Origin of the sequence: Flavobacterium succinicans (genome assembly GCF_001662485.1) — a bacterium.
GTDB classification, from domain to species: domain Bacteria; phylum Bacteroidota; class Bacteroidia; order Flavobacteriales; family Flavobacteriaceae; genus Flavobacterium; species Flavobacterium succinicans_A.
In genome coordinates, this window is record NZ_JMTM01000035.1 from 115,343 (window position 1) to 230,685 (window position 115,343).

Below are 115,343 nucleotides of genomic sequence, written 5' to 3' on the forward strand. Positions count from 1 at the left end.
TGTAGTAAGCTGACTTGCAGCTGACAAAACTCCTCCGGCTACTGCAACATAACCACCAATGGTAGTTATAATGGCAGGTAACGCGATTGGAGCTGCTAAAATAGTTCCACCAACGGCAGCTAATGCCAACCCAACAGTTCGAAGCACTTTGAAAAATTTTGGCGTGGGAGCTTTTGCTCTATCAATGATTTTTTTCATAATCTATTTTTAAGATTGGATAATTAATTCAACACTTTCTTTATTGTCCAAAGCTTTGTAAACAAAGACTTTTAGCTTCGTAAAAGCTTTTCTCGACATCAAACCTAAACCAGGTCCAGAAAGTTTAGTAACAGGAGCAATACAGCCGTGCAATTCTTTTTGAGCATTATTAGCAGGATGAAAAAGAATAAACTTTCTATTCGGCACATTCACCAATTCCAAATGCCATTTGTATTTTGCACTGTATCGCTTTCTAATAAAATATTTCCCTTCCGGAACACAGGAAACCTTCGTTTCGTTCATCTTCCACGGCAATTCGATTGTATTGCAAATCAATTTGCCTTCGCATTCGAGTTTACCATTCGTTCCTTCAGGGAAATAAGTTCTAGTTAACCAAATAACCATTACACACCGCTATCAACTTTCGCTACAGACAATGGGTTAAAAGCACCATTTTTCAATGGATACATTTGCCCATTAATCTCTTGATAGAACTCAACACCTAAAGCCAAAAACAATGGCTTAGTTGAGTTAGCAGTAACTGCATTCACTTGGTTAATTGGAGCAGTAGCAGTTCCATCCCAAGGCAAAATTGCCGTTTCAGAAGTAGCAACCACATACGTTTCAGCTTCAAAATCAATTTCAGCTCCACCAGAAATGATTTTGTAGTGAGTAGTTCCACTTGGAGCAGCAATCATATTCGCAGGAATAAATGATGCCAAATCCACAGTAATTTCACCAGCCACACGGTCAATAGTTGCCACAAACGGAGCAAACAAAGTTGTACCAAGCTTACCACGAATATTGAATTCAAAACCAAATAATAATTCAGCTTCACCATCAATCACGTTACGCAAACCACGTTCACTTACTGTATCCGCTTGGATAACTTTAACCATCGCTTGCGTTAAGCGACTAACCATTCTACCATCGGCAGAATTGATTAAAAGCGGACGTAAAGCCGTTCTCAAAATCTTTCCTGCTTTACCAGCTCTACCAAACTCGGAACCATTCTCACGAGTTCTTTGAAACGCAGGATCACTTGCAATTCTACTAGCGTCAATTCCGCCTTTTTCTCTTGCCAAGTGTCCATCTTGCGTTTTGTAAAAAGTAATATCTCCGATAGTACCTTTTAGTTTAATTATGCCTTTCTGTCTAGCCATAACTTCAAAATTTAGTTAAACATTCATCTAAAATCTCCTTCATTCTATCCATCAGTTGCAACCACATTTTGAATGATTAAAACAAAGTTTACAAAGCATTTCACTAAAGAAAAAGCCACAAGTGTACCATATGTCTAAAATCGACACAAGTGTCTTAAATGAACATAAAAAGCCAATAAATAAGTATCAAAAATTATAACTAAATTGCAAAAGATTTTCTGCACGTCAGAAGTATAGCATAGCTATATCAAAGGTATAGATAAAGTATGAAATTGAATAATCAGAGGGTATGCATCTATCCGAAGGACATACAACGAATAACAGGCAAGAGTTATCGTCAAAGTACTAGATTGATGCAAAAGATAAAAAAAGACCTCAACAAGCTCGAAAATGAGTTCCTAACGATTGAAGAGTTCTGTACATATAGCGGCATAAAATATGAACAAGTAACTCACTTGATTTTTGGTTAAAATTGAAGAAATACAAAAACAAATTTTAATCAAGAAAGGTACCAATAAACACTTAAATAACTAGTTCAATTTTTAGTCTTGATACTTTAATATTCAAATATTTATCCTTATATTTGACTACTTTGAATTTAGAATAATAGTAACCTTATAAAAGAGGTGTCAGTCGAGGTGTCACTTAAATTTAATGCTTTGCGAAGTATTGATTTTATTGGTAACTTTTGTAGCAGACAAATCCCTCTTTCTCCGCAAAAAGCACCTCAACGAGGTGCTTTTTACATTTTAACACTTTGCTCTATTTTTTAAAAATTCAAAAGTTAGTTGTGGAAATTTAGCGTCCTAGCCGTGCCTAACAATACAAAATCCGATCAATACACCTTTAGTATCCCTACCTTTTTATATTGTTTTGTTGATAACAAATGGTGAGTTTACGGTTTTCCGCATAGTACTTTCAAATGCATTTTTGTATTATTGCGTAAAACATTTCTTCACTCCATTGGCTACCAACAAAAACGCACAAATTCGCTACAATACCCTAGACAAATGCTTTAGAAATTCCGGTAAACGATTTGCTATTGAGGATTTAGTTAAAGCCTGCAATGAGGCCATATACGAGTTTACAGGAAAAGAAGATGGCATCAAAAAAAGACAACTCTATGATGATATCAGTTTCATGGAAAGTACACAAGGATGGTCCATTGCATTAGAAAAAACAAAAGACGGAAGAAAAGTCTACTATCGTTACGAAGACCCCACCTTCTCTATTTCTAACCAACTCCTAAACGAAACCGAAGCCAATCAACTGAAAGAAGCTTTACTCACCCTAAGTCGATTCAAAGGAATGCCCCAATTCGATTGGATAGATGAACTAGGCACACGATTAGACGCCGAATTCAAATTGAATAAAAACTCAGAAAAAGTAATGAGCTTCGAAGAAAACGAGTACCTAGAAGGCAAACCCTTTATTTCTGAATTATACAATGCGATTATTTACAAAAAAGTAGTAGCGATTGAATACAAAAATTTCAAAAATGATGCCAGCGTAACCTATGAAATTAGTCCGTATCATCTAAAACAATACAACAAACGTTGGTTTTTATTTGGCAAGTCACCCAACTATGAAACCCTAACCAATATAGCTCTAGACAGAATTCTTTCTATTAAAGAGACGGATAAGGATTATGAAAACGGCACTACTGATTTTAATGACTATTTCGAGGATATTGTGGGCGTAACTATTCCAGATACACCTATCGAAACCATAAAAATCAAAATAGCAGAAAGTTTGGTTCCTTATATCAAAACCAAACCCTTGCATCCAACGCAAGCCTATAAGTTTGAAGACGGTATGCACCGAATTGTAATCAAAGTAATTCCAAATTATGAATTAGAGTCGTTGCTACTTTCCCATGGTGAAAACTTACAAGTGTTAGCGCCACTTTCGTTTGTAGAAAAATTGAAAACTAGAATTGAGAAAATGAAAAATAATTATTAGTGCAGCTGGAATGCATACATGGGATTTAATTTTGATTTGTAATTAAAAAACATTTTAAAATGAAATCTAAAAAAGAACATTTAGCTAATTTTCACCTTGCCGGAGCAACCTATTATGATTTGGTTTTATGCTTTCAAGAACTAAAAATCGGAAGTATAGTAGAGGCAAGATTAGAACCAGAAAACAAATTTGACAATAGAGCCATTGCTTTATATTATGAAGACAAAAAATTGGGATTTATCCCCAAAAGCGAAAACAGAATATTCTACAAACTTTTGCATTTAAACTATGCTATATTTGAATGTAGAATACAACAAATAGACCCAACACAACATCCCGAACATCAAATAAAAATAGTAGCTCATTTAATAGAAAACACAACCCCATGATCACAGGCGACTTAAAATCTCAAATAGACAAAATCTGGAACGACTTCTGGACCGGAGGAATCTCCAACCCATTAACGGTAATCGAACAGTTTACCTACCTCATCTTCCTGAAACAACTGGACGATAAGCAAACGCTTATTGAAAAAAGAGCCAATATGCTAGGGGTTACCACCGACAAGCCTATTTACACGCCAGAACAGAGAGAATTGCGTTGGAGTAGTTTCAGAGATAAAGATTCCGAAGTAATGTTTGAATTATTCACACGCCCACAACGTCATTTGAATGACCTTACCGTGTTTGACTTTATGAAAACCCTGGGCAAAGACGGCGGTGCCTTTACCGAATACATCAAAGGCGCCACCTTTATGATCCCAACGGCGAAATTGCTTGACCGTGTAGTACAGCAAATTGACAAATTACCACTAGACAATCGCGATACCAAAGGCGATTTATACGAATACATGTTGGGCAAAATTGCCGAAGCCGGAACCAACGGACAATTCCGTACCCCGCGCCACATTATCCGTATGATGGTCGAAATGACCCAACCCAAAAAAGACGACACCATTTGTGATCCTTCTTGTGGAACGGCTGGTTTCTTGGTCGCTGCTTCGCAATTCATTCACGAGAAACACGAAGACTGGTTTATAGAAGAACAATTTCGCGAACATTACAATAAAAACATGTTCAACGGAATAGAAATCGATCCGTCGATGATGCGTATTTCGGCCATGAACTTACAACTGCACGGTATGGAAAGCCCAACGCTTATTGGAAATTCTGCGTTGAGCGAAAGCAACAGCATCAGCAGTCAGTACTCCTTAATCTTGGCCAATCCACCGTTTAAAGGCGCTTTGGATTATGATGAAGTAGAAAGCAGTCTATTAAACGTAACCAAAACCAAAAAAACCGAATTACTATTCTTAACTTTAATTTTGAGAATGCTAAAACTAGGCGGACGCGCTGCCGTGATTGTGCCCGATGGCGTATTATTCGGAAGCAGTGGCGCACACAAAAGCATTCGCAAAGAACTAGTCGAAAACCAACAATTGCAAGCCGTAATTTCGATGCCAAGTGGTGTTTTCAAACCCTATGCAGGAGTAAGCACCGCCATTTTATTCTTTACCAAAACCAACTCGGGCGGCACCGACAATGTTTGGTTCTACGACATGCAAGCCGATGGATTTAGCCTAGACGACAAACGCAACGCCCAACTCTCAGAAGAAGTATTTGAACAATGCTTTGCCAACCCAGAAAGTGTATTAGAAGAGTTCAAAGGCAAATGCGATATTCCGAACATTTTGTTAGATTGGCAAACCGTCAACGGACAACCGAAAACCGACAACTTTAAAGACCGCACCCAAAAATCTTTCCTTATCCCAAAAGCCGATATTGTAGCCAATGATTACGACCTCAGCATAAACCGTTACAAGGAAATTGTTTATGACGAAGTGGTCTATGAAAAACCCGAAACACTTATTGCTGATATTAAAGCAATTGACAAAAAACGTTTGGAAGCGATGAATGAATTAGAAAAAATGTTGGAATAATAAATTTTGCACGCATTGTAAAATTGAAAATAAATAAGCAATATGCACTTACAAAAACAATTTTTAGAAATAACCACGCTTATTGCCAATGCCAAACAAAAAGCGTATCAGGCAGTCAATAGGGAATTAGTATCCCTGTATTGGAATATTGGCGAATATGTCAGCCAACAAGTAGAAGCCAAAGCATGGGGAAAATCAGTAGTAAGTGAATTGTCAAAATTCATACAGGAAACAGAACCTAATATTACAGGTTTTTCTCCTCAAAATATTTGGAGAATGAAGCAGTTTTACGAAACTTACAACAATCTCCCAAAACTCTCACCACTAGTGAGAGAAATTACCTGGACCAATAATTTACTCCTTTTACCTTGCAAATCTATTGAAGAAAAAGCGTTTGAAAGTACTGGTGAATATAGAAAAAATGTTATCTAAAAAATTATGAGTTATAGCGCTTTTGTAAATTGTACTTGTTTCCAAAAAGGAAAAACCACTCCTCCACCCCATCAAGAATATGTTCAGTTTGCTGATGATGGTTTAAATATTAATTTGCCTAATGAACTTTTGGATGATAATGAAGATTTGTACTTTGAAATGTATTCCGAATTTGATAAATGGAGATCTACTGCTTGCCCGCATGAAGATATGGAATATTGCTACGAAAATTTGAGCAATATAAGCGGAATGGCGGCCTTTAGAAGTTTTATTCATCAAAAAGACAACTTTCCAGTTTTAAAAAAAATTCTACCAAACAGCAATGGTGGCTGCATGCCTGCTATCATGGCTAAAGAACTTTTAACAGAATTAGAAATTTTGGAGAATCAAAATGAAGTTGAAAATAAAATTTATTTGATTCAAAAAAACAATAATAATATAAAAGCGATTTGTAATGAAGACGATTTTACAATTTTTGCTTTTTTTGATAAAGTCTATAAGTATGGCTTGGATGCCAATGGTTTTTTTATGCTGAGAACCGATATAGAAAATAACGAAGAGGTACATTACGAAGTTTTTCGCTCAAAATATTTTAGCATAAGAAAATCTAATTTAAGCGGTGATATTGTTGTAGTTGACGAAAAAACGGCTCGTCGGTATAGAAGTGGAATGGTACTAACAAATCCTGGAGAAAATTCAGAGCAAGTATATTATATCGTAGAAAAAAGACAAGTAGAAACTAATAATTATTATCAATACCTAATAGAACCCTTAAAAAAACTAGCACAAGCTAGCTTAGAAACAGGCAACCCCATACATTGGTGCTGATTTGTGAATTATCTATTATATACATTTGTAATCAATATGAAATATGAAAAAAGTCAAATTTAAAACATCTTCGGTTTTGAAAAGAAATCAAAAATTAAAGCGGGTGATGGTTTTAAATTAGGAGAAGGAAAATATCCTCTTTACACGACAAGCGATACATTATCAAAAACGTTAAATAAATTTCTATTTGAGGATGAAAGCTTGATTTTTGACAATGTTGGATTTAGAAAAAATGTTGGCATAAAACAGCAGAGAGGAAGGGATTCGAAGTCAAAAATTATGTGACCACGGCAGGGTTCGAACCATAAACCCTAAAATTACGTTGTGACCTCGACTGGAATCAAACCAATACCCCTTCAAAATAGAGCTGTAATCGCAGAAGGATTCGAACCTTAGACCGACCGCCTGCTTAGAAGGCAGGTGCCCTAAAAAATTGCTCTCAACGAGCGATTGAACTAATAATTAATGCGAAGATATAAAATATAGAAGTAATGGAGAAAGTTGAATTAAAAAATTTAATTGAAAAACCAATTTCAGGTGAATGGGGTTCAGAAGGTACAACAATACCAGTCATTAGAACAACAAATTTTTCTAATGAAGGAAGATTAAATTTAAAGGATATTGTGCTTCGAAATATTGATTCGAAAAAAGTTGAAAATAAAAAACTACAAAAAGGTGACATTATTATTGAAAAATCCGGTGGAAGTCCAACACAACCAGTTGGAAGAGTTGTATATTTTGATTTAGAAGGCACTTATTTATGTAACAATTTCACTTCTATTTTAAGACCAAAAAAAGATAAAGTATCTCCTAAATATTTATTATACCAACTATTTACAAGTCACTTATTTGGATTTACAAATAATTACCAAAATAAAACAACTGGCATTATAAATCTTAAATTAGAAAGATATGTAAATGAACTAGAAATCCCCCTCCCCTCATTACCCACCCAACAAAAAATAGCCGAAATTCTCGACACCGCAGACCAATTGCGCCAATACAACAAGCAACTGATTGAAAAATATGATGCCTTGACACAAAGTTTGTTTTTGGATATGTTTGGGGATCCGGTACATAATTCAAAAAAATGGCAAGAAGTAAAATTTTCGGATGTTGGAAAATTAGATAGAGGTAAATCAAAACATCGTCCAAGAAATGCACCTGAATTATTAAATGGCCCTTATCCGTTAATTCAAACAGGTGATATTGCTAATTCTGGCGGATACATCAACAATTATAAATCAACCTATTCCGAATTTGGCTTGAAACAAAGCAAACTTTGGACAAAAGGAACTCTTTGTATAACAATTGCAGCGAATATTGCTAAAACTGGAATATTAACTTTTGATGCATGTTTTCCTGATAGTGTAGTTGGTTTTATTCCTAATGAAAAAACAAACAATATTTATGTTCAAAATTGGATGTCTTTTTTACAAGCAATGATTGAAGAAAAAGCACCAATGGCAGCACAAAAAAATATAAATCTTGCTATTTTGAAAGATTTGGAATTTATGATGCCTCCAATCGAACTCCAAACCCAATTCGCAGAACGCGTACAAATGATAGAAGCCCAAAAACAACAAGCCCAAGAGGCCTTGGCCAAAAGCGAGGACTTGTTTCAGAGTTTGTTGCAACGGGCGTTTAACGGCACGCTTTGTCCATAAGGCGCTTTTTGTCATTTCGACGAAGGAGAAATCACACTAGAAAGTCACACAATACAAGTAATGCGTGGGATTGCTCCTTCGTCGGAATGGCAAATTGGAGGAAAAGACAAAAGCAATAATGACGTAATGAACATCACCAGTTTAAATAGCAAGTGTGATTTCTCCTTCGTGGAAATGGCAAATTGGAGGAACGGCACCCTTTGTCCATAAGGCGCTTTTTGTCATTTCGACGAAGGAGAAATCACACTAGAAAGTCACACAATACAAGTAATGCCTGTGATTGCTCCTTCGTCGGAATGGCAAATTGAAGGAAATGACAAATTGGAGGAAACGACAAACTGGATGAAAGGACAAAACAATAATAAAAAATAGTATGCTAAACCCGCAATTAGGTTACCATTCGTATTACGTTTACATCATAACGAACAAATATCGTTCAACCTATTACATTGGCATGACCAATAATTTAAAGCTAAGGCTACAGCAACATAAAGACAATATTGAAACAAATAATAAAACATTTGCATCGAAATACACTATTGAATTTCTAGTCTATTATGAAAAATTCGTTTGGGTTCAAGAAGCAATTGCAAAAGAAAAAGAATTAAAAAAATGGAGAAGAGATAAAAAACTTGCCTTAATTCGAGATTTTAATCCACAATTTGAATTCTTAAATCATCATTTTGACTAACCGTTGCCTTTTCAACGAAGGAAAAATACTTCACAAAGTAAGTATTGGTAAAAAATAATATACTATTTTAGTCGCATCAATAAAAATCCATGCAGAGCAACTTTACCTTTCTTCAACCCGAATTCCCAGAAATCTACCGAGAGATTGCAGAGGCCGAAAAACACACTTTTACAGCGCCACGTTATGCGGCCTTGTTGTGTAGGAGTACACTAGAAAAAACCTTGTTTTGGTTGTACAAAAACGATGAAGATTTAGAGTTGCCTTATGACACCAAATTAGGTGCCCTACTCCACCACGAAAGTTTCAAAAACATCCTTAAACCAAGTATGTTGATGGAATTGGATGTCGTGCGCTTAAACGGAAACAATGCGGCTCATGGTAAAACAGTCAAAGCGCTAGAAGCTTTGCAATCTTTAAAAAATAGCTTTCGCTTTTTGACTTTTTTAAGCAAATATTACAGCGAAAACAATCCCGATATTCCTGAGTTTGACGAAAGAGTAATTCCCTACGGAGATACCAATGACAAAAATGCCAAACAACTTCAGGCCTTGGCCGAAAAACTCGAACAAGAACGTGCCGAAGCTCAAAAAGCAGTAAAAGAACAAGAAAAACTTGCCGAAGAAAATGAAGCATTACGCAAACAAGTAAACGAACAACTGCAACTAATTGCGGAACGAAAAGAAGTACGTTTTCAGGAAATTGCTGTTGAACAAGCTATTCCAGAACTCACATCGGAACACCAAACACGCCTAACCCTAATCGATTTATTATTAAGGGAAGCCGGTTGGGATACGTTACGAAAAGGTCGCGAAATAGAATTCGAAGTAAGCGGAATGCCCTTAAGCACCAATCCTTCCGGAAAAGGTTTTGTGGATTATGTTTTGTGGGGCGATAACGGTTTGCCTTTGGCGGTTGTAGAAGCCAAAAGCACCATTCATTCGGCCTCCAAAGGAAAGCACCAAGCCACTTTATATGCAGATTGTTTAGAAAAAAGCACAGGACAACGTCCTATTATTTTTTACAGCAACGGGTTTGAAACCCACATTTGGGACGATACTTTTTATACTGACCGTAAGATCCAAGGTTTTTATACCAAAGAAGAATTACAGGTGCTCATTGAAAGACGCTTTGCACGCAAGGATCTTAGAGAATTTCGGGTAAATACCGCTATTGCAGGAAGGTATTATCAATTGGAAGCCATCAAACGAGTGGCGGAACATTTGGTAACCACCCATCAAAACAAGCTCAAAGGAACCAGCAGAAAAGCCCTATTAGTCATGGCAACCGGTAGCGGAAAAACAAGAACTGCTGCGGCAATGGTAGACCTGTTTACCAAATGCAACTGGGCCAAAAGAATCTTGTTTTTGGCCGACAGAAATGCGTTGGTCACCCAAGCTAAGAATGCTTTCAAAGAACATTTGCCGCACTTGTCAAGTATTGACTTAACCGAAGAAAAAGAAGACCATGGCACTAGAGTCGTTTTCTCAACTTATCCCACCATTTTAAACAAAATCGACAGTCTCAAAAACGAAGACGAACGTTTTTATGGTGTGGGTCATTTTGATGTAATTATCATTGATGAAGCGCACCGTTCTGTGTATCAAAAATACCAATCAATTTTCAATTATTTCGATGCCATTCTAATTGGATTGACAGCGACTCCCAAAAAAGAAATCGATAAAAACACCTATGGCCTATTCGAAATTGAAGATGATAATCCAACCTACGCCTATGAATTGAACAAAGCGGTGGCAGATAATTATTTAAAACCACCCAAAGCGTTCAAAATTCCGCTGAAATTCCCAAGGGAAGGCATTGTGTATGAGGATTTATCAGAGAAAGATAAAGTCCGTTTCAAAGAACTATTCGGTGTGCAATTTGGCGATGAAAACCAAGTTAGCAATGTGGACAAAAGCAAGATCAATACCTGGTTGTTCAATACAGATACTGTCGATAAAGTACTAGACTATTTGATGACCAACGGTCAGAAAATTGCGGGAGGCGATAAACTCGGCAAGACGATTCTTTTTGCAAAAAACCACCAACACGCTGTTTTTATAGAGGATCGCTTTAATAAAAACTATCCGCAATACGGAGGCAATTTCCTAAGAGTAATTGATAATTACGAAGCCAAAGCACAAGACTTATTGGAGAAATTTTGTTTTGACAAAGGCGATGAAAAAGAGCCACAAATAGCCGTTTCTGTAGATATGATGGATACCGGTGTAGATGCACCAAGAGTATTGAATTTAGTGTTTTTCAAAGAAGTCAAATCCTATTCAAAATACTGGCAAATGATTGGTCGAGGTACCCGTTTGTGTCCCAATATTTTTGCCCCGGGAAAAGACAAAGAATATTTCTTACTCTTTGATTTCTGTGGCAATTTTGAATATTTTGGAGACCATCCAGATGGAGAAACCCAAAAAAACACCCTTTCATTAGCACAACAAACCTTCCATACAAAACTGGAAATTGTGATGGCAGTTCGTCAATTGCAAGACCCCACGGAGGAACAAGAACACATTCAAATTCAATTTACGGATGATTTGCATCAATTGGTAACTCATTTAGAAGAGAACCGTTTTGAGGTGCGCAAACATTGGCGTTATGTTTTAGAATATAAAAATAGAGCGAGATGGAATAATTTGTTGCAGGGTGATGTACTCAACATACAAAGCAATTTATCCCATTTAGTCAATTACAGTCAAGACCAAGATGAATTTGCCAAACGATTTGATTTACTTGTTTATAAATTGCAACTGGCATTGATTACTGGCAATAAAGCACAAGTAAGGTACATTTCCAATGTGCACGACATTGTGAACATGCTTTTTACCAAACGAAATATCCCTGCCGTACAAGCCAAAATTGAAACGATCAAACAACTTCAAAATGAACAATTTTGGAGTACCGTTCATGTGCAACAATTGGAAGAAATCCGTTTAGAACTTCGGGATTTAGTCCATTTCTTAAAAGATGAGAAGAAACTTGATCCAGTGTATACTTCATTCACAGATGAACTCGATGTAGCGATGGTGCAAGAAGTCGATCTTTTGGCAACCTACACTTCACTTCAAAGTTACAAAGACCGCGTAGAAGCCTTTATCAGAAAGAACAAATCCCACTTGGTGATTGATAAATTGTATAAAAACTTACCGATTACAGCAAACGAATTGGAAGTATTGGAACAATTTCTATTGCAAGAAGCTTTGGAAAGCAAAGACCGTTTTATCAAAGAGTATGGCGAACAACCGTTGGGTAAATTTGTTAGAAACATCATTGGTCTGGACATCGAAGTAGCCAATCAATTGTTTGCCGACTTTATTTCTAAAGGCAATTTGAAGGCCAATCAAATTATGTTCATCCAAAAAATAATCCAATACCTCAACCAAAAAGGAGTAATTGAAAAACAATTACTTACACAAGCGCCATTTAACGAACAGCATGACCAAGGTGTTTTTGGCATTTTCCCAGAAGAAGATCAATTAATTAAAGTAATTCAAGTCATCCATCAGGTGAATGAAAATGCTATGTTTGCTTAATTTCTTTTTCCTTTCAATTGCCTCCAGCTTTAGCTGGAGTTTTGTGGATTGATTTCATAGGCTTTAGCCAAATAAAAGTAGCTAATTTTGACTAAAGCCTTTAAAAATTTCAATTTTACCCCCTCAACTATAGTTGGATGCAATTAATGTCCAAAAAAACACCTGATAGTTACACTATTTTAAGTAAATAGAACACTATATAGCGGTAACGGCATAAAAAATAAACTTCAGTAATCATTCCGACTTGTTTGTCACGAATTTTACTTGTTACAAAAAAAAATACAATTCAATACGATTTTTCAACAACTCAACATTAACTGATTTTTAATAATCTTATCCATCTTATAAATTTGTGAAATCTTAATTTATAAAAGATGAAAAAACACTTTATACTATTATTGATTTCAGCAATTTCTTTTGCTCAAAACAATAAGCAAAACATCCGTGGAATTGTTATTGATAAACTCACTCAAACACCTTTAATAGGTGCTACAGTTCAAATTATCAACTCCGAAAAACAAACCGTCACAGATGAAAAAGGGAACTATATTTTAACTGAAATCACACCAAATCGATATGAAATTAAGGTTTCGTTTGTGGGATATAAAGAAGTAACAATTCCTAATATAATAGTAACTTCAGGTAAAGAAGTGGTTCTAGATATTACTATGGAAGATGAATATAAAAAACTAGATGAAGTAGTGATTACTTCTAAAAACAATGCTAGCACAGTAAATAAATTAGCTTCTGTAAGTGCAAGGACATTTTCTACAGAAGAAGTAAACAGATATGCTGGCGGACGAAGTGACGCAGCTCGTTTAGTATCGAATTTTGCTGGAGTAAGTGCCACAAATGATAATAGAAATGATATTGTAATTAGAGGAAATTCACCCATTGGTGTACTTTGGAGAATTGATGGTATGAGTGTTACCAACCCAAATCATTTTGCAACAGCTGGAACAACTGGTGGAGCTGTGAGTGCAATTAACACAAATTTCTTAAAAAATTCAGACTTTTTCACTTCTGCTTTTCCTGCTGAATATGGAAATGCTACTGCAGGTGTTTTTGATTTAGGTTTTAGAAATGGAAACAATAAAAAAAGAGAAACAACAATTCAACTGGGTGTTATAACTGGTGCCGAAATTACTACCGAAGGTCCAATTAGTAAAGAAAAAGGTTCTTCTTACTTGGTAGGTTATCGATATACATTAGCCAGTTTAGCACAAGCCGTTGGAGTAAACATTGGTACAACTGCAACTCCTTCTTTTCAAGATTTGTCGTTTAAAATTAATGGTAGCACTTCGTCAATAGGCAAATTTTCGGCTTTTGGAATTTTGGCTACTTCATCAATAAGTTTGGATAATGGAGGTGGTTTATTTGGTGGGAATGGTTCTGTAGATTTAGGAAGTAAAATAGGAATTTTTGGAGTAAATCATTTCAAACAAATTAATACCAATTCTAATATTAGCACCACTATTGGATTAAATTATTCGGAATCAGAACAAGACAATTCAGATACTAATAAAATGACAAATGTTTCTATTCTAACAGAAGAAATTAATTTTAAAAATTCTGGTATTGTAATAGCTACAAATTATAGTTCTAAATTAAATTCTAATTTATTCTTAAAAGCTGGATTACAAAACGAATTTATTGGAACTGACCAATTTTATAGATATAGAAAGAACGAAATGGAACCTTGGACAAAGCAATTAGACGGAAATAATAATACAAGTTTAAGTCAAGGTTATGCACATTTAAAATATAGATTTGGCGAAAAAACAACTTTAAATGCAGGTTTACATTCACAGTATTTTCATTTAAATAGTTCATTTGCCATAGAACCAAGATTGGGTTTTATTTACAATATAAATAATAAAAGTAGTCTAAATTTCGGATACGGATTACATGCGCAAAACCAACCTATTGCCACCTATTTTGTTCAAAATACTGATGCAAGTGGAGTCATTACTCAAACTAATAAAAATTTAGACTTTACAAAAAGCCATCATTTCGTTATGGGATACAACATCAATCCATTTAAAGATTGGCGCTTAAAAGCCGAAGTGTATTATCAATATTTATATGATGTTCCTGTCAATAATTTTTCAAGTGATTATTCTATTTTGAATACCGGAGCTAGTTTTAAATTAGATTTAGAAGATAATTTAGTAAACTCTGGAACAGGTAAAAATTATGGTGTAGAACTAACTATTGAAAAATTCTTTAGTAATGGATATTATGGATTATTTACTTCATCAATATACGATTCTAAATATACAGCAAGTGATGATATAGAAAGAAACACAGCTTTTAATGGAAAATATGTGTTTAATATTTTAGGTGGTAAAGAATGGAAAGTAGGTAAAGAAAATAGAAATGCGTTTTCAGTAGATGTAAAATTTACCAATGCAGGCGGAAGAGCATACACACCAATTGATTTAGCAAGTTCGCAGGCAGCTGGTAATGAAGTGTTATCTTCTAATGTATATTCCGATTTTTATAAGAATTACTATCGTTTAGATATCAAAGCAGGATTTGTGATCAATAGCAAAAATAAAAAACTATCTCAAACTATTTCGCTTGATATTCAAAATGTTACCAATCATAATAATGTATTTTCTCAGTCTTATGATAGACAAAGAAATACAATAAATTATACCTATCAATTAGGACTTTTCCCCAACTTATTATATAAAATTCAGTTTTAAGAAATAATTAAAATATTGAAAGTAATTATTTTACAATTCAATACGATTTTTCAACAACTCAACAGTAACTGCTTATTAATAAAGTTATTAACTTTATACATTTGAAAAAACTTAATATGAATAAGCTATGAAAAAATTTAAAACAAGTATTTTGGTTTGTCTAGGAATTACTATCTTCCAAACTAGTTGTAGTAGTTCTGACAGTTCTTCCGATGATTCTTCTAACACTTTAGAAGTACCGGCTGTTTATAAAAAAATATACGGGGCGACCAGTATCACCAGTGATGGAACCTATATTTATATTAAAACTAAAAACCTTCCGGATCACAAAAGCCCTTATTATGCAACAACAAACGCATTGTACGAAGCCTACACTGGAACTACCTTTGGAGGAAATACTTTTGCTAAAAATCCAAATTCAATTGTTGAACAAACGGCTACAATGAAAATTCCTTTGAATCCTACGGTTGCTTCTACTCATGCTGCAACGCCTTTGGGAGCAATGGGAATTGCTTTAAACGGAGTTGCCTTGTTTAATCAATATGCAGGACCGAACAATCAAGCTTTGACAAGCGAAATTGCTTCTTTCGACAAATATTACGGACATCCACAACAGCAAGGGGTGTATCATTATCATGTGGAACCATTGTATTTAACAACCGTAAAATCTACTAAATCAGGATTGATGGGATTTTTATTGGATGGATTTCCTGTTTATGGACCAAAAGAGGAAAGTGGAACTACGGTCACTAATGCCATTTTAGATGTATATCACGGTCATACTCATGCAACGGTTGATTATCCAAACGGAATTTATCATTACCATTTTACAGACGAAGCACCCTATTTAAATGGAAACGGCTTTTATGGAACACCAGGAACGATTACTCAGTAAATGAAATTTATTCTTCAGGTTTTTTTATTGCTTTTTGTTTGTTCCTGCTCAAATAATGAGTCAAAGGTTCCCAAAAGATATGTATTAAAATCATCAAATGAAATTAGCATACTAAATGATGTGGTTTACTTTAATAAGGATAAATTTTCGGGCTATCTATTTGACGTTTATCCGAATAAAGACACGATTTCTGTTGAAGGTTTTGTTGATGGAAAACTAGAGGGTAATTGCAAAAAATGGTATCCCAATAAGCAACTTTTAGAAGAACGCTTTTATTCTAAAGGGAGAAAAAATGGAAAGCAAATTGCTTATTGGTTAAACGGAAAGAAACGATTTGAGTTCATGGCAGTCAATGATGCTTATGAAGGCGAATTAAGAGAATGGGCATTTGATGGAAAATTGAGTCATTTGGGACATTTCAAAAACGGACAAGAAGAAGGTGCTCAAAAATTATGGTATGATACTGGCAAAATTAGAGCCAATTATGTAATTATAAATGGAAAAAGATATGGATTATTGGGAACAAAAAATTGCAAAAATGTATCGGATAGTATTTTTAGTGTTAAGTAGTGTTGTCCTATTAAGTTGTTCAAAGAAAAATGACGTAGCCATTCATTTACCTTATTACAACGAGCCCACTTTTTCGCCTCTTTTTATTACTGATACTTCTGAAATAACACATACAATTGCTGATTTTAAATTTTTAAACCAAGATAGCGTTTTCATTTCTCAAAAAGATATTGAAGGCAAAATTCACATTGCTAATTTTATTTTTACAACCTGTGGCAGCATTTGTCCCATAATGACCACTAACCTTAAAATCGTAAATGATAGCTTAAAAAATCATTCTGATATCGTTTTACTTTCTTATTCTGTAACGCCTTGGATTGACTCGCCAACTGTTCTAAAAAATTATAAGAAACAAAAACAAATTGCAAACCCCAATTGGCATTTTTTGACAGGTGCTAAAAATGATATTTATCGTTTAGCACGTAAATCATATTTTGCCGAAGAAGATATTGGCTTCAGCAAAGACAGTTCCGAATTTTTGCATACCGAACACTTTATTTTGGTCGATAAAACCAAAAGAATAAGAGGAATATACAATGGTACGTTGGCATTAGAAATGCAGCAAATGCTCGAAGATATTAAGTCTTTAGAAAAAGAATAAACCAAAAAGATATGAAATTAGCATCCCTTATTTGGTTTACAAAGCATTCGTAATGCCTACTATCGTAGTTACTTCGGGTGTAAAAGGTATTGTAGCTATTGCCATGGAATAAGCGTTTTTAAAAATAGATGATTTACAAATGCCGGCGGGAGCGCATATACACGGATTGATGTAACCAGTTCTCAAGCTTCTGGCACGGAAGTCTTGTCATCGGATGCCTATTCTGATTTTTATAAAAATTATTATCGCTTAGATAGTAAAGGAGGTCTTGTCATCAACAGTAAAAACAAAAAACTATCCCAAACCATATCCCTTGACATTCAAAACATTACAAACCACAACAATGTGTTTTTACAATCTTATGATAGACAAAAAAATACGTTACGATACACGTATCAATTAGGTCTTTTTCCTAATTTATTGTACAAAATTCAGTTTTAAATCAAAGGAAAACAAAATAGAAAATTAGTAGTAATTAAATTTTAATGAATTATGAGATTAGTTAATGTAATAACCGTTTGTCTAAGTATTTTATTTACCAATATTTGTTTGGCTCAACCTCAATCCGACAGCAAAGGACCTAAACCTCCTACCCTAGAACAACGATTAAAAATGGTTACGGAAAAAATATGCCTACCGCTCAAACTAGACAAAAACCAAACAAAAAAAGTGGGTGATGTATTCAAAGATTTTTTTTCTGAAATGGATAAGTCAATTGATTTAAAAACGAATCCACCTCGTATGCCCGAAAAATCAAAAGTAGAAGCACTAGCAAAAATAAGGGACAATAAAGTAAAAAAAATAATTCCCGAAAATTTATTCGACAAATACCTCGAACTCGAAAAAACAATTCGTCCGCCTCGAGAAGGAAATCCTCATATGAACTAAAATAAATTAAAAAACTATTCGTACTAGGTACCTATCATAAAATACGTATTCTAACTTAATTCTTTGTTCTTTAAATAGTATTGAATAAAGTTTTTACAAAGAGATTATGATCGCTGAAATAACCATTAAAAAAAATTAAAATGAATGTAAAAAAATTTCAAATAAACCATTTTACAGTGTGTTTATTTATCATAACAACTTTTTTAAGTTGTAGTAAAAGCAATGAAGAAGATCAAATTACTGATACCAATTCAATAGTAGTAAATGTAGATCCTACAAATTTTCTAACTGCGGGGTTATCTGAACCCATTAGCATCGTTTCTAGAACACTATCCAACGGATCAACTGCTGATTGCTATAAAATTGTATCCAAAAACACCCCAACTGACCATGCGCAAGGGCCTTGGTGTCCCTCAAATATTAGCGATGATAAAAGCAAAGGTGGAATTTGGTTAGAAGGTGGTAACGTATACGATGTGGATGGCGCATTTATCCAAAACTTAGCCACTTTTTACAAAAATACTACTTGGCAAATGTACAATACTACCACAGGGGCTATTACCAAAACACTAACTCAAGAAGATTGTCAAGCAGCTGCAAATCCAAATGTGGGAGTTGCCTATAAAAACTATTGCGTTGAATGTTTACCGTCGTATGTTTCTACTTTAACAAAAACAATTTATATCCCTGTAAAACCAATAAAATTAACTTCACCAATCAGTTTTGGAGCAGGACCTGGCTCAACTGGTCCATCAATTAGAGGAATTGCATTCAATGGGGTAATTTTTGATGCTCCGGCTCCAGTAAATGCAATTTTAGGTGCTTATACCCTAGCTCCATTTGATGATGCTGGAGGACACATCAATATGGCTGCAGGGTATCACTATCATGCTGCAACAGGTATGACAACAAAAAAATTACAAGCCGATGGTCATGCTGCTATGATAGGTTACGCATTAGACGGTTTTGGAATGTACGAAAGATTAAGTGCTTCAGGAGCAGAATACACGGATTTAGATGCAAGTCGCGGGCATTCAGATGCTACGCGAGGTTATCATTACCATGTAGATAAAGCAGGAGCAAATAATTTTATTAATAGTTTAGCTGGCGCTTACGCAAATTAAAATACTTTTAAAATGATGAAATTCACTCATTTATTGATCGTGTTTTTTTTTATAAATGTTGCTTATGCACATCAACCAGATTTCTCTAATTTGATGATGTATGAGAAAAATGGTAAAAAAATAGTAGTCTTAAAAAGTTCCCTCACCGCATTTGAAGGTGAGGTGGACTTTTATTTTAAAAAAGGAGCCTACAAAACTCCCGAAGAATTCATCAAACTAGTTATCAAACATTTCAAAAATAATTGCCAAATAATTATTAATAATGAAACCGTAGATCTTACAAATCTAAGCGTTATTCTTGGCCATGAAACTACCTTGTTTGCAGAATTGAAGTATAAACCAACAGATATTAAATCTTTATACATTAAAAACACTTTTTTTAAAAACACCCCTAACAATCAATGTGAATTTATTTTATTATGTAAAAATTTACCGCAATATCAGTGTGTTTTAAACAATTTTAACAACCAAGAAGTTAAGCTAATTCTAACTAATAACAAATGGTTAATGGATACAACAATTGACCATTCATTTGCTGCTACTATTAAATCATTTTTTCAATTTATTGTAGAGGGATTCAAGCATGTGTTACCTTTGGGGTTCGATCATATTCTATTTATTTTGGCTTTATTTTTTTTGAATTCAAATTTAAAATCAAGTATCATTCAAGCCAGTATGTTCACACTAGCACATTCAATAACCTTGATTTTAACTGGTATTGGATGGATTAATCCAAACCTAAACAGTGTCGAGCCACTAATTGCCTTTTCGATTTTTATAATGGCGCTACAAAACATTTTTTACCCCAAAATAAATCATTCACGATTGCTATTGATTTTTTTATTCGGCTTGTTGCATGGTCTTGGATTTGCAAATGCCTTTTTGAATTTACAACTACCTGAAAAGTCTACAATAAGTGCTTTGCTGGCCTTTAATATTGGAATAGAGTTGGCACAAGTCTTTATAATACTTGCCGTATTTTTTTTATTTACAAAATGGTTCATTACTAAAATTTGGTATCAAAAATATTTTACAAAAATAGTTTCCATTGTAATTGGACTAATCGCGCTTATCTATACGTATCAAAGAACTATTTTAATGTTAAATACATAGCAGACTAATTGATTTCTTTACAAATTATATTTATAAATTATATTTTTAATGAAAAATTCACAAATTGAAATCATCAACAAATTAGGAATTACAATTGCAATTACCCTTTTTTTCAAAATCATTTTTTTTCGATTGGATGATTTTTTTGATTGGGACTTAGTATTTATAGCCGCAATTGTACTAATTATTTGGCAAGGCAACGAAATTATAGACAAATCACTCAACAAGAGCAACCCCTGGATTCTTAATGCTAGAAAAAGGTTGATTATTCAGAGTGTATTTACTGTGGTATATACCTCAATCACCCTATTTGCTTTGATGTATATATTGCATCAATTACGATTTGGAGATGGTCGGGTTATCAATCGTAAAATGATAGAAATTTTTCCTCCAGCAATTCTATTTACTCTTGCTCTTTTGGCCATTAAGATTGGTATTGAATTTTTCAATGCTTTAAAAAACAGCTTATTTGAAGTCGAAAAATATAAAACCGAAAGCATCAACGCTCAATTGCAAAATTTAAAAAGCCAACTTAATCCTCATTTTCTATTCAATAATTTGAGTGTTTTAACTTCATTAGTGTACAAAAATCAAGACAAAGCTGCCTTTTTTATCAATGAATTAGCCAAAGTCTATCGCTATGTCTTGGATACAAAAAATGCCGAATTAGTGCCTTTACAAGAAGAATTAGCGTTTTTAAATCATTATATTTATTTGCAAAAAATACGATTTGAAGACAGTATTTTGTTTGAATTTAATATTGAGGAGCATAAAAAAAATGATTTCTTATTACCAATGTGTTTGCAAATGTTGGTTGAAAATACGATTCAGCACAACGAAACCTCTCAAGCCAATCCGTTGAAAGTTTTAATTTATACGCATCACAATACATTAATCATCGAAAATCCAATTTTGCCTAGAAGCAACGTTACAGATAGTACCAAAACGGGCTTAAAAAATATAGAACAACGCTATTCCTTTTTCACCGATGAAAAAGTTGTCGTCCATAACAACGGATTACTATTTAAAGTAATTTTACCATTAATTCAAAAGAAATGAAAGTTGTAATTATAGAAGACGAAAAGTTGTCGGCGGAACATTTAAACGTTCTTTTACAAAAAATTGATTCCTCAATTATTGTTATAAAGTATTTTGATACCATTACGGCTTCCGTCACTGCTTTTAAAGAAGGGTTAGATGCTGATTTAATCTTCATGGATATTCATTTGGCAGATGGCAATAGTTTTGAAATTTTTAATCAAATAAAACTCGAAATTCCTATTATTTTCACCACTGCTTTTGATAATTATGCTATTCAGGCCTTCAAACAAAACAGCATTGATTATTTATTGAAACCCATTGCTCTACAAGAGTTGCAATTTGCAATGGAGAAGTTCAAAAAACAGCAACAATTAGAAAATAAAGACATTATTTCGAGCATTGCCAAAGCTTATCAGCTAGTAAACAAAGAGTATAAAACTCGTTTTTTAGTCAAATCTGGTCAAACTATCGATACCATAAAGACAGAAGACATTCATCATTTTGAAACCAGAGAAAGTTTGTCCTTTTTGGTAACCAATAAGGGTACGCAACATTTAATCGATTACACCTTAGACCAACTCGAAACACTTTTGCAACCCAAAAATTTCTTTCGAATCAACAGAAAAATAATTTTACATATACAATCTATTGAAAAAGTGAATACTTATTTCAATAGTCGGCTGTCCATTTCAACGAAATTTTTAGATACCGATGCCAAAATTGTAAGCAGGGAAAGGGTTAATGATTTTAAAAAATGGTTGGATAATTAAAATTCATACAAAAAAAGGTTTGTAATCCTGAAAACTTATGATATTTCGAAGCAAACCCAAGTACCTCAATAAAAGCAAGACCCCATTACATTTTTTGAAGATGCAATACTTTTGTATTTGAATGTAAACATTGAAGAACCAATTGGAGCGTATCTTGAACTGCTCTAATACTACCAACTCGTGAAAAAGTTCTCGGCTTTGAAAAAAAAGATGCACTGGATATCAACAAATCAACAACAAACGAAATTCATCTTCATTTTCTATGGGTGCTCTGTGAATACATGGCAAGACTTGCTGCTTGGGATGATCTACGGCTAAACGCCAAAGATGACCTTTTCCTAAATTAATGGGTTGAGCATTGGGTTTGGCTTGATAATGCAAATCAAAATAATTTTCTTTCAAAAAATCTTCAAATTCCTCAGATGGACCTTGATGCAACGCTTCAAGTTTTTTTCTGATTTCTGGAATTAGAATTTTTTGTTCCGCTTGTTCATTTGGAATAATATCGCTGGCCACTCCGTGATAGGTGCATAAAAAAGTATCTGTTGCAATGGGAGAACGATCTACATGATAGGAATACACGTCTGTGGAGATGAAATCAAATTCATCATCACGGTCATAGCATTTCAACAAATTAAGTGAAGGAGAAGCCCCAAAATCAGTCAATAATCGTAAATCGTTTAAGATAATTTCTCTTGCCTTATGCCCCTCTTCTGACAACTGAAGTGCTAATAAATCCTCAGGGAAAATTTCTGTTATATTCTCTTTCAGTTGCAGTTGACTTACAATCGCTGTAAAATCGCCTTCCAAATTTCGGTGCCAACACAAGGCATTCATTGCTCCTTTAAAATCCGTTTCTACTAAATCCGTAAAAGACGAAACCTTACCAACTTGCTTGTTTTCAGAAAATATATTGCTCATAGTCGTAAATAAAAAAAGGGAGTGAATGAATGAGAGGCAAAATTTCTAAATTCGTGGATTAGCCTACCCATTAACACTTCCTATTATGCAATCCCCCCCTAAAACTAGCCAAAAAAACCGAGCAAATCGCTCGGTCTATTTTTTATGCACTATTTTATTATTATACATTAAATCTAAAATGCATTACATCGCCATCTTTTACTACATATTCTTTTCCTTCAACTCTAAATTTTCCTGCTTCTTTACATTTTGCTTCTGATCCGTATTGCACAAAATCTTCATAAGCAATTACCTCGGCACGAATAAAACCTTTTTCAAAATCGGTATGAATAACTCCAGCTGCTTGTGGAGCAGTTGCACCAATATTAATGGTCCATGCACGTACTTCTTTAACACCCGCAGTAAAATAGGTTTGTTGTTTTAATAATTTATATGCCGCACGAATTAAAACAGAGGCTCCAGGTTCTTGTAATCCCATATCTTCAAGAAAAACTTGACGTTCTTCGTAGCTTTCTAGCTCAGTTATATCAGCCTCTGCTCCTACCGAAAGTACAATTACCTCTGCTTCTTCATCTTTTACTAACTCGCGAACTTGATCTACATATTTATTCCCATTTACAGCCGAACTTTCATCTACATTACAAACATATAAAACCGGTTTTGCTGTAATCAATTGAAAACTTTCCATCAAAACTTCTTCATCGTTACTTTGAGGAAAAATAGTTCTTGCGGATTTGGCCTGCAAAAGCGCTTCTCTTATTCGATCCAATAAAGCTTTCTCGGTTTGTGCTTCTTTATTTCCAGTTTTTGCCGCACGATTTACTTTTTCCAAACGTTTTTCAACATTCTCTAAGTCTTTTAACTGCAATTCAATATCGATAGTTTCTTTATCACGAATAGGATTTACATTACCATCAACGTGAACAATATTATCATTATCAAAACAACGTAAAACATGAATAATAGCATTACACTCTCTAATGTTCCCTAAAAATTGATTCCCTAATCCTTCTCCCTTACTTGCACCTTTTACCAAACCAGCAATATCTACAATATCTACCGTAGCCATTTGCACACGTTCTGGCTTTACTAATTGTTCCAATTTTTCAATTCTAGGATCAGGTACATTCACCACGCCAATATTTGGCTCGATAGTACAAAAAGGAAAGTTTGCACTCTGCGCTTTGGCATTTGACAAACAATTGAACAACGTTGATTTTCCAACATTCGGTAAGCCTACAATTCCTGCTTTCATAATTTATGTTTTTCCGAGAATTTAAAAACAATCCTCTTTTTAGCTATTATATTTTTTAAAAGTTTGCAAATATAAGATTTATAATATCCTTGTTGAAGAAGATTCTAACATTTATTGAAAGTTAACAAAAAAACCAAAAATATCAACATTTTTAATTTTGTTGTTAAATTTTATTATATTTAACCAAAATTAAACCAAACAATAACCAAAAACTTATTAATTTATGAAAAAACTAAGCTTATTATTTTTTCTTTTATGCTCCTTTATTATGGTAGCTCAAAAAGAAGTATCCGGTATGGTAAAAGATAATCAAGGAAATCCACTCCCAGGAGTAAATGTAATCGAAAAAGGAACCTCGAATGGTACTTCTACCGATATGGATGGGAAGTACAAAATCCGAATCAACGAAGATTCTGCCTTAATTTTTAGTTACGTAGGATACAACACGGTAACTAAAACAACTTCTGGTACAGTACTAAACATCACTTTATCAGAAGAAGGTGGACAAAACCTACAAGAAGTAATAGTAACTGGAACTAGAACGGCTCCAAGAAGTAACACCACCTCAGCGCTTCCAATTGATGTCTTATCCTCTAAAGATTTAGTATCTACTGGTCAAGCCACTTTCGACAAAGCCTTACAGTATAAAATCCCATCATTTAACACCGTACAAACTCCTGTAAACGATGCGACTTCCTTACTTGACCCTTATGAAATTAGAAATATGGGACCAAGTAGAACATTAATTTTAATTAATGGAAAACGTAAAAACTTAAGTTCATTAGTATACGTTCAAACTTCTCCAGGACGTGGAGAAACAGGAGCGGATATTTCAGCAATTCCTACTGATGCAATCGAAAGAGTGGAGATTTTACGTGATGGAGCATCTGCTCAATACGGATCTGATGCAATTGCAGGGGTAATGAACATTATTTTAAAGAAAAACAGCAATACTGGATCAGCTACCTTAAGAAGTGGTATAACTTCTGAAGGTGATGGAGAAATGCTAGGCATAAGCATTAACAATGGTACCACAGTAGGTGACAAAGGCTTTTTAAATTACACCCTTGATTTCTCAAAAGTAAAGCTTGCTAATCGCCCAGGAACAGTTGATGCAGCAGGAGAAGCAGGAGACTTTGGAGCAAGCCTATCTGATGTTCAATCTTTTTTAGCAAAATACCCTGATGCTGGAAACATAAACGGTTCACCAGAAACACTTGCAGCAAAATTTTTAGTAAATGGAGGAAAAGACTTGAGCGAAAACACACAGATGTACTACAATGCAGCCTATGTTTACAAAAAAGTAAATTCATTCGCCAATTACAGAACTCCGTATTGGAGAACTTTAGACCCTACAAATCCTTATCTAGCCGACTTTTTTGGTGATGGAACAGCAGCTTCTTACAAAGGATATGTACCAACTTTTGTTGGAGACTTGAACGATTACAATGCAACTCTTGGATTCAAAAACCAAACCAATGGTTGGAATACTGACGGAAGTATTACTGTTGGTGGAAATAGCCAAATCTATACCGTAGAAAACTCTCAAAACAGATCTGACTTGAAGGATGCTAATGGAAATAATATATACAAAGAAAACTCTCCAATCTCATTCAAACCTGGAGGCACTAAATTCAACCACATCGTGGGCAACATTGATGTATCAAAAAATCTATCTGACAAAGTAAGTATTGGTTTTGGATCAGAGTTCAGAACAGAAACTTTTGAAGTTGTAGAAGGAGACAAAGCATCATGGGAAGGTCTTGGAGCTGATTCATTTGCTGGTAATCGTCCTGAAAATTCTGGAAAATGGAACCGTTATAACTTGGGTTTTTATGCTGATATCGCTTATGATGTGACCGAAGACTTTTTGCTAAATGGTACGTTACGCCATGAAGAATACAGTGATTTTGGCGGCGCAACAATTTGGAAATTAAGTACAAGATACAAATTCTTGGATGACAAAATCACTTTAAGAGGATCAGTATCTACTGGATTTAGAGCACCAACTTTACACCAAATTTATACTCAAAAAGCACAATATTCATTTGTAGCTGGTCAAGGAATTCAATTGAGCGGTATTATCAATAATGTTTCACCACAAGCCCGTATCTTAGGAATTCCTTCTTTAAAAGCAGAAAACTCAACAAATGTCACTATTGGGATTGGTGCTAAACCAACTAAAAACTTCAACTTCACCATTGACTACTACAACATTAAAGTAGAAGATAGAATTGTTTTAGGAGACAGACAAGACACTCAATTTGGAAATGTAGCTTGGTTTTCTAACTCCTTCGATTCAAGAACCTCAGGATTAGATGTAGTAGCCAATTACAATAATTTAGAAATAGGCACAGGAAAATTAGGCTTCAATTTATCTGGAAATATCACTTTACAAAATGAAAGAATTTCTGACGTAAGAAAAGGAGATAGTTTCGGTCCAATTTTAGACGCTTTAACATTTACTTCAAGACCTAACACAAAATGGATCTTAGGTGCAAACTATGAAATTGGAAAATTTGGCTTTTCTCTAAACAATACTTATTTTGGAAAAACCACTTTCAAACAAGACGGTATGAGCAATGATTTGAGAACAGAATTTACTCCAAAAATTGTTACCGATTTAGGAATCAATTTCAATGCTACAGACAAATTGACTTTGGCTTTAAATGTAAATAATTTATTGAATGTTTTACCAGAATGGAAGTTTAAGGCAGAAAATGCCGCAGGACAAGCCATTTTAAATGATCCTGCTAAAACTAAAACACAATACAATTTAATTACTTTTAATGGTCGTTATTCTCAAATGACGTATGATGGATACCATTTTAGCCAATTAGGAACTATGTTTAATTTATCATTGAATTACAAGTTCTAGTTAATTGTATAGTACAGATTAAAAAGGGTTGTCATTTCGACAGCCCTTTTCTTTTTAAAAATCATTATATTTATAATTCAAAACAAATAATATGGCAGACTTATACAATGATAAAATGGCTAGCATTTATGACGCCATGTATCAAACATTTATAAACTATACCGAAGAGTATGATTTTTACAGAAGCCTTTTAGAAAAAAACCATAGCCAATCTGTTCTGGAAATAGGAAGCGGAACTGGCAATCTGGCCAAATTTTTTTCGCAAAATAGCTTTAACTATATCGGTTTGGATGTGAGCGAAGATATGATCGCAATTGCACAAAAAAGAACTCCAAAAAGTACTTTTATTCATGGAGACATGAGAGAGTTTACCTTAGAAAACCCCGTTGATTCTATCCTTATCACGGGGCGTTCTACTAGTTATTTGATATCCAATGAAGATGTATATTATTGCTTTGAATCTATTCATCAAAATCTAAATGATGAAGGAATATTTGTTTTTGACTTTATTGATGCAAATCGGTACATTCCCTATACCGAAAACCACAAAAACATACTCCATGAAGCCGATTGTGATGGAATTATTCATTACCGAGATAGCAATTGGAAGCTTACCACCTCAGATAATTTTTTAATGGAATGGACTGCGACCTATTATACGCTTCTCAATAATGAAAAAGACGTAATTGCAGAAGATTTTTCTACGGTTAGAGTGTTTACTCTAAATGAAATGCAACTTTTTCTTTACATGAAAGGGTTCGAAATCCTTGAAATCATCGACAGAAAAACCTACGCTTACGACACTTATGTAATTGTAGCAAAAAAGAAAAAAATCTAAACTTTTTGAGACAAAAGAAATTACATGTTTTTTTCAATAATTGAAATAATACGCAACTCTTCATCTGTAGCCGTCAAGCCGGAAAAATCCCAATAGTTGGTCAAAATACTATTCCCTTTATTAATCAGGGTTTTCTCTTTAAAAACCTGAGGCTCACGATAGGTATAGTTTTGATTACTAAAATTAGTTGTAACTAGATAATTACTAACCTGAATGTTTTTAGTTCCTTTTTTATAAACTTTTTCAAAACCAATCTCTTCTTTAGAACTTACCAAAAAATAATTAGCATCCTCTACTCTATATGTAGTCTTAAAATTTGACATATAAATATTTTTAGCACCAGTTTTTGTAGTATTTTCAGTCTTTGCCAAACTAAGTTCAGATAATTTAGAACTCACTTCGATGATCAAATTTTTCTGTTTGTCATAAATAATCTTAAATTCATCCAGCAAGCCTTTAGAATTATCCAAAGGGGTAGCAGTCAAAATATAATAGGTATCATTCTCAGAATAGGCACGGACCAAGAAATAGTAACTATCTTTAGCCTTGGGATCTAAAATTGGCGTTAAATACTTGAAAGTATAATAGTTTTCCATAATATTATTCAAGTTGTACCCCAATAAATCAGCACTTACCTCCTCTTCTACTACTCCAAAAGAACGATTTTGCTCTACCAGAATTGTTGAATTTAACTTTTTTTGATCGCCTACGATCTGAAAGTTCAGCAAACCATCTGTATAATAAGAATAAACACCGTTGAGTTTGAAAAACTCGCGACAAAACACCTTCAAACGTGCAGGTACATTGAATTTTTTTATAGAATTGGCTACCAAAGACTTTAATATTTTTTGAGGATGCTGACGAGTAACTACCAATTCGTCTAGTTTATTTAAGCTACTTTTTAGATAAACAACATTACCACTTTGCTTAAGCATAGCCGGACGAACTGTAATGCCTACATAAGAAGGATGAGAAAACTGAATATTTGAATTTCCGTTTACCATAAAACTAACTTCCCCTTCCTTATTACTCATTAGGATTTGATTGGTTTTCGCAACCAAAACGGTAACATCTTCTATAGGAAGTTGCGTGTCCATATCTTTAACTATCAAAGCTCTTTCTACTTTCTGCGCTAAAACCGAAGTACTAGCCATTACTAAAAAGAATAAAAGTATTCTCTTCATGTGAAGTGATTTTGTTACTTATTTAATTTAAAACTTTACTGGTTGTTATAAAAATATAAAATTAGTTGATGAAAAAAAGCAAAAAAAGTAAAATATATTACTAAAACAAGCCTGAAAACAACCAATGCATTGATCGTCAGGTAAATAAAAACACAAAACAGACACCAACAAAAAAACAAAACAAAAAGACCCGAGTTTTACTCGGGTCTATAGATAATAAAAAACTATTTTTTCTATTCGTTATGCAAAAACGATTGTCTGTTCAACAAAGTTTCTTCAGATTCTACATGGTTATCATCTGGAATACAACAATCAACAGGACAAACAGCCGCACATTGAGGTTCGTCATGAAAACCCTTACATTCTGTACATTTCCCAGGAACAATATAATACACCTCGTCAGAAATTGGAGTCTGAGCTGCCTCGGCATCAATTTCGGTACCATCAGGTAAAATTACTTTTCCTTTTAATTTGGTACCATCTTTATAACGCCAATCATCCGCACCTTCATAAATTGCTGTATTTGGACATTCTGGTTCGCAAGCTCCGCAGTTGATACATTCGTCTGTAATAATAATTGCCATCTTTGACTAAATTTTTAATTAAAATTTAAAGTAGTTGTCTTTGTTTTCGATTTTCACAATAAAAAAACAACTGTTGTCTTTAGCTTCTAAAAAGCTTATTTTTGTGCAAAATTACAATCAAAAGATTTCATACACAAGCAATATGACATTAGAAACAAAAAAAAGTAAATTTGTTGAATTGGGTAAATTCTTAAGTCAATTTTCTTCTTTAGAAAATCCAATCAAAAATGAAGTACAAGGCAACGATCTCTTTTTTGACGAATGTCTTACTTTAATTGCTCTTTCTCAGTCTCATAACGGCTGGTATACCCCAGAACAAGTTTGTTTTGCCTTTCAATCTTGGTCTAAAGCCTTAACCAAAGAAAAATTGGACCAATGGCTTTCTAAGTATGATTTTTCAGCAGTACAACCCAAAACAATTGCACTAATCCTTGCTGGAAATATTCCTTTGGTAGGGTTTCATGATTTTCTATCGGTACTGATTTCTGGTCATAGTGTGCAAGTAAAAACCTCATCGAATGACCAACATTTACTGCCATTTCTTGCTAAATATTTACTACACATTGCACCTGAATTCAAAGAAAAAATCACTTTTGTCGAAGGGAAATTAGAAAATTTTGATGCCGTTATCGCAACAGGAAGCAACAACACGGCTCGTTATTTTGAATATTATTTCAAAGACAAACCTTCGGTAATTAGAAAAAACAGAAACTCAGTAGCGATAATAACCGGGAAGGAAACTAGCGAACAATTGGAAGCTTTAGGAGAAGACATCTTTCGCTATTTTGGTTTAGGTTGTCGAAATGTTTCAAAACTTTTTGTTCCCAAAGACTATTCTTTTGTTCCTTTTTTTGAAGCCATCTTCAAATACAAAGATGTAATTGATTATGAAAAATATGCCAACAATTACGATTACAATAAAGCCGTTTTCTTGATGAGCAATTTTAAGCTGCTTGACAATGGCTTTTTGACCATCAAAGAAGATCATGGTTATGGTTCTCCAATATCTAGTGTTTTCTACGAATACTACGAAAACGTTGGAGATGTATTGCAGCGCTTAAAAGATGAAAATGAGCACATTCAATGTATAGTTTCTGATTATTTAACCCCAAACAGCATTTCTTTTGGAAGCACTCAAAGTCCTGAATTATGGGATTATGCAGATAATGTAGATACAATTTCATTTTTACTAACAATAAAGTAGAAAATTGTATAATTATTTCGAATAATTCAGCTTGTTTTCGAGTATGATTGTCGAAATTTGCATTTTTAATTTTTCGGATACTTACAAACCATGAAAAAACACAACTACAGCGCAGGACCCAGTATTTTAACTCAAGAAGTTTTTGAAAAATCGGCTCAAGCCATTTTAGATTTCAATAACTCAGGATTATCAATTTTAGAAATTTCGCACCGCAGTAAGGATTTTGTTGCTGTAATGGAAGAAGCCAGAGCACTTGCTTTAGACTTATTAGGTTTGACAGGCAAAGGCTACCAAGCTTTATTCTTGGCTGGAGGAGCTAGTTTAGAGTTTATTATGGCGCCTTACAACTTGATGAAAGAAGGAGGCAAAGCTGCCTATTTAGACTCTGGAACTTGGGCGAGTGCTGCCATTAAAGAAGCAAAAACTTTTGGAGAAACTGTAATCGTGGCTTCCTCTAAAGAACAAAATTACAATCATATTCCAAAAGGATATACGGTGCCTGAAGATGCAGATTATTTTCACTGTACGAGCAACAATACCATTTTTGGAACCCAAATGAAAGAATTTCCAAAATTGAATATTCCAGTTGTATGTGATATGAGTTCGGATATTTTTTCGCGTGTTTTAGATTTTACTCAATTTGATATCATTTATGCAGGGGCTCAGAAAAATATGGGACCAGCAGGAACAACTTTAGTAGTGATTAAAGAAGAAATTTTGGGCAAAAACGGTCGCGTGATTCCAAGTATGTTGGATTACGCTAAACATATCAAAGCAGAGAGTATGTACAATACTCCACCTGTTTTCCCAGTATATACTTCGCTATTGACTTTACAATGGTTGAAAAACTTGGGAGGTGTAGCTGCCATCGAAAAAATCAATAATGAAAAAGCTGCTTTATTATACAATGAAATCGACAGAAATCCATTGTTTAGAGGAACTGCTGCTGTAGAAGACCGTTCGATTATGAACGTAACTTTCTTATTGAACGACGAAGCACATAAAGATACTTTTGACGCGATGTGGAAAGCCGCTAACATTTCAGGACTTCCAGGACACCGTTCAGTAGGAGGCTATAGAGCGTCTATCTATAATGCGATGCCAATAGAAAGCGTTCAAGTTTTGGTTGATGTTATGAAAGCTTTGGAAGCAGCGGTTTAATCGCTTACACCAAATTTTCTTGAAAGCACAACTCCCCTAGCCCCGATAGTAGTGGATATCCTTTTCTATTTTTTCTTTAAAAATAGAAAAGATTACTTCACTAAACTTTTATTTACATAGGAGTTCAGTGAATTTCATTTGTAACGGATAGCGGGATTAGCTCCTAAAAAAATAAAAGTACAGAATAGTTGATTCTTTGGTACAAACAAGGAATTAGAGAAACAAAATAAAAACAAAATGAAAGTATTAGCCAATGACGGAATTTCAAAAAGTGGAATTCTAGCTTTAGAAAAAGGTGGTTTTGAAGTAATCACTACAAAAGTGGCGCAAGAACAAGTGGCCAATTTTATTAATGAAAACAACGTGAGCGTTATCTTGGTAAGAAGTGCTACCAAAGTGCGCAAAGACATTATCGATGCTTGTCCAGGTATCAAAATTATTGGTCGTGGCGGTGTTGGTATGGATAATATTGATGTGGACTATGCAAAAAGTAAAGGGATTCACGTAATCAATACGCCTGCTTCTTCCTCAGAATCAGTGGCGGAATTGGTTTTTGGCCATTTATTTACTGGGGTTCGTTTTTTACACGATTCTAACAGAAATATGCCTCTTGAAGGCGATACCAATTTTGAAGGTTTGAAAAAAGCCTACGCTAATGGTACTGAACTAAGAGGGAAAACGTTAGGAATTGTAGGTATTGGACGTATTGGTCAAGCTACTGCAAAAATGGCTTTAGGATTAGGCATGAAAGTTATTGCTGCCGATAGCTTTATCCCTCAAGTTGATGTAAAAGTGGAATTTTTTGATGGACAATCTATAACAACTACCATTGTTTCTCAATCTTTGGAATCGTTGTTTCAAGAAGCAGACTTTATTACTTTGCACGTACCAGCTCAAAACGGGTATATCATTGGCGAAGAACAATTGGCTACCATGAAAAACGGTGTAGGAATTGTAAACTGCGCTCGCGGTGGTGTAATTGATGAAGTTGCCTTAGTGAAAGCTTTAGACAGCGGAAAAGTAGCTTTTGCAGGTTTAGATGTTTTTGAAAGCGAGCCAAAACCAGAAATGACGATTTTGATGCATTCTAAAATCTCGTTGACACCTCATATTGGTGCAGCTACAGGAGAAGCTCAAGACAGAATTGGAACAGAATTAGCCTCTCAAATTATTGCTTTGTTAGGATAAGTAAAAGTCTTCACTATATCAAAAGGGTAATTTATTAACAGTAGTTATAAATTACCCTTTTTTATTTAAATTTGAGAATACTTTAAATCTAAAATCCTATGTTTGAGCAATTAACACAATTAGTTCAACAATTTGGTCAAGAATCCATTGTAAAAAACAATGCTATTCCAAACGAACAAAACGAAGCCGTGATGCAAGAAGCAGGCAGCTCCATTCTATCTAGTTTACAACAAATGGCTTCTGGAGGAGGTGTTGAGCAATTGGCAGGTTTGTTGCAAGGCAATACTGCTCAGAACAGCTCAAACCCCGCTGTGCAACAAATCACACAACAACTGACCGGAAGTTTGAGTGAAAAATTCGGAATAAGTGAAGAAGCAGCTTCTAGTGTTGCTGGAGATATGATTCCAAAAATACTAGGAGGATTGATCGGCAAAGCCAATGATCCAAACGATAGTTTTCAAATTTCGGATATCATTGGAGCAATTGCTGGCAATAGTGCTCAAGCAGGAGGAATTATGGATACCATCTCTAAATACGGAACGCAATTTGGCTTGGATCAAAATGCGGATGGAAAAGTAGATATTAGTGACGCCATGAATCTAGCAAAAGGCAGTGGTGGAATTGGAGGAATACTAGGTAAATTATTTGGTAAATAAAAAGCAAAAAAACATAGAGAAAAGCGTCATTTCCTTAAAAGAGATGACGTTTTTTTATGATAGAATTTACATTTTTCGGGCTTAGATTTTGTAAATTTCACTTTCAATAGTTAAGCCATGAAAAAGATAGCTTTTATAATCGTGCTTATTGCAATACTTGGCGCTTGTGCTACTCCAAAGAATAGTCTAGCTTCAATTCCTGCAACCAATCCAGTTAAAGGAGACACAATAAGAATTGCTAACGATTCTCTGGAATATGAAGTAATCATTATTGACCCAGGGTTTAACACTTGGTTGAATTCTATTGCGCTTCCTAGAGGTTATTATTCTCAATCTTATTTAGAAAATAAAAATAGATTCTATATTACAGAATGGAACAATAGAGCACAACAACCGTTACGATTTGATCCTAATTTATATGAAATGACAATAAATTATGACCCACAAATCAATTATGGATACGAAGTCAATTATCTTATTTATAATTACATGATTTATTTTCAAAATCGGTACAAGCAAAGATTATTTGGCAATGTCCCAATACGTTAATCTTAGTATATTTGTAGCATTGAAACTTAAGAATGAAAAAATTAAAAGAACGTTGGGGTATAGAAAGTAACATTCAGTTTACCATAATTTTTATTGTTTTTGCAATCACTGGTACAACATCAGCATGGTTATCCAAACCGTTTTGTGTTTGGCTTGGTCTTACCAAAGCCGATTTGGGATTTTGGTTCACTCCTATTCGACTGCTACTTATTTTTCCAATTTATCAAGTGCTTTTGGTTTTCATTGGATTTTTATTTGGACAATTTCGATTTTTTTGGGCTTTCGAAAAAAAAATGCTCCGAAATATGGGACTCGGTTTTCTATTTAAAACATAAAAAAAAGCTTCCTTTGTGAAGCTTTTTTTTGTTGGTATTAATTAAGAGTTTTCTGTTTCTTGATGAGATAAGTATATATCCAAGTCAAAGTAAACGTGGGAATAACATCCGAGAAAGGAAAAGCTTCTTCTATAAATGTAATCGCTCCCGCTACTTTTCCAACTCTTCCTTTATACATCCAAGTCATCAAAAAACCCGCTAAAGGTGCCCAAATCACATCTGAAAATTCACCAATCATTGGTATAGAAAAAGAAATCATTCCGATAGCATCAAACAAGATACTCAAGAATAAATGTCTTCTTTTTTGAGAAGCTTCGGTGCTACTTTCTGCTTGGTTTGTCATTTTTAAATTTTTGAAAAAGTCCAAACAAAAATAGTGCCTTTTATTCTTGTTTGATCATATTGAAGAAATCATTTCTATTTTCTTTTTCATTAAAAATCCCTCCATATTGAATCGTAGAAGTAAAACTAGTTTCGTCTTTAATTCCACGGCTAGAAACGCACAAATGTTTGGCTTCCATAACAATGATAACATTATCCGTCTCCAAAACAGTTTTTAATTCATTAAAAATTTGCATAATCAAGCGCTCTTGAACTTGGGGACGCCGAGAATAATAATCAACAATTCGATTCAATTTAGACAAACCAATCACTTTTCCGCTAGAAACATACCCTATGTGTGCTTTACCTACAATTGGTAAAAAATGATGCTCACACGTAGAGTTAAAATTAATATTGGCCTCAACCAACATTTTATCGTATTGGTAGCTATTTTCGAAAACGGAAATTTTAGGTTTGTTTTTAGGATCCAAACCACTAAAAATTTCTTGAATATACATCTTTGCCACACGATAAGGAGTTCCGCTCAAGCTATCATCTGTCATATCCAATCCCATTTCTTCCATAATGGCATGAAAATGATGCTCAATTCGCTGCATTTTTTCGCTATCTGATTTTAGAAATGCATCTACTCTTAGCGGAGTTTCAGCATTTGTTGCTTGGTGATTATCGCCTAAAATTTCAATTAATTCTCTATCTAATACTGTGTTCATCTTTTAGGTGTGTTTATTTTAATAATGTAGAAAACGATTCAGAAAGTGTATTCATTTTTGGAGTAATTACGTAATGGCAATACGACTTTTCCTTATTGAGTTGATAATAATTTTGGTGGTACGCTTCAGCTGGATAAAATTTAGTAAAAGGAGAAAGTTGAGTAACGATGGGTGAATTGTACACTTTTGCTTCATCTAATTGACGAATATAGGCATCCGAAAGTGTCTTTTGATTTTCAGAATGATAAAAAATTTCACTACGGTATTGGGTCCCCACATCAGCACCTTGTCGATTCAATGTTGTGGGATTGTGTGTGGCAAAAAAAACCTCTAAAAGCGTACCAAAAGAAATCATATCCTCATTGAAAGTAATCTGTATCGCTTCTGCATGACCCGTCCTTCCTGTACAAATTTGTTCATACGTTGGGTTTTCTATCGTACCTCCAATATAACCTGATACTACTGCCTCTACTCCTTTGAGCTGTAAAAAAACAGCCTCGGTGCACCAAAAACAGCCTCCAGCAAAAGTTGCATGATTCATATCTAATAATTATTTGTTTTTTGTTTAACAAATGTAATGATTAATTAAACAAAAAAGATCATTTAACTAAATATTAATAAATGTTGGTATAAAGAAATATTATAATAGTTGAGTGGCAAATAAAATCTTTGTTTCTTTGTAAAAATAGATTGTAATGATACAGGCGAAAAACATACATAAATTCTACGATCAACTTGAGGTATTAAAAGGAGTAGATTTACATATCACTAAAGGAGAAATTGTGTCAATCGTTGGTGCTTCTGGAGCAGGAAAAACCACTTTACTTCAAATTTTGGGTACCTTGGATAGACCTACAAAAACAGAAAACGCCAGTTTATTAATCAACGGCGAAGATGTTTTAAAAATGAATGACAAAGCCTTGTCTCGTTTCAGAAATTTAAACCTTGGGTTCATTTTTCAATTTCATCAGTTATTACCAGAATTTACCGCATTAGAAAACGTATGTATTCCTGCTTTCATTGCAGGTAAAAACAAATTAGAAACAGAACTTGAAGCTAAAAAAATATTAGATTTTTTGGGCTTATCACATCGTTTCAATCACAAACCTAATGAACTTTCGGGTGGTGAACAGCAACGTGTAGCCGTAGCTAGAGCATTAATCAATAAACCCGACATCCTATTTGCTGATGAACCTTCGGGAAATTTAGATACAGTTTCTGCCGAAAATCTGCATCAACTTTTTTTTAAACTAAGAGACGAGTTGGGACAAACCTTTGTAATTGTTACACACAATGAAGATTTGGCTAACATGGCCGATAGAAAATTAGTCATGGTGGATGGACAAATTAGTGGTAAATAGCCCAAATAAATCGTAGTTAAATTTTCCAACATGACTGAGGCCGAACTCAAAGATTTTCTAGACCAAAAAGTACTACAATACAACACCCTAGATTTCATAGAAAGTGATCCGGTTCAAATTCCGCATTTATTTACTCTAAAAGAAGATATCGAAATTGCTGGTTTCTTGAGTGCCACTATTGCTTGGGGAAACCGAAAAATGATCATCAAAAACAGTCGTAAAATGATGGATTTGATGGGCAATTCACCTTATGATTTTGTAGTATCACACAACGAAAGTCAATTAGAGGCTTTAGATTCATTTGTTCATAGAACTTTTAACGGTCAAGATTTTCGAGCATTTATCAAAGGATTACAGCATGTATATAGCCATCACGGTGGATTAGAAGCCGTTTTTTCTAAACACCAAGAAGAAAATAACCTTCAAAAAAGCATTCATGAGTTTAAAAAAATATTTTTCGAAATAAATCAACCCCAAAGAAGTCAAAAACACATTTCGGATCCGTTAAATAATTCAGCAGCCAAAAGAATCAACATGTACCTGCGATGGATGTGTCGACAAGACAACAAAGGCGTAGATTTGGGCATCTGGAAAAATATCTCTCCTTCAAAATTATCCTGTCCCTTAGATGTGCATTCAGGCAATGTAGCTCGTAAATTAGGGCTTTTGACAAGAAAACAAAACGATGCGAAAGCAGTAAATGAATTAGACACCCAACTCCGAATTCTTGACCCAATCGATCCTGTAAAATATGATTTTGCGTTGTTTGGATTAGGCGTTTTTGAAGGATTTTAATTTTTTAATACACTAACCAACAGATACTTGTATTTTATTTCATATATTTGAGACAAGAAAAATCTTTTCTTATGAAAGAATTCTTGTCCAATATAACTTCTAATGCACTACCGTTACTCGCAATTACTGCAATTGTTTTGGTCATGACTTTGACATTATTTAACGTAATTTACAAAAGAAATCTTCAAAAAAACCAACAAAAGACACTCCCAATTATCAAACATTTCTTAATAGATGTTGTCAAAAACCAAGAACAAAAAGAACTTATTCGATTAAATATAAAGCAATTAAAAAAGAAAATACCCATTAAAGCAAATTGGTGCAAAGAAATGTTGATCGATGAAATGATTTTTATAAAAAAGAATTTAAGTCCAGAAGAAGCACAAACTATAACACTCATCTATCGAACCCTAAAACTATACAAATACTCCACCAGACTCATCAATACTAATAAAATATATAAAAAATGTCTTGGTTTTTATCATTACCAAACCATGCATTATTCTAAGGGAATCAAGAAAATTATGCCTTATTTAAAAAGCAAAAACCAACAACTCAAATATAACGCAAGTGTAGCCTATCTTTCACTAACTAATATCTCAACAGGAAATACCCTTTACCAAAGAAAAAAAACAATAATTAGAAATAAAGAAAAAATAGAAAACTTGTTTTATATCCAAAAATATCCCTACAACAGCAATATTGATTTTTGGTTGAAGGCAAAAAAAACATCAATTTTGTTGTTAGGATTAAAAATTGCCGCTCATGAAAGCAATGGAAATGATACCGATGCCATTATTCATTTACTTTCGTTCAAAAATAATAGTGTAAAAAATGAATCGCTGATCACCATAAGAAAACTTCATTTACAAGAAGCAGAAACAGAAATCTTATCCGTCTTACATCAATTTAGCCCGCAACTTCAAGAGCAGAGTTTACAAACCCTAAAAGTTATTGGCACTACAAAAACAATAGAATATATTCAAAAAAGAATGTCATTTTTTGACAACATCGAACTAAAAAATAGCGCAATTGATTGCTTAGAAACGTTAGTCACTAAAGAACAAAATGAAGCATCACAATTCTATTACCAAGCAGTAGCCCACTAAGGAACCCTTCGAGAAAATAGTATTTACAGCTTATATTAGTATCTTTGCCAAAAAAATAATGCAAATGAGCACTTTCGAGCAATTCAACCTTCCTAAATCTTTACAAAAAGCAATTGATGAAATAGGATTTACCTCTCCTACTCCCATACAAGAAAAAACTTTTTCAGTAATTATGTCAGGACGAGATATGATGGGAATTGCACAAACCGGAACTGGTAAAACTTTTGCTTACCTAATTCCATTATTAAAACTGTATAAATTCACCAACACCAATACACCAAAAATCGTCATCCTTGTTCCTACCCGAGAATTGGTTGTTCAAGTAGTGGATGAAGTCGAAAAATTAACCAACTATATGTCGGTTAAAACCCTTGGAATTTATGGAGGCGTCAACATCAATACCCAAAAGAAAGCGGTTTATGAAGGTGTAGATATTTTGGTAGGAACTCCAGGTAGAACTATGGATTTAGCTTTGGACGCAGTGGTTCGCTTTGACGAAACTCAAAAATTAGTCATCGACGAATTCGACGAAATGCTCAACTTGGGTTTTCGAACACAATTAACCGCTTTACTGGCCATGATGAAAACCAAGCGTCAGAATATTTTATTCTCGGCCACCATGACCGATGAAGTGGATGCGGTACTGAATGACTACTTTGATTTCCCAGAAGAAGTAACCCTTGCAGCCTCAGGAACGCCTTTAGAAAATATTGAACAAATCACCTACAACGTTCCCAATTTTAATACTAAAATCAATCTTTTGCAACATTTGTTAGAAAAGAATGAAGACATGAGTAGAGTTTTGGTTTTTGTGAACAACAAAAAAATATCTGACATGCTTTTCAATCGAATTGATGAAGTGTTCGAAGGTCAATTTGGAATTATCCACTCCAATAAATCTCAAAATTATCGATTGAGTACGATGGCAGCATTTCAAGAAGGAAACTTGAGAGGATTAATCACTACCGATATTATGGCAAGAGGTTTGGACATTTCGAATATTACTCATGTCATCAACTTCGAAATGCCGGAAATGCCAGAATTATACATGCACCGAATTGGTAGAACTGGTAGAGCCGATGCTACCGGAACCGCGATTAGTTTTATCACACCTCGTGAAGAAGAAGCAAAAATTGAAGTCGAAGTCTTAATGAACATGGAATTGCCAATTGCCATTTTCCCAAAAGAAGTTGAGATTTCTACCAAATTGATAGAACCCGAAAAAGACCGCCAACCCGTTAAGTTTTTAATGAAAAAGGTGAAATTAGAGGGAGATGGTGCTTTTCATGAAAAAAGCAAAAAGAACAAAAAAATCAATCTAGGAGGGCCATCCAAAACCAAGAAAAAAACACATGGTTCTGTTAACCGAAACATGCTCAAAACAAGAGACAAAAAACGTAAAGATTCCAACAAATAAGAACAAAAAAAAATAAGCCGCGAATTACCAATTTTATTAATTTGTGAATTCGTGGCTTATTTTTTTATGGATTCCCTTAGATTACAAACGCTTTTCAAAAAGCAAATAAACGGGTTCACAAACCGAAATTCTTTTTTCAGTATCTGTCAAACTGCCTGTGTTTTTATCTCTTCTAAAAACCACTACCTGATTAGAAGACTGATTTGCAACTAATAACAAATTCCCAGTAGGATCTATCACAAAACTTCTAGGGCCTTTCCCTAAAGTGCTTACCGCTTCTTTGAATTCTAATTTTCCGTTTTTCAATACTTTAAAAATTGAAAGGGTATTAGCCCCTGCTCTATTTGTTGCATACAAAAATTTACCATCAGGGGATAACGCTATGGCTGCTGAACCAAAGTCACCTTTGTAATCACTTGCCATTACCGAGGTATCTTCAACCAAAGTCAGCTCTCCCTTTGCAAAACTATACGTCAACAAACCACCATCTAGTTCATTCAAAACATAAACATATTTTCCGTCTTTGTCAAACGTTAAATGACGTGGTCCTCCGCCAGGCTTAACACTCACACTACTTTTGAAAGTCAAAATATCCTTGCTAGCATCAGCATTGTAGCTGTAAACATAAACTTTATCAGTACCCAAATCAACAGCCAAAACATATTTATGATCTGGCGAAAACGCCACCATATGCATGTGCGAAGCTTCCTGACGTTCTTTATTCGGACCACTCCCAGAAAGTTGTACCACTTGCTTGGCATCGGTCAAACTACCGTCAGCATTTTTAAAAAAAACAGTAATATTTCCCCCAGAATAATTGGCCGTAATCACATTTTTATCATCCGTGATAATATGACATGGATCAGCCCCTTTAGTCGCTTGCTTATTTAGCACAATCATTTTTCCCGCTTTTCCATCATAACTAAATGAAGTTACCGTACTTGTTGCCCCAGCTTCATTCACCGCATAAAGATGTTTATTATCCGAAGAAAGCGCCAAATAACTAGGATTTTGAATGTTAACCGTAGTTCCGTGCAACAAAGAATTTCCAGAGTTTACATCAAATTTATAGTTATAAATCCCCTTACTCTCACATTTGTTGGTATAAGTACCTACCAATAAGTGGTAAAGATCCTGCTGAGCATGAACTGTTGTGAAAAAAGAAACAAAAAGTAGCGCTAAAATCTTGTTTTTCATGAATAAATATTTAGATGATTTTTATTAGTCCTGCGAAAATACTCATTATTTCAATACCCCAAAACAAATAACCCCTTTTTGAAAAAACCAAACATCAACTAACAATCATAGGTACAAATTCGTATTTTTGAACCATCGAGCCGTGTTCTTTAATTATATTTAGGAGCCGCAACAAAAAGAGTTCTTGCCTGCATCGTCCCGCTCTCCGTTATATCTTTTTTTTACAGCCATCAGGTTTTTTCAAACCTGCCAGCTATAAAAAAAAGGATGCCACTGCGATCGGGGCTAGAGAGTAGCAAATGGCTTTTTCAGGAAACACCAAAAAAAGAAAAAACAAATCAAATCATAAAGTAAACCAATCATAGAATGCACTTCAAACACCCCGAAATTCTATACTTTTTATTCTTTTTACTACTACCCCTTTTGGTACATTTATTCCAATTAAGAAAATTCAAAACAGAATACTTTACCAATGTCCGTTTTTTAAAAAAACTGACCATCGAGTCCCGAAAAAGCTCCAAAATCAAAAAAAGACTATTATTAGCCACACGTTTGTTGCTACTTACTGGTTTAATTATTGCTTTTGCACAACCTTTTTTCGAAGCCAAAGACCACAAAAATGCCAACAACGAATTGTACATTATTCTCGACAATTCCTTCAGTATGCAAGCCAAAGGCAATCGCGGCGAACTGCTCAAAAGAGCCGTACAAGAACTGCTAGAAGAAACACCCGAAAACAGTACCTTTTCGCTTTTAACCAACGATCAAGCTTTTTGGAACACCGATATTAAATCCATTCAAAGAGAACTGCAAAATCTAAATTATTCCGCTACACCTTTTGAAATAGACGCCCAATTAGCCAAAATAAACACCCGCAAATCTCCCTTCAAAAAAGACATTGTAATCCTATCAGATGCTGTTGGAGTACAACAAAAATCAGCACAAAAAACGGGTGCACAAGAAATGATCTATTTCATAAAACCTGAAGCCGAACAAAAAAACAACGCCGCAATCGATAGTGTCTTTATTAGTCAAACACTCGATAATTTTTATGAGATAACGGTATCCATCAAAGGTTTTGGAGATGATTTTGAACCTATGCCAATTGCGCTTTACAATCAAAATAAACTGATTGCAAAAACAATGGTAAAGCTAGATACAAAAAAGAAAACCGTAAATTTTACCATCCCAAAACAAGAGTTTCATGGTTATGCCACGATAAACGACAAAAGGTTGACTTATGATAATGACTATTATTTTAGCATCACCAAAAACGAAAAAATCAACATTTTAAGTATTGGCGAAAGCACAAAAAGCAGCTTTTTATCTCGAATTTTCACAAAAGATGAATTCAATTACAGCAATTCTGAATTGCGCGCATTGGATTACAACACTATCGAAAAACAGGCGACCATCCTACTCAACGAAATTCCAGAAATCCCACAAGCCTTGCAAACGACCTTACAAGCTTTTGTCAACAAAGGCGGGAATTTAGTTATTATTCCATCAGAAAACACTTCAATAACAACAACCAATTCCTTTCTAAAAAACCTAGGAAATATTCAGTTTATAGCTCCTGAAAACAACGCCAAACAAATCACTAAAATCAATTTTGAACATCCCCTCTTTAGTGGCGTTTTCGAAAGTAAAATCACTAACTTTCAATATCCAAAAGTCGAGAAATCATTGATAATCAAAAGTGCTTATCCAAGCATTCTTTCATACGAAGATCAAACTGCTTTTCTGACTTCCATACCAAAATCTGTTGGAGCAGTTTTCGTTTTCTCGGCCCCTCTTACTACAAAAAACAGCAACTTTCAACAATCACCTCTTATTGTTCCTGTGTTTTACAAAATGGGAGTACATAATAAAAACGCTTTGCTCTATGCCGCAACTATTGGCAACAATTCTCCTTTTTGGGTCAATACTACATTAACCAAAGAAGCTGTGCTAACTGTAAAAGGAAAAGAAGAACAGTTCATTCCCATCCAACAAATGCTCGACAATAAAGTAAAACTAACTTTTGCAGATCTTCCGAAAAAATCAGGAAATTATACCATTTTTAATAAAGAAAAAAGCATCGAAAACCTCTCTTTCAATTACGCACGAACCGAAAGCGATTTGAGTCAGGTCAATACAAATTTGGCCTCGAATTTCGAAACTATTGAGAGCATTAAAAACGTTTTCAATACATTACAAACCAACAGAACAGATCAACAACTTTGGAAATGGTTTCTTATCTTTGCCCTTGCATTTTTGCTTGCAGAAATGGCCATCATCCGATTTGTAAAATAACAAAGTTTAAAAAAACTTATCTTCTACACCCATGAAAATTCTCCTTAGAGCAGCTACAATCATCGATTCTAAAAGTCCTTTTCACAACAAAAACATGGATATTTTAATCCATGACGGAACCATCAAAAAAATAGGAGTTGGACTCCCAACAGATGACGCCCAAGAAATCCAATTGCCACAATTACACGTTTCTTCGGGATGGTTTGACAGCAGCGTTTCCTTTGGAGAACCTGGTTTTGAAGATAGAGAAACCATTAGTAACGGACTAAATGTTGCCGCAAAAAGTGGATTCACTGCCATTGCGTTACAACCTAATTCTTATCCAATTATTGATAATCAAGGGCAAATTAACTTTGTGCTAAACAAAGCAAAAGATGCCTTAACGCAACTCTATCCAATTGGAGCACTGACAGTAGGTAGCGAAGGTAAAGACATGGCAGAGCTTTTTGATATGAAAAAAGCAGGCGCAATTGCCTTTGGCGACTACACTAAAAGTTTGGACAATGCTAACTTATTAAAAATCGCTTTACAATATGTGCAAGATTTTGATGGACTCGTAATCGCTTTTGCGCAAGACGAAAAAATTAAAGGAAACGGTGTGGCCAACGAAGGCTTAGCATCAACAAGATTAGGATTAAAAGGTATTCCTGCGCTAGCGGAAGAATTACAAATAGCTAGAAACTTATTTTTATTAGAATACACAGGAGGTAAATTACACATTCCAACCGTTTCTACTCAAAAATCAGTTGCGTTACTAAAAGAGGCGAAAGCCAAAGGTTTACAAGTAAGCTGTAGCGTGAGTGTACACCACCTTGTTCTAAACGAAGACCAACTCGATGGTTTTGATACTCGATATAAAGTAACACCACCACTAAGAAGCGAATCGGACAGAAAAGCGTTACTAGAAGCAGTTCTTGACGGAACTATTGATATGATTACAACTGATCACAATCCAATTGACATTGAACACAAGAAAATGGAATTTGACGGGGCTAAAAACGGTACTATTGGACTAGAAAGTGCTTTTGGAGCTTTATCTACTGTTTTACCAACAACGGTAATCATCGAAAAATTAACCGCTGGAAAAACAACTTTTGGAATTCCGACTCACTCCATCAACGAAGGAGAACCAGCCAATTTGACTCTTTTTACTACCGAAGGGGAAAGTATTTTCACCAAAGAAAGCATACTATCAAAATCTAAAAACTCCGCTTTTCTTGGGCAAAAATTACAAGGAAAAGTGTATGGTTGTATCAATCAGAATCAAATGATTTTGAACCAATAATTATTCTAAATCACCACAATAATGAACACATCAGACAACGGAAAAAATATCGCCATTGTAAGTTACATTACTATTATTGGCGCCATTATCGCCATTTTTATGAACTCCGAAAAGAAAGATTCTTTTGCCGCTTTCCATATTCGTCAAGCGCTAGGCATTTTTGTTTCTTTCTTTTTAATTGGCTATTTCATTGGCTATTTTGATAGCTGGATGATATCGTCTGCCTTTTATGTTTTTTATTTTATCCTTTGGATTTATGGCTTTGTAGCAGCATTGCAAGGTGAAGCCAAACTTATACCGATTTTGGGAGAACAATTTCAAAAGATTTTTAAAAACATAGAATAACATACTTCAAATACATTTCATGAATTTATCCTTAGAATACAAAATAAGAGAACCTAAAGTTGTTTTAGCAGAAAATCCAGTATTGATTTTACTACACGGTTACGGTAGTAATGAAGCAGATTTATTCTCTTTTGCACCAGAATTGCCCGACCATTACTATATCATTTCTGCTCGAGCACCTTATGATTTACAATACGGAAGTTATGCGTGGTATGCGATTAATTTTGATGCCGATCAAAACAAATTTTCGGATAATGATCAAGCGCGAGAATCTCGTGATCGCATTGCAGCATTTATCGACGAGCTAGCACAAAATTATCCTATCAACAAAGAAGAAGTAACACTCATTGGTTTTAGCCAAGGAGCCATTCTGAGTTATGCTGTGGCACTTTCATATCCCGAAAAGATAAAACAAATAGTAGCAATGAGCGGCTATTTGAATCCTGATATCATTGCTGAAGATTATTTAAAAAACAACCTACATTCGTTGCGTATTTTTGCCTCTCATGGTACAGTAGATCAAGTGATACCTGTAGAATGGGCTAGAAAAACAACTCCATTTATGGAAAAATTAGGCATTCCTATCACTTATAAAGAATATCCGATCGGGCATGGTGTCTCGCCACAAAATTTTTATGACTTCAAAAATTGGTTGAAATAAACGAATAGCCTAACTTTCAAGTACCAAAAAAAGCGGCTTTAACACAACATTTAAAGCCGCTTTTTCATTATCGTTTCTACAAAAGGGACTCCCAAATAATCAATTTCTAGTTCTTCTACTATCTGCCAGCCAAATTTTAGGTAAAAATCAAGTCCAACTGGCGAGGAGGCCAAATAAATTTCAGGATGCCCGATTTGTTGTGCTTCGTTTTCGATATACCTCAACAACTTCGATCCAATTCCTTTATTAACATAAGCAACATGAGTGTAGAAACCTACAATATAATCCTGATCTAAAGCAATTGTTCCCACTATTACAGAACCTAGTTTAGCACAAAACATTTGCTGCTTTTGGATTTTTTGTCGAATAGTCTCTATTGAATAATAACTCTTGAATATACTCCATTGTGCATCAGAATAATGTGATCTTAAATAAAGTGAAGCATTATTTATAATCAAATCACTTATTTCAACAGTGTCATTCAAGGATACTCTTTCAATCGTGGCAGTTATATTCATCTATTAGGAGTATAGCAATTATTTTTGATACAATAGCGACTGATTGACTTCAAATGAAATACTTTCATCAGTATTAACGAAGTATTTTATAAGGACTTCTCCCCAATATTCGCCATCGCTAAAATCAGCAATAATCCATCGGTGATTCAAAATTCTGACTTTATTGATTACAAATTTATTAGGACCAATTGGGTCTTGTCCTGTATAAGGATTTCCTTTTGGATTATTATTGAAATCTAATAATTTTTCGGTGACAACAGGAATTAATTTTTCTATTAAAATCGTTTTATCTGGGTTGGTCGCTTCAAAATAATTTTGCGCATTTTCATTTTTTGCCAATGAAAAGTAATTGGCATCATCTAATTTCAGTTCCACTTTTTTTATACTATCTCTAAGTTTTGTGGTGACTTTAGTAAATTTTTCTTGCTCGAATTTTACTTCTTTACTCAAAAACATATACGTATAGATATTGAACAAAACAGCCAATATAAAACCATAAAGGAGGAGTGATTTTTTCATTTTTTAAATAAAATATTAAAGGGTAATAGTTAAATTATCGTAGGCCAAAAAGACATTTTCTGGCAATTGTTTTTGTACCTCTTCATGAAAACCCAATAAATGACTAATATGCGTCAGATATGTTTTTTTAGGTTTAACCAAAGCAATAAAATCGAGTGCTTCTTGGAGGTTAAAATGTGTGTTGTGTGGATCTATACGCAAAGCATTCAAGACCAAAACGTCTAGATTTTTCAATTTTTCTACTTCTTCTGGCGCTACCGTTTTCACATCTGTCAAATACGCAAAATTATCAATTCTATATCCAAAAACCTGCAAATCACCATGCAAGGCATTAATTGGAGTGACAGTTTTATCCGCCAAAACAAAAGGTACATTATTAATCACCTCAATCGTTTTTACCGAAGGAGCGCCTGGGTATCTGTTTTCGGTTTCGAAAACATAATCAAAACGTTTTTTTAAATTTTCGATTACTCGTTCATGCGCATAGATCGGCATTTCGCCTTGTCTGAAATTAAACGGACGAATATCGTCTAAACCAGCCGTATGATCCGAATGCTCATGTGTGAATAAAATCCCGTCTACTTTTTGACAATCCGATGCCAACATTTGCTGTCTAAAGTCGGGGCCGCAATCGATAACGTAGGAATGATCTTCCCATGATATCCACAAAGAAACCCGAAGCCTTTTATCCTTATAATCAGTGCTTTTACAAACAGGATGGGTGCTCCCAATGATTGGAATTCCTTGAGAAGTGCCAGTGCCTAAAAAATAGATGTTCAAAAGAGTGTTATTTTTTTACAAAAATAGAATTATTTATGATTCATTTCGAAATCGAATTAATTAACTTTGCCACCAAACACCACTATTTAGATTCGAAATGGATACAAAAAAAATCAAACTTAAGGGAGACAAAGTCATTGAACAAATTCCATCCATAAAGGATAAAGCCCTTCGAATAAATCTCAACGAAAATATTTACGGAACATTTGCTGAAATTGGTGCAGGACAAGAAACGGTAAGACATTTTTTTAGAGCAGGCGGTTCTTCAGGAACCATTGCAAAAGCAATGTCGGCTTATGATAAAGATTTTAGTGATGCTGTATACGGAATCGAAGAAGATGGACGATATGTAACTGAAAGTCGTCTCAAAAAGATGTTGACTTTTGAAGGAGAGTTGATTGAAGAACGTTTGAGTAGAGTAAAACATCCCAACAAATTATTCTTTAGTTATGCTAATACTGTGGCGACTATTGATTTTGCAAAGCAATTCAAAGGTCACGGCTGGGTAGGTATTCGATATCAATTGGATCCCTCAGAGGCATATAACGAAATCATTATCCACATTCGTTTTAAAGAAACCGATTCGCGTTTACAACAAGAAACTTTAGGTATTCTTGGGGTAAATTTAATTTATGGCGCTTTTTATAAATATAACGACCCTAAGAAATTATTACGCTATTTGTACGATCACCTAGATAAAGATCAATTAGAGATTGACACCATTAACTTTTCGGGACCACGATTTGCTGAAGTTGACAACCGATTAATGAGTTTACAATTGGTAAAAAACGGAATGACCGATGCGGTGATGTTCAATCCAGAAGGAAAAAACATCTTACCAGCAGCCATTTTATACAAAAAGAACATTCTAGCTTTTAGAGGTAGCTTCCGTCCGGTTACCAAAGTAAATATGGACATGTATGAAACCTCTATAAAAATGTTCTTAGAAGAAAACAAAGTAGAGAAAGAAAATACCCAAGTTATTTTTGAAATTACCTTATCAAATTTGCGTTCCGACGGTGAAATTGACGAGAGAGATTTCATGGACAGAGCCGAATTATTATGTTCTTTGGGACAAACTGTAATGATTTCTAATTTCCAAGAATATTACAAAGTCGTAGAATATTTTGCCAATTACACCAAAGCTCGAATGGGATTAGCCCTAGGAGTAAACAACTTGATTGACATCTTCGACGAGAAATATTACCGCCATTTGAGTGGAGGTATTCTAGAAGCTTTTGGTAAATTATTTTACCGAGATATGAAAGTTTTCTTGTATCCGATGCTTGGTGAAGAAAAAGAAATAATTAATTCAGAAAATCTTAAAGTACATCCAAGAATGAAAGAATTGTATAAATTCTTTAAATTCAACGGAAAAGTAGTAGATATCACAGACTACGACCCAACCATCTTAGAAGTGTTCTCTAGAGAAGTACTTAAAATGATTAGTCAAGGAAAACCTGGTTGGGAACCTATGTTACCTTCTGGTGTGGCAGAAATCATCAAAAAACAACGCTTATTTGGATATGATCCCGAAAAAGTATTACAAGCATAAGAAACAATAAAAGCCAAGTTTTCGGACTTGGCTTTTGTATTATTTTATTGAATAGATAATTACTTCAAAATCTGTGAAGCGTGTACTTTTGTTTTTACATCGGTGATTACTTCCTCGATGATTCCTTTTTCATCGATAACAAAAGTGGTTCGGTGAATGCCATCGTATTCTTTTCCCATAAACTTTTTGGGCCCCCATACGCCAAAAGCCTGAATAACAGATTTATCTTCGTCTGCCAATAATGGAAATGGAAATTCGTATTTGTCTCTGAATTTGGTTTGTGCTTTGGCGCTATCAGCACTAACACCTAACAAAGCATAGTTTTGTGCTTCAAATCGAGCGTAATTGTCTCTTAAATCACAAGCCTCGGCAGTGCAACCTGGCGTACTGGCTTTTGGATAGAAAAAAACGACTAGTTTCTTTCCGGCATAATCTGCTAATTGGTGTGTTTTTCCGTCTTGATCGATTCCTGTAAATGATGGAGCTTGATCTCCTTTTTGTAATGTGGTCATATTTTGATGTTAATGATTTAAAGTTTAAGGTTTAAAGTTTAAGGTTTAAAGTTTAAGGTTTAAAGTTTAAGGTTGTTGTTTATGGTTTCTACTTTCTGCCATCTGTCTTCTGATTTTTGGTGTATGGTTTATGGTGTTTTAGTTATTCGTAATCGTTAGAGGAACGCGTTATGCCCCAGATGGTAGTGGAAAGCCCGGACTGAAAAACTGTTGTTTTTTCTTGATAAAAAAGAGCGACCAACGGAAGCTCCTTTTTTATCTTAGAAAAATACAGTTTCGAAGGAGGACTTGCAACGTACAGCTGGATTAGGCACATTATAAAAAATAGGCTATTTTTACCTTTTATAAAAGTAGTAAAATGACCAAACAGGAGCGCGTAACATTTGTTATAAATACGTTAAAAGAATTATACCCAACGATTCCGATTCCCTTAGATCACAAGGATCCGTACACTTTATTGGTTGCTGTTTTGCTCTCGGCGCAATGCACAGATGTTCGGGTGAACCAAATTACACCGCTGCTGTTTGCTAAAGCAGATAATCCGTATGATATGGTGAAATTATCGGTAGAAGAGATTCAGGACATCATTCGACCTTGTGGTTTATCGCCTATGAAATCGAAGGGAATTTATGGTTTGTCTGAGATTTTAATTGAAAAATATAACGGTGAGGTGCCACAGAGTTTTGAAGCGCTAGAGGAATTGCCAGCTGTAGGGCACAAAACGGCTAGTGTGGTGATGTCGCAAGCTTTTGGCGTACCTGCATTTCCGGTAGACACGCACATTCACCGCTTGATGTACCGATGGAATCTGAGCAATGGAAAGAATGTAGTTCAGACCGAGAAGGATGCCAAGCGCTTGTTTCCTGAGGCGCTTTGGAATGACTTGCATCTGCAAATTATTTGGTATGGCAGAGAATATTCGCCTGCGAGAGGTTGGGATTTGGAGAAAGATAGTATTACCAAAACCATTGGTCGAAAATCTGTTATTGAAGCTTATTATAAAGGAAAGTAAAGTTTGTCATTACATGTAAGGCAAAAAAAGCCCAAAATCCAGCTTGATTTTGGGCTTATTCTTTTAGTGAAATACTAAAATTGTCTAATGCAATGCCTAATTGGCTATAATTTCAAAACTATTGGTCTTTGTTTTTAAGACAGCTAAGGCTTTGGAATAATTTAAAAGAAAAGAAACTACTTCTTTTTTGGGTTTTAATTCTTTTGAAAATGCATTTTTTTTAGAGTAAATTTTGGCCATGTAATTTAAATATAGTTAATGATAAGCTTGATATCATAAGACAACGGCAAAATTTACTGTTTAGTGTCAATTCGTTAAAATAATTTGATGTTTGTCGATAACTTTTCTCAAATTAAGCAACGCATAACGCATTCTTCCCAACGCTGTATTGATACTAACTCCTGTAATTTCAGAGATTTCTTTAAAACTCATATCTTGATACATACGCATCATCAACACTTCTTTTTGATCATCGGGTAATTCGTGGATGATGCGACGAAGGTCGATTTCGACTTGAGCGGCAATCAATTGGTTTTCGACAGTCAAAGAATCATCTGACATTATTGAGAAAATTGAAAATTCTTCAGTTTCTCTATAAAGTGGCATTTTTTTGTTTTTTCTAAAATGGTCAATAATTAGATTGTGCGCAATGCGCATCACCCATGGCAAAAATTTACCTTCTTCATTATAAGAAGTAGATTTTAACGTTCGGATTACTTTGATGAATGTATCTTGAAAAATATCATTCGCTACATCGCGATCTGGAATTTTGGAATATATGAATCCAAAAATTTTGGATTCATGGCGTTTGATTAATAGTTCTAGTGCTTTTTCGTTACCAGAAACATACTCTTGAACTAAATACGCGTCGGTGAATTGATTATTAGCCATAGTCTTACCTTTTAGTTTAGTTTTAAATTTGGGGAAATTCTCTAAAAAGTAGTTTTAAACTATAGGCTTTATTGGTTTTGGTTAGTTAATGAACAAATTTAACAAATAATTATCTTAATAAACAAATAAAAAATACAAAAATTAAGAATTATCATTAAATAAATATAAGAAAAAAGCCTGAAATCTTAATAAAAAGATCAGGCTTCCCTCATTCTTCGTTCTTAGATATCACTGTTTTTGGAGTAAAAGTTATTCGTTTAAAAAAATATTTATTGATATACTTTGATATAATCAATATAAAAATAGTCTGGTAGAGCCGCATCGTCTACAATTTGTCCGCCAAAATTACCACCAATCGCCAAATTGGCTAAGAAATAAAACGGTTGATTGTATGGCCAAGTGTTTTCGTTTTTTTCTTTAGGTTGAAAAGTGTAAGTCAATTGATTGTCTACATAAAAAGAAATCTTGTCCTTATCCCAATCGATGGCGTACAAATGATAACCTTTTTCTATATCGGGAACAGTTGTTTTCTTGGTGTTTATGGTGTTTCCGTGACTGTCTTGTGTGTGCAATGAATTGAATAAAACATGTGGTTCGCGGCCTATATACTCTAAAATATCAATTTCTCCACATTTTGGCCATCCTACTTCTTTGAAATTAGAACCTAACATCCAGAAGGCAGGCCACAAACCATTAGCTACAGGTAACTTGGCTCTGATCTCAAATCGCCCGTATTGGAATTCTTTTTTGTTTTTGGTATTGATTCGAGTTGAAGTATATTTACCATCTTCTTTTTTGGCTTTGATGACCAAATTTCCCTTCTCTAAAAAGTGATTCGAATCCGTATACAATTGTCGTTCGTTATTTCCCCAACCGCAATTCGGACAGCCGTCGCCAACTTCTATATTCCAAACTTTTGGGTCTAGCGTCTTTCCGCTAAAGTTCTCCTCCCAAACTAATTTTCGTTGCTTTTGTTGAGCAAAACTGCAACTTACCACTCCTACTATTAGGACTATATACTTTTTCATCCCTGAAAATTTAATTTTTACTTACTGACTCTCAAAAGAGAACTTTTATTACTTTGAAGCGTTGATTTAAACTTGTATTTCAATTTTTTCAGGTATCCTCTCAGGAGAGTATACGTTCGAAGTAAAAAAAACACCATTAAAAATTGATTCATCTTGCAGCAGTAATGAAAACAAAATACAAGTTAAACCAACTACTATTATTATTTAATTATTAAATTGAAAATCTGCTTGTACCGTTTGAGCTGAACTTCCGCCAACAAATACTTTAAAATCGCCAGCTTCAGCTTCCCATTTCGAATTGGCTGTATAGAATTCAATTGTTTTTTCATCAATGGTAAAAACTACTTTTTTAGATTCATTGGGCTGTAATTCTATCATTTCGAATCCTTTCAATTCTAAAACTGGTCGAGTTACACTAGCAAATAAATCCCTAATATACATTTGAACTACTTCTTTTCCAGCAACTTTTCCAGAATTGGTAACTGTAATTGAAACTTCAATTTTACCATTTGTTTTAAATGAAGAAGATGACAACTTCAAATCTGAATAGTCAAATTTGGTATAACTCAATCCGTAGCCAAACGGATAAAGAGGCGTGTGTTTTTCATCGATATAATGCGACCAAAAAACACTTTCTGGTTCGTTTGCGGCTGGTCTTCCTGTATTTTTATGATTATAATAAATAGGAACTTGGGCTACATTTCTAGGAAAGGTCATGGGTAATTTTCCACTTGGATTGTAATCGCCATACAAAACTTGAGCGATTGCGTTTCCGCTTTGTGTTCCTAATTGCCAAGCCTCAACAATTGCTGGAATATGTTCGTCAGCCCAAGGCAAAGCCAACGGACGACCATTATTTAGCACTAAAACAATCTTTGGATTTACGGCATGAACCGCCTCAAGCAATTCTTGTTGCACACCAGGTAAACCAATGTCAGTTCTACTACGCCCTTCTCCAGATTGCAATCCATGTTCTCCAAGCACCATTATCACAACATCGGCATTTTTGGCTACTCTAATTGCTTCCTCAAAACCACTTTTATCTGTAGTATTGATTTTGGTTTCAAAAACAAATTTAGGTTCTCCCAAAGCTACATCAGCGCCTTTGGCATAGGTCAATTGATTGTCTTTGTAGGCTTGTAATCCCTCTAAAACAGAAACAGCAGTATTGTCATCGGCTGCAAGTCGCCAACTACCCAATGGACTTGTTTTATCAGCCGCGAGTGCTCCGATTAACGCTATTTTTTGTCCTGATTTCTTAAGTGGCAAAATCTCATCTTTGTTCTTTAATAATACAATTGATTTTTTGGCCATTTCTAAAACCTGCTGATGAAATTCTGGTTTACCAACAGTAGCTTTTTCATATTCCTCGTTGCAATATTTATAAGGATTATCAAATAATCCTAAAACATATTTGGTTCTCAAAATACGTTTTACAGCTTCATCGATGGTACTTTCTTTTACTTTTCCTTCGCGAACAAGTTGTACCAAATGCTCTACATAAGCACTAGATTCCATATCCATATCCGATCCTGCATTGATAGCCAATTCGGCAGCATGTTTTAAATCTTTTGCGTAGCCATGCACTTGCATTTCCATAATTGATCCCCAATCAGACACCACAAAACCTTGAAATCCCCAATCACCCTTTAGAATTTTTCTTTGCAAATAAGTATTACCCGTTGCAGGAATTCCATCCAATTCGTTGAAAGAGTTCATAAAGGTTCTCACACCAGCATCGACTGCGGCCTTGAAAGGAGGAAAAACGATATTTTGTAAAGTAGACTCACCAATATCTACCGTGTTATAGTCTCTGCCTGCTTCGGAAAAACCGTAGCCTGCAAAATGTTTAGCACAAGCTAAAATGTTTTTATTAGTACTTAAATCACCTTGAAAACCAAGCACTCTAGCCTTTGCGATCAAGCTTCCCAAATAGGTATCTTCGCCAGCACCTTCCATTACTCTACCCCAACGTGCATCTCGAGATATATCTACCATTGGTGCAAACGTCCAATTGATTCCCACTGCTCCAGCCTCTTCAGCAGCCATAGCTGCCGATTGCTGAATGGCTTGTAAGTCCCAACTTGCCGATTCGGCCAACGGAATTGGACTAATGGTCTTATAGCCGTGAATTACGTCAAAACCAAATAGCAAAGGAATACCCAATCGGGTTTGTTCTACGGCAATTTTTTGTAGCGTTCGAACATCCTTTGCTCCTTTTACATTGAGCATCGAACCTACTAAACCTTTCTTTAAATCTTCGTATTTCTTAGCGGCTTGTCCTTCTTTTGGTGAAGGACCAGTAACATCCCAAAAACCATTGTATTGGTTTAACTGTCCAACTTTTTCCTCCAAAGTCATTTTCTTCAATAAAGAAGTAACTTTTTTATCCAAGCTAACTGCGGTGTAAACAGGTTTAGTTTGGGCAGTCATAGAACCGAGATGCAAACCTGCAATAAGTAATGCCATTACAAGTTGTTTTTTGTTTGCTAGTATCATAAGCGCGCTGTTAAAAAAATAGAAGATTGATAATGCATCAATCTTCTATTGGAATTAATTTTTTAATTATTGGTATACTCTAATGTAATCCACTTCCATAGTTGCTTGCGTGAAAGCAGGATCAATTGTTCCTCCAAAAGTTCCGCCCATGGCAACATTTAGTATTAAGAAAAAGTCTTTATTGAAAGGAACAGAATTACTATTTGCAAATGAATGAAATAATTTATCATCTACATAAAACTTTATCGAAGTTGCTGTCCAAATTGTTTTATACACATGAAATTCTGTTGTAGCATTGGCAATTGTTGTAGTATTTGTGTTCGCATTACCTCCAGAATTACCTGGGAAATGTAAAGAACCATGAATCACATTTGGAGAATTTCCTCTATGTTCCATAAAATCGATTTCTCCACAAGCTGGCCAAGTGTTTGTTTTGTAATCTGCTCCTAAAGACCATACTGCAGGCCAAGTTCCTGCACCTGCTGGCAATTTAGCTTTGAATTCAATTTTACCATACTTAAAGGCATACTTATCCTCGGATTTCAAACGGGCTGATGTGTAACTAGAACCTTCTTTTTTAGCTGTGATTTTAAGCACACCTCCTTGTACAACAGCATTTGTCGCACTATTAGTATAGGTTTGAGCTTCATTATTACCCCAGCCGCCAGCACCTAAATCATACCCCCATTTGGTTGCGTCTGGAGCTCCATCTGCGTTGAACTCATCGGAGAATACTAATTTAGTAAAATCGTCTGTAGGTGCTTGACTAGGCTTAGTAGTTGTAAAAGTTTGGTACCAGGCCAAATCAGTATTGTTGGCTTGTACAAAACGAACGGTCATTCTATTATCTGTTATAGAAAGAATTTCGTACTGTGTAGTTCCTACATAATACCCCATGAATCCCCCATCAGAAAAATTCAAAACCGTGCCAGTTATTTTTGAAGCAACATTTGGGTTTTTGGAAATCACAGAAGTAGATGGTGCCAATGAAACAATCTTAGTTCCAGCGGTATTAAATGGTAAACATTGGTCATCTCCACCATTGGTTCCACCACCTACACTTTTGTATGAGTTTTGAAAAAAAGTGTTCCCTTTATTATCCTGTTTGAACTCAATTTTACCATTAACCAAAGCAAAAGTATATTCTCCGTCATAGAAACAAGTAGACGCCTTTTCAAAAGCAGCAGCTTGATACCACTTTGGATAATAATTTTCATCGTTATTAGTACTATTTGGACCAACTCCTAAATGAGCTACTTCATTTGCTGCTATATACCATTTTTTTCCAGCAGCTGTTCCTCCTGTTAGGAAGTTAGTAGATTTTAGGTCATTGAAATTACTGAATACTTTAACTTCTACTACAGTTGAAGAACTAACGCCTCCCTTACCATTAGCGATAACGGTAACATTGTAAGTATTCACTCCAACTGCTGCGAAACCATGTTCCGTAACACCCGAAGGAGATACTTCTGAAAGTCCATCACCAAAAACAAATTTATAGCTGATGGCATTATCGGCTTTTGCCGTAAATTTCACTTTACCTGATCCATCTCCATTAGGAGCCTGTACAGTCTTACCAACGATATCAAACGTTACGACTAAGTTGGTAGGCGTATCCAAAGAGCCGAACTCTACATTATCGTTTTGACAATTGACCATCATAAGGAGGAAAAAAGTCGCTGTTATATATTTTAATATATTTTTCATTTTTTGAATAATTTTAGTTGGATTGTTTGATGTCGTCAAGGTAATACGTAGCTCCCGCACCAGCTACACCAAAATCAGGAAATAAAGCTATTAGATTATAGGTCTTTGAAGCGTCATATTTTCCTGCCAAATCGAAAGTTAACACTTCCCAAGCATTAGCAACTGTAGTAGTTGCAGGAACTTCGAAATTAATTCCTGAATTGGATTTGTCTTCCATTTTGAAAAGAATTTGTGCTCCTACTTTAGGTGACCAAACGGTAATTTTCATTTTTGTTCCTTTTGAGAAATCAATTTTTGTATCTAAAAGTAGTGTTGCACCTGCCCAGGTTTGTGCACCAGATGGTTTTTCCATTTTTAGCACTTTGCTCGAAACATTGCTACCAGAAGGATTTGGATTTGCGATTACAGTCGCTTTATCTTCCATTCCGCCAAAACCAGTCCATGCGTAAGTTAATGAAGTCGATTCAAAATCAATCGGAAATTGTAATAATGCTGATGGCGATTTATAGAAATAAATATTGTCTATAAACACTGAGCCTTTAGCCCATGGCGTTCCAACAAATTTCAATTGAAAAATATCGGCTACTGTCAATCCCTGACTAGTAAAGGCTGAAATTGGAATATCAATACTTGTCCATTGATTGGCTACAAGATCTTTAACCACTGGTTTTTCTCCATTGGTTTTACTGATCAATGAGGTTTCAATTTTAGCCAAATCTGCTGTCCATACATCCATGTGAATGAATTCCATTCCTGATACGTTGATCGATGTTCCATCAGCTAGAGCAATTCCTTGGTAACTCAAATTGATATAATTTAGCATTTTATCGCCATTCAAATCAAATTCAGCCCAACTACTACCCTGACCTGCTTGCCCCCAATCTGGGAAGAAATTAGTTCCAGCCACGTTAGTATATTTTGATCCGTAAAGCGAAATCACATCAGAGGCTTGTCTGCTTGGTGGTGTAGGTGCCGAGGCATTGGGTCTATTTACAACTGTGACTTTAAAATCTGTTGAATATTCTGTAGTTTTTACAGCTGCACTTTTAGAAACCACACGAATTTTATAAACTCCCGCAGCTTGATAGGTATACGAAATCGATTCTCCGTTATTCACCGAAATTGGATCTGGTTTTCCAGCTTCTCCAAAATATACGTCATAAAACAATGCGAAATCGGCAGTTGCTTTTACTGTAACTTTTTTAGAAACCGTCAAATCATTTTCTATAGTAACCACAAGATTTTCTGGTGCTCTAAAGGCCACTACTACTTTTTGGATCACTTCTGTTCTTTTCCCATCTATGGTTGTACCAACAATTTTGGCATCATAAACTCCTTCTTTATAAACATGATCTACAGTACCCCCTGGAGAAACGTATCCTGGAGTAGTTGTCCCATCACCATAAAAAATTTCATAACGAGTAACCCCTTCTCCTTTTGGCAAGAAAGTAACTTTTCCAGTATTATCTTGTGTAACTGTTGTTAAAGCAGCTATATTACTAGGAGCAGCGACACTACTCACATCTATAAGGTCATTTTCGTTAGAGCAGCTTACTCCTAAAATAAGCGCTAACATGCTTAGTATATATACTATTTTTTTCATCGTTTTTATGTTTTAGTATCCAGGGTTTTGTTGCCAATTTCCGTTTGAAAATTGAATTTCTTCAATAGGTAAAGGGAATAATTCGTTTTTATTAGCAGTAAAACCTGGAATTTTCCCAGCTGCTTTACCCGTTCTAACTAGGTCGAAGAAACGGTGTCCTTCTCCCAAAAGTTCCACTCTTCGCTCTGCCAAAATAAAATCTGTCAAAGCAGCTCCAGAAGCAGAAATATCATGATTGGTATCGCCAAAAGCACGACGACGCACTTGATTCAGATACAATCTTGCTTTAGTATCATCAATTCCGCCACGACTATTGGCTTCGGCAGCCATTAAAAGTACATCGGCGTAACGAATGGCTCTGTAGTTGTTAGGATTCGTCAAATTCAAATCTCCAGCTGCATTGGCACTTCTTTTTCTTGGTAAATATTTTCTGTTGAAATATCCTGTGTGTTCGTTTCCTTTACCAAAAGTAGCGCTCGTGCTAGCTGCCCATGCCTCAATGTCTAGAATAGCTACATCTTTTCTACGGTCACCAATTTCGAAAGCACTAGCCGCTTCTTTAGTAGGTACATTAAAACTAAATCCAGAAGAAAAAACACTACCTGAATAGTTTCTAATGCCATTAAAACCAACGGCTACATTTCCTTCGCTACATTGTAAACATCCAAATCCAGCGCCTTCAACATCTGTATATTGTACTTCAAAAACAGATTCGGCGTTGTTTTCACCAGCTTCTTCAAAGATGGAGTTATAATCCGTAACCAATGAATACGTATTAGAGGTAATCACACTTTCTAAAGTACTCGCTGCTTGAGTGAATTTGTTTTGATACAGATACGCTTTTCCAAGTAAGGCTAAAGCTGCTCCTTTGGTAGCACGACCTTTTTGAGAAGGAACTGCGGCCAAATTAGCCGAAGCATAAATCAAATCCGCTTCAATAGAAGCATACACTTCTTGAATGCTGGCTCTTTTGATGGTTTTTTCATCACCAATTTTGAAACGAGCATCCCCTTTCATCGGGATACCGCCAAACCATTTTACCAATTCGAATTGATAGTAAGCACGTAAAAAACGAGCTTCGGCAATAACCTGATTTTTACCTGAAAAATCCGTTTTGTCTTTGAATTCCAAAATATAATTGGCTCTTTGAACACCTGCAAACATCCAATTCCATAAATCACGTAAATTGCTATTTACAGGCGTATGAATCATATCATCTACTTGTTGGAAACCTATCACATCGGTTGGACTTTCTCCGCCAGCTAGCGTATTATCCGAGGCGATTTCACCCAATAAAACATTAACATAAGATGATTGTAACAAATCATAAGCGGCTACTAGCGCTTTATCATAATCATCTTTAGAGTTAAAATAATTTTCCGAGTCTATAGAATAAGCAGGCGAACGATCTACAAAATCATCCGAGCATGAGGTAACTGTAAGTGTAGTTACAAATACAGTTGCTATCGTTAAAAAAAGATACTTTTTCATTGTAATTGCAATTAAAAATTAATGTTTAGTCCAAACAAATAGGTTCTTGGAACAGGATAAAATCCATAATCAATTCCACCTCCAATTGGCGCTCCATTCGACGCTCCTGGATCGTATCCTTTGTATTTAGTGAAGGTGTACAAATTGTTTACACCGGTATAAATTCTGAATTTTGAAATTCCAATTTTTTCAGAAACGGTTGGACTTAAAGTGTATCCTAATTGAACATTTTGAATTCGGATATAAGAAGCATCTTCTACAAAATAATCCGAGAATACACTATTTGAAGTAGCGCCTGTAGTTACTCTTGGGGTTGCGTTGGTAGAACCTTCGCCTGTCCATCGATCTAAAACATAATTTAAGCGGTTGGCATCGGACAAGGTTCTTTCATAATTACGAACCATATCATTCCCCACCGAAGCAAAGGTGTAAATAGCAAAATCTAAATTCTTATAATTCATTTGCATATTGAAACCCATTGTAGCTGTTGGAATTGGATCGCCAATATTAGTTCTATCATTGGCATTTATAATGCCGTCGCCATTGGTATCAACATATCGAATATCGCCTGGGGCCGCATTAGCTCCTAAAGCAATTTGAGAAGGGTGCGCATCGACTTCGGCTTGGTTTTGAAAAATTCCATCTGTTTTGTAACCAAAGAAATATCCAATTGGTTTCCCTACTTCCATTCTTGATGGCGCAGGTTGTCCTACCCCGAAAGATCCACCTTCAATAAATCCAGTTCCATTATCAACAGCCAAAACTTTGTTTTTCAAAAACGTCACATTATACCCTAAACTCAATGAAAAATCATTATCAAAAGTATTTTTATAGTCTATCGAAAATTCAACTCCTGAATTGCGAACGGTACCTGCGTTCAAGGTTGGCGCACCAGCTCCTGGAGCTGCAATGCCATTAATACCCGAAACAGGGATGTTTGGTATTAATAAGTCTTTACGAGTATCGATGAAATAATCTGTCACTATAGATACTTTGTTGTTGAACAATTTCAGATCTAAACCAACATCAAATTTTCTAGCTTCTTCCCATTTCAAATCAGGATTTGGGGTTTGTCCCACTGCCGTTCCGTTTACCAATGCGCCGTTAAACACATAAGTTGCTTCGCCACCTAATAGGCCAACATACCCATTGTTTGGAATTTGGTCATTACCCAAAGTACCATAACTTGCTCTTAGCTTCATAAAATTAAGCGTCTTGGATTCTCCATAAAAAGGTTCATCTGAAACAATCCAACCGGCTGTGAATGAAGGAAAATATCCTACTCGGTTGTTGGGTCCAAATTTTGTTGAAGCATCACGTCGTAACATGGCCGATAGTAAGTATCTTCCTTTAAAATCGTATTGCAATCTTCCAAAGTAAGACAGCCTTCTTTCGTCATAAACATAAGAACTGTTAGTTTTAGCATCTAATGTACCAGTGGTCAATGAGATGTCGGCAAAGTCCCAAGAATTATTTGGCACGTCATAACCTGTGGCATAAAGTCCATTGCCCCATTCTTTGAAAATGGTGTTTCCAATAGTGCCCACAAAACTGTGGTTTTCTCCAATTTTTTTGGTGTAAGTTCCAAAAATATCGAAAGAGTAATTGTTGTCATTCACCGTTCCTTGAGTAACAGAGCTGCGTTGTACATCAAAAACTTTTCCTCCATAATTTACTTGTTTGGCGAAAATTTTGGATTCACTATTAGAAGTATTAAAACCAATGGTACTTGAAAGCACAAAACCATCAAACAGTTTATAATCTAATCCGAAATTACCGTTCAATTTCTTATAATTATAATCGTTATAAGTATTGTCTATTTGAGCTAGTGGGTTAATGATTTCAGTCCCTAAACCAGTTGTACTTGGTACTAAAGTATAGTTACCATTTGTATCATACGGATTTAGAGTAGCTGGAGCATTCAAAGCATTAAACAAGACAGAACCCAATCCGTTTTCATTTAATGTTTTTCTATTAAAATAAGTATAGATAACATTGGTTTTTAATTTCAATTTATCACTCAAATCCGCACCTAAAGACACTCTTGCCGTGTTTCTTAAAAATCCCGATTTATCAGTGCCAACAATCCCTTCTTGATCCAAATGCGAACCACTTACAGCATAAGTTACTTTATCAGATCCACCTGAAATTGAAATATCATGATTAATGATAGGAACTCCAGTGCTGAATACTTCTTTCTGCCAATTGGTTCCTTTCCCTAAACCTGAAACATTTGGATAAGGAATAGTTTGACCGCCATTAGCATAACTTTCGTTCAATAACAAAGCATATTCTGTAGCATTTAACGTAGGCAAAGTTCTTGTAGTTTCTTGAAAACCTACATAAGTGTTGAAATTTATTTTTGTTTTGGCGTTCTTTTTTCCTGATTTAGTAGTGATCAAAATCACGCCATTAGCACCAATGGTTCCGTAGATAGCCGCTTGTGCATCTTTCAAAACAGTGATCGTTTCGATATCATTAGGATTGAGCAGTCCTAATTCTCCAACATAACCATCAATAATAGTGGTAGGTCTATTTTCACCATTAGTGGCAATTCCACGAATTCGGATGTCTAAAGCTGCACCCGGTGAACCCGACTGAGTCGTAACATTTACACCAGAAACTGTTCCTTGAAGTGCTTGTTCTACTTTTACTGGCTTGATAACATCCAAAGCTTTGGCATCTAGAACCGAAACAGCTCCCGTTACCTCCCTTTTCTTTTGGCTACCGTAACCAATCACCACTACTTCTTTTAAAGCACTGGATTCTTCTTCCATTTTTATGGTTAGATTTTGATTCCCTTTAACTGTGAGCTGAGTATCTTTATACCCTACATAACTAAAGAGCAGCACAGCATTTTCAGCTACTTTGGCTAATTTAAAGCCGCCATCAAAGTCGGTCGACACAGATTGCGAACCATTTTTTACCCTCACGTTTACTCCCGGAAGTGAGGTTCCGGTTTTGGCATCGATTACCTTTCCAATGATTTCATTCGTTTGTGCATACCCTAAAGAGGCCAGCAAAATGAATGCAATTAATACTAGTTTAGATTTCATAACATTTTGGTTTTGTATTGAATTCTAAAATTACTGTAACTACAACGTGATAGTTTAAAAAGAACCTCTACAAAAAATATACAATTCAAAAAAAGTTTTATTTATTTAAACAAACCCTAAAAAAACAGCATAATTATTACGAAAATAGCACAGCCAAAACCGTTTAACAAAAACAAAAAAAACCACAACAATTACAAATGTTGTGGTAATGTATAGGAGATTAATGATTATTTTGAAAAAACTATACGGTAAGAATATATTCTACCAAGCCTTGTTCATGTGTTAAATCCATTTTTTTGCGTAATCGATATCTTTTTATCTCTACACTTCTTACCGAAATATTCAGCAAGGGGGCAATTTCTTTAGACGAAAGATTCATTCTTAAATAGGCACATAACCTCAAATCATTTGGAGTTAATGACGGGTGTATTTGTTTTACGCGTTTGAGAAAATCTTTATCAACACTATCAAATGCTTCGCGGAAAACTTTCCAAGAATCCTCTTCGGTAATATTTTTATTGATCGTTGATATCACTGATTTTATATTTGAAGTATCACTCGGAGCGGTTTTCTTTAAATCTTCTTTGATAAAAGCCAACAACTCGTTTTTACTATTCAAACTCATAGTCGAAACAGCCAATTCTCGGCTCTTAGAATCAACATCTTGTGACAATTGCTCGTTTCGTAATCGCATTAATTCTTGTTCGTTTTCGAGCTCTTTGATCTCAAGCAAAAGGTTATTCTCTTCGATGAGCTTGGCTTCCTGTTTTTCATAATAATTCTGATACGCCTTGTGAATATAAAATACCAAAACAACAAATAATATGAGATAAACGAATACAGCCAAATTGGTCAGATACCAAGGCTTTAAAACCGTAAAAGAATAACTTGCTGTATTTTCTAACAAGGAATTAGAAAATTTTGCTCTTACCTTAAACACATAATTTCCTGGAGGTAAATTTTTGAAATTAATGGCCGATTTTGAACTCCATGTACTCCACTTTTCTTGAAAGCCTTCCAATAAAAACTGATATTCAGCATTGATATACTTATTGTATTCGGGCACGGTAAAATTAAATGCGATGTTGTTTTGTTCATAATTGAATTTTCCATCCTCTGGAATTGCGTAATTATATGAACCCTCATTCAATCGATTCACGGCAATATTAGTAATGGCTACTTTGTAATTTTTAAAACTCAAATCATTCAAATTCAAGGTATAATAACCATCTGCCGTACCAATAAGAAAAACAGCATTAGACAACTGCGTACAATTCTCATACCCCAACATCGAATTCGTCAATGAAGCTGGAATTGGAATGACATTATCCTTCAACTGATTGCTCAATTTACTCAAAGACAAATAATGGATATAGTTCTTGGTAAACAACCACAATCTATTGGAATTGTCAACAATCATTTGTCCTGAAGTATATTCTTCTTTGCTAAAAATAGTGCTCAAAAACGGATCTTTGATAAATTTCTTGGTTGAAGGATTTAACTTGAAAATTCCTTCTTTATAAGCATAATAAATGGCGCCATTGAATTGAGTCAAACTAGCGTTTTTTCCTTTTTGGGGAGAAGTGTAGGTATAAAAAGGAGCTGTTTTTGTCAACTCTTTATTTAATTGCAATCGAAAAACACCTTTGTATTCATGGCTTATATACACTTCAAGTTGTTTTGTGATTTCAAAACTTTTAGCCGAATAATCAAATCCAGCTATTTTGTTTTTAAAAACCCATTGATTATTTACCTTTTGCAAAACAGAAATTCCGTAATAATTTCCTTGTATAAGTAGATCTTTTCTGTTAGGAACTGGGCAAAACTTCCAAGTTCCAGAACTTTTAAAAATAGGTATCGCGATTGCACCTTGAACTAAAAAACTTCCAGAATCATGACCACAGAAGAGTTCTCCATTCCATTCAAACAAAGACCATACTTGCCCTTTCGTTCCGTTTATAAATTTAAAATCCTCATTCGAGTCATATTTTTTATAAAAAAGGCCTTGATTCGTGCCCACATAAAGCTTTCCATCAATAAGTTTTGTGGCGTAAATAGTTCCCAAAACCCCTGAATTATCTGTAAAACTCTTAATGGGAGATTGCAAATTGATGCAATTGATGCCATTGTCTAAACCAATCCATAAATTTTTATCAAAATCTTCAAACAAGGACAAAACAGTATTATTGCTCAATCCTTTGCTTTGATAAATATGATGTTTAAGCTTTCCATGCGTATCGATAATAAAAACACCATTAGAAACGGTACCTACTGCAAAACTCCCATTGGATAATTGCTGACTGTTGTAAATAGTATTCGCAATTAACTGGTCATCTACTTCTGTTATAAATCGAGAAACTTTATTTTGAATCAAAGTATAAAAACCATTCCATTGCGTTTGTATCAAAAGTCCTTGATCGATAGCAAATACATTGATGATTTTATTGTTTTTGAGTATCGGATCATTAGAAACCAAACTTTCTTTTCCGCTTACGATCTCAAATAATCCATTCGAAACCGTTTGATAGTAAATTGCATTGGGCGTTCGATAGGATTTCAAAATGCCACTTTTAGGCGCAATAACTTTAAACGAATCTTTTTTGGAATCATAAATGAAAATCTTGTTCAACGACTGAAAAATAATCCATTGATCATAATTCAGTATATTCCAAAACTGCTCATCGTCCTGAATTTTGCTTTTAATTTTTTTGCTTAATGAAGTATATTGTAATTGTCCATTTTTTTGGCGTACCCAATACCCAAACTCCATGTAACAGCCCGTGTAAATTCGCTGTCCAATCACTTTTACCGAACGAATTATCGTTTCGTTGGGCGAAGGATATAAATCCCATTTGGAGCCATCAAAAGTGAGTAAACCTTCGTTATTGGCAAAATACAAATATTGATTTTGATCCTGAGAGATCATCCAATTTTGGTTACCAGCTCCGTAAGTATTGGGAGCATATTTTACAATTGGTGGAAGTTCTTGAGCTAAAAAATTGAAAACTGAAAATAAAGCTACGAGTAAAAAAGTTTTTTGTAATCGCATGAGTTGAATGTTTATGTAAAACTATAACTTAATATTATAAATTCTAAATAAATCAGCAGAAACAAAAGGAATTAGCAACAAAAAACAATTAAAAACAAGGATTTTACAAGACCAAGTAGACAAAAATTGTGATTCGTTTAACCTTCACAAACAGGGCAAAATTGATTACTTTTGTGCAAATTCATTTTATTATGTCGATTGACCTTTCTACATTAGACCCCAAACAAAATATAATAATCAAAGGCGCACAGGTTCACAATCTAAAAAACGTGGATGTTGTCATTCCTAGAAACAAATTGGTAGTAATTACCGGACTTTCGGGCTCTGGAAAATCAAGTTTGGCTTTTGATACCCTTTATGCCGAGGGGCAACGTCGCTATGTAGAAAGCTTGTCATCCTATGCACGGCAATTCTTAGGCCGTTTGGATAAACCAAAAGTAGAATATATCAAAGGTATTGCTCCAGCCATTGCCATCGAACAAAAAGTAAACACGACCAATGCGCGCTCTACAGTGGGTACTTCAACAGAAATCTATGATTACATCAAGTTATTGTATGCGCGAATTGGACGTACCTACTCTCCTGTTTCTGGCCAAGAAGTAAAGAAAAATACCGTAACCGATGTGGTCAATGTTGTAAAAACCTTAGCTTTGGATAGCAAATGGCTGCTTTTGGCACCTCTTCATGTAGAAGAAGGTCGAAAACTACAAGATAAATTAAAAATACTACAGCAACAAGGTTTTGCAAGAGTACTTGTCGATCACGAAATGCTTCGTTTAGATGATTTTATTGCTTCTATTTTGGACAAAAAAGACAAAGAGATAGAAAAACTGACTATCGAACTCATCATTGATCGTATTGTGGTTAAAACCGAAGAAGAATTCTACAATCGTTTGGCCGATGCCGTTCAAACCGCTTTTTATGAAGGAAAAGGAACCTGTTTTCTACAAGAACTTAACGAAAAAAATAGATTTAGCTTCTCGAATAATTTTGAGTTAGATGGTATTGCATTTCTAGAACCCAACGTTCATTTATTTAGCTTCAATAATCCTTATGGAGCTTGTCCGGCTTGTGAAGGCTACGGAAACATTATTGGTATCGATCCAGAACTCGTAGTTCCGAACACGACGCTTTCGGTATTTGAAAATGCCATCTATCCTTGGCGTGGCGAAAGCATGAGTTGGTTTAGAGATGAACTAGTCAATGCTGCCTACAAATTTGATTTTCCGATTCACAAACCCTATTTTCAGTTAACTGATGAACAAAAGGAACTCATTTGGACAGGAAATCAATACTTTCAAGGACTGCATGATTTCTTTAAAGAGTTAGAAGAAAAAAATTACAAAATACAAAATCGCGTGTTGCTCTCGCGTTATCGTGGTAAAACCAAATGTCCGAGTTGCAAAGGAAAACGCCTTCGTCCAGAAGCATCCTATGTCAAAATAAACCACAAGACTGTATCTGATCTTGTAGACTTACCAATTAAGAATCTAGTAGATTTCTTCAAAAAAATTGAATTGGATGAATATGAAAAACAAATCGCTAAGCGTTTATTGATTGAAATAAATAATCGACTATCCTTTTTGACAGAAGTAGGATTGGATTATTTGACCTTAAACCGAAATTCAGCCACTTTATCGGGTGGAGAATCACAACGCATTAACTTAGCCACTTCACTCGGAAGTAGTTTGGTAGGATCGATGTATATTTTGGATGAACCGAGTATTGGTTTGCACCCAAAAGACACCGAACGCTTAATCAATGTCTTACTTTCGTTACGAAATTTAGGCAATACCGTAATTGTGGTCGAGCATGACGAAGATATCATGAAAGCCGCTGACATGATTATTGACATTGGTCCAGAAGCCGGTACTTTGGGCGGAAATTTGGTCGCACAAGGGACTTTCGAAGAAATCCTAAAAGCGGATTCCTTGACCGCAAATTATTTGAGTGGCACCAAAACTATTGCAACTCCTAAAAAAAGACGTCCCTATAAAAATTACATCGAAATCATTGGCGCTAGAGAAAACAATTTACAAAATATCGATGTTGTTTTTCCTTTGGATATACTTACGGTTATTACTGGCGTTTCTGGTAGCGGAAAAAGTACTTTAATCAAGAAAATACTATTTCCAGCCATGCAAAAAAAACTGGAAAACGTAGGTGAAAAAGCAGGACAATTTACTGAAATGAAAGGCTCTTTTTCGCATATCAAACATATTGAATATGTAGATCAAAATCCGATAGGAAGAAGTTCCCGTTCGAATCCTGTAACCTACATCAAAGCCTATGATGACATCAGAGATTTGTTTGCCAAAGAAAAACTATCCAAAGTAAGAGGCTATCAAGCCAAACATTTTTCGTTTAATGTGGACGGCGGCCGATGCGAAACCTGTAAAGGAGAAGGGACTATCAATGTTGAGATGGTTTTCATGGCCGATGTGCAATTGCCTTGTGAAACCTGCAATGGAAAACGCTTTAAAAAAGAAATTCTAGAAGTTACCTTTGAAGAAAAGAACATTCACGACATCCTCACTATGACCATTGATGATGCTATTGCATTTTTTACAAAACATAAACAAAATAAAATTATTCAAAAATTACAGCCTTTGCAAGACGTTGGTTTGGGATATGTGCAGTTAGGACAATCATCGTCAACGCTTTCTGGTGGCGAAGCGCAGCGTATTAAACTGGCTTCGTTTTTAGTGAAAGGAGTAACTAAAGAAAAAGCATTATTTGTATTTGATGAACCTACCACAGGACTTCATTTTCATGATATTAAAAAATTACTCGCTTCATTTGACGCTTTGATTGAAAAAGGACATTCTATACTTGTTATAGAACACAATCTTGATTTGATAAAATGTGCCGATTGGATTATTGATTTAGGACCTGAGGGAGGAGAAAATGGAGGTAAACTCTTAGCTGTTGGAACACCAGAAGAAGTAGTCAAAAATAAAAATTCAGTTACGGCCAAATACCTTAAAGAAAAACTGAACTAGTCTAAACAAAATGGTATTCTAGAAAAATAGCCCCGAAAACTGTATTAAACTACATGAATTCGCGGCTATTTTTTTTTAAGAAAGTGATGTCTTGCAACTACCCCATATAACAATTTTCTTGAAAAACGTTTCCGTCTTCATCAAGACCAACAACGATTTTCTTTGCTTTTGAAATATGGCTCAAATAAAGCCATACAATAGACCAAGCGCCTAATGTTACACAAGATAATTTAAAATTTAATTTGTGATTGACTCTTTTGGGTTTTTTGGATAAAACTGCAAAAGGTAAAGCATCATTTCGTTCCTCTAAAATAAATCCCTCTTCTAATTTAGAGTTGATGGATTTTGTAAAAATGGTTAAATCTTCTTGGTTTAAAGATTGGTTATATTTCATGCTATTTTAGTTTTTAAAGATTAAAATCCAATACATACATTAGATATTAATTTTTTACAAATTTACCTTAGTTAAATAGCATGTACAATACCCACTTTTAGTGATATTTCATATAAAAAAATAACACACACTTAAAGTACTAATAATCAGAATTTTAAAAAAAAATTTAACGTTAAAAAACTAGATAAAAGGCACTAAAAATCGATAAAAAGCTAAATAAATTTAGCAAAAAAAAAGCTAATTTTAAGCTATTTCTGAATAATCTCATAATTACCTACTTAAAAAAAACAACTACCTGAAAATCAGACAACAAATAAGCTCAAAAATCTTGCTGTAATTAGCTTACCAAAAGATTACCGAAAACAAGGACATAATCTAAATGTCTGCTTCATTAAAACACTTTTGAATGTTTTGATGAAATGAAGGTTAGCGATTTTTTGTTTTTACGTCTTTGGTAAAAGCTTTACGGAATATTTGTATAGACTTCGCTATTCGATTTTTTTTAAATGAAAACAAAAAAGCAACAATGCTTCCCTTTAGCCCCGACAGCAGCGGCATCCTTTGCTTTTTTTCTTTAAAAAGCAAAGATATAGCGGATGGCGGGACGATGTGACCAAAAATGCTTTGGATTGCTGCTCCGAAAAATAATTTTCTATGAGCAATAATTCTTTAGCTTAAAAACAGCACACTCTATACGCGAGTATCTATATTTCAATGGTGTATCTATTACTTTTTTAGTTTTAATTTAATAAAAAGCGTATCGATAGCCTGATTGATTTCGGGAGAAATAACCATTTTGTAGTTGATATAAACATAAATTATGGTGAGCAACATCGATTTTAACGTGATCCCAATTAAAGGATGAAATGGAAATTGCCAAAAGTAAAAAAGAAGCAAAAGAACGAATGTAATTCCTATAGAAACCATGGTTTGTTTACTAAATGGATAGAGATGCATACGTTTTACTACAAAAAGAAGCTTGGCAACACTATATACTGTGATGGACAAAAGTGTCGCAAAGGCAGAACCGATTATTCCATATAAAGGGATAAAAATCCAATTGAGTAAAAAGGTTAATAACGCTAACATTACCCCCAAAAACAAGACCATACGATAGTACTTTGAATTGAAAATAATGGCATTGTTATTCCCTAAAATTAAATCGAAATATTTAGAGAGTCCAATCATAAAAACGACCATAATTCCGCCAGCGTATTCCTTTGGCAACAATTCATACAACTGATTGATGTTTACAAAGATGCACAACATTACGAATCCACCAACCATTTGCAAATTGATAGAGGTTTTTTTGTACAAAATATTCAAATCGTCGTATTTGTTTTCATGCATTAATTTGGCCGTAATAGGGTACACTATTTGGTGCATGGCGCGACTGGGCACAGAAATCACCAAAGCAATATATGTGGCTACCGAGTAAAAGGCAATATTCCCGATATCCATATACTGATTCAGCATGATTTTGTCTCCATCTAATAAAAGATTAGCGACACTCCCAGATAAAATGATATAAAATGAGTATTCAACAATCCCTTTTACATTCTCTGGAATAGCAATTTGAAAAACAGGTTTTTTAATTCGGAAAGCATAAAACATGGTGACCAAAAAAGCTACAAAATAGATTCCAGCGGTAAGATAAATAAATTGCACCGCAGTTATCCACTTGAAGTACATAGCTAAAAGAGAGAACAAAGAAAATAGTCGCAAACCCACTTCTTTGATAAAATTACCAAAAACTGAATGCATGTGTACTCTTGCCCAAGCATAGAATATTTCGAAATAAGCCATACATAATCCGATGAAAGGGATCAACCAAATGTAGTTTTGAACAATAGGATTTTTCTTAGTAACAAAAAACAAAATTTCATCATAAAAAAACAGACCAATCAAAAGCATTGGAATACTCAATAGCAAGGGAAACAAAACGGTAAAAGACAAAAACTGATTTCTTTCCTCCTCAGTTTTGCACTGCGAATAAAACTTTACTAAGGTATTTTGCATTCCAATGGCGAATAAGGGCATTAATACATTAGCACAAGACAAAATGTAATTGGACAATCCGTAGAACGTTTTACCTAAAATTGGTGGAAATAAAAACAGGGTACTTATTCCTCCAATTCCAAAACCGATATAAGTAATTATAGTATTCTTTAGTGATTGATTTAAAACTATGCCCATTATTCGAAGGTAGAATTTAGAAGTTAGAGGTTTGAAGTTACTTTTTTGAGGTTAAAAGTTAGAAGTTAAAAGAGTAGCTAATTCTTTGGTTAAACTCTTTCTGGAATATTTTTGCAAACCTACGGGATTTGATTGTAATTTTCCTTCCAAAAATTGTTGATGGTAGGCTAAAATGGTAGCTTTCAATTGCTGTTTTTTATCATATTCAAAAAACACTCCTGTATTCGTACTAGTGATAATCTCAGCAAAATCAGAGTCCTTGGGTCCAATAGCAAGAATTGGCCTTCCAGAAACCATATATTCGAAAAGTTTCCCCGGAATGATGCTTTTGGTATCTTCAGAATCAATTTCGATTAACAATAAAACTTGTGATTTACGTTGATGCGCTACCGCTGTATCGTGCGATACATAGCCCAAATTATTCAAATAGTCATTGAGTCCAAATCGGCTAATCGTATCAAGCACTTCCTGACTCACGGCGCCCATCAATTTAATCTCAAGCTGATTTTTAAATTCGGGGATTTCGGCAAGTAAGTCTACTAAACTCTCCCAAAGAATCAATGGGTTGCGTTCGGATAAAAACGAACCAATATGTGCCAAAGTGAATTTGGTATCTAACGTCTGTGGCGCAACATTTTCTGTGTCATACCCATTCGTAATAACTTCAATGGGTTTTGAAGTGATGGCTTGAAACTCCGTTTTAGTCGTTTTGCTAGTTACAATAATCGTGTCAGCAGCATTGAGTACTTGACGTTCTAATTTTTTATGCTTTTTGGCAGCATAACTAGACAACCGTAAGGCTTTGTGATAGCCAATAGTCGTCCAAGGGTCACGAAAATCGGCAAACCATTTGACGTTTACTTTTTTTTGCAACTCTAGACCAATCAAGTGCAAACTGTGCGGTGGACCAGAAGTAACGATAGTGTCAATATTATTTTCAGCAATGTATTTTTCTAAATAAGCAACAGAAGGTTTCACCCAAAAAACACGGGCATCTGGAATGAACAAATTGCCACGTATCCACAATAAAAACGCTTCCAAAAAGGATTGTTTTTTTTGATTAGGAATAATTCCTGAACTTATTTTTTTGGTTTTATTTTTAGAAAAAAAGGAAGCCAATTGATAGGGTTCAAAAATGCTTTTTTTCAAAACAATGGCTTGCTGCGACACTTCTTTTTCTAAATGAGCATCGACTATAGGATAGGTTGGATTTTCTGGAATATAAACAATCGGTTGAATCTCAAAATCGGGTAAATATTTGACAAACTTCAACCAACGTTGCACACCAGGTCCACCGGCTGGCGGCCAATAATAAGTGATAATTAAGAGTTTTTTGATATCTTTCTTCAAGTTATTTGTTATTCAATTTATTTAATTCCTCAATATCCAATTGATCCTTTAATCGATTGGTCGCTTTTTTTGCCAGTATCAAACTATCATAATCAATGAAATACACAGGAACTTCGTTTAAATAAACAATTGTAGCATTTTGAAGTAGTTCATCAAAATTTGCATTTTCCAATCCCTTAATTGATGTCATTACATCCAAACGCAAATCATACGAAATTGTAAAATCTGTATATCCTGCTACAAATTGCATTGTTTCAATTTGAGGAAAGTCTCCTATTCCAATTTGTTTAAAAGCGGCTCTTAGGTTGATTCTGTTTTCAGTAGTATCTTCTAATAGAATATCAATATCACCAGTGTTTCTTGTATAGCCATAAATATTTACAGCAAGACCTCCAATAGTTAGATAACGAACATTTTTTTCGTTGAATATTGTCCAAATATTTACAATTTCTGGAAGCATTATTTTTTCTGTATCACTCTTGGTGCGTGTTTTAAAGCATATGAAAGTTCAACTAATGACATAAATCGTTCCAATCGCTCCAAATATATTTTTTGCAATTCAACCTTTTTTGCATCAATTTTAGCATTAGTTTTCATCTCTCTCTTTATTCGACTTTCTTGATTTTTTTTCGCTCAACATAAATCCCTCCTACCAAAAGCAATAGCATTGCAATAGAACTCACCAAAGCAATAGTACTTCCCGTTTGTACTACTTCTGGCTCGAATTTGAATTCTACTTTATATTTTCCAGCTGGAATTTCAATAGCTCTCAAAACATAATCTACTCTGTAAATTGGCGTTTCTTTACCATCAACGTAGGCTTTCCAACCTTTAGCATAATACATTTCAGAAAACACGGCTAAACCAGCATTAGCATTAGTTGAAGTATACGTTAAGTGATTTGGTTTGTAGGCATCCAAAGTAATTACCGCTGAAGCATCTTTTACAAAACTTTTATTTGAAATAGTAAACTCTTTTGTATTGACAATTGCCACATTTTTAGAATCAAATTTATCTAACGCTTTCATCTCCTCATCGGCAGAAGAAACTGCTTTTATTTGACTTACAAACCAAGCATTGCCATTCGCATTCGGATTAACGGTTGGAAATTCTTTGCCTTCTTTATCGGTTTGAATGATGTATTTTACATTTAAAAAATCTAAAACCTCAATATTATTTTTAGCGATTTGGTAATCGAATAACTGCTGAATTCTTCTAGGCTTAGCCGCGTGATAACCTCCCAAAGATTTATGAAAATAGGAAGCTCTTGCACTCGATAAATTTCCACTTACCTCAAAAACTCTGTAGTTCGATACATCTTTTAAAATCTGAATATCAGCAGGAGTTTCTTGAAATGGAGCTGCCACTTCTCGACCATTCATAAAATCTTTTCCTGAAACATATTTTTTATCCACGAAGAAAAGATCAAAAATCATCAAAACACCAACAATAATTATAGCGGTATTTTGTGCCAATCTTTTTTGAGTATAAAACCACAATACAGCTGCAATTAACACTATAAAAAAGGTAGAACGCAACAAATCCGCAGTGTATAAACTCATACGATCTGCTTTTAGCGCGTCTACAAATCCAGGACCATAGTTTTGCAAATACAATCCATCGCTGCTACCTGCATAACTCCACGCGCCTTTGCTCACAAAAAGAATGAGCATAACTCCCAAACCAAACAATGCTGTATGCAAAATTCCTTTAGTTTGTTGTGGTTTTTCCAAAGTAAAAAAGGCTTGTAATCCCATAATAGCCAAAACAGGGAAACACAATTCGAGGATGACCTGAATAGACGAAACGGCTCTAAACTTATCATACATCGGAATGTAATCAATGAAGAAATCTGTCAATAAAGAAAAGTTTTTTCCCCAAGATAGGACTAACGCAAACATAGCACCTCCAAAGAAGACGTATTTTATTTTTCTTTTATCAATAAATAGTGCTAAAATTGCCAAAAAGAAAACCACTACTCCAATATACGCTGGTGCAGCCACAATTGGTTGATCTCCCCAATACGTTGGTAATCCATTAGTAAAATCGGCCGCTTGATCTTCAGGGACACCTTGACCCACCATAAATTCATACATAGCGCTGTCTTTTCCAAGGGCTTCACTATTGGAACCACCAAAAATTCTTGGAGCAATCAAATTGAAACTCTCCATGATGCCATAGCTATATTCCGTAATATAATCACGAGATAAAGCTATATCTTCTGTTTTCTTTGATCCATCTGGATTGAACGTCAATTCACTTTTCCCTCGAGTACTAAAAGCAGCATATTCTGAAGTAGCTAGTAAATTGGTCGCATTTGCCCCAATCGCCAAAATTCCTGCAATAGCTAATATTCCAAAGCTTTTGGCTAAATCTTTGTATTGTTTTTCTTTGATGGCTTGATACGAATAATACCCCACCAAAATCAATAATAACAACAACAAATAATAGGTCATTTGAAAGTGATTCGCATTAATTTCTAATGCTGTAGCAAATAAAGTAACCAAACCACCTAGAATATATTTACGCTGAAAAACAAGTATAAAACCTGCAATTACCATTGGCATATATCCAATAGCGTGGGCTTTGGCATTGTGCCCCACTCCCAAAATAATAATCAAATAAGTAGAAAACCCAAAGGCAATCGCACCAAAAAAGGCTTTTAACGGATCGATTTTCAAGACCAACAAAAGACCATAGAATCCTAAAAAGTATAAGAATAAATAATCGGCTGGTCGAGGTAAGAATCGGATAGCATCATCTAAAGCGCCAATGTAATCATGAGGGTATTTTGCCCCTAATTGATAGGTAGGCATTCCTCCAAAAGCAGCATTTGTCCAATAAGGTTCTTGATGTTCGATGGCTCTAAAGTCGTTTTGCTCTTTGGCCATCCCAGTAAACTGAGCAATATCGGACTGGAAAATTTGTTTTCCTTGTAGAACAGGATAAAAATAAATTAAAGAAATAACTACAAAACCTAGAATAGCTAATGCGTGCGGATAGAATTTATTTATAACTTTCAATGGATTCAGATTTGAATTAGATTAAAAAATGGGCTTCAGTGCACAAATTTAATCTATTTCTTCGTAATCCACATATTCTCCCACTTTTTTGGTTTCTTTTGGGTTTTTGGATCGAGCCGTATCAACAATAATCTCGTCTTGATTGCTGTATCTTCTATTATTTTGCGCATACTGCTGTTGGGCATATTGTTGCTGCTGCTGAAAATTTTCACCAGCTTTTTCTACCGCTTTTTTAACTAAAATTGGCAAAAAAAGTTTAGCCAAAAATTTAAAAACATAGTAAAACATAATCATGTACAACAATGTTCTTACAAATCCACTAAATGAGGCTAGTTGCATATCTAAAAATTTTTTCAAAATTAGTAAATCAAATGATCAAATTTAAAATACTAATCTTAAATAAATAATAAAATATAGTACTTTTGATTGCGTTAGTATTTTAAATCAAAAGAATATAACTATGCTCCCATTCAAAAAAATTGCTTTAATCGCTTTATTTTTAATTCCTTTTGCTCACTATGGGCAATTTACCGATCAAATTAATTCCAACCGCCCTGGAGAAACCATGTCTGCTTATGGTGTTGGTAAACACATTATCCAGATTGAAAGTGGTATTTATGGCATAACTTCCCACCACAATTTATTGAATTATGATGTGAATGGTTTTGGTCTTGACGCTACGATTCGTTGGGGTGCCTTTTTGGAAAGATTAGAAGTCATTGCAGATATTCAATACCAAAATGATCAACTCGACACTAATATTAGTTCAACCAACAGAGCCAATTTTAGGCAGACCAATTTGGGAGCCAAATATTTAATTTATGACCCCTTTAAAAATTACGAGAAAAAAGTCAATTTTTACAGTTGGAAAGCCAATCAACGTTTTAATTGGCGACAATTAGTTCCTGCAGTTTCGGTATTCGCTGGATCCAATTTTGTTTTTTCTGGAAACCCTTATGCTTTTTCTCTAGAATCAAGTATTTCTCCAAAAGTCATGCTGATTACGCAAAACCATTTAGGTGATGGCCGTTGGGTTTTTGTTACCAACATCATCGCTGATTATATAGGAACAGACTATCCAAGTTATGGCTATGTAGTAACTTTAACCCGCGGTTTCAGTAAAAAATGGTCGGGTTTTATTGAAAACCAAGGTTTCAACAGTGATTTTTATAGCGATATGATCGCTCGTGGTGGAGCGGCTTATTTAGTAAACAACAACCTACAAATTGACGCTTCAATAAGTACGAATTTCAAAAACACTCCAACCATATTATATGGCGGATTTGGAGTCTCTTGGCGCTATGATGGTTTTTACAAAAATACCATTTCAAGAATGAAAAATGGAAACATTAAGAAAAAAGCAATCGATAATCAAGAACAAGAGAGAAGAAGAAAATCTAATTTCGATTAACAAATAAGCCCATAATTGGGCTTTTTTTATGGATAAAAGTTGGCTATATTCGCACCTACACTTTACACTTTATAATCCATGATTACGATTCACGAAGCCAAAAGCAAAAAAGAAATCACCGAATTCATAAAATTCCCTTTTTCTCTCTATAAAGACAACAAGTATTGGGTACCTCCATTGATTGCAGATGAATTGGAAACTTTTGACAAAACCAAAAATCCCGCCTTTGAAAATGCCGAAGCCTATTTTTTTGTCGCCAAAAAAAACCAAGAAGTTGTTGGAAGAATCGCTGCTATTATCAATTGGGATGAAGTTAATAATCAAGAGAAAAAAAAGGTTCGTTTTGGTTGGTTTGATGTTATTGACGATATAACAGTAACCCAAGCACTACTTGAAAAAGTGTATGAATTGGGGCGCAAAAACAACCTAGAATACGTAGAAGGTCCGATGGGTTTTTCAAATTTAGACAAAGTGGGCGTGCTAACCGAAGGTTTCGAAGAAATTGGCACGATGATTACTTGGTACAATCACCCATATTATGCGCAACACTTTGAGCAACTAGGCTATGTAACCGAAAAAGAATATGTAGAAAATAAATTTCCTTTTTCGAATGTAAGACCCGAAACTTTTGAGAAAGCAGAGGAATTGATTAGAAAACGATACCAATTAAAAGCCATCAATTTCACCAAAACCAAAGACGTCCTTCCGTATGTGGACAAAATGTTTGATTTATTCAATGAATCGTATGCCAAACTTTCCTCGTTTGTAGCAATTACGGACATTCAGAAGGAGTATTTCAAAAATAAATACATCAACTTCATCAATCCAGAATACATCAAATATGTAGAAGACAAAGACGGAAATCTTGTCGCTTTTGCCATCGTGATGCCAAGTTTTTCAAAAGCGCTACAAAAAGCAAAAGGCAAATTATTTCCTTTTGGTTTCCTTCATTTATTACAAGCAAGAAAAAACTGTAAAGACGTTCTTTTTTACTTAATTGGCGTGCATCCCGACTACCAAAATAAAGGTGTTACTGCGGTAATTTTTAAAGAATACCATAAAACTTTCACCGAAAAAGGCATTCAAAATTGTATCCGTACTCCCGAATTAGCAGACAATCTCGCTATCCAATTGCTATGGAAAAACTTCAATCCTACCATTCACTGCCGAAGAAAAACGTTTAGAAAAGAACTTCTTTAAGAAAAGAGTTGTCAGTTTTCAGTCCTCAGTGGTCAGTTTTAAACCTCAGTAAAACAAAAAAAATCCATTCGCCAAAAACGAATGGATTTTCTATATAAGTGAAAACCTTAAAAAATTAAGCTTCCATATCTACTGTAGTGCGTGCTGCAATTTCTTTATACGTTCCGTTAACTAGTTTCTCACGAATGGCTTCGAAAGCCGCCAAAGTTTCTGCAATATCTTCTAAAGTATGAGAAGCCGTTGGAATCATACGCAACAAAATAATACCTTTCGGGATTACTGGATAAACAACAATCGACAAGAAAATACCGTAGTTTTCTCTCAAGTCGTTCACCATCACCATCGCTTCTGGAATACTTCCCTCTAAGTAAACAGGAGTAATACAAGTATTAGTATCACCAATATTGAATCCTCTTTCTTTTAATCCGTTTTGTAACGCATTAACATTTTCCCACAATTTATCTTTAATCGCAGAAGATTCACGCAACAATTGCAAACGCTTCAAAGAACCAAGAGTTTGTATCATTGGCAATGCTTTAGCAAACATTTGAGAACGCAAATTGTATTTCAAATAATCAATAATGTCTTTATCAGCTGCTACGAAAGCACCAATATTCGCCATAGATTTTGCAAACGTAGAAAAATAAACATCAATTCCGTCTTGACAACCTTGCTCTTCACCTGCTCCAGCACCTGTTTTTCCAAGCGTTCCAAAACCGTGTGCATCATCCACCAATAAACGGAAATTGTATTTCTCTTTCAAGGCTACAATTTCTTTCAATTTACCTTGTTGTCCACGCATTCCAAACACACCTTCGGTAATGAACAAAATTCCTCCACCTGTTTCTGTCGCCATTTTAGTAGCACGTTGCAGGTTTTTCTCCATACTCTCTAAATCATTGTGCTTGTAAGTAAAACGTTTACCCATATGCAAACGCACCCCATCAATAATACAAGCGTGAGAATCTACGTCATACACAATGATATCGTTTTTAGTTACCAAAGCATCAATAATAGACACCATTCCTTGGTAACCAAAATTCAACAAATAAGCCGACTCTTTCATCACAAAAGCAGCCAATTCTTGCTCTAATTGCTCGTGATATTTCGTGTGTCCGCTCATCATACGTGCACCCATTGGGTAAGCAGCACCAAACTGAATGGCTGCATCCGTATCTGCCTGACGCACTTCTGGATGATTGGCCAAACCTAAATAGTCGTTCAAACTCCAGTTCAATATATTTTTTCCTTGAAATTGCATTCTTGGTCCCAATTCTCCTTCTAGTTTTGGAAAAACAAAATAACCTTCTGCCTGAGAAGCCCATTTTCCTAAAGGACCTTTATTGTTTTGGATTCTTTCGAATAAATCTTTTACCATAATATAATGACTTAGTACTACATTTTTATTAAGGCGCAAAATTAAATATTTAAAATTTATAATTACTCCCAAAATCCTTTTATTTTACTTAAAAAAATGGTCTTTTTAGACAATTCTTTTTAGCCACAAAATCCTGCTCTTCATTACAAGCTCTTGTGACTCAACCGATTTTCACTAAAGCACTAGCAGGAGCTAATAGCTACCCTATCCTTCGGAGAGGGGCTGGGGTGAGGACGAAGCTCTGCTAGTACAAGTAAAACATTCAGTTGAACTACAAGAGGCTTTTCATTTCGATCAGGTCTAGGCAAAGTGCTAACCATAAAGTTTGTATCTTTGAACACCAAAGCTTTAAAAATGTCAAACAACACCAAAGAGTTAAAACTAGCTGTCCTAATTGACGCCGACAACGTTCCGTATAGCAACATCAAAGGGATGATGGAAGAAATCACTAAATACGGCACTCCTACCACCAAACGCATCTATGCCGATTGGACAAAACCCAATGCTAATGGATGGAAGTCTGTTTTATTAGAACACGCCATTACGCCCATTCAACAATATAGCTACACCATAGGTAAAAATTCTTCCGACTCCGCTTTGATTATCGATGCGATGGATTTGTTGTACTCAGACAAAGTAGATGGATTTTGTATCGTTTCTAGCGACAGCGATTTTACCCGACTTGCCATTCGGTTGCGAGAATCAGGTATGAAAGTCATTGGAATAGGTGAAAAGAAAACCCCAAACGCCTTTATTGTGGCCTGTGATCGTTTCGTATTTATAGAAGTTTTAGAAGGTGCTACCAAAAAGAAAAAACCAAAAGCCACCACCACTACAACTCCATCGGATACCAAAAAAGTAGTAGAAAAAGAAACGGCTATCAAAATAGACAACCCAACTATTGACCTTATCGAAGATGCCATAGATGCCATAAGCGACGATGATGGCTGGGCATTTTTGGGCGATGTGGGAAATCTAATCGTCAAAAACAAACCCGAATTCGACCCAAGAAGTTACGGCTTTAGTAAACTCACCCCTATGCTCAAATCCCTAACCGAAATTTTAGAAATTGACGAAAGAGATTCGGATAAAAAAGGCATTAAACACGTCTATGTAAGACTTCGTTATTAAATCATTTAAAATGTTAACCAAAATGAAAATAGTATTCGCCACCAATAACGAAAACAAGATAAAAGAAATCCAAAGCATGCTTCCAGAAAACATCACGATTGTGAGTCTTGAAAGCATAGGTTGTTTTGAGGAAATTCCAGAAACTGCGGCTACTATCGAAGGAAATGCTATTATGAAAGCGAATTACATAACCGAAAAATATGGTTATGATTGCTTTGCTGATGATACTGGACTTGAAATCGAAGCGTTAAACAACGAACCAGGCGTTTTTTCTGCCCGTTATGCTGGAGAACAACGTTCCGCTGAGGACAATATGAATAAGGTACTGCATCTTTTAAACAACGAAAGCAACAGAAACGCACAATTCAAAACCGTAATTTGTTTGAATCTTAACGGCAAACAATATTTATTCACTGGCATAGCCAAAGGAACTATTATTTCAGAAAAAAAAGGCGAAGGCGGCTTTGGCTACGACCCTATTTTTCAACCTGAAAATTATAATGAGACTTTTGCGGAACTTTCACTTGAAACTAAAAACAAAATCAGCCATCGCGGTATCGCCACACAATCATTACTTGCATTTCTTAATACAACTCATTAACAATCAAAAATGTATCATTTTTTATAGCAATTTTCATCATTTCTCGACATAATTTCACTTCAAAAAGGCTATTAAAAAAATAAAAATAAAAAATAAAAAAGCTAACTTTCTGAAAATCAAATCACAATAAATCATTAAAACTTAAAATAGCATTAGTTAATCTGAGATATTAACAGTAATTTTGCACCCTATTTTAAAAATACATAATGAACAAATTTGAACAATTAGGATTGAATGAATCGTTACTGAAGGCGATTTTAGATCTAGGATTTGAAAATCCGTCAGAGGTACAGGAAAAGGCGATTCCCCTATTATTGGAAAAAGACACAGATATGGTTGCGTTGGCTCAAACAGGGACAGGGAAAACGGCAGCTTTCGGTTTTCCGCTAATCCAAAAAATTGATGCCGACAACAGAAATACACAAGCATTAGTTTTATCGCCTACACGCGAACTTTGCCTACAAATCACCAACGAGTTAAAAAACTACGCAAAATACGAAAAAGGTATTCACGTAGTAGCTATTTATGGTGGAGCTAGTATTACAGAGCAAGCTAGAGAAATTAAAAGAGGAGCACAAATTATTGTAGCTACTCCAGGAAGAATGCAAGACATGATCAATAGAGGCTTGGTAAACATCAAAAACATTGATTATTGCGTACTTGATGAAGCAGACGAAATGTTAAACATGGGATTCTACGAAGACATTTGCTCTATTTTATCAGATACTCCAGACGAAAAAAGCACATGGTTGTTCTCTGCAACTATGCCGGCGGAGGTAGCAAGAATTGCAAAACAATTCATGAGCAGTCCCGTAGAAATTACAGTGGGAACTAAAAACTCAGGATCTGCAACAGTATCACACGAATTTTACTTGGTAAACGCTAGAGATCGTTACGAAGCGTTGAAACGTTTAGCCGATGCTAATCCAGACATTTTCTCAGTAGTATTTTGTCGTACCAAAAGAGATACGCAACAAGTAGCTGAAAAATTAATCGAAGACGGATACAGCGCTGCTGCATTACACGGAGATTTATCGCAAGCACAACGTGATGGGGTAATGAAATCGTTTAGAGGAAGACAAATCCAAATGCTAGTAGCTACCGATGTAGCCGCACGTGGAATTGACGTAGACAACGTAACTCACGTTGTAAACTACCAACTTCCTGATGAAATCGAAACCTATAACCACCGTTCTGGACGTACTGGTCGTGCTGGTAAATTAGGAACTTCAATTGTAATCGTTACTAAAAGTGAATTGCGCAAAATCTCTTCTATTGAAAGAATCATCAAACAAAAATTTGAAGAAAAAACAATCCCATCTGGAATTGAAATCTGCGAAATTCAATTATTACACTTAGCTAATAAAATCAAAGAAACAGAAGTAGATCACGAAATTGACAACTACCTTCCAGCAATCAATGATGTTTTAGAAGGTTTAAGCAAAGAAGAATTAATCAAGAAAATGGTATCGGTAGAATTTAACCGTTTCATCAACTACTACAAAAAGAACAGGGACTTATCTAGCCAATCATCTGGTTCGGATCGACGTGAACGCGACGATAGAGATGGTGCTTCTAGAGGAAACAATAGTGGTGCTACTCGTTACTTTGTAAACATCGGTTCAAGAGATAATTTTGACTGGATGACTTTGAAGGATTTCTTAAAAGAGACTTTAGACTTAGGTCGTGATGACGTATTCAAAGTAGATGTAAAAGAAGGATTTTCTTTCTTTAATACAGACGCTGAACATACTGATAAAGTAATGGACATTTTAAACAATGTACAATTAGAAGGACGTCGTATCAATGTAGAGATTTCTAAAAATGATGGTGGCGGAAGACGCGACCACAACGGAAGAAGCTCTGGAGGTTTTGGAGGTAGAAGTGCTGCTCCAAGAAGAGAAGGTAATTTTGCTCCAAGAAGAGAAGGTGGATTCCGCAGCGACAGAAACTCAGCTCCAAGAGAGGGAGGATTCAGAAGCGAAAGAGGAAGCGCTCCAAGAAGAGAAGGTGGTTCAACAGAAAGAGCTCCAAGACGTTCTGAAAGCTTTGGCGATAGCCCAAGACCAAGAAGACCAAGAAGAGACTAACATTCCTTTGTTAATTTTCTTATAATAATACTAAGAAACTACAAAATATTTAATTGCGATTTACTACTTTTAAAGCTTTAAATTCGTATATGAGATATTTTGTAGTTTTCTTTTTTATCCTACTTTCAGTTAGCAGTTTCGCACAAGAAACCAACCCTACTTTAAAAGTTTCTGGAACTATCGTAAATGATAGTAATGACCAACCTTTATCATACGCTAACATCATCAATGTCAACAAAGTAAAAGGAACTACAACCGACACCAAAGGCAACTTTGAAATTGAGGTTTCACAAAGCGATACTTTACACGTCTCATTATTAGGTTTTCAATCGATTAAAGTACGAGTTACAAACGACTGGTTAAAAAACAGAACAACAGTAATTAAGCTTACAGAAAAAGCGATAGCGCTAGAAGAAGTCATTATCCGCCCATTTCATTTAACGGGTTACTTGGAAGTTGACTCTAAATTAATTCCTATAAAAGAAAACTTCAGATATAGTATATCGGGATTAACTGCTGGATATGAAGGCGGGCAATATTCTCCTGATGCTTTCGGAAAAGTATTGGGATCGATTTTTAATCCCGCAGATATGTTGTATAATTTTTTTGGAAAAAAACCCAAAGAGTTACGACGTTTAAAGGATTTAAAGAAAGACGATACGGTACGCAAAGCATTAGAATCTAAGTACGATAGAGAGATGATAGCCACCTTATTAGGAATAGACAAAAATGAAATTCCAGACATCTTAAAACGATGCAATTATTCAGACGCCTTTATCCAAACAGCCAATGATTTACAAATTATGGATGCCATAAGTGGTTGCTATGAAGAATATAAGATTTTGAAGAAAAAATAACTACTCTTCTTTACTTTTTCGGATTTTTTTGATGCGTTTGATTGCCTTTTTAACAGCATCTTTTACGGCAATTTCGCTAAATGGTTTGACCACAAAATCAGCAGGATTATACGCTGAAGCCTTAAAAAAATACCCAGGATAAGCTGTAGCAAAAATAATTTGAAAATCGATAGTTTCAAATTGATCTAAAACTTCAAAAATTTGTTTTTCACGCATAGTAATATCCATAAAAACAATATCGGGTTTCTTAGCTACAATCTCTGAAAAGGCGGTCTCCAAAGTTTTCGCAAAACCAACAATCTCAAGTTTTGAGCAATGCGTTGAGATAATTTTTTTCAAAATCTCAATGTTGATCATTTCGTCATCAACAAGTACAACAGAATATACGCTCATAAAATGGTTAGGAATAAATGGTGGTATTTTTATGCTAAATAGTTTTTAAATATAATTAAAAACAACAACAAAAAAGCGTGACGGCATTACATTTATCAAGAATTTATTGTTAATAAATCACAATAAAGTCATAAAACCAGAAAAATGCTATTTACAAGAAATATAATTTTGTAATCTAAAATCTTGTACTACTTTTACACATTGAAAAAACATTGTAATTGTTGTGAAAAAAATTGGCGTATATCTTCTAACCATCACCTTACTATTTCCTATCTTGGGAAATTTAGTGATATATACTCAATTTAAAGCCAACCAAGACCAAATCATCAAAACCATTTGTATTCAACGAAAATTAGTTACCAATACTTGTAATGGACGTTGTGAATTACAAAAAAGCCTAAAACAATTTGATGAGAATGAGAAAAAAATGGAAAACATTCTGAAAGAAAAAGCAGATTTTGTTTACCTCATTCATTCAACACCTACATCATTTGCAAGTAACACTCCGATAACTTCAACAACCAAGTTGAACGTTTTTCATACGTCTGGAAAAACCATTTCCAAAACAAATTCAACTTTCAGACCTCCCTCCTTTTTACTATAATTTTATTCAACATTCATTTCAATCTCAATTGAAATGCATCGCCTTGTATGAAAATACAACCTCTCGCAATGATTGCCACTGAAAGATTTCGTGCGTTTTAATTCGAAAATGCGCTATAATCATTTCAAAAAAGAACATATATCAAGTTCTTTTTCAATACAATCATGCAAAAAAACAAATGAATATCATAATAGTAAAAAACCAACTCATGAAAAAATATATTTTAAAAGCAGCCTTAGCTTTAGCAGCAATAATTACAATAACAGCTTGTTCTAACGATAATGACGAAGCAATCACAGGAACAGGAGCTTTAACACTAGAATTTGATAACGCTTTCAAAGCCAATGACCTTATTCTAACTTCACAAGCGAATACAACAGCCAACAACGAAGTCTTGAAAATCAGCACAGTAAAATACATCGTTAGTAACATTGTGTTGACCAAAGAAGACGGAACAACGTTCACTTACCCAAAAAGCGAAAGCTACTTCATTATAGACGAAGCTACTCCAGCTAGTTTAGAAGCTCAATTAAAAAACATTCCAGCTGGTAACTACACCAAAGTAAAATTCGGAATTGGAGTAGACAAAGCACAATGGGAACTTGGTGCCACAGGACAAGGCGATTTCTTAGCCAAAGCACAAGCAGCAAAAATGATGTGGAGCTGGACTGCAGGATACAAATTCTTAGCTTTCGAAGGTACTTTTACTTCAAGTACAGTAACAACTCCTACTTCGTTTATGATTCACACAGGACAAACAGGAACCGATTACAACTATACTGAAATCACTTTGGATTTAGCTACCAAAGCATTAGTTAGAACCAACATTACCCCTCAAGTACACATCATCACAGATATCTCTAAAGTGGTAGACGGAACCAACACCATCAAATTGACAGACAACAATATGGGTGGTATGGGTGCTATGATTATGAGTGGTTCAAAATTAGCCTTAATAACCACAAATGTTAACCAAATGTTCAAAGTAGATCACGTTCATAACGACTAATCCACTTCACAAAAAGCGATTGAAAGTTGCCATCAATTAAGAATAAGAGCGAATCATCAGGCATTTTTGTCAACAAGATTCCCGCCATCATTCCAAAACTTGTGAGCTGAACACCAGCTCACAAGGTTTTTCCCTTCTGTCGGGGCTAGAAGACCAACATTTAGGATATTTTGGAAACATTCAAAAGGAAACTGCTTTCAATCGTTTTTTCACCAAAATCGCTAACCCAAGTTATCGCGATTCCCTTTTTAATAACAAAATGTACACATACAAATGAAAACAAAATACCTATTGTTGTTCATTTTTTCTATTCTTTTGAGTTGTTCCAACGACAACGACGAAGACTATCAAAATGTACCCATCGACTTCAAAGTCCCCTCCAACTTTCCTCCAGTTGCCTATAATTTTGCCAATAATCCATTGACAGAAAAAGGATTCGAATTAGGAAAAAAATTATTCTATGACGGACGATTGGCTTCAGACGGAACCGTTTCTTGTGGTTTTTGTCACGAACAAGAAACAGCTTTTACGCATCACGGACACACCGTAAGTCACGGAGTAGACGGTGCTGTAGGCACTCGAAATACGCCTTCCATTCAAAATTTAGCCTATCAAACGACCTTTATGTTTGATGGCGCTACCAATCATTTGGACTTACAACCCATCATTCCTTTTACCAGTCCAATAGAAATGAATGGCGATTTCAACAAAGCGCTTGCGATGATGAAAAATGACCCTGAATACCGAAAGTTATTCAAATCCGCTTTCACTGACGGATTAATTAATTCCGAAAATATGCTAAAAGCCTTGGGACAATTTATGGTAATGATTACCTCAAGCAATTCAAAATTTGATAAATTCAGAAGAAATGAAGGAGGCATCACACTAAGCACAACCGAAAAAGAAGGTTATACTGTTTTTAATGCCAAATGTGCCTCTTGTCACGCTACAGATTTAATGACCGACCATTCTTTTAGAAACAATGGCTTACCCGTAAATCCAGCAGTAAACGATGTGGGACGTTACCGAGTGACAGAACTAGCCGCCGATTTATACAAATTCAAAGTGCCAAGTTTAAGAAACATCGAAAAGACAGCACCTTATATGCACGACGGACGCTTTGGAACACTAGAAGCCGTTTTAGATCATTATGCCAATGGTGTAGAAAACTCAACAACTTTGGATCCTATTTTAAAACAAAATGGAAAAATAGGTATCGTACTTTCTGTTCAAGAAAAAGAACAACTTATTGCCTTCTTGAAAACACTAACCGATTACGAATACCTCACCGATAAACGATTCTCGGAATTTTAAAAGTTAGCAAAAATTGTCAATAAACACAAAAACAACCCATCAAGAATGAAAAAAATATTCCTATTACTTCTTATTTTATGCCATCAAATAGGATTTAGTACAACGACAGAAGACCCAATTTCGGGATTTACCTTTCAAAAGATGCTTATAGAAAGCTATGACGATTTTTGTGATGCTTGTGGTTGTTCTGCAAGTGGTGGAAGTATGGGATTCAGTTCCATGCTGAACTCTAATTTTGTGGGGATTCGGTATTTTTATCAAAGTTATTCTAGCCAAGACGGAATATTTGCTAATTCGCCTTGGGTAGACGAACACTTTAATACCCTTCAAATTTGGAGTAAAATTCCCGTTACAGAACAATTACAACTTTCGCTATTAGTTCCTTACCAGTTTCACAACAGAGAAAGAACCACTGGCAACGAATCCATCAAAGGTTTGGGCGACATCACCCTGATGGGATTATATACTATCTATAAAACTCACAAAGACAGCACTCTTTTGATTCATAAATTACAGCTTGGAGGTGGTGTAAAAATGCCTACTGGGAAGTTTAACGAAACCAACAATGCTGGAAATATCAACCAAAGTTTTCAAGTAGGAACTGGGAGTTGGGATTTTTTATTAGCTACAGAATACATCCTCAAAAAAGGGAAATTAGGATTGCATACTATGGCCAATTATACCGTAAAAACAGAAAACAAAAAGCAATACCAATTTGGAAATCAGTTCAATTATGGCAGCACGCTTTTTTATTTATTTGATACTTCCGCTGTTCAATTTGTACCTCAATTAGGAATTGCAGGAGAAGTTTATGCTACCAATAAACAGTATGGGTTGAATTTACCTAATACTGCTGGAGATGTTTTGTTTAGCAAACTTGGTGTAGAACTAGGAAAAGACAATTTTTCTCTTGGAATTAATACTATGCTACCTATCAATCAACACTTAGCCAATAGTAAAATGGAAGCTAATTATCGTTGGAGTATTAATTTGAATTATAGTTTATAACCACACGATTTTGAAAAAATTTCTTGTAATTAGTTTATCATTTATTCTTATGCTCCCACTTATGGAGCACGCTATTCTATTTACACTATTCAAAATCAATCAAAATGAAATTTCAAAAACGATTTGTGTTCAAAGACAACTCATTAACAACACGTGTAACGGTCGTTGTGAGCTACAAAAAAGTTTAAAAAAACTAAATGACAATGAAAAAGATTTTGATAACCGCTTAAAAGAGAATACCCATATCGTTTATGTAAAATCGCTCTTAGAGACCAATTACACTCTAAACGTTTTCATTTTTTTGACCAAGAAAAAGTTTTACAGCACTGTTCAAAAACCCATTTCAATAGTTTTATATCATTTTCGACCACCATCTGCTACGCTTCTACTTTAGTAAATGTTTTTAAACAAAAAAAATCAACTTAAGATTAGAATTTCAGATAAACCAAATGAAAAAATATATTACAGCCTTATTACTAGTAGGGCAAATCGCTATTGCGCAAAATAAAACCGAAAAAGATAGTACCAAAACCCAAGATTTAGAAACCGTTTTTGTTACCGCCAACCGTACCGCTACCCAAAGAAAACAAACCCCAACGGCCATCAGCAAACTGAACGCCAAAACTATAGACGAAGCTAAAGCCGTTGCTGTATTTGAAGTAATCAACAAAATACCTGGCGTGTTGATGGTCAATTTAGGGAATGAGCAACATTCTATGGCTATTCGCCAACCTATGACTACAAATGCCTATTATTTATACCTTGAAGACGGATTACCTATTCGTCCAATGGGAATTTTTAATCACAATGCATTACTAGAAATCAACCAATTCAACCTTCAAAACATTGAGGTAGTCAAAGGGCCTGTTTCTTCATTGTATGGACCTGAAGCCGTTGGCGGTGCCATCAATTTAATTTCAAAAAAACCAACAGTAGACCCAGAATTCAAATTCGGAATCCAAGCCGACCAATGGGGCTACCACCGTATTCAGGCTATGGCAAGTGCGACTGTTGGCAAAGTTGGTTTTCAAATAGCTGGAATTTCAAGTTTGCAAAAAAATGGCTGGATGGCTTTCTCTGATTACAATAAAGACAATCTGAATGCCCGTATCGACTTCAACATCAGTCCAAAAACTCGATTAATCGGTACAATGATGTGGGGTAAATATTATTCGGATATGAGTGGAAGTGTAAACGAAGATGCATTTTACAACAGAACCTACAAAAGCACCACCGATTTCACTTATAGAAAATCCGATGCCTTACGAACTAAATTGGCGCTTGAACACGACTGGAATAGCAACTCAAGTAGTGCCTTGACAGTTTATTTTAGAGATAACAAATTAGGACAAAATCCTTCCTACTCTATTCGTTGGACCACTGGAAAAACTACAGCAACAGGCGAAATCAACTCTAACAATTTCAAAAGTTATGGCGCCATTGCACAACACACCCAAGAACTATCCTTTTGGGATACCAAAATTGTCGCAGGTGTACTTTATGACTATTCCCCAGTAACCTATTGGGCGTATAGAACCGACTTAAAAGCCAACTTAAACCCAGGTGGATTAACAGTAAACAATTACGAACAAATCGCAGAAAGACCAGACATCAAATTAGTGGACTATACAGCTGACATTTACAACTCTGCCGAATATGCTCAAATTAGTTTTAGTCCTATTGAACAATTGGTTCTTACTGGAGGCTTACGTTATGACAATATGAAAGTTGATTATGACAATGCTCTCGATAAATCCATCGGAACCAAAATATACGACAAAGTAACCTTCAAAGCTGGAGCCAACTTCAATCCATCTACTTACTTTGGATTTTATGCTAATTATGCACAAGGATTTGCACCTCCAGGAATCACATCTATTTTTAGAGCCAAACCAGGAACAGGTGGAACCACAGGTAAACCCGCTGAATTTTACTACAATCTTGAGCCAGCTACTTTCGACAACTACGAAGCTGGTGGTTGGATAAATGTTCTAAAAAACAAGTTGTATTTTGATTATGCCATCTACTATATGGATGGTAAAAATGAACTGTTAAGTATCCGCCAACCAGACAATTCAACCGATTTTCAATCTGCAGGAGAAACAAGACATAAAGGAGTTGAATTTGGTTTCAGCTACAAACCTTCTGAGCAATTGAACATTCGATTTGGTGGAACTGTTGCTGAGCACACCTTTATCAACTTCAAAGTATCGGATAGACCAACCGATGCATTGAAAAACTTAGATGGTAAAGAAATGCCTCAAGCTCCAAGATGGTCAGGAAACGCAGAAATCAGCTATTACCCAAATTGGTTACCTAATTTTAGAACAGCTCTAGAATGGCAATCCGTAGGAAGCTATTACCAAGACCAAATCAACACGGTAAAATATGCAGGTTACGATATTTTCAATTTTAGATTGGGCTATCACTATAAATCCCTTGAATTTTTTGGAAACATAATGAATTTGACCGATAAATTATACGCCTTTAATGTGTCGCGCGCCAATCTAAGCACCTCACAACCATCGTATACTGCCGCCGCACCTAGAACCTTCTTAATAGGATTACAATATAATTTTTCATTAAAAAAATAATTAGGAGCTAATCCCGTCATCCGCTGTATCTTTTGGGGCGAACCCCGCCCCAAAAGGATGCCGCTACTACCGGGGCTAAAAAAAACAAACAATGAGCACAACCCACAACAACGAGAAAACATCCAAGAAAAAGGATTCGAAATTCATCAAAAAAGTAAAGCAAAAAATATACGCTTGGCACAGATACATTGGGATTATTACGATTGTGCCCGTTATTTTTTGGACACTGTCAGGGATAATGCATCCTTTTATGGCGCATTTTTTCAAACCGACTATTGCCAATGAACAAATCGAAAAAGTAACCATCGACTCGTCAAAAATCAACTATTCCCTTAAAGAAGTATTGCTAAAAAACCAAATCAGCAGCTTCAAAAATTTCAGAATAGTATCTTTTGACAAGGCTACTTATTATCAAGTGAAAACCGAAAAAGATTCACTTTTCTACTTTGATACAGCAACCTCAAAAAAACTAGAAAACGGAGACCAACACTACGCACACTGGCTTTCGCGTTACTTTTTAGAAGACCAAGAAAGTACTATCGCCAAAACGGAAGTGGTAACTGAATTCAATTCTCAGTACAAATACATCAATCGCTATTTACCAGTTTATAAAATCACGTACAATCGTCCAGATGCTATGGAGATTTATGTAGAAACCGCTTCGAGCAAACTAGCCACCTATAACCCAAAATCAAGACAAGCTTTCATTTGGTTTTTTGACACGTTTCATAATTGGGCGTTCATAGATTGGATTAGCAACAACAGCATCCGTATAGTAGTAATGTTCATTTTCCTTGGCATTATCTTCTTCTCGGCCATAAGCGGGATTGTGATTTATGGCTTATTTTGGAAACAATTCAAAAAAACAGACCGTCTAGCGCCCAAAAAAGGAATTAGAGCCTATCACCGTCAAATCGGAATTTGGTTTTCGTTTTTTACCTTAACCTTTGCTTTTAGTGGGGCTTATCACGCTACAACCAAATGGGAACCTTATGTTTTAGACAAAATGGTGTATGAACCCCTTTTTAAAACCAATGAGTTACCAACCGCTAATACAGCCTTAGCTTTAGATTGGAAAAAATTGGAAAACACCAGTTTGATTCGTTATAATGACAGCATTTATTACCGTTGCGAATTACAATCCAATAACAAAAGCACTACCGAAAAACCAAAATGGGGCAACAAAAAAGCACAACCCGTTAGCGAAATTGTGTACATCAACAGTGTTACCAACAAAGTACGTCCCAATTTAGATATAGATTACGCTACTTTTTTGGCTAATTATTTTGATGACAACACTCAGAAAGCCGCTTGCTGTGAAATGGACAACACGTCTACCGAACCTAACTGCGCGATAAAAGAAGCTAAACTATTAGAAGCCAAACAGCTTACAGAATTCAATAGCAGAGAATATGGTTTTGTCAACAAACGTTTGCCAGTAATCAAGTTAGCGTATGACACGCCAAATAAAAAAACCTATTTTATAGAAACAGCCACCTCAAGATTAGCAGCTCTAGTCGAAACATCGGACAAAATAGAAGGCTATTCGTTTGCTATTTTTCATAAATTCTTGTTTATGGATTGGGCAGGAAAAAGTGTTAGAGACTTGTCTACCGTTCTAGCCGCTTTGATTATTTTAGTTGTTAGCATTTTAGGTTTAGTTTTGTTTTTGAAAAAGAAGTAGAATTTCTCTCTTTTGATACAACATTTAATCAAAAAATCATTCTCCCAATTGCATCTTGTGATTGGGAGTTTTTTTTTAAAAGTTGTAATGGAAGCAAATTAACCTACCTTTACTAGATTCACTAAAGAAAGTAATCATGGCAAAAAGTCTAAATGCTAAAAAAACAGCAAAAAAAGAACCGCTAAAAACAGCGAAAGAAAAGAAAGAAGAAAAACGAGATAAAAAAAATAGTCCCAAAAGGGACTAAACTAGTATTCAGTTATCAGTTATAGTGTTCAGCAATTCACTGAACACTATAAAACTGAATAATTTTTATGTTACTATTTCACAGGAATAGTTGCTAAAATCTCTAGGAAGAATTTCCAGAATTTTTGAGAAGAACTAATACTTGCTCTTTCGTCTGGAGAATGGGCTCCGTGAATCGTTGGTCCAAAAGAAATCATATCCATATCTGGATAATTGGTACCTAAAATTCCACACTCTAATCCTGCGTGACAAGCCACTACATTAGGTTTAGCATTATTTTGTTTTTCATAAATACCAACCAACACATCCAAAATTTCAGATTTTGGATTAGGCGTCCATCCCGGATAAGCTCCAGAAAACTCTACTTCGCAGCCCATCAATTCAAAGGCAGAGCGCAACGCATTCGCCAAATCCATTTTAGAAGACTCTACAGAAGAACGGGTCAAACATTGCACGGTCAACTGTCCTTCGCCTACCATTACTTTTGCAATATTGTTAGACGTTTCTACCAAATTGTCAAAATCAGCACTCATACGATACACTCCGTTGTGAGCCGTATACATCGAACGCACAAAATAAAACTGCGCTATAGAAGGCATTACTTTGGCAGGAACTTCAGTCAATTTTTCAAAAACAATTTCTAAGTTAGGCTCAGTCGTTTTGAACTCCGCTTTAATCTCGTTTACGATTTGTTGCATATCAAAAACAAAAGCTTCATCGTATACCGCGGCAATAATCACTTTGGCAACGCTCTCTCTTGGAATCGCATTACGCAAACTTCCTCCAGCAATTGACGCAATTTGTAATCCGAAGTTATCAAATCCGTCAAACAATAAACGGTTCATTATTTTATTGGCATTCCCCAAACCTTTGTGAATATCCATACCTGAATGGCCACCTTGCAAGCCTTTAACAGTAATACTGTAGCCCACAGAACCTTCTGGAGTATCTTCTTCGTCGTATTCGGCTGTTGCGGTTACATCGATACCACCCGCGCATCCAATGTCGATTTCGTCATCTTCCTCGGTGTCTAAATTCAATAATATTTGACCTTGCAAAATACCGCCTTGTAAGTTCAGCGCCCCTGTCATTCCTGTTTCTTCATCAATCGTAAACAAGGCTTCAATGGCAGGATGTGGAATATCAGTACTTTCTAAAACAGCCATAATTGCCGCTACGCCCAAACCGTTGTCAGCTCCCAATGTCGTTCCTTTAGCACGTACCCAGTCACCATCAACATACATATCGATTCCTTGCGTTTCGAAATCAAAAACGGTATCGTTGTTTTTTTGGTGCACCATATCCAAATGGCCTTGCAAGACGATAGGTTTACGGTTTTCCATTCCTGGAGTAGCCGGTTTGCGAATGATTACATTTCGGATGTCGTCTTCAAAGGTTTCTAACCCCAAACGATTCCCAAAATCTTTCATAAATTGGATTACTTGCTCTTCTTTTTTAGAAGGACGTGGTACAGCATTCAAATCAGCAAATTGATTCCAAAGTGCTTTAGGCTCTAAATTTCTTATTTCTTGACTCATTGTTTTGTCTTATTTTTAAAAATAACAGTGTAGAATAATAATTCTTCAAAGTTACAAAGTTTACCAACTACTTATTTAGGTAATGTAATAGTATTTATATTTACATTAAAAAAAATTGAAAAGAAAATACCTTTTACCGTTATTCCTCGTATTTCAAATAGTACTACTTAAAATCATTCATTTTTTTCCAGAATTTATCGAACGTTGGTACAGCAATGGCCTTTATGTATTCATCTCAAATAGTTTACGAATCTGTTTAGGGAAACTTCCTTTTTCGTTGGGCGATGTTTTGTATGCTTTGCTAATTATTTGGGCGATTCGTTGGTTTTGGTTGCTCAAAAAAAATAAAACCATACAAAGTGTAACACCAAGACAAAAATGGAAAGAAGTCTCACTTTCTATTTTAAGTTTTTTATCTGTAGTTTATTTTCTCTTTCATTTGCTTTGGGGACTCAATTACTACAGAGAACCGCTATATGAAAAAATGAAAATTGAAAGAGAGTATTCGGATGCGGATTTAGCATTTTTTACTCAAAAGCTAATTGCCAAAACCAATGCGATTCAATTGGGACTAATGAAAGACAAAAATCGTAAAGTAGTTGTTCCTTATTCCAAATCGCAATTATTTGAAATGAATACGAATGGCTACCAAAACTTGGCCCGTGAACATTCGATGTTTCGATACAGCCATTTGAGTATTAAGAAATCACTTTTTAGTATTCCGCTGACGTATATGGGATTTGGTGGCTATTTGAATCCGTTTACCAATGAAGCGCAAGTGAATGGTTTGGGCCCTTTGTACAGTTTTCCTATGACTGCGAATCACGAAATGGCGCATCAAATAGGTTTTGCTAGTGAAAGTGAGTGCAATTTTATTGGTTTTTTGGCTTCGATAAAAAATAAAGATGCTTACATTCAATATTCTGGTTACAGTTTGGCTTTGCGCTATTGTTTGCGAAATTGGCAAGCACGTGATGAAAAAAAAGTGGCGCTCTTTTTAAAAACAATTCATCCTGGAGTACTAGCCAACTTTAAGGAAAGTGAAACCTTTTGGCAACAATACGACACTTTTATCGACAAAGGATTTCATATTTTTTACGACAACTTACTAAAAATGAACCAACAAAAAGATGGAATGGAAGGCTATAGTAAATATGTGGATTTGATGGTGAATTATTTTAAGCAGCATTCGTTGTAAGTCCTATTTCTTCTGAAAACAGAACGTGTAAAATAGCCCCGATTGCAGTGAAAATCCTTTGTGGGCTGGGGTTCAGCCGACAAAGATTGTAACGGAAAGCGGGACGAATCGTCTTGGTATTCCCAAAAGTTGTGCTCCTTAAAAAAAATAGTTTTATTTGTAACAAAAATCAGTTTTGAACCACTAATGTCTATATGTCCGATACTTTAGAACAATCCTTTGTCTCGCAATTGCAAGCGAACCAGAATATCATCCACAAGATTTGTAGGTTGTATACTTCTGGTGAGGACGCGCACAAGGATTTGTTTCAAGAAATCACCATTCAGTTATGGAAAGCTTTTCCCAAGTTTAGAGGCGACAGTAAGTTCTCTACTTGGGCCTACCGAGTCGCGCTAAATACAGCCATAACTTTGTATCGCAAAGACAAACGCTCGGTGGCCACAACTGAATTTGAAGGCAGACAACATTATACTCCTGAGGTCGAATATGATTATGAAGAGGAAGAACAATTAAAGTTAATGTACCAAGCGGTGTACCAATTGAACGATATTGAAAAGGCCTTAATTTTTATGTATTTAGAAGACAAAGATTACACCGAAATATCCGAAACATTAGGGATTAGCGAGGTCAATGCAAGAGTGAAAATGAATAGAATTAAAGGAAAATTAAAAAAAATACTAAATCCATTAGCCTAATGAAAGAACTGGATTTGTTAAAAAAAGATTGGCAAAAGAACGAAGCTTCTTTTGAACAGGTGACCGAAAAGGACATTTACCAAATGATTCATAAAAGATCTTCCTCTATAGTGATGTGGATTTTGATATTGAGTGTTTTGGAGTTAACCTTTTGGACGCTATTAAACACTAGTATTGACATTGATGATTATTTCAAAAAAATGAGACATGAGGAATTTACTTTGTATTACAATATTTATGATTATTTCAATTACGTAGTTTGGTTTGTATTTATTTATTTGTTCTATAAAAATTACAAAAACATATCAACGACAGCATCAACCAAAAAATTAATGCTTGACATTATTAAAACTCGAAAAACTGTCAACTATTATATATACTATAATTTAAGTCAAATAGTTTTAGCATTTTTTGTAGCTTTTTACATTGCTTTCAAGTTTAATCCAGAGACGATTGCCTTAACCGAAAAAATAGGCAGTAATATGTCGGCAATGATATTTACTTTCTTAATTCTAATGCTTTTTGTGGGATTAATTTTGGGGGTTATTTGGTTATTTTACCGTATCATTTACGGTAGATTACTCAAACGTTTATTGGACAATTACAAAGAACTAAAGAAAATAGATTTATAAAAAAAGCGGTCAAAATTTTGACCGCTTTTTTTATATTAATATTCCCATTTTCGCATTTTGTCGAGTTCCTTTTGAGTTTCCAATTCTTCGGCAGGAATAACTTTCAAAAAGGAAGGATGCTGCTCGATGGCGTATTCTACTTTTTCTACTATCTCGTCAATAGTTTCGTTTTCATAGTCAATCTCTAAAGGTTCCTTGATGATAAATGATTGCAGAATACCTTTCTTTTTTAATCGTAAGCCTTTTTTATCAAAAGAACGTCTAAAGCCATCAATTACAATCGGAACCACAATAGGCTTGTGTTCTTTGATGATATGCGCGGTTCCTTTACGAACGGGTTTAAATGATTTTGTAGTACCTTGAGGAAATGTAATTACCCAACCATCTGCCAAAGCAATCTTTATATTCTCGGTATCATTAGGATTTACTTCTCTTTTTTCAGTAACATCTTTTCCTTTGGAACGCCAAGTTCTTTCTACAGTTATTGCACCAACATAGGCCATTATTCTTGGGAGTAAGCCTGCACGCATCGTTTCTTTGGCGGCAACATAGTATATATTCATTTTGGGTTGCCACAAATAACACACGTTTTTGATGGTATCATCTCTTCCGCTTAAACTCGCATTAAATACATGAAACATGGCTACAACATCGGCAAAATAAGTTTGATGATTGGAGATAAAAAGTACGTTCGTATCTGGTAAATTTCGAATGATCTCTGAACCTTCTATTTGTAATTCGTTAAAACCACGATACCTTCTATGGGTAACTACACCAAAAATTCGGATTAACCATTTCTTTATAAAAAGGATATGACCAAAAGGATTTCTCTTAAATAATCCCATAAAAATTCTTTTTTGAAATTGGAGTGCAAAGATACGACATATTTTCTTAACGATTAGAAAACACTAAACTTGCAATAAATTTACAATAAATCAAGAAAAAAAATATTTATTTAAGATTTTCTAAGCACTAAATGCAATACCTCTTTCAACTCACTTAGCATCATAGCGGTAGCTCCCCAAACAACATGTTGGTTGATTTTGAATGCCGGTATCGCAATATTTGTAGCATAAGATGTTGTTAGCTTAGTTTCATGTAAAAGCGCATCACTCAAAAAATCAGACAAAGGTAACTCGATAATACTAGCTACCTCTTTCGGATCTAAAGTGAATTGTAAAGATGCTTTGGCAATACCTAAATAGGGATGCACTAAAAAATTACTAGGCGGAATATACAAAGGAGAAAAAGGTCTGATTATTTTTATTTGCTCACGCGAAATTCCAATCTCTTCTTCGGATTCTCTCAAAGCTGTAGTTTCGTATTCTAGATCTTCTTTTTCAAACTTCCCTCCAGGAAATGCAATTTGAGCCGAATGAACGCCTTCATAAGAATTTCTTTCAATCAATACCAAATGCGTTTGCTCTTCTTTCGGATACAACAACATCAAAACTGCTGCTTTACGAGGATTTTTATCTGCATAACCAAAGGATTTTAACGATTCTATTCGTTCTTTTGGCGCCATTTTTATATGGGAGGCAAAAGCAGGAAGCGGAGCCTCAAGTAGTTGAGGGATATATTGCTGAAAATCTTGAAAATTCATAGGTAAAACTTATTTTTGCAAGCATTCCAATAAATATACTATAGTTTTGTTTGGAATACAAACCAAACTTTCTAAATTCAATTCAGATGTACAGTAAAGCAGAAAATCAACGGTTAAAACACGATTTTTGGGTGGCCTTCGCCGAAAAATACCCAAGAAAATGGGTGTTGTATGATACAAAAATTAAAGATTTCTCTTTTAAATTTTTTGCCGATAACAAAAAAGCTCAAGTACTCATTGATATCGAACACCGAAATGATGACTTACGTTCTCAATATTTCGAAAAAATTGAAGCTTTGAAAGGTATTTTGGAAGATGAATTCATCAAAGATTTGGTTTTTGAAAAAAATTTTACTTTAGAAAATGGCAAAACCATTAGCCGCATTTGGGTTGAAAAAAATGGATACAGTATGAGTAATCGCAACCATTGGGAGTACATTTTTGATTTTTTCTTCGAGAAAATGAATGCTTTAGAACTTTTCTATCTCGAATATGATGAATTTATAAAGAATATCGATAAAGAATAATCATTTTAAATTGTTGGATTTAATCGCAATAAAAAACAAACTCCATCATTTAATGTAAAACATCCTACTTGTTTTCAAGATTAAAAAACCTACCATTGACATAGAAGAACAGCAATTAATAAAGCCCTTATCTTCAATTATTTTAGTCATTTTCTAGACGTATTTTGCAGTAAGCAGAATAAACATTAACAATCATTTAAGCCTGTTCTTTACCTAAGCTCACTAGAGAATTGTACTTTTGTACCATGAAATTTTTAGGTAAAATAGTTCTTTTTTCAGTGTTTTTGTTTTGTCTTGCAAAAGGCGAAAACAAAAGCCAAAGTGTTGCTATTACAGCAACACAAGAAGAATCTAATTTACTTCAACAACTTTCCAACACCTCTTTTTTTATTCAGCCTACAACGGTTGATTTTACGGTAGTAAGCCAGCGCTTTTATACGCCAAGTTTTGCTTTATGCTCGGTTGTTTATTTTACGCTAAGCCTTGCCACTACTGAAGAAGTAGCTGCTAAAGCTTTTTCTTCTAAAAGTATAAATAGAGTACCTAACGTATCTTTTTTACTTTTTCCTGTCCATTATTTTTGGTGATTGAATGAACTAATTGCATTCGGATACGCTTTGTATCTTACGTACTGATTTTCAAAAAATGAATCTCAGTGCTTCACTATTCATTCACTTAAAACAAAAAAACATGGATACCGCAGTAACAATCATCGGTTTATTTCTAACCATTTTAATAGCAATCCCTTTGTACTTCGTATTTAGAGGAAATCGCATCAAACAAAAACAAATTAATGCTATACAAGCCCTTCACAATCCCGAAAACAAATTCGATTTTGAAGAAACGGATCAGCAAAACAAAAAGGTTTTTTCGATAGACAAAAAGCATAAAGCCTTTCTTTTTATTGATTTTAACTCCAAAGACACTTTCTATAAATTCTTCGATTTAAACCAAATCGTAGGCTGTCACATGCTTTACACAACAGATAAAGAAACTAATTCAACTGTAAAAATTGAATTTGAATTGCTGTACAAACATCTCAATCAAAAAGAAGTTTTTACCGTTTATGATGCGAAATTTGACCCTATGAATCAAGTCTGCCTTTTTGAAGATGAAAAATTAGCCAAAAACTGGAGACAGAAGATTAGTTCTTTGTTGGATTAAATAACATAATGCATACATAATTAACAACTGAGGAAAGATATATTTTACTCTTTTCTCAGTTTTTTATATTTTTTATGATAAATATCATTTCCTTAAGAAGCAATTACAAATATTTTTGTAGTCTAAATTTAAGTTAATTATGAAAAAAAATCTAATTCAAAAATACAACGTGCCTGGTCCTAGATATACTAGTTACCCAACCGTACCGTATTGGAATGAGTTGCTTTTTTCTAAAGACTTATGGGTAGAAACACTAAAACACTCATTTAAAGAAAGTAATACAACCGAGGGTATTAGTTTATACATTCATTTGCCTTTTTGTGAAAGTCTTTGCACCTTTTGCGGATGCAACAAAAGAATTACAAAAAATCACCAAGTTGAGCACCCCTATATCGAAGCTTTATTAAACGAATGGAGCTTGTATTGTGAACTACTTGAAGAAAAACCAATCATCAAAGAGATTCATTTGGGAGGAGGCACGCCCACTTTCTTTTCTTCGGAACATTTAGAAAAGTTAATCCACGGAATTTTCAGTAAAGCCCATAAAGCTCCTAACTATGAATTTAGTTTTGAAGGACACCCGAACAATACTACAAAATCACAACTTCAATCGCTGTATGACTTAGGTTTTCGCAGAGTGAGTTTTGGTGTTCAAGATTATTCTGAAAGAGTTCAAAACGCAATACACAGAGTTCAGCCTTTTCATAATGTGGCCAAAGTAACATTTTGGGCCAAAGAAATTGGCTACACCTCAATTGGACATGACATTATTTTTGGTCTTCCATTTCAAAAACTCGAAGATGTTGTTGATACGATAGAGAAGACAAAATCGTTGCATCCCGATCGTTTGGCATTTTATAGCTATGCGCATGTGCCATGGATCAAAGGAAATGGCCAAAGAGGTTTTAATGATGCCGACATACCAAAGGACGAAGAAAAACGTCAATTATATGAAGTAGGCAAACAATTATTGAGCAAAAATGGCTACCACGAGATTGGAATGGATCATTTTGCCCTAGAAGAAGACAGTCTTTTTGAATCATTCAAAAACAAAACCCTTCATCGTAATTTTATGGGCTACAGCTCCTCGAAAACGCAACTAATGATTGGTTTGGGCGTATCTTCAATAAGTGATAGTTGGTATAGTTTTGCACAAAATGTAAAAACTATAGAAGAATACTACGAATGGTTACAAAAAGGAGAATTACCTGTATACCGTGGCCATATTTTAACTCCAGAAGACTTAATTATAAGACAGCATATTCTTAATTTAATGTGTCAATTTGAAACCTCTTGGAAAGATCAAAACCTATATTTCGAAGAACTGCCTGAGGTTATTGCGCAACTAGAAGAAATGCAAAAAGACGGCTTAATTACCATTAAGAATCAGAAAATTACAGTTTTGGAAGCAGGAAAACCTTTTGTTCGTAATATTTGCATGGCTTTCGATTTGTTGCTAAAAAGAAAAGCACCTGAAACGGCGCTTTTTTCTATGACTGTATAAACTTTTTTTAATGACAATTGGGATTTTGTTGCACAAATAAGCTTGTTGTATTGGGCGAAATATATGGAATTCCCAATCCTAATCCTCTTAGAATAAACAATACACCAATAACGACAGCAACATAGGGTATGATTTTTTGAATTTTATTACGAACAGCCAACGTCAAGAAAGAGTTGATATATACTACTGTGCTCATCAGAGGAATCGTCCCAATACCAAATAAAATCATATAAAGTACTCCCATTTCAGGACTTTGCATAGCAATAGCACCAAACAAAGCGACATAAACCATACCGCAGGGAAGAAATCCATTAAACAAACCAATTGTAAATAATGACTTGTACGTTTTTTGCTTGAATTGACTTCCTAGTTTTTGCTTCAAACTAGAAATTAATCGATAAATGGGTTTCGAAAAATTGTACTTTGCAAAAATATTTTCTGGGATTAAAACCACTACAATCATTACAATACCGATAACAATAGAAAGCTTTTGCTGAATTCCAGCCATAAAAAAACCTTTGCCTAATAATCCAAAAAGTAGTCCCATACTTCCGTAAGCCGTGAGTCTTCCAAAATGATAGGTCAAAATCTGAGTTACCTTCTTAGCCTGATTCGTGCGATCTACTGGCAAAAGCATTGCGATAGGGCCACACATTCCAACACAGTGAAAACTACTTATCAATCCGAATAAAAAAGCGGTATATAACATTTGGAGATGACTTTAAATGCTTAGTACTTACTTGATGTAAATCGTTTCTTTGGTCAAATAGGCTTTGCCTTCATACTGCCATTCCATATTGATATCCCAACTTCCTCCAACAAGATTCGTTTTTGGGATATGCAAAACTGGTTCTGTCAAGGCTAATTTTACTTGAAAATCCAATTTTTTATTTGACGGACGATACAAAGCTACATTACCAGTAATCTTTTTTGGATCAAAGTTCGCTGGAAAAGTAATCGTAATTTCATTTTCCAATTGCGATACTAGAGGCTTATTAGGCAAATCTTGCGCATTTTGAACTCTTTGCATTTCTTCTTGATAATGAATATCGTGTTTATAATATTCCTCAACCACTAAGTCATTATCGTATTTAGAATCTGATTGTACTTTTACAACAAAGTAAAGGATAAAAGTCATAAACAAAGCAAAAGCAATTACAATGTATGTTCCCCAATTTAACTTTAATTTCATCTTTTATAATTTAATTATTAAAAAACAGTATTAATCGAAACTACGTGGTCCTAAAAAATTAGTAGCTGTAGTTTGAATTAATTCATCTCCTTCGTACACTTCTATTTCAACTTTGGTCTTATCGCTTTCTAGCAAATATTTATTGATTTCGATAAAAAGGGTTCCGCTACTCATACCTTGTCTTGGCACCACTAGATTTTGTTTTCCTACCACATTCAATGTTCCTTTAATGTCTTTTAACTTAAAGTGAACATCTTTAATCTCATTATTGGACTTATTGATGATTTTGAAGGTGTACACATTACTGATGTTATTCCCTTTGTGTTGAAACAATTGTCCAGGCAAACGCAAAATAGACGTTTCTATTTCTGCACGTAAAAATAACAATCCAGAGAGAATTCCAATTAAAATAAACAGCACAGCACTATAGCCTTTCATTCGAGTAGTAAACTTGAACTTTTCGTTTTTCTCAATTTCATCTTCTGAAGCGTAACGAATTAATCCTTTTGGCAAACCAACACTTTCCATAATCGTATCACACTCGTCAATACAAGCCGTACAATTGATACACTCTAATTGAGTTCCATTTCTAATATCAATTCCTGTAGGACACACATGAACACATTGCTTACAATCAATACAATCTCCTTTTCCCGTTGTCGCTCTGTTTTCTTGTTTATTAAATTTTGCGCGTCCATTTTCTTTTTCTCCACGCACAAAATCGTAGGCAACATTTATTGATTTATTATCTAACAAAACACCTTGTAAGCGACCATACGGACAAGCAATAATACAAACTTGTTCTCTAAACCAAGCGAAGACAAAATAAAAAACTCCTGTAAAAATTAATAGTGAAATTAATGTGCTCCAATGTCCTTTAGGCCCATCTTCAATCATTTTGAATAAAACATCGCTCCCAATTAAATAAGCTAAAAATACATTAGCAATAAAGAAAGAAATCAAAAGAAAGATAAACCATTTTGCAGCTTTCTTGCTTATTTTATCAGCATTCCATTCTTGCTTATCCAATCGGATTTGAGCGCCGCGATCACCTTCAATCCAATATTCAATTCTTCTAAAGACCATTTCTAAGAAGATGGTTTGAGGACAAATCCATCCACAAAAAATACGCCCAAAAATCACAGTAAATAGTATCACAAATACTACTCCCACTATCATGAACAAAACAAAAAGATAGAAATCTTGCGGCCAAAATGGAAAGCTAAAAATATTAAAACGACGTTCTAAAACATTGAACATCATAAACTGATTGCCATTAATTTTTATGAATGGATTGGCAACAAGAATGATCAACAAAAAATAACTCAACCATTTGCGATAGTTGTAAAATTTCCCAGAAGGTTTTTTGGGAAAAATGTACTTTCTATTGCCTTCTTCATCGATAGTGGCAATACTATCACGAAAAGATTCATCAGGTAAAACTGCCATGGCTTTTGTTTTTATAAGACTTTTTAAAACGACTGTGTCAAAGTAAAACACTTTGACACAGACTATACAACTACTGAAATTACATTATTTAACTTGAGTACTATCTTTAGCTACTGCTACTGGAGCTGCTGCGCCATCTGCTTTTGGAGCGGCATCATCTACCCAAATTTCTCCTTCTGGAGCCTTAGGGTCTTTAGGATTGCTCCCTTTTAAAGATAAAATATAACTTGCAACTTTTTGCATTTCTTTTGGTTTCAAAGTTCCTTTCCAAGAAATCATTCCTTTTCCGTCACGACCACCATTCATAATGGTATGAAAAACATTTTTGATTCCACCACCCAAAATCCAACGATCATCGGTTAAGTTTGGACCAATTTGACCACCAGCATCTGCACGGTGACAAGCAGCGCAATTGGTTGTGAATATTTCTTTTCCAATGGCTAATTCGGCTGGGTCAGTCAACAAAGTAACCGTTTTCTCATCCATCAAATCCGGAGCTGTTTTCATATATTCAGCCACTTCAATTTTGGCTTGAGCGATTTCATTTTTCAATTCTGTTTCCTGATCTGGAGCACCTAATATTTCATAACGAATTAAATATACAGCGGCAAAAACGATACAAGTATAGAATAAATACACCCACCATGGTGGTAAACTATTATCTAACTCACGAATTCCATCATAATCGTGATCCAAAAGCAGCTCTCCTTCTTTTTCAATTGGAGCTGACTTAGTTAATTTTTTCATTAAATTTTTATACCAATCACTTTCTCCTAAACTTACAGAAGAAGCTTCTTCTAGTTTGGCTTTTTGCTCATCAGTTAATAAGCTATAAGTAATAGCATCAATAGCGCTTACCGTTATCTCGATGGCAATCAATAAGAAAAGAAAGACAAACAAGAATACAGAAACCATTGGGAATTTAATAAATGCAGGACGATCCCCTGAGTCGATAAAATACTCCATCGCACCAAAAACGGCGAAGAAAATAAGGGGAACCCTAACGTATACTGGAATTAATTTTTTCATTTTTTTACACTTTAAAATTATACAGAAGGATTGTCTTCTAATGGAATATTACTCATTTCTTGAATGGTTTCTTTTTGATACGAAAACACCCAAAAAGCTAATCCTACAAAGAAGAAAAAGAAAATCAACAATGAAAGTATTGGATAGATTTCAATCCCTGCAATCGTCTCCATATTGTGTTTAATTTGTTCAAACATCGTCTTTCTTATTTATTATCTTTTACCTTAATATCAGTACCTAAACGTTGCATATAAGCAATTAAAGCCACAATCTCTCTTTCGTTCATAGGAACAAATTTTTCTCCTCTTGCTTCTGCTTTCTTTTTACTTTCTTCGTAACTTTTCACGAAGTCAGGATCATTTTTCAAGCTCTCTTCAATTTTGATAGCTTGTGCTCTCAGGTCTTTTTGTCCGTTGGCAATTTGTGCCTCTGTATACGGAACACCAAGAGTAACCATTGCTTTCATTTTCTTTTCAGTCATAGAAACATCCATCGGCTTGTTATCAAACAACCATTTGTAACTTGGCATAATAGAACCTGCTGAAATACTTTGTGGACTCCAGAAATGGTTAAAGTGCCAGTTATCATTGTATTTTTGACCTACACGTTGCAAATCTGGACCAGTTCGTTTTGACCCCCAAAGGAACGGATGATCGTATACAAACTCCCCTGCTTTGGCCTGAGGACCGTAACGTTCTACCTCACTTCTGAATGGTCTAACGGATTGAGAGTGACAGCTAACACAACCTTCACGGATGTACAAATCACGTCCTTCTAATTCAAGAGGAGAATAAGGTTTTACACTTGAAATAGTTGGAATATTTGATTTAACCATAATGGTAGGAACAATTTGAATAATACCTCCAATTAATATAGCTATTGTAGCTAAAATTGCCATTTGTATTGGCCTTCTTTCTAACCAAGTATGGTATTTTTCCCCTTTAAAACGTTTATTGCTTACTTCTTGTAATGCAGGGGCTTCTGCCAATTCATCTTCAATAGCATTGCTGTTACGAACGGTTTGTACAATGTTATACACTAATACCAACATTCCTGTTAAATACAATGTACCACCAACAGCTCTCATCCAATACATTGGCATGATTTGAGTTACTGTTTCTAAGAAATTTCCATAAGTTAATGTTCCATCAGGATTAAACTGTTTCCACATGGATGCTTGTAAGAAACCTGCAACATACATTGGCAAAGCATAAAGAATAATCCCTAAAGTACCAATCCAAAAGTGGAAATTCGCCAATTTAGTAGAGTACAACGTTCCTTTTGACATTCTTGGGATTAACCAATAAATAATACCAAAAGCCATAAATCCGTTCCAAGCCAAGGCTCCTACGTGTACGTGTGCAATAATCCAATCCGTATAGTGTGCAATAGCGTTAACATTTTTCAGTGACAACATTGGCCCTTCAAAAGTTGCCATACCATAACCCGTCATTGCTACAACGAAGAATTTCAAAACAGGCTCAACTCTAACTTTGTCCCAAACTCCTCTCAAAGTTAACAATCCATTAATCATACCTCCCCAAGATGGAGCAATCAACATTACTGAGAAAACTACTCCTAAATTTTGTGCCCAAGTAGGCAATGCAGAATACAATAAGTGGTGTGGTCCAGCCCAAATGTATAAGAAAATCAGAGACCAAAAGTGAATAATTGACAAACGATAAGAATAAACAGGACGATTGGCTACTTTAGGCACAAAATAGTACATTAATCCTAAGAACGGTGTCGTTAAGAAAAACGCTACTGCATTGTGACCATACCACCATTGTACTAAAGCATCTTGAACACCAGCATAAACTGAGTAACTTTTCATTGCCGAAATTGGCAATTCTAAACTATTGAAAATATGTAAAACAGCAACCGTAATAAAAGTAGCTAGATAGAACCAAATTGCTACATACAAGTGACGCTCTCTTCTTTTGAGCATTGTTCCAATCATATTGATACCAAAAACAACCCAAATCAAAGCAATTGCAATATCTATTGGCCATTCCAACTCAGCATATTCCTTAGATGAAGTATAACCTAATGGCAATGAGACTGCTGCGGCAACAATAATTAACTGCCAGCCCCAAAAATTAAGATTACTCAAGAAATCACTAAACATTCTTGCTTTTAATAATCGCTGTAAGGAATAATATACCCCAGCAAACATTGCGTTTCCTACAAAGGCAAAAATAACAGCATTCGTGTGTAAAGGTCTCAATCTACCAAAACTTAACCAGGAAATCCCCTCAGTTACGTTTGGAAACAGAAACATCAATGCCAAAATAAGGCCCACAAGCATTCCCACAACACCAAAAACGATGGTTGCGTAAATGAACTTCTTTACAATTTTGTTGTCGTAATAAAATTGTTGCATTTCCATAATTAAATTAGTTTTCTTTTGTTATTGTTGATTTTTGATTTTTTTTGGCTAACTCATCATCAAAGAGCATTCGCACAGAAGGTGTATAATCGTCATCGTATTGTCCGGTTCTTACTGCAATAACAAAAGCAACAAAAAAGCCTATTGCGACAAAAATACTGATGGAAATTAAAAGATAAATGACACTCATATTATTAAGAATTATATAGACAAAAATACATTTAAGAAAAATTTCAAAATATGACTTTTATCATATTTAATCTTGTTTTGTTAAAATTATGCAAAAAATTACTATTACTAATACAATCTATTTGTTTTTTTTCGAGAATAATAGTTACTCATGATCGTTACAAAACTTACTATCGTAATGGTACTCAACGGCATAATGATTGCCGCAACCAGCGGTAAAAGGTTTCCTGTAATAGCAAAAGCAAGACCAACTACATTATACAATAAAGATAATGCAAAGCTCATTTTTATTGTTTTTATAGCGTCTTTGGAAAGGTTCAAAAAGTAGTTTAATTTGAAAAACTCCGATGCATCAAGAATAGCGTCACAGGCTGGTGAAAACACATTTACATTCTCAGAAATTGAAATTCCAACATTACTTTTTGCCAAAGCTCCAGCATCATTCAGACCATCACCTACCATCATCACGTTTTTGCCTTGTTCTTGCAATTGTTTGATAAAAGCTAATTTTTGATCAGGTTTTTGATTAAAAACCAACTCCACACCATTGGGAAGCAATTTTTCTAAAGTAGGTCTTTCGCCTTCATTATCTCCCGATAAAATTTTTATTTCAAACTTTTTATTCAATACTTGAAATAAATCTTCTAAACCTGTTCGATATTCATTATTAAAAACATACTGACCATAATACACCTCATCAATTTTGATATGAACTGCGGTTTGTTGCATCCCTTCCTCTTGTACTTTCCCTACAAAAGAAGCAGAACCAATTTGAATTTGTTTATCTAAAATCTTAGCTTGAATTCCTTTTCCTGGTATTTCATCAAAAAGGATAACTTTTTCTCTTTTGGTTTCAGGTAAAAAGTCATAGAGCATCCTACTCAAGGGATGATTTGAAGCCCTCAAAACACTCTTTATCAATGCTATTTCTTCAATACCCAACTCAATACCTTGATAGCTAATATTCGATTTTTTATTGGTCGTTATAGTCCCCGTTTTATCAAAAACTAAAGTATCTACTTTGGCCAATTGCTCTATCACCAAAGCATTTTTGAGATAAAACTTTTGTTTTCCCATAATTCGCAACACATTCCCCATAGTAAATGGAGCGGTCAAAGCCAAGGCACAAGGACATGCTACAATCAAAACAGCCGTAAAAACATTAAAAGCCGTATTTGCATCAAAAAATATCCAATATCCAAAACCAGCAAAAGCAATCAATAAAAGAATCGGGGTAAAATAACGCGAAATCGTATCGGTAATGGTTTTGTGTTTTTGCTCTACTTTTTTCTGAAAAACGTCGTTGCTCCACAGTTGTGTCAAATAACTTTGAGAAACAGAATGCAATACTTCCATTTCGATTACTTTTCCGATTTGCTTTCCTCCTGCAAAGATTTTATCGCCTGATTTTTTTACAATAGGAATCGCTTCGCCTGTAACAAAACTATAATCAATCTCTGCATTTTCACTAATTAAAATGCCGTCAACAGGAATAAGTTCTTGATTTCGAATCAATAATCGATCGCCTTTTTGAATATCAAAAACAGGAATACTTTCTTCGGTAGCATCAGAATTAATTCGGGTAATAGCGATAGGGAAATAGGATTTAAAGTCTCTTTCAAAACTCAAGAAACTATAGGTTTTTATCTGAAACATTTTTCCCAAAAGCATGAAAAAAATCAGCCCACATAAACTGTCAAAAAATCCAGAACCGTAATCCATGATAATATCAAAGGTACTTCTGATAAACATGACCACTATCCCAAGCGCGATTGGAATATCGATGTTCAACATTTTGGAACGAATGCTTTTATAAGCCGACACATAATAACCACTTGCCGAATAGAAAAAACTAGGTAAAGAAAGGGCAAAAATCAACCAACGAAAAAAACCGCGATATTGATCCAACCAATATTCTTCTACTTCAAAATATTCAGGAAAAGAGAGCAACATAATATTTCCAAAACAAAAGAAGGCTACCCCTAACTTATAAGTCAAACTCCTATCTATTTTTTCTTTTCCAGACTCATAATTCTCCAGACTTATATAGGGCTCATACCCAATAGAACTCAATAAATAAACAATATCTTTTACCGAAACCAAGGTTGGATTGTAATTAATTCTAACCTTTTTTTCTGGAAAATTGACCTGAGAAGTATTGATTCCTGACTGCAATCGTTGTAGATTTTCTAAAATCCAAATACAAGAACTGCAATGAATATGTGGAATATTTAAAGTAATGATTTCGGTGTTTTCTTCTTGAAAATCTAGAAGCTTGGCAACAATGGTTGGATTATCTAAAAAATCGTATTTCCCTGCAATATCAAGCGGCGTGGCTCCAGGCGATTGTTCAAAATCATAATAGCAAGAAAGGTCATTCGTACTAAATATTTCATAAACCGTTTTACAACCGTTACAGCAAAAAACTTTAGCATCGAAATGAATAACTTCAGCCTTTTCAATGTCTAAGCCGCAGTGAAAACAATTTTCTTTTCCCATATAGTATTGTCCCAATTAAAGTGCTGCAAAGATTGCAAATTGATTAACCTAAAAATATGACTTTTGTCATAAATTTACTTATTTTTGCCAAAAATTATTCCATCCGCAAATGAGCAAATGTGAACAATGTATTGTACGTGAATTTAGTTCTTTAAAAGCACTAAACAAAGAAGAATTATTAAAGATTGCTAATTGCAAAACTTCTTACACCATAAAAAAAGGGGAACCTGTTTTTGAAGAAGGCGAAACCATAAACGGTGTATATTGCATTAAGGAAGGTTTTTGTAAACTATCCAAACTAAGTACAAACGGAAAAGATCAAATTGTGAAATTGGTAAAGGCTGGAGAGCTTTTAGGTCAGCGTTCTATGGTTAGCGATGAGCCTGCCAATCTTTCAGCAGTTGCTCTTGAAGACATGGAAGTTTGTTTCATCCCAAAATCCGAAATCTTGAATTTCTTCAATGAAAACAATCAATTCTCATTAGGAATGATGAAAAGTATTTGTGGTGACTTGAAAGAATCTGATTTACATGTAGTTTCAATGGCACAAAAGACAGTCAAAAATAGATTAGCAGAAACCTTGCTTTATCTACAAGAGACTTTTGGAAAAAATGCTGACAATACTTTGAAAATACAACTTTCTAGAGAAGAATTAGCCGGTATGATTGGTACAGCCACCGAAAGTTGTATTCGTATTTTATCAGAATTCAACAAAAGCGGTCTAGTGGAATTAGTAGGTAAAAAAATCGCGATTAAAGATTTGAATAAATTAAAAAAAGTAGCCGAATAAGATTTTTTTGTTTTCGTTACTTATTCAAAAGACTTTTACAGTTTCAGAAATAGTTTTATAAAAAAAACTTGAAATCTTTTGTATCCAATCCTAAAACAAGCTAAGACTCGAAACAATCGGTCATTGATTTCTTTAAAGTTTTTTGGCCTCGTTCCAAAAAACATCCATTTCTGCCAAAGTCATATCCATCAGTGGTTTTCCTAACTCACCTGCTTTGCTTTCTAAGTATTGAAAACGCTTGATAAACTTTTTATTGGTTCGTTCCAAAGCATCTTCGGGATTGATGTTTAAAAAACGGGCGTAGTTAATCATTGAAAATAAAACATCCCCAAACTCCGATTCCATATTATCTTGATTGCCTGCCGCTACTTCTTCTTGAAGTTCTTGTAATTCCTCTTGTACTTTGTCCCAAACTTGATGGGGTTCTTCCCAATCAAAACCCACTCCTTTTACTTTATCCTGAATTCGACTAGCTTTAACCAAAGCGGGTAAACTTCTTGGAACACCTTCCAAAACCGATTTTTTTCCTTCCTTCAACTTGAGTTTTTCCCAATTTTGCTTTACCTCATCTTCATTTTCCACAACAGTATCGCTATAAATGTGAGGGTGACGATGAATGAGTTTTTCGCAAATTTCATTACATACATCGGCAATATCAAAATCCTTTGTTTCGCTTCCGATTTTGGCGTAAAAAACCAAGTGCAGCAGCAAATCACCAAGTTCTTTCTTAACTTCATTCAAATCATTATCCAAAATTGCATCACCTAACTCATAAGTTTCTTCTATAGTTAAATGGCGTAAAGATTGCATGGTTTGTTTTTTGTCCCACGGGCATTTTTCTCGCAATTCGTCCATTATGGTCAATAATCGATCGAAGGCTTCTAATTGTTTGGCTCTAGCATTCATGGCAATGGTTTTTGGTAAAAATAAAAAAATCCTGTCAAGAAAACGACTCAACAGGATTTTATATTGATGTACTAGCTACTACTCTTTTTTAGCTTTTGCTTTTTTTGGTTTTGCTTCGGCAACAACTTCTTCAGTCACTGATTCTTCTTTTCCAATGGCTGGTGGCGCATCATCTGTAACCAATCCTCTTTCTTGTAACATATTGTACCAGTTCAAGATTTTTTTAATATCAGATGCGTATACTCTTTCTTCATCATATTCAGGAAGCACTTCTCTAAAATAGGCATTCAAAGTAGCATTGTCTTCTTTATGAGAAATAGCTTTTCCGTTGTTTTCTTTTTTAGCAATATTAGACATTACTTCTGCTAATGGCTTTTCAGCATCGTAGGTATAAACAGAAATTTCAGTTAACAAACTCACATTGCTTTTTAGACTTACCGTTACTTTTTTTCCATCCAACAAAGATTCGGCAACAAAACCTGTTCTAGTTTGAACTTTTAATGCATATAAACCTGGTTTTCCTGAAATCGCTAAAATTTTTTCTAAATTCATTTTTTTATTTTTTATAGTTCTTTGTTAATAGTTTTGAATCAAATAGCAAATACACACAAAACTACTCCTTAATTTATCTTCCTTTTTTGGCAAAAAATTTCATTCGATAGTCTTGAAACGTTTTCCCTTCTGTAATGTTTTTGAGTTTCTTTTGGATTAATCGTTTTTTTAGAGAAGAAATTTTATCGGTAAACAGTATGCCTTCAATATGATCGTACTCATGTTGAATTACTCTGGCAATTAAACCGTCAAAAACTTCAGTTTTCATTACAAAATCTTCTTCGCAGTATTGTATCGTAACAATCGGTTTTCTATAAACATCTTCACGAACATCCGGAATGCTCAAACAACCTTCGTTAAAAGCCCATTCTTCGCCTTCTTCTTTGATAATTTTAGCATTAATGAATGTTTTTTTGAAGCCTTTTAATTGTTTTTGAGCCGTACTTTCTAAGTCATCGTCGTCGCTAAATGGGGTGGTATCGACTACAAACAAACGCAATGGCAAACCCACTTGCTCTGCAGCCAAACCTACTCCTGAAGCATTATACATGGTTTCATACATGTTTGCAATTACTTCTTTCAAGTTGGGATAATCGGGAGTTACTTCTTCTCCAACTTTTCGTAAAACTGGATCACCGTACCCTATAATTGGTAAAATCATTGTTGTTGTAATTTAGTTTATGCCACAAAAGGTTTTTTTCCTTTTTATTGGTTGGCAAAAATAGTAAAATTTCAACAATGCCGAATTCCTTATAGCGAATAAGTTTCGTTTTTCCTGAATAAACCAAATTCTACGCACAATTATTTACATTAGAAGCCTACAATTCATACCTTTGATTTGAAACAAGTACCATGATTGACGAGATACGAAAATTTGCCGATAGCACACATTTTACCAATGCTTTGAAAGTTACCATAGCTACAGTAACTCCAGTATTACTTTTTGCCTATTTGGGACATTTTGATGTGGGCTTCACTATTGCTCTAGGCGCTTTTTTTACCTATCCTAGCGATATTCCCAGCAGCCTAAAGCATAAAATTAACGGTTTGATTGTGGCCGCAATCCTTGTCGCTTTTGTTAATTTATTGGTGAATCTTGCTTATCCGTACGGGATTATTTTTTATCCGCTATTTGGTCTGCTCCTATTTTTGTTTTCAATGATTTCGGTGTACGGTCAAAGAGCTACGGCGGTTTCTTTTTCGTGTTTATTATCAATTTGTTTGGCGTTTGCTCATTTACATTCGGGTTGGGAAATGCTCCAGTATTGTGGGTTAATGTTGGCCGGAGGATTGTTTTATCTTTTGATCTCGTTACTTTTTTACTACCTAAACCCTTATCGATTCATTGAACTACAATTGGCTTCATGCATTGATTTA

At 34.8% G+C, this 115,343-nt stretch carries 105 protein-coding genes (2 of these 105 running past the window's edge); 59 read left to right on the plus strand and 46 right to left on the minus strand.

Annotated elements, in window-relative coordinates; genetic code table 11:
• The 3 genes in view from FLB_RS06040 to FLB_RS06050 are tightly spaced (at most 9 nt apart) and all read right to left on the minus strand, a layout consistent with a single transcriptional unit that may run on beyond the window.
• Positions 1-198, minus strand: the 5' portion of a protein-coding gene (locus FLB_RS06040; RefSeq protein ID WP_064715059.1) for a hypothetical protein. The gene continues 18 nt to the left of window position 1, outside the view; the window shows 198 of its 216 coding nt (coding positions 1-198); the start codon lies at positions 196-198; its stop codon lies off the left edge, out of view.
• A 9-nt stretch (positions 199-207) separates the two neighbouring features.
• Positions 208-603 (minus strand): DUF5675 family protein, encoded by a 396-nt coding sequence (locus FLB_RS06045; RefSeq protein ID WP_064715060.1) that lies wholly within the window; start codon positions 601-603, stop codon positions 208-210.
• Positions 603-1,361 carry a hypothetical protein gene (locus tag FLB_RS06050; RefSeq protein ID WP_064715061.1) on the minus strand — a complete coding sequence of 253 codons (759 nt, stop codon included), beginning with the start codon at positions 1,359-1,361 and terminating at the stop codon, positions 603-605. The genes FLB_RS06045 and FLB_RS06050 overlap by 1 nt, the downstream gene beginning before the upstream one ends.
• A gap of 963 nt (positions 1,362-2,324) precedes the next feature.
• Here FLB_RS06050 and FLB_RS06055 point away from each other — a divergent pair.
• The 19 genes from FLB_RS06055 (at position 2,325) to FLB_RS06135 (ending at position 22,135) form a co-directional block, all read left to right on the plus strand.
• Positions 2,325-3,323, plus strand: a complete 999-nt coding sequence (locus tag FLB_RS06055; protein WP_064715062.1) for a helix-turn-helix transcriptional regulator — start codon at positions 2,325-2,327, stop codon at positions 3,321-3,323.
• A 59-nt stretch (positions 3,324-3,382) separates the two neighbouring features.
• Positions 3,383-3,712, plus strand: a complete 330-nt coding sequence (locus tag FLB_RS06060; protein WP_064715063.1) for an HIRAN domain-containing protein — start codon at positions 3,383-3,385, stop codon at positions 3,710-3,712.
• A complete protein-coding gene (locus FLB_RS06065; protein WP_064715064.1) occupies positions 3,709-5,262 on the plus strand; it encodes a class I SAM-dependent DNA methyltransferase in 1,554 nt (517 codons plus the stop codon). Before FLB_RS06060 ends, FLB_RS06065 begins: the two co-directional genes overlap by 4 nt.
• 42 nt (positions 5,263-5,304) lie before the next feature.
• Positions 5,305-5,694: a DUF1016 N-terminal domain-containing protein gene (locus FLB_RS06070; RefSeq protein WP_064715065.1), complete on the plus strand. Its 390-nt coding sequence runs from the start codon at positions 5,305-5,307 to the stop codon at positions 5,692-5,694.
• Positions 5,695-5,700: 6 nt separating this feature from the next.
• Positions 5,701-6,522, plus strand: a complete 822-nt coding sequence (locus tag FLB_RS06075) for a hypothetical protein (protein WP_064715066.1) — start codon at positions 5,701-5,703, stop codon at positions 6,520-6,522.
• A 491-nt stretch (positions 6,523-7,013) separates the two neighbouring features.
• Positions 7,014-8,189, plus strand: a complete 1,176-nt coding sequence (locus FLB_RS06080; RefSeq protein WP_064715067.1) for a restriction endonuclease subunit S — start codon at positions 7,014-7,016, stop codon at positions 8,187-8,189.
• A gap of 60 nt (positions 8,190-8,249) precedes the next feature.
• A complete protein-coding gene (locus tag FLB_RS14255) occupies positions 8,250-8,399 on the plus strand; it encodes a hypothetical protein (RefSeq protein WP_157490558.1) in 150 nt (49 codons plus the stop codon).
• A gap of 163 nt (positions 8,400-8,562) precedes the next feature.
• Positions 8,563-8,880, plus strand: coding sequence for a GIY-YIG nuclease family protein (locus FLB_RS06085; RefSeq protein ID WP_064715068.1), 318 nt, complete (start codon positions 8,563-8,565; stop codon positions 8,878-8,880).
• An 89-nt stretch (positions 8,881-8,969) separates the two neighbouring features.
• Positions 8,970-12,422, plus strand: coding sequence for a DEAD/DEAH box helicase family protein (locus FLB_RS06090; RefSeq protein WP_064715069.1), 3,453 nt, complete (start codon positions 8,970-8,972; stop codon positions 12,420-12,422).
• A 374-nt stretch (positions 12,423-12,796) separates the two neighbouring features.
• Positions 12,797-15,133 carry a TonB-dependent receptor gene (locus FLB_RS06095; RefSeq protein WP_064715070.1) on the plus strand — a complete coding sequence of 779 codons (2,337 nt, stop codon included), beginning with the start codon at positions 12,797-12,799 and terminating at the stop codon, positions 15,131-15,133.
• Between the two features lie 127 nt (positions 15,134-15,260).
• Positions 15,261-16,028: a YHYH protein gene (locus FLB_RS06100; protein ID WP_064715071.1), complete on the plus strand. Its 768-nt coding sequence runs from the start codon at positions 15,261-15,263 to the stop codon at positions 16,026-16,028.
• Entirely contained in the window at positions 16,029-16,598 is a 570-nt protein-coding gene (locus FLB_RS06105) for a toxin-antitoxin system YwqK family antitoxin (protein WP_064715072.1), read from the plus strand.
• Complete coding sequence (locus FLB_RS06110; RefSeq protein ID WP_064715280.1) at positions 16,567-17,199, plus strand: SCO family protein; 633 nt, start codon at positions 16,567-16,569, stop codon at positions 17,197-17,199. Before FLB_RS06105 ends, FLB_RS06110 begins: the two co-directional genes overlap by 32 nt.
• Before the next feature lie 204 nt (positions 17,200-17,403).
• A complete protein-coding gene (locus FLB_RS14480; RefSeq protein WP_231891052.1) occupies positions 17,404-17,640 on the plus strand; it encodes a hypothetical protein in 237 nt (78 codons plus the stop codon).
• A 51-nt stretch (positions 17,641-17,691) separates the two neighbouring features.
• The gene (locus FLB_RS06115; RefSeq protein WP_064715073.1) at positions 17,692-18,087 is read left to right on the plus strand and encodes a hypothetical protein; all 396 of its coding nucleotides are present in this window, start codon (positions 17,692-17,694) and stop codon (positions 18,085-18,087) included.
• A gap of 140 nt (positions 18,088-18,227) precedes the next feature.
• The gene (locus FLB_RS06120; protein ID WP_064715074.1) at positions 18,228-19,211 is read left to right on the plus strand and encodes a YHYH protein; all 984 of its coding nucleotides are present in this window, start codon (positions 18,228-18,230) and stop codon (positions 19,209-19,211) included.
• Between the two features lie 12 nt (positions 19,212-19,223).
• On the plus strand, positions 19,224-20,324 hold the full coding sequence (locus FLB_RS14130; protein WP_082923227.1) for a HupE/UreJ family protein: 1,101 nt from the start codon (positions 19,224-19,226) through the stop codon (positions 20,322-20,324).
• 48 nt (positions 20,325-20,372) lie between these two features.
• Complete coding sequence (locus FLB_RS06130) at positions 20,373-21,383, plus strand: sensor histidine kinase (protein ID WP_064715075.1); 1,011 nt, start codon at positions 20,373-20,375, stop codon at positions 21,381-21,383.
• On the plus strand, positions 21,380-22,135 hold the full coding sequence (locus FLB_RS06135; protein ID WP_064715076.1) for a LytR/AlgR family response regulator transcription factor: 756 nt from the start codon (positions 21,380-21,382) through the stop codon (positions 22,133-22,135). Before FLB_RS06130 ends, FLB_RS06135 begins: the two co-directional genes overlap by 4 nt.
• A 222-nt stretch (positions 22,136-22,357) precedes the next feature.
• On the opposite strand, the gene FLB_RS06140 is transcribed toward FLB_RS06135, so the two are convergent.
• Together FLB_RS06140 and ychF are read right to left on the minus strand one after the other, a co-directional pair.
• On the minus strand, positions 22,358-23,056 hold the full coding sequence (locus tag FLB_RS06140) for a hypothetical protein (protein WP_064715077.1): 699 nt from the start codon (positions 23,054-23,056) through the stop codon (positions 22,358-22,360).
• A 160-nt stretch (positions 23,057-23,216) separates the two neighbouring features.
• A complete protein-coding gene (gene ychF, locus FLB_RS06145; RefSeq protein WP_064715078.1) occupies positions 23,217-24,311 on the minus strand; it encodes a redox-regulated ATPase YchF in 1,095 nt (364 codons plus the stop codon).
• A 223-nt stretch (positions 24,312-24,534) separates the two neighbouring features.
• On the opposite strand from ychF, the gene FLB_RS06150 reads away from it, so the two are divergent.
• Complete coding sequence (locus FLB_RS06150; protein ID WP_064715079.1) at positions 24,535-27,189, plus strand: TonB-dependent receptor; 2,655 nt, start codon at positions 24,535-24,537, stop codon at positions 27,187-27,189.
• A 91-nt stretch (positions 27,190-27,280) separates the two neighbouring features.
• On the plus strand, positions 27,281-28,027 hold the full coding sequence (locus FLB_RS06155) for a class I SAM-dependent DNA methyltransferase (RefSeq protein WP_064715080.1): 747 nt from the start codon (positions 27,281-27,283) through the stop codon (positions 28,025-28,027).
• 20 nt (positions 28,028-28,047) lie between these two features.
• On the opposite strand, the gene FLB_RS06160 is transcribed toward FLB_RS06155, so the two are convergent.
• Both FLB_RS06160 and FLB_RS06165 read right to left on the minus strand, forming a co-directional pair.
• A complete protein-coding gene (locus tag FLB_RS06160; RefSeq protein ID WP_064715081.1) occupies positions 28,048-29,211 on the minus strand; it encodes a hypothetical protein in 1,164 nt (387 codons plus the stop codon).
• 233 nt (positions 29,212-29,444) lie between these two features.
• Positions 29,445-29,795 (minus strand): 4Fe-4S dicluster domain-containing protein, encoded by a 351-nt coding sequence (locus FLB_RS06165; protein WP_064715082.1) that lies wholly within the window; start codon positions 29,793-29,795, stop codon positions 29,445-29,447.
• Between the two features lie 142 nt (positions 29,796-29,937).
• On the opposite strand from FLB_RS06165, the gene FLB_RS06170 reads away from it, so the two are divergent.
• The 6 genes from FLB_RS06170 to FLB_RS06195 all read left to right on the plus strand — a co-directional run bounded on the left by FLB_RS06170 (position 29,938) and on the right by FLB_RS06195 (position 34,888).
• A complete protein-coding gene (locus FLB_RS06170) occupies positions 29,938-30,999 on the plus strand; it encodes an acyl-CoA reductase (protein ID WP_064715282.1) in 1,062 nt (353 codons plus the stop codon).
• Positions 31,000-31,089: 90 nt separating this feature from the next.
• Complete coding sequence (serC, locus tag FLB_RS06175) at positions 31,090-32,160, plus strand: 3-phosphoserine/phosphohydroxythreonine transaminase (protein WP_064715083.1); 1,071 nt, start codon at positions 31,090-31,092, stop codon at positions 32,158-32,160.
• A 237-nt stretch (positions 32,161-32,397) separates the two neighbouring features.
• Positions 32,398-33,348 (plus strand): D-2-hydroxyacid dehydrogenase, encoded by a 951-nt coding sequence (locus tag FLB_RS06180; protein ID WP_064715084.1) that lies wholly within the window; start codon positions 32,398-32,400, stop codon positions 33,346-33,348.
• A 98-nt stretch (positions 33,349-33,446) separates the two neighbouring features.
• The gene (locus FLB_RS06185; RefSeq protein WP_064715085.1) at positions 33,447-34,004 is read left to right on the plus strand and encodes a DUF937 domain-containing protein; all 558 of its coding nucleotides are present in this window, start codon (positions 33,447-33,449) and stop codon (positions 34,002-34,004) included.
• 117 nt (positions 34,005-34,121) lie between these two features.
• Complete coding sequence (locus FLB_RS06190) at positions 34,122-34,553, plus strand: DUF6146 family protein (RefSeq protein WP_064715086.1); 432 nt, start codon at positions 34,122-34,124, stop codon at positions 34,551-34,553.
• 32 nt (positions 34,554-34,585) lie between these two features.
• Positions 34,586-34,888 carry a DUF6787 family protein gene (locus FLB_RS06195; RefSeq protein WP_064715087.1) on the plus strand — a complete coding sequence of 101 codons (303 nt, stop codon included), beginning with the start codon at positions 34,586-34,588 and terminating at the stop codon, positions 34,886-34,888.
• 37 nt (positions 34,889-34,925) lie between these two features.
• On the opposite strand, the gene FLB_RS06200 is transcribed toward FLB_RS06195, so the two are convergent.
• From FLB_RS06200 to msrA, 3 genes are read right to left on the minus strand one after another with little or no spacing between them, the layout of a single operon-like run.
• The gene (locus tag FLB_RS06200) at positions 34,926-35,231 is read right to left on the minus strand and encodes a hypothetical protein (protein ID WP_064715088.1); all 306 of its coding nucleotides are present in this window, start codon (positions 35,229-35,231) and stop codon (positions 34,926-34,928) included.
• 40 nt (positions 35,232-35,271) lie between these two features.
• Positions 35,272-35,940, minus strand: a complete 669-nt coding sequence (gene folE, locus FLB_RS06205) for a GTP cyclohydrolase I FolE (RefSeq protein WP_064715089.1) — start codon at positions 35,938-35,940, stop codon at positions 35,272-35,274.
• 13 nt (positions 35,941-35,953) lie between these two features.
• Positions 35,954-36,481, minus strand: coding sequence for a peptide-methionine (S)-S-oxide reductase MsrA (gene msrA / locus FLB_RS06210; protein ID WP_064715090.1), 528 nt, complete (start codon positions 36,479-36,481; stop codon positions 35,954-35,956).
• Positions 36,482-36,635: 154 nt separating this feature from the next.
• On the opposite strand from msrA, the gene FLB_RS06215 reads away from it, so the two are divergent.
• From FLB_RS06215 to FLB_RS06230, 4 genes are all read left to right on the plus strand, one after another.
• Complete coding sequence (locus FLB_RS06215) at positions 36,636-37,301, plus strand: ABC transporter ATP-binding protein (RefSeq protein WP_064715091.1); 666 nt, start codon at positions 36,636-36,638, stop codon at positions 37,299-37,301.
• A 30-nt stretch (positions 37,302-37,331) separates the two neighbouring features.
• Positions 37,332-38,096, plus strand: a complete 765-nt coding sequence (locus FLB_RS06220) for a TIGR02757 family protein (RefSeq protein WP_064715092.1) — start codon at positions 37,332-37,334, stop codon at positions 38,094-38,096.
• Positions 38,097-38,167: 71 nt separating this feature from the next.
• Entirely contained in the window at positions 38,168-39,205 is a 1,038-nt protein-coding gene (locus FLB_RS06225; protein ID WP_157490560.1) for a hypothetical protein, read from the plus strand.
• A 64-nt stretch (positions 39,206-39,269) separates the two neighbouring features.
• Positions 39,270-40,622 (plus strand): DEAD/DEAH box helicase, encoded by a 1,353-nt coding sequence (locus FLB_RS06230; protein WP_064715283.1) that lies wholly within the window; start codon positions 39,270-39,272, stop codon positions 40,620-40,622.
• Between the two features lie 81 nt (positions 40,623-40,703).
• Here FLB_RS06230 and FLB_RS06235 read toward each other — a convergent pair whose 3' ends face one another.
• The gene (locus FLB_RS06235) at positions 40,704-41,819 is read right to left on the minus strand and encodes a lactonase family protein (protein WP_064715094.1); all 1,116 of its coding nucleotides are present in this window, start codon (positions 41,817-41,819) and stop codon (positions 40,704-40,706) included.
• Positions 41,820-42,185: 366 nt separating this feature from the next.
• On the opposite strand from FLB_RS06235, the gene FLB_RS06240 reads away from it, so the two are divergent.
• Genes FLB_RS06240 through FLB_RS06255 form a run of 4 tightly spaced genes read left to right on the plus strand, consistent with a single transcriptional unit; the run spans position 42,186 to position 46,405 of the window.
• Positions 42,186-44,114, plus strand: coding sequence for a BatA domain-containing protein (locus FLB_RS06240; protein WP_064715095.1), 1,929 nt, complete (start codon positions 42,186-42,188; stop codon positions 44,112-44,114).
• Between the two features lie 31 nt (positions 44,115-44,145).
• Entirely contained in the window at positions 44,146-45,399 is a 1,254-nt protein-coding gene (locus tag FLB_RS06245) for a dihydroorotase (RefSeq protein ID WP_064715096.1), read from the plus strand.
• Between the two features lie 21 nt (positions 45,400-45,420).
• Entirely contained in the window at positions 45,421-45,744 is a 324-nt protein-coding gene (locus FLB_RS06250) for a hypothetical protein (RefSeq protein ID WP_064715097.1), read from the plus strand.
• Between the two features lie 19 nt (positions 45,745-45,763).
• Positions 45,764-46,405: an alpha/beta hydrolase gene (locus FLB_RS06255; protein WP_064715098.1), complete on the plus strand. Its 642-nt coding sequence runs from the start codon at positions 45,764-45,766 to the stop codon at positions 46,403-46,405.
• Positions 46,406-46,455: 50 nt separating this feature from the next.
• Here the strand turns inward: FLB_RS06255 and FLB_RS06260 are convergent, their stop codons facing one another.
• Genes FLB_RS06260 through FLB_RS06270 form a run of 3 tightly spaced genes read right to left on the minus strand, consistent with a single transcriptional unit; the run spans position 46,456 to position 48,222 of the window.
• Positions 46,456-46,923, minus strand: coding sequence for a GNAT family N-acetyltransferase (locus FLB_RS06260; RefSeq protein WP_064715099.1), 468 nt, complete (start codon positions 46,921-46,923; stop codon positions 46,456-46,458).
• A gap of 18 nt (positions 46,924-46,941) precedes the next feature.
• Positions 46,942-47,442, minus strand: coding sequence for a hypothetical protein (locus tag FLB_RS06265; protein ID WP_064715100.1), 501 nt, complete (start codon positions 47,440-47,442; stop codon positions 46,942-46,944).
• 15 nt (positions 47,443-47,457) lie between these two features.
• On the minus strand, positions 47,458-48,222 hold the full coding sequence (locus FLB_RS06270) for an MBL fold metallo-hydrolase (protein ID WP_064715101.1): 765 nt from the start codon (positions 48,220-48,222) through the stop codon (positions 47,458-47,460).
• A gap of 97 nt (positions 48,223-48,319) precedes the next feature.
• Here FLB_RS06270 and FLB_RS06275 point away from each other — a divergent pair, with 97 nt between their 5' ends.
• Entirely contained in the window at positions 48,320-49,777 is a 1,458-nt protein-coding gene (locus FLB_RS06275) for a TonB-dependent receptor (protein WP_064715102.1), read from the plus strand.
• A 59-nt stretch (positions 49,778-49,836) separates the two neighbouring features.
• Here the strand turns inward: FLB_RS06275 and bcp are convergent, their stop codons facing one another.
• Entirely contained in the window at positions 49,837-50,289 is a 453-nt protein-coding gene (gene bcp / locus FLB_RS06280) for a thioredoxin-dependent thiol peroxidase (protein WP_064715103.1), read from the minus strand.
• Positions 50,290-50,647: 358 nt separating this feature from the next.
• On the opposite strand from bcp, the gene FLB_RS06285 reads away from it, so the two are divergent.
• On the plus strand, positions 50,648-51,301 hold the full coding sequence (locus FLB_RS06285) for an endonuclease III domain-containing protein (protein ID WP_064715104.1): 654 nt from the start codon (positions 50,648-50,650) through the stop codon (positions 51,299-51,301).
• 96 nt (positions 51,302-51,397) lie between these two features.
• Here the strand turns inward: FLB_RS06285 and FLB_RS14365 are convergent, their stop codons facing one another.
• From FLB_RS14365 to FLB_RS06325, 9 genes are all read right to left on the minus strand, one after another.
• Positions 51,398-51,541, minus strand: coding sequence for a hypothetical protein (locus FLB_RS14365; RefSeq protein WP_197488941.1), 144 nt, complete (start codon positions 51,539-51,541; stop codon positions 51,398-51,400).
• Positions 51,542-51,607: 66 nt separating this feature from the next.
• Entirely contained in the window at positions 51,608-52,192 is a 585-nt protein-coding gene (locus FLB_RS06290; protein WP_064715105.1) for an RNA polymerase sigma factor, read from the minus strand.
• Between the two features lie 269 nt (positions 52,193-52,461).
• Positions 52,462-53,220: a family 16 glycosylhydrolase gene (locus tag FLB_RS06295; protein ID WP_064715106.1), complete on the minus strand. Its 759-nt coding sequence runs from the start codon at positions 53,218-53,220 to the stop codon at positions 52,462-52,464.
• A 204-nt stretch (positions 53,221-53,424) separates the two neighbouring features.
• Positions 53,425-55,653, minus strand: coding sequence for a beta-glucosidase BglX (bglX, locus tag FLB_RS06300; RefSeq protein ID WP_231891058.1), 2,229 nt, complete (start codon positions 55,651-55,653; stop codon positions 53,425-53,427).
• A gap of 132 nt (positions 55,654-55,785) precedes the next feature.
• Positions 55,786-57,426 carry a family 16 glycosylhydrolase gene (locus tag FLB_RS06305; protein ID WP_064715285.1) on the minus strand — a complete coding sequence of 547 codons (1,641 nt, stop codon included), beginning with the start codon at positions 57,424-57,426 and terminating at the stop codon, positions 55,786-55,788.
• A 13-nt stretch (positions 57,427-57,439) separates the two neighbouring features.
• The gene (locus FLB_RS06310; RefSeq protein ID WP_064715107.1) at positions 57,440-59,029 is read right to left on the minus strand and encodes a hypothetical protein; all 1,590 of its coding nucleotides are present in this window, start codon (positions 59,027-59,029) and stop codon (positions 57,440-57,442) included.
• 12 nt (positions 59,030-59,041) lie between these two features.
• Positions 59,042-60,520, minus strand: coding sequence for a RagB/SusD family nutrient uptake outer membrane protein (locus tag FLB_RS06315; RefSeq protein WP_064715108.1), 1,479 nt, complete (start codon positions 60,518-60,520; stop codon positions 59,042-59,044).
• Between the two features lie 11 nt (positions 60,521-60,531).
• Positions 60,532-63,576 (minus strand): SusC/RagA family TonB-linked outer membrane protein, encoded by a 3,045-nt coding sequence (locus FLB_RS06320; protein WP_064715109.1) that lies wholly within the window; start codon positions 63,574-63,576, stop codon positions 60,532-60,534.
• A 241-nt stretch (positions 63,577-63,817) separates the two neighbouring features.
• Positions 63,818-66,625, minus strand: a complete 2,808-nt coding sequence (locus FLB_RS06325; RefSeq protein ID WP_064715110.1) for a triple tyrosine motif-containing protein — start codon at positions 66,623-66,625, stop codon at positions 63,818-63,820.
• Positions 66,626-66,816: 191 nt separating this feature from the next.
• Between FLB_RS06325 and uvrA the strand changes: the two genes are divergently transcribed.
• Positions 66,817-69,627 carry an excinuclease ABC subunit UvrA gene (uvrA, locus tag FLB_RS06330; RefSeq protein WP_064715111.1) on the plus strand — a complete coding sequence of 937 codons (2,811 nt, stop codon included), beginning with the start codon at positions 66,817-66,819 and terminating at the stop codon, positions 69,625-69,627.
• Between the two features lie 97 nt (positions 69,628-69,724).
• Here uvrA and FLB_RS06335 read toward each other — a convergent pair whose 3' ends face one another.
• The 6 genes from FLB_RS06335 to FLB_RS06360 all read right to left on the minus strand — a co-directional run bounded on the left by FLB_RS06335 (position 69,725) and on the right by FLB_RS06360 (position 76,929).
• On the minus strand, positions 69,725-70,021 hold the full coding sequence (locus FLB_RS06335) for a hypothetical protein (RefSeq protein WP_064715112.1): 297 nt from the start codon (positions 70,019-70,021) through the stop codon (positions 69,725-69,727).
• A 726-nt stretch (positions 70,022-70,747) separates the two neighbouring features.
• Positions 70,748-72,217: an oligosaccharide flippase family protein gene (locus FLB_RS06340; protein WP_064715113.1), complete on the minus strand. Its 1,470-nt coding sequence runs from the start codon at positions 72,215-72,217 to the stop codon at positions 70,748-70,750.
• 51 nt (positions 72,218-72,268) lie between these two features.
• On the minus strand, positions 72,269-73,567 hold the full coding sequence (locus FLB_RS06345; protein ID WP_064715114.1) for a glycosyltransferase family 4 protein: 1,299 nt from the start codon (positions 73,565-73,567) through the stop codon (positions 72,269-72,271).
• Position 73,568: 1 nt separating this feature from the next.
• Positions 73,569-74,027, minus strand: a complete 459-nt coding sequence (locus tag FLB_RS06350) for a hypothetical protein (RefSeq protein WP_064715115.1) — start codon at positions 74,025-74,027, stop codon at positions 73,569-73,571.
• Between the two features lie 145 nt (positions 74,028-74,172).
• The gene (locus tag FLB_RS06355; RefSeq protein WP_064715116.1) at positions 74,173-76,590 is read right to left on the minus strand and encodes a YfhO family protein; all 2,418 of its coding nucleotides are present in this window, start codon (positions 76,588-76,590) and stop codon (positions 74,173-74,175) included.
• 48 nt (positions 76,591-76,638) lie between these two features.
• Complete coding sequence (locus FLB_RS06360) at positions 76,639-76,929, minus strand: DUF4834 family protein (protein WP_064715286.1); 291 nt, start codon at positions 76,927-76,929, stop codon at positions 76,639-76,641.
• Between the two features lie 121 nt (positions 76,930-77,050).
• Here FLB_RS06360 and FLB_RS06365 point away from each other — a divergent pair, with 121 nt between their 5' ends.
• On the plus strand, positions 77,051-78,001 hold the full coding sequence (locus tag FLB_RS06365; RefSeq protein ID WP_064715117.1) for a transporter: 951 nt from the start codon (positions 77,051-77,053) through the stop codon (positions 77,999-78,001).
• A gap of 78 nt (positions 78,002-78,079) precedes the next feature.
• Positions 78,080-79,201 carry a hypothetical protein gene (locus FLB_RS06370; protein WP_064715118.1) on the plus strand — a complete coding sequence of 374 codons (1,122 nt, stop codon included), beginning with the start codon at positions 78,080-78,082 and terminating at the stop codon, positions 79,199-79,201.
• A gap of 115 nt (positions 79,202-79,316) precedes the next feature.
• Here the strand turns inward: FLB_RS06370 and FLB_RS06375 are convergent, their stop codons facing one another.
• Complete coding sequence (locus FLB_RS06375) at positions 79,317-80,579, minus strand: aminotransferase class I/II-fold pyridoxal phosphate-dependent enzyme (RefSeq protein ID WP_064715287.1); 1,263 nt, start codon at positions 80,577-80,579, stop codon at positions 79,317-79,319.
• Between the two features lie 354 nt (positions 80,580-80,933).
• Here FLB_RS06375 and FLB_RS06380 point away from each other — a divergent pair, with 354 nt between their 5' ends.
• From FLB_RS06380 to FLB_RS06395, 4 genes are all read left to right on the plus strand, one after another.
• Positions 80,934-81,710 (plus strand): NYN domain-containing protein, encoded by a 777-nt coding sequence (locus tag FLB_RS06380; RefSeq protein WP_064715119.1) that lies wholly within the window; start codon positions 80,934-80,936, stop codon positions 81,708-81,710.
• 22 nt (positions 81,711-81,732) lie between these two features.
• Complete coding sequence (locus FLB_RS06385) at positions 81,733-82,311, plus strand: non-canonical purine NTP diphosphatase (protein WP_064715288.1); 579 nt, start codon at positions 81,733-81,735, stop codon at positions 82,309-82,311.
• 206 nt (positions 82,312-82,517) lie between these two features.
• The gene (locus FLB_RS06390; RefSeq protein WP_064715120.1) at positions 82,518-84,401 is read left to right on the plus strand and encodes a DEAD/DEAH box helicase; all 1,884 of its coding nucleotides are present in this window, start codon (positions 82,518-82,520) and stop codon (positions 84,399-84,401) included.
• 89 nt (positions 84,402-84,490) lie between these two features.
• Positions 84,491-85,258 (plus strand): carboxypeptidase-like regulatory domain-containing protein, encoded by a 768-nt coding sequence (locus tag FLB_RS06395; protein WP_064715121.1) that lies wholly within the window; start codon positions 84,491-84,493, stop codon positions 85,256-85,258.
• On the opposite strand, the gene FLB_RS06400 is transcribed toward FLB_RS06395, so the two are convergent.
• Entirely contained in the window at positions 85,259-85,651 is a 393-nt protein-coding gene (locus FLB_RS06400; protein ID WP_064715122.1) for a LytR/AlgR family response regulator transcription factor, read from the minus strand. It lies immediately after the preceding gene.
• 223 nt (positions 85,652-85,874) lie between these two features.
• On the opposite strand from FLB_RS06400, the gene FLB_RS06405 reads away from it, so the two are divergent.
• From FLB_RS06405 to FLB_RS06435, 6 genes are all read left to right on the plus strand, one after another.
• Positions 85,875-86,255, plus strand: a complete 381-nt coding sequence (locus FLB_RS06405) for a hypothetical protein (protein WP_231891053.1) — start codon at positions 85,875-85,877, stop codon at positions 86,253-86,255.
• 208 nt (positions 86,256-86,463) lie between these two features.
• Complete coding sequence (locus tag FLB_RS06410; RefSeq protein WP_064715289.1) at positions 86,464-87,264, plus strand: MbnP family protein; 801 nt, start codon at positions 86,464-86,466, stop codon at positions 87,262-87,264.
• Positions 87,265-87,537: 273 nt separating this feature from the next.
• Positions 87,538-88,578, plus strand: coding sequence for a cytochrome-c peroxidase (locus FLB_RS06415; protein ID WP_064715124.1), 1,041 nt, complete (start codon positions 87,538-87,540; stop codon positions 88,576-88,578).
• Positions 88,579-88,623: 45 nt separating this feature from the next.
• Positions 88,624-89,586 carry a hypothetical protein gene (locus FLB_RS06420; protein ID WP_064715125.1) on the plus strand — a complete coding sequence of 321 codons (963 nt, stop codon included), beginning with the start codon at positions 88,624-88,626 and terminating at the stop codon, positions 89,584-89,586.
• Between the two features lie 449 nt (positions 89,587-90,035).
• Positions 90,036-92,180, plus strand: coding sequence for a TonB-dependent receptor (locus FLB_RS06430; RefSeq protein WP_064715127.1), 2,145 nt, complete (start codon positions 90,036-90,038; stop codon positions 92,178-92,180).
• A 91-nt stretch (positions 92,181-92,271) separates the two neighbouring features.
• Positions 92,272-93,864 (plus strand): PepSY-associated TM helix domain-containing protein, encoded by a 1,593-nt coding sequence (locus FLB_RS06435; RefSeq protein WP_064715128.1) that lies wholly within the window; start codon positions 92,272-92,274, stop codon positions 93,862-93,864.
• A gap of 320 nt (positions 93,865-94,184) precedes the next feature.
• Here FLB_RS06435 and FLB_RS06440 read toward each other — a convergent pair whose 3' ends face one another.
• Positions 94,185-95,648: an aminoacyl-histidine dipeptidase gene (locus tag FLB_RS06440; protein ID WP_064715129.1), complete on the minus strand. Its 1,464-nt coding sequence runs from the start codon at positions 95,646-95,648 to the stop codon at positions 94,185-94,187.
• 115 nt (positions 95,649-95,763) lie between these two features.
• Between FLB_RS06440 and FLB_RS06445 the strand changes: the two genes are divergently transcribed.
• The 3 genes from FLB_RS06445 to FLB_RS06455 all read left to right on the plus strand — a co-directional run bounded on the left by FLB_RS06445 (position 95,764) and on the right by FLB_RS06455 (position 98,173).
• A complete protein-coding gene (locus tag FLB_RS06445; protein WP_064715130.1) occupies positions 95,764-96,846 on the plus strand; it encodes a DUF3810 domain-containing protein in 1,083 nt (360 codons plus the stop codon).
• Positions 96,847-97,040: 194 nt separating this feature from the next.
• Entirely contained in the window at positions 97,041-97,541 is a 501-nt protein-coding gene (locus FLB_RS06450; RefSeq protein ID WP_064715131.1) for an RNA polymerase sigma factor, read from the plus strand.
• Positions 97,541-98,173, plus strand: a complete 633-nt coding sequence (locus FLB_RS06455; RefSeq protein WP_064715132.1) for a hypothetical protein — start codon at positions 97,541-97,543, stop codon at positions 98,171-98,173. The genes FLB_RS06450 and FLB_RS06455 overlap by 1 nt, the downstream gene beginning before the upstream one ends.
• A gap of 35 nt (positions 98,174-98,208) precedes the next feature.
• On the opposite strand, the gene FLB_RS06460 is transcribed toward FLB_RS06455, so the two are convergent.
• Both FLB_RS06460 and FLB_RS06465 read right to left on the minus strand, forming a co-directional pair.
• The gene (locus tag FLB_RS06460; RefSeq protein WP_064715133.1) at positions 98,209-99,018 is read right to left on the minus strand and encodes a lysophospholipid acyltransferase family protein; all 810 of its coding nucleotides are present in this window, start codon (positions 99,016-99,018) and stop codon (positions 98,209-98,211) included.
• 110 nt (positions 99,019-99,128) lie between these two features.
• Positions 99,129-99,776 (minus strand): NUDIX hydrolase, encoded by a 648-nt coding sequence (locus tag FLB_RS06465; protein ID WP_064715134.1) that lies wholly within the window; start codon positions 99,774-99,776, stop codon positions 99,129-99,131.
• Positions 99,777-99,862: 86 nt separating this feature from the next.
• Here FLB_RS06465 and FLB_RS06470 point away from each other — a divergent pair, with 86 nt between their 5' ends.
• From FLB_RS06470 to hemN, 4 genes are all read left to right on the plus strand, one after another.
• Positions 99,863-100,303, plus strand: a complete 441-nt coding sequence (locus tag FLB_RS06470) for a DUF4268 domain-containing protein (protein ID WP_064715290.1) — start codon at positions 99,863-99,865, stop codon at positions 100,301-100,303.
• 245 nt (positions 100,304-100,548) lie between these two features.
• On the plus strand, positions 100,549-100,890 hold the full coding sequence (locus FLB_RS06475; RefSeq protein ID WP_064715135.1) for a hypothetical protein: 342 nt from the start codon (positions 100,549-100,551) through the stop codon (positions 100,888-100,890).
• 103 nt (positions 100,891-100,993) lie between these two features.
• Entirely contained in the window at positions 100,994-101,467 is a 474-nt protein-coding gene (locus FLB_RS06480; RefSeq protein WP_157490561.1) for a hypothetical protein, read from the plus strand.
• A gap of 139 nt (positions 101,468-101,606) precedes the next feature.
• The gene (gene hemN / locus FLB_RS06485) at positions 101,607-102,971 is read left to right on the plus strand and encodes an oxygen-independent coproporphyrinogen III oxidase (RefSeq protein ID WP_064715137.1); all 1,365 of its coding nucleotides are present in this window, start codon (positions 101,607-101,609) and stop codon (positions 102,969-102,971) included.
• Positions 102,972-102,978: 7 nt separating this feature from the next.
• Here the strand turns inward: hemN and FLB_RS06490 are convergent, their stop codons facing one another.
• The 8 genes from FLB_RS06490 to FLB_RS06525 form a co-directional block, all read right to left on the minus strand.
• Positions 102,979-103,680: a sulfite exporter TauE/SafE family protein gene (locus tag FLB_RS06490; RefSeq protein ID WP_064715138.1), complete on the minus strand. Its 702-nt coding sequence runs from the start codon at positions 103,678-103,680 to the stop codon at positions 102,979-102,981.
• 27 nt (positions 103,681-103,707) lie between these two features.
• A complete protein-coding gene (locus tag FLB_RS06495) occupies positions 103,708-104,163 on the minus strand; it encodes a FixH family protein (protein WP_064715139.1) in 456 nt (151 codons plus the stop codon).
• 30 nt (positions 104,164-104,193) lie between these two features.
• Complete coding sequence (gene ccoG, locus FLB_RS06500; protein WP_064715140.1) at positions 104,194-105,612, minus strand: cytochrome c oxidase accessory protein CcoG; 1,419 nt, start codon at positions 105,610-105,612, stop codon at positions 104,194-104,196.
• Positions 105,613-105,696: 84 nt separating this feature from the next.
• Positions 105,697-106,641: a cbb3-type cytochrome c oxidase N-terminal domain-containing protein gene (locus FLB_RS06505; RefSeq protein WP_064715141.1), complete on the minus strand. Its 945-nt coding sequence runs from the start codon at positions 106,639-106,641 to the stop codon at positions 105,697-105,699.
• 17 nt (positions 106,642-106,658) lie between these two features.
• A complete protein-coding gene (locus FLB_RS06510) occupies positions 106,659-106,838 on the minus strand; it encodes a CcoQ/FixQ family Cbb3-type cytochrome c oxidase assembly chaperone (protein WP_064715142.1) in 180 nt (59 codons plus the stop codon).
• Between the two features lie 8 nt (positions 106,839-106,846).
• A complete protein-coding gene (gene ccoN / locus FLB_RS06515; RefSeq protein WP_064715143.1) occupies positions 106,847-109,030 on the minus strand; it encodes a cytochrome-c oxidase, cbb3-type subunit I in 2,184 nt (727 codons plus the stop codon).
• Between the two features lie 7 nt (positions 109,031-109,037).
• Entirely contained in the window at positions 109,038-109,220 is a 183-nt protein-coding gene (gene ccoS, locus FLB_RS06520; protein ID WP_064715144.1) for a cbb3-type cytochrome oxidase assembly protein CcoS, read from the minus strand.
• 107 nt (positions 109,221-109,327) lie between these two features.
• Positions 109,328-111,718, minus strand: coding sequence for a heavy metal translocating P-type ATPase (locus tag FLB_RS06525; protein ID WP_064715145.1), 2,391 nt, complete (start codon positions 111,716-111,718; stop codon positions 109,328-109,330).
• A gap of 109 nt (positions 111,719-111,827) precedes the next feature.
• On the opposite strand from FLB_RS06525, the gene FLB_RS06530 reads away from it, so the two are divergent.
• The gene (locus tag FLB_RS06530) at positions 111,828-112,508 is read left to right on the plus strand and encodes a Crp/Fnr family transcriptional regulator (RefSeq protein WP_064715146.1); all 681 of its coding nucleotides are present in this window, start codon (positions 111,828-111,830) and stop codon (positions 112,506-112,508) included.
• A gap of 132 nt (positions 112,509-112,640) precedes the next feature.
• On the opposite strand, the gene mazG is transcribed toward FLB_RS06530, so the two are convergent.
• The 3 genes from mazG to def form a co-directional block, all read right to left on the minus strand.
• On the minus strand, positions 112,641-113,414 hold the full coding sequence (mazG, locus tag FLB_RS06535; protein WP_064715147.1) for a nucleoside triphosphate pyrophosphohydrolase: 774 nt from the start codon (positions 113,412-113,414) through the stop codon (positions 112,641-112,643).
• A gap of 78 nt (positions 113,415-113,492) precedes the next feature.
• The gene (locus FLB_RS06540) at positions 113,493-113,966 is read right to left on the minus strand and encodes a DUF5606 domain-containing protein (RefSeq protein WP_064715148.1); all 474 of its coding nucleotides are present in this window, start codon (positions 113,964-113,966) and stop codon (positions 113,493-113,495) included.
• 73 nt (positions 113,967-114,039) lie between these two features.
• Positions 114,040-114,627: a peptide deformylase gene (gene def, locus FLB_RS06545; RefSeq protein ID WP_064715149.1), complete on the minus strand. Its 588-nt coding sequence runs from the start codon at positions 114,625-114,627 to the stop codon at positions 114,040-114,042.
• Positions 114,628-114,818: 191 nt separating this feature from the next.
• Here def and FLB_RS06550 point away from each other — a divergent pair, with 191 nt between their 5' ends.
• Positions 114,819-115,343, plus strand: partial view of an FUSC family protein gene (locus FLB_RS06550; RefSeq protein WP_064715150.1) — the beginning only. It continues 1,692 nt past the right edge of the window; only the first 525 of its 2,217 coding nucleotides appear in the window; it begins with the start codon at positions 114,819-114,821; its stop codon lies beyond the right edge, outside the window.

Bases quoted from the DNA above. Each gene is read 5' to 3' on its own strand.
- FLB_RS06275 (WP_064715102.1), top strand. From the start codon at position 48,320: ATGGATACAAAAAAAATCAAACTTAAGGGAGACAAAGTCATTGAACAA.
- FLB_RS06455 (WP_064715132.1), top strand. From the start codon at position 97,541: ATGAAAGAACTGGATTTGTTAAAAAAAGATTGGCAAAAGAACGAAGCT.
- FLB_RS06285 (WP_064715104.1), top strand. From the start codon at position 50,648: ATGACCAAACAGGAGCGCGTAACATTTGTTATAAATACGTTAAAAGAA.
- ccoS (WP_064715144.1), bottom strand. From the start codon at position 109,220: ATGAGTGTCATTTATCTTTTAATTTCCATCAGTATTTTTGTCGCAATA.
- FLB_RS06100 (WP_064715071.1), top strand. From the start codon at position 15,261: ATGAAAAAATTTAAAACAAGTATTTTGGTTTGTCTAGGAATTACTATC.
- FLB_RS06240 (WP_064715095.1), top strand. From the start codon at position 42,186: ATGCACTTCAAACACCCCGAAATTCTATACTTTTTATTCTTTTTACTA.
- FLB_RS06070 (WP_064715065.1), top strand. From the start codon at position 5,305: ATGCACTTACAAAAACAATTTTTAGAAATAACCACGCTTATTGCCAAT.
- ychF (WP_064715078.1), bottom strand. From the start codon at position 24,311: ATGAAAGCAGGAATTGTAGGCTTACCGAATGTTGGAAAATCAACGTTG.
- FLB_RS06200 (WP_064715088.1), bottom strand. From the start codon at position 35,231: ATGACAAACCAAGCAGAAAGTAGCACCGAAGCTTCTCAAAAAAGAAGA.
- FLB_RS06045 (WP_064715060.1), bottom strand. From the start codon at position 603: ATGGTTATTTGGTTAACTAGAACTTATTTCCCTGAAGGAACGAATGGT.
- FLB_RS06295 (WP_064715106.1), bottom strand. From the start codon at position 53,220: ATGAAAAAGTATATAGTCCTAATAGTAGGAGTGGTAAGTTGCAGTTTT.
- msrA (WP_064715090.1), bottom strand. From the start codon at position 36,481: ATGAATCATGCAACTTTTGCTGGAGGCTGTTTTTGGTGCACCGAGGCT.
- hemN (WP_064715137.1), top strand. From the start codon at position 101,607: ATGAAAAAAAATCTAATTCAAAAATACAACGTGCCTGGTCCTAGATAT.
- FLB_RS06375 (WP_064715287.1), bottom strand. From the start codon at position 80,579: ATGGTAAAAGATTTATTCGAAAGAATCCAAAACAATAAAGGTCCTTTA.
- FLB_RS06185 (WP_064715085.1), top strand. From the start codon at position 33,447: ATGTTTGAGCAATTAACACAATTAGTTCAACAATTTGGTCAAGAATCC.
- FLB_RS06140 (WP_064715077.1), bottom strand. From the start codon at position 23,056: ATGAGCAATATATTTTCTGAAAACAAGCAAGTTGGTAAGGTTTCGTCT.
- FLB_RS06305 (WP_064715285.1), bottom strand. From the start codon at position 57,426: ATGAAAAATATATTAAAATATATAACAGCGACTTTTTTCCTCCTTATG.
- FLB_RS06435 (WP_064715128.1), top strand. From the start codon at position 92,272: ATGAGCACAACCCACAACAACGAGAAAACATCCAAGAAAAAGGATTCG.
- FLB_RS06360 (WP_064715286.1), bottom strand. From the start codon at position 76,929: ATGCAACTAGCCTCATTTAGTGGATTTGTAAGAACATTGTTGTACATG.
- mazG (WP_064715147.1), bottom strand. From the start codon at position 113,414: ATGAATGCTAGAGCCAAACAATTAGAAGCCTTCGATCGATTATTGACC.
- FLB_RS06540 (WP_064715148.1), bottom strand. From the start codon at position 113,966: ATGAATTTAGAAAAAATTTTAGCGATTTCAGGAAAACCAGGTTTATAT.
- FLB_RS06115 (WP_064715073.1), top strand. From the start codon at position 17,692: ATGAGATTAGTTAATGTAATAACCGTTTGTCTAAGTATTTTATTTACC.
- FLB_RS06155 (WP_064715080.1), top strand. From the start codon at position 27,281: ATGGCAGACTTATACAATGATAAAATGGCTAGCATTTATGACGCCATG.
- FLB_RS06450 (WP_064715131.1), top strand. From the start codon at position 97,041: ATGTCCGATACTTTAGAACAATCCTTTGTCTCGCAATTGCAAGCGAAC.
- FLB_RS06430 (WP_064715127.1), top strand. From the start codon at position 90,036: ATGAAAAAATATATTACAGCCTTATTACTAGTAGGGCAAATCGCTATT.
- FLB_RS06130 (WP_064715075.1), top strand. From the start codon at position 20,373: ATGAAAAATTCACAAATTGAAATCATCAACAAATTAGGAATTACAATT.
- FLB_RS06315 (WP_064715108.1), bottom strand. From the start codon at position 60,520: ATGAAAAAGTATCTTTTTTTAACGATAGCAACTGTATTTGTAACTACA.
- FLB_RS06470 (WP_064715290.1), top strand. From the start codon at position 99,863: ATGTACAGTAAAGCAGAAAATCAACGGTTAAAACACGATTTTTGGGTG.
- FLB_RS06050 (WP_064715061.1), bottom strand. From the start codon at position 1,361: ATGGCTAGACAGAAAGGCATAATTAAACTAAAAGGTACTATCGGAGAT.
- FLB_RS06095 (WP_064715070.1), top strand. From the start codon at position 12,797: ATGAAAAAACACTTTATACTATTATTGATTTCAGCAATTTCTTTTGCT.
- FLB_RS06325 (WP_064715110.1), bottom strand. From the start codon at position 66,625: ATGCGATTACAAAAAACTTTTTTACTCGTAGCTTTATTTTCAGTTTTC.
- FLB_RS06105 (WP_064715072.1), top strand. From the start codon at position 16,029: ATGAAATTTATTCTTCAGGTTTTTTTATTGCTTTTTGTTTGTTCCTGC.
- FLB_RS06220 (WP_064715092.1), top strand. From the start codon at position 37,332: ATGACTGAGGCCGAACTCAAAGATTTTCTAGACCAAAAAGTACTACAA.
- ccoN (WP_064715143.1), bottom strand. From the start codon at position 109,030: ATGGAAATGCAACAATTTTATTACGACAACAAAATTGTAAAGAAGTTC.
- FLB_RS06235 (WP_064715094.1), bottom strand. From the start codon at position 41,819: ATGAAAAACAAGATTTTAGCGCTACTTTTTGTTTCTTTTTTCACAACA.
- FLB_RS06195 (WP_064715087.1), top strand. From the start codon at position 34,586: ATGAAAAAATTAAAAGAACGTTGGGGTATAGAAAGTAACATTCAGTTT.
- FLB_RS06190 (WP_064715086.1), top strand. From the start codon at position 34,122: ATGAAAAAGATAGCTTTTATAATCGTGCTTATTGCAATACTTGGCGCT.
- FLB_RS06230 (WP_064715283.1), top strand. From the start codon at position 39,270: ATGAGCACTTTCGAGCAATTCAACCTTCCTAAATCTTTACAAAAAGCA.
- FLB_RS06265 (WP_064715100.1), bottom strand. From the start codon at position 47,442: ATGAAAAAATCACTCCTCCTTTATGGTTTTATATTGGCTGTTTTGTTC.
- serC (WP_064715083.1), top strand. From the start codon at position 31,090: ATGAAAAAACACAACTACAGCGCAGGACCCAGTATTTTAACTCAAGAA.
- FLB_RS14365 (WP_197488941.1), bottom strand. From the start codon at position 51,541: ATGGCCAAAATTTACTCTAAAAAAAATGCATTTTCAAAAGAATTAAAA.
- FLB_RS06390 (WP_064715120.1), top strand. From the start codon at position 82,518: ATGAACAAATTTGAACAATTAGGATTGAATGAATCGTTACTGAAGGCG.
- FLB_RS06505 (WP_064715141.1), bottom strand. From the start codon at position 106,641: ATGAAAAAATTAATTCCAGTATACGTTAGGGTTCCCCTTATTTTCTTC.
- FLB_RS06460 (WP_064715133.1), bottom strand. From the start codon at position 99,018: ATGGGATTATTTAAGAGAAATCCTTTTGGTCATATCCTTTTTATAAAG.
- FLB_RS06410 (WP_064715289.1), top strand. From the start codon at position 86,464: ATGAAAAAATATATTTTAAAAGCAGCCTTAGCTTTAGCAGCAATAATT.
- FLB_RS06340 (WP_064715113.1), bottom strand. From the start codon at position 72,217: ATGGGCATAGTTTTAAATCAATCACTAAAGAATACTATAATTACTTAT.
- FLB_RS06120 (WP_064715074.1), top strand. From the start codon at position 18,228: ATGAATGTAAAAAAATTTCAAATAAACCATTTTACAGTGTGTTTATTT.
- FLB_RS06370 (WP_064715118.1), top strand. From the start codon at position 78,080: ATGATTACGATTCACGAAGCCAAAAGCAAAAAAGAAATCACCGAATTC.
- FLB_RS06160 (WP_064715081.1), bottom strand. From the start codon at position 29,211: ATGAAGAGAATACTTTTATTCTTTTTAGTAATGGCTAGTACTTCGGTT.
- FLB_RS06090 (WP_064715069.1), top strand. From the start codon at position 8,970: ATGCAGAGCAACTTTACCTTTCTTCAACCCGAATTCCCAGAAATCTAC.
- FLB_RS06490 (WP_064715138.1), bottom strand. From the start codon at position 103,680: ATGTTATATACCGCTTTTTTATTCGGATTGATAAGTAGTTTTCACTGT.
- FLB_RS06080 (WP_064715067.1), top strand. From the start codon at position 7,014: ATGGAGAAAGTTGAATTAAAAAATTTAATTGAAAAACCAATTTCAGGT.
- FLB_RS06495 (WP_064715139.1), bottom strand. From the start codon at position 104,163: ATGAAATTAAAGTTAAATTGGGGAACATACATTGTAATTGCTTTTGCT.
- FLB_RS06420 (WP_064715125.1), top strand. From the start codon at position 88,624: ATGAAAAAAATATTCCTATTACTTCTTATTTTATGCCATCAAATAGGA.
- FLB_RS06075 (WP_064715066.1), top strand. From the start codon at position 5,701: ATGAGTTATAGCGCTTTTGTAAATTGTACTTGTTTCCAAAAAGGAAAA.
- FLB_RS06400 (WP_064715122.1), bottom strand. From the start codon at position 85,651: ATGAGCGTATATTCTGTTGTACTTGTTGATGACGAAATGATCAACATT.
- FLB_RS06525 (WP_064715145.1), bottom strand. From the start codon at position 111,718: ATGGGAAAAGAAAATTGTTTTCACTGCGGCTTAGACATTGAAAAGGCT.
- FLB_RS06085 (WP_064715068.1), top strand. From the start codon at position 8,563: ATGCTAAACCCGCAATTAGGTTACCATTCGTATTACGTTTACATCATA.
- FLB_RS06255 (WP_064715098.1), top strand. From the start codon at position 45,764: ATGAATTTATCCTTAGAATACAAAATAAGAGAACCTAAAGTTGTTTTA.
- FLB_RS14255 (WP_157490558.1), top strand. From the start codon at position 8,250: ATGCGTGGGATTGCTCCTTCGTCGGAATGGCAAATTGGAGGAAAAGAC.
- FLB_RS06320 (WP_064715109.1), bottom strand. From the start codon at position 63,576: ATGAAATCTAAACTAGTATTAATTGCATTCATTTTGCTGGCCTCTTTA.
- folE (WP_064715089.1), bottom strand. From the start codon at position 35,940: ATGAACACAGTATTAGATAGAGAATTAATTGAAATTTTAGGCGATAAT.
- FLB_RS06385 (WP_064715288.1), top strand. From the start codon at position 81,733: ATGAAAATAGTATTCGCCACCAATAACGAAAACAAGATAAAAGAAATC.
- FLB_RS06180 (WP_064715084.1), top strand. From the start codon at position 32,398: ATGAAAGTATTAGCCAATGACGGAATTTCAAAAAGTGGAATTCTAGCT.
- FLB_RS06475 (WP_064715135.1), top strand. From the start codon at position 100,549: ATGAAATTTTTAGGTAAAATAGTTCTTTTTTCAGTGTTTTTGTTTTGT.
- FLB_RS06215 (WP_064715091.1), top strand. From the start codon at position 36,636: ATGATACAGGCGAAAAACATACATAAATTCTACGATCAACTTGAGGTA.
- FLB_RS06135 (WP_064715076.1), top strand. From the start codon at position 21,380: ATGAAAGTTGTAATTATAGAAGACGAAAAGTTGTCGGCGGAACATTTA.
- FLB_RS06165 (WP_064715082.1), bottom strand. From the start codon at position 29,795: ATGGCAATTATTATTACAGACGAATGTATCAACTGCGGAGCTTGCGAA.
- FLB_RS06060 (WP_064715063.1), top strand. From the start codon at position 3,383: ATGAAATCTAAAAAAGAACATTTAGCTAATTTTCACCTTGCCGGAGCA.
- FLB_RS06365 (WP_064715117.1), top strand. From the start codon at position 77,051: ATGCTCCCATTCAAAAAAATTGCTTTAATCGCTTTATTTTTAATTCCT.
- ccoG (WP_064715140.1), bottom strand. From the start codon at position 105,612: ATGGCAGTTTTACCTGATGAATCTTTTCGTGATAGTATTGCCACTATC.
- FLB_RS06260 (WP_064715099.1), bottom strand. From the start codon at position 46,923: ATGAATATAACTGCCACGATTGAAAGAGTATCCTTGAATGACACTGTT.
- FLB_RS06245 (WP_064715096.1), top strand. From the start codon at position 44,146: ATGAAAATTCTCCTTAGAGCAGCTACAATCATCGATTCTAAAAGTCCT.
- FLB_RS06480 (WP_157490561.1), top strand. From the start codon at position 100,994: ATGGATACCGCAGTAACAATCATCGGTTTATTTCTAACCATTTTAATA.
- bglX (WP_231891058.1), bottom strand. From the start codon at position 55,653: ATGACTGCCCAAACTAAACCTGTTTACACCGCAGTTAGCTTGGATAAA.
- FLB_RS06395 (WP_064715121.1), top strand. From the start codon at position 84,491: ATGAGATATTTTGTAGTTTTCTTTTTTATCCTACTTTCAGTTAGCAGT.
- bcp (WP_064715103.1), bottom strand. From the start codon at position 50,289: ATGACCACATTACAAAAAGGAGATCAAGCTCCATCATTTACAGGAATC.
- FLB_RS14130 (WP_082923227.1), top strand. From the start codon at position 19,224: ATGATGAAATTCACTCATTTATTGATCGTGTTTTTTTTTATAAATGTT.
- FLB_RS06440 (WP_064715129.1), bottom strand. From the start codon at position 95,648: ATGAGTCAAGAAATAAGAAATTTAGAGCCTAAAGCACTTTGGAATCAA.
- FLB_RS06310 (WP_064715107.1), bottom strand. From the start codon at position 59,029: ATGAAAAAAATAGTATATATACTAAGCATGTTAGCGCTTATTTTAGGA.
- FLB_RS06415 (WP_064715124.1), top strand. From the start codon at position 87,538: ATGAAAACAAAATACCTATTGTTGTTCATTTTTTCTATTCTTTTGAGT.
- uvrA (WP_064715111.1), top strand. From the start codon at position 66,817: ATGTCGATTGACCTTTCTACATTAGACCCCAAACAAAATATAATAATC.
- FLB_RS06250 (WP_064715097.1), top strand. From the start codon at position 45,421: ATGAACACATCAGACAACGGAAAAAATATCGCCATTGTAAGTTACATT.
- FLB_RS06150 (WP_064715079.1), top strand. From the start codon at position 24,535: ATGAAAAAACTAAGCTTATTATTTTTTCTTTTATGCTCCTTTATTATG.
- FLB_RS06350 (WP_064715115.1), bottom strand. From the start codon at position 74,027: ATGCTTCCAGAAATTGTAAATATTTGGACAATATTCAACGAAAAAAAT.
- FLB_RS06380 (WP_064715119.1), top strand. From the start codon at position 80,934: ATGTCAAACAACACCAAAGAGTTAAAACTAGCTGTCCTAATTGACGCC.
- FLB_RS06225 (WP_157490560.1), top strand. From the start codon at position 38,168: ATGAAAGAATTCTTGTCCAATATAACTTCTAATGCACTACCGTTACTC.
- FLB_RS06065 (WP_064715064.1), top strand. From the start codon at position 3,709: ATGATCACAGGCGACTTAAAATCTCAAATAGACAAAATCTGGAACGAC.
- FLB_RS06290 (WP_064715105.1), bottom strand. From the start codon at position 52,192: ATGGCTAATAATCAATTCACCGACGCGTATTTAGTTCAAGAGTATGTT.
- FLB_RS06110 (WP_064715280.1), top strand. From the start codon at position 16,567: ATGTATCGGATAGTATTTTTAGTGTTAAGTAGTGTTGTCCTATTAAGT.
- FLB_RS06465 (WP_064715134.1), bottom strand. From the start codon at position 99,776: ATGAATTTTCAAGATTTTCAGCAATATATCCCTCAACTACTTGAGGCT.
- FLB_RS06335 (WP_064715112.1), bottom strand. From the start codon at position 70,021: ATGAAATATAACCAATCTTTAAACCAAGAAGATTTAACCATTTTTACA.
- FLB_RS06170 (WP_064715282.1), top strand. From the start codon at position 29,938: ATGACATTAGAAACAAAAAAAAGTAAATTTGTTGAATTGGGTAAATTC.
- FLB_RS06510 (WP_064715142.1), bottom strand. From the start codon at position 106,838: ATGTTTGAACAAATTAAACACAATATGGAGACGATTGCAGGGATTGAA.
- def (WP_064715149.1), bottom strand. From the start codon at position 114,627: ATGATTTTACCAATTATAGGGTACGGTGATCCAGTTTTACGAAAAGTT.
- FLB_RS06530 (WP_064715146.1), top strand. From the start codon at position 111,828: ATGAGCAAATGTGAACAATGTATTGTACGTGAATTTAGTTCTTTAAAA.